The 115,343-nt window shown below is 54.4% G+C and carries 82 protein-coding genes, 1 tRNA gene and 1 pseudogene (1 of these 84 cut by a window edge); 58 read left to right on the plus strand and 26 right to left on the minus strand.

All coding sequences use genetic code 11. The features are described from left to right. The gene (locus ACR0L3_RS10300) at positions 1-675 is read right to left on the minus strand and encodes a GntR family transcriptional regulator (RefSeq protein WP_480745626.1); all 675 of its coding nucleotides are present in this window, start codon (positions 673-675) and stop codon (positions 1-3) included. A 271-nt stretch (positions 676-946) separates the two neighbouring features. On the opposite strand from ACR0L3_RS10300, the gene phnY reads away from it, so the two are divergent. The 3 genes from phnY (at position 947) to ACR0L3_RS10315 (ending at position 5,086) form a co-directional block, all read left to right on the plus strand. Next, on the plus strand, positions 947-2,395 hold the full coding sequence (phnY, locus tag ACR0L3_RS10305; protein WP_480745627.1) for a phosphonoacetaldehyde dehydrogenase: 1,449 nt from the start codon (positions 947-949) through the stop codon (positions 2,393-2,395). Between the two features lie 167 nt (positions 2,396-2,562). Then, positions 2,563-3,207: a GNAT family N-acetyltransferase gene (locus ACR0L3_RS10310; protein ID WP_480745628.1), complete on the plus strand. Its 645-nt coding sequence runs from the start codon at positions 2,563-2,565 to the stop codon at positions 3,205-3,207. Positions 3,208-3,310: 103 nt separating this feature from the next. Then, complete coding sequence (locus ACR0L3_RS10315; protein ID WP_480745629.1) at positions 3,311-5,086, plus strand: adenylate/guanylate cyclase domain-containing protein; 1,776 nt, start codon at positions 3,311-3,313, stop codon at positions 5,084-5,086. A 59-nt stretch (positions 5,087-5,145) separates the two neighbouring features. On the opposite strand, the gene ACR0L3_RS10320 is transcribed toward ACR0L3_RS10315, so the two are convergent. The 4 genes from ACR0L3_RS10320 to ACR0L3_RS10335 all read right to left on the minus strand — a co-directional run bounded on the left by ACR0L3_RS10320 (position 5,146) and on the right by ACR0L3_RS10335 (position 10,009). After that, positions 5,146-6,006: a hypothetical protein gene (locus tag ACR0L3_RS10320; RefSeq protein WP_480745630.1), complete on the minus strand. Its 861-nt coding sequence runs from the start codon at positions 6,004-6,006 to the stop codon at positions 5,146-5,148. A gap of 151 nt (positions 6,007-6,157) precedes the next feature. After that, positions 6,158-7,453, minus strand: coding sequence for a gluzincin family metallopeptidase (locus ACR0L3_RS10325; protein ID WP_480745631.1), 1,296 nt, complete (start codon positions 7,451-7,453; stop codon positions 6,158-6,160). Between the two features lie 43 nt (positions 7,454-7,496). After that, the gene (locus tag ACR0L3_RS10330; protein WP_480745632.1) at positions 7,497-8,807 is read right to left on the minus strand and encodes a TfuA-like protein; all 1,311 of its coding nucleotides are present in this window, start codon (positions 8,805-8,807) and stop codon (positions 7,497-7,499) included. Next, on the minus strand, positions 8,804-10,009 hold the full coding sequence (locus ACR0L3_RS10335; RefSeq protein WP_480745633.1) for a YcaO-like family protein: 1,206 nt from the start codon (positions 10,007-10,009) through the stop codon (positions 8,804-8,806). Before ACR0L3_RS10335 ends, ACR0L3_RS10330 begins: the two co-directional genes overlap by 4 nt. 1,202 nt (positions 10,010-11,211) lie before the next feature. Between ACR0L3_RS10335 and tssA the strand changes: the two genes are divergently transcribed. The 22 genes and pseudogenes from tssA to ACR0L3_RS10445 all read left to right on the plus strand — a co-directional run bounded on the left by tssA (position 11,212) and on the right by ACR0L3_RS10445 (position 40,112). Further along, the gene (gene tssA, locus ACR0L3_RS10340; RefSeq protein WP_480745634.1) at positions 11,212-12,246 is read left to right on the plus strand and encodes a type VI secretion system protein TssA; all 1,035 of its coding nucleotides are present in this window, start codon (positions 11,212-11,214) and stop codon (positions 12,244-12,246) included. A gap of 66 nt (positions 12,247-12,312) precedes the next feature. Next, positions 12,313-12,828, plus strand: a complete 516-nt coding sequence (gene tssB, locus ACR0L3_RS10345; protein WP_480745635.1) for a type VI secretion system contractile sheath small subunit — start codon at positions 12,313-12,315, stop codon at positions 12,826-12,828. 3 nt (positions 12,829-12,831) lie between these two features. Next, the gene (gene tssC / locus ACR0L3_RS10350) at positions 12,832-14,325 is read left to right on the plus strand and encodes a type VI secretion system contractile sheath large subunit (protein WP_480745636.1); all 1,494 of its coding nucleotides are present in this window, start codon (positions 12,832-12,834) and stop codon (positions 14,323-14,325) included. Between the two features lie 93 nt (positions 14,326-14,418). Next, entirely contained in the window at positions 14,419-14,916 is a 498-nt protein-coding gene (locus ACR0L3_RS10355; RefSeq protein WP_480745637.1) for an Hcp family type VI secretion system effector, read from the plus strand. Between the two features lie 79 nt (positions 14,917-14,995). After that, positions 14,996-15,817: a type VI secretion system accessory protein TagJ gene (locus ACR0L3_RS10360; RefSeq protein WP_480745638.1), complete on the plus strand. Its 822-nt coding sequence runs from the start codon at positions 14,996-14,998 to the stop codon at positions 15,815-15,817. Continuing rightward, positions 15,810-16,304 (plus strand): type VI secretion system baseplate subunit TssE, encoded by a 495-nt coding sequence (gene tssE, locus ACR0L3_RS10365; protein WP_480745639.1) that lies wholly within the window; start codon positions 15,810-15,812, stop codon positions 16,302-16,304. The genes ACR0L3_RS10360 and tssE overlap by 8 nt, the downstream gene beginning before the upstream one ends. Before the next feature lie 5 nt (positions 16,305-16,309). Continuing rightward, entirely contained in the window at positions 16,310-18,187 is a 1,878-nt protein-coding gene (gene tssF / locus ACR0L3_RS10370; RefSeq protein ID WP_480745640.1) for a type VI secretion system baseplate subunit TssF, read from the plus strand. Beyond that, complete coding sequence (tssG, locus tag ACR0L3_RS10375; RefSeq protein ID WP_480745641.1) at positions 18,151-19,218, plus strand: type VI secretion system baseplate subunit TssG; 1,068 nt, start codon at positions 18,151-18,153, stop codon at positions 19,216-19,218. The genes tssF and tssG overlap by 37 nt, the downstream gene beginning before the upstream one ends. A 5-nt stretch (positions 19,219-19,223) precedes the next feature. Next, entirely contained in the window at positions 19,224-21,947 is a 2,724-nt protein-coding gene (gene tssH / locus ACR0L3_RS10380) for a type VI secretion system ATPase TssH (RefSeq protein ID WP_480745642.1), read from the plus strand. A gap of 62 nt (positions 21,948-22,009) precedes the next feature. Continuing rightward, positions 22,010-23,245: a hypothetical protein gene (locus ACR0L3_RS10385; RefSeq protein WP_480745643.1), complete on the plus strand. Its 1,236-nt coding sequence runs from the start codon at positions 22,010-22,012 to the stop codon at positions 23,243-23,245. Between the two features lie 62 nt (positions 23,246-23,307). Further along, a complete protein-coding gene (locus ACR0L3_RS10390; RefSeq protein WP_480745644.1) occupies positions 23,308-24,165 on the plus strand; it encodes an ion transporter in 858 nt (285 codons plus the stop codon). Further along, positions 24,158-24,631: pseudogene (tssB, locus tag ACR0L3_RS10395) on the plus strand (type VI secretion system contractile sheath small subunit); the annotation flags it as partial. The gene ACR0L3_RS10390 and the pseudogene tssB (ACR0L3_RS10395), both read left to right, overlap by 8 nt. 309 nt (positions 24,632-24,940) lie before the next feature. After that, a complete protein-coding gene (locus ACR0L3_RS10400; RefSeq protein WP_480745773.1) occupies positions 24,941-27,646 on the plus strand; it encodes a type VI secretion system contractile sheath domain-containing protein in 2,706 nt (901 codons plus the stop codon). A gap of 34 nt (positions 27,647-27,680) precedes the next feature. Beyond that, on the plus strand, positions 27,681-29,813 hold the full coding sequence (locus ACR0L3_RS10405; protein ID WP_480745645.1) for a type VI secretion system Vgr family protein: 2,133 nt from the start codon (positions 27,681-27,683) through the stop codon (positions 29,811-29,813). Positions 29,814-29,824: 11 nt separating this feature from the next. After that, the gene (locus ACR0L3_RS10410; protein WP_480745646.1) at positions 29,825-30,436 is read left to right on the plus strand and encodes a DUF6931 family protein; all 612 of its coding nucleotides are present in this window, start codon (positions 29,825-29,827) and stop codon (positions 30,434-30,436) included. A gap of 2 nt (positions 30,437-30,438) precedes the next feature. Beyond that, on the plus strand, positions 30,439-30,744 hold the full coding sequence (locus tag ACR0L3_RS10415) for a PAAR domain-containing protein (protein ID WP_170590860.1): 306 nt from the start codon (positions 30,439-30,441) through the stop codon (positions 30,742-30,744). A 10-nt stretch (positions 30,745-30,754) separates the two neighbouring features. Continuing rightward, entirely contained in the window at positions 30,755-32,236 is a 1,482-nt protein-coding gene (gene tagH, locus ACR0L3_RS10420; RefSeq protein WP_480745647.1) for a type VI secretion system-associated FHA domain protein TagH, read from the plus strand. Between the two features lie 37 nt (positions 32,237-32,273). Then, on the plus strand, positions 32,274-33,614 hold the full coding sequence (gene tssK, locus ACR0L3_RS10425; protein WP_480745648.1) for a type VI secretion system baseplate subunit TssK: 1,341 nt from the start codon (positions 32,274-32,276) through the stop codon (positions 33,612-33,614). Between the two features lie 96 nt (positions 33,615-33,710). Next, positions 33,711-35,144, plus strand: coding sequence for a type IVB secretion system protein IcmH/DotU (gene icmH / locus ACR0L3_RS10430; RefSeq protein ID WP_480745649.1), 1,434 nt, complete (start codon positions 33,711-33,713; stop codon positions 35,142-35,144). Next, positions 35,144-38,707, plus strand: coding sequence for a type VI secretion system membrane subunit TssM (tssM, locus tag ACR0L3_RS10435; RefSeq protein WP_480745650.1), 3,564 nt, complete (start codon positions 35,144-35,146; stop codon positions 38,705-38,707). Before icmH ends, tssM begins: the two co-directional genes overlap by 1 nt. Continuing rightward, positions 38,707-39,393, plus strand: coding sequence for a type VI secretion system-associated protein TagF (gene tagF, locus ACR0L3_RS10440; protein WP_480745651.1), 687 nt, complete (start codon positions 38,707-38,709; stop codon positions 39,391-39,393). Before tssM ends, tagF begins: the two co-directional genes overlap by 1 nt. Beyond that, positions 39,390-40,112, plus strand: a complete 723-nt coding sequence (locus tag ACR0L3_RS10445; RefSeq protein WP_480745652.1) for a PP2C family protein-serine/threonine phosphatase — start codon at positions 39,390-39,392, stop codon at positions 40,110-40,112. The genes tagF and ACR0L3_RS10445 overlap by 4 nt, the downstream gene beginning before the upstream one ends. Before the next feature lies 1 nt (position 40,113). Here ACR0L3_RS10445 and ACR0L3_RS10450 read toward each other — a convergent pair whose 3' ends face one another. The 3 genes from ACR0L3_RS10450 to ACR0L3_RS10460 are packed head-to-tail and all read right to left on the minus strand — an operon-like array spanning position 40,114 to position 44,177. Continuing rightward, positions 40,114-41,346, minus strand: a complete 1,233-nt coding sequence (locus ACR0L3_RS10450) for a hypothetical protein (RefSeq protein WP_480745653.1) — start codon at positions 41,344-41,346, stop codon at positions 40,114-40,116. A 17-nt stretch (positions 41,347-41,363) separates the two neighbouring features. Continuing rightward, positions 41,364-43,565, minus strand: a complete 2,202-nt coding sequence (locus tag ACR0L3_RS10455) for a protein kinase domain-containing protein (RefSeq protein WP_480745654.1) — start codon at positions 43,563-43,565, stop codon at positions 41,364-41,366. A 36-nt stretch (positions 43,566-43,601) separates the two neighbouring features. After that, positions 43,602-44,177, minus strand: coding sequence for an OmpA family protein (locus tag ACR0L3_RS10460; protein WP_480745655.1), 576 nt, complete (start codon positions 44,175-44,177; stop codon positions 43,602-43,604). A 167-nt stretch (positions 44,178-44,344) separates the two neighbouring features. On the opposite strand from ACR0L3_RS10460, the gene ACR0L3_RS10465 reads away from it, so the two are divergent. From ACR0L3_RS10465 to ACR0L3_RS10480, 4 genes are all read left to right on the plus strand, one after another. Further along, the gene (locus ACR0L3_RS10465) at positions 44,345-45,184 is read left to right on the plus strand and encodes a M15 family metallopeptidase (protein WP_480745656.1); all 840 of its coding nucleotides are present in this window, start codon (positions 44,345-44,347) and stop codon (positions 45,182-45,184) included. 198 nt (positions 45,185-45,382) lie between these two features. Continuing rightward, positions 45,383-47,098 (plus strand): ShlB/FhaC/HecB family hemolysin secretion/activation protein, encoded by a 1,716-nt coding sequence (locus ACR0L3_RS10470; protein ID WP_480745657.1) that lies wholly within the window; start codon positions 45,383-45,385, stop codon positions 47,096-47,098. After that, positions 47,025-50,621: a two-partner secretion domain-containing protein gene (locus ACR0L3_RS10475; RefSeq protein ID WP_480745658.1), complete on the plus strand. Its 3,597-nt coding sequence runs from the start codon at positions 47,025-47,027 to the stop codon at positions 50,619-50,621. The genes ACR0L3_RS10470 and ACR0L3_RS10475 overlap by 74 nt, the downstream gene beginning before the upstream one ends. Positions 50,622-50,640: 19 nt before the next feature. Continuing rightward, on the plus strand, positions 50,641-52,575 hold the full coding sequence (locus ACR0L3_RS10480; RefSeq protein ID WP_480745659.1) for a caspase family protein: 1,935 nt from the start codon (positions 50,641-50,643) through the stop codon (positions 52,573-52,575). A 19-nt stretch (positions 52,576-52,594) separates the two neighbouring features. Here the strand turns inward: ACR0L3_RS10480 and ACR0L3_RS10485 are convergent, their stop codons facing one another. Next, the gene (locus tag ACR0L3_RS10485; RefSeq protein ID WP_480745660.1) at positions 52,595-53,650 is read right to left on the minus strand and encodes an OmpA family protein; all 1,056 of its coding nucleotides are present in this window, start codon (positions 53,648-53,650) and stop codon (positions 52,595-52,597) included. 142 nt (positions 53,651-53,792) lie between these two features. On the opposite strand from ACR0L3_RS10485, the gene ACR0L3_RS10490 reads away from it, so the two are divergent. The 3 genes from ACR0L3_RS10490 to ACR0L3_RS10500 all read left to right on the plus strand — a co-directional run bounded on the left by ACR0L3_RS10490 (position 53,793) and on the right by ACR0L3_RS10500 (position 59,932). Then, positions 53,793-55,283 carry a caspase family protein gene (locus tag ACR0L3_RS10490; RefSeq protein WP_480745661.1) on the plus strand — a complete coding sequence of 497 codons (1,491 nt, stop codon included), beginning with the start codon at positions 53,793-53,795 and terminating at the stop codon, positions 55,281-55,283. Between the two features lie 337 nt (positions 55,284-55,620). After that, entirely contained in the window at positions 55,621-56,532 is a 912-nt protein-coding gene (locus tag ACR0L3_RS10495; RefSeq protein ID WP_480745662.1) for an FHA domain-containing protein, read from the plus strand. 1,756 nt (positions 56,533-58,288) lie between these two features. Continuing rightward, a complete protein-coding gene (locus ACR0L3_RS10500; protein WP_480745663.1) occupies positions 58,289-59,932 on the plus strand; it encodes a peptidoglycan-binding domain-containing protein in 1,644 nt (547 codons plus the stop codon). Positions 59,933-61,198: 1,266 nt separating this feature from the next. Here the strand turns inward: ACR0L3_RS10500 and ACR0L3_RS10505 are convergent. The 6 genes from ACR0L3_RS10505 to ACR0L3_RS10530 form a co-directional block, all read right to left on the minus strand. Next, a complete protein-coding gene (locus ACR0L3_RS10505) occupies positions 61,199-62,599 on the minus strand; it encodes a TRAP transporter large permease (RefSeq protein ID WP_480745664.1) in 1,401 nt (466 codons plus the stop codon). Positions 62,600-62,610: 11 nt separating this feature from the next. After that, a complete protein-coding gene (locus ACR0L3_RS10510) occupies positions 62,611-63,243 on the minus strand; it encodes a TRAP transporter small permease subunit (RefSeq protein ID WP_480745665.1) in 633 nt (210 codons plus the stop codon). Positions 63,244-63,311: 68 nt separating this feature from the next. Continuing rightward, a complete protein-coding gene (gene dctP / locus ACR0L3_RS10515) occupies positions 63,312-64,322 on the minus strand; it encodes a TRAP transporter substrate-binding protein DctP (RefSeq protein WP_480745666.1) in 1,011 nt (336 codons plus the stop codon). A 124-nt stretch (positions 64,323-64,446) separates the two neighbouring features. Next, a complete protein-coding gene (locus ACR0L3_RS10520) occupies positions 64,447-65,787 on the minus strand; it encodes a sigma-54-dependent transcriptional regulator (RefSeq protein ID WP_480745667.1) in 1,341 nt (446 codons plus the stop codon). Next, positions 65,784-67,514 (minus strand): sensor histidine kinase, encoded by a 1,731-nt coding sequence (locus ACR0L3_RS10525; RefSeq protein WP_480745668.1) that lies wholly within the window; start codon positions 67,512-67,514, stop codon positions 65,784-65,786. The genes ACR0L3_RS10520 and ACR0L3_RS10525 overlap by 4 nt, the downstream gene beginning before the upstream one ends. 355 nt (positions 67,515-67,869) lie before the next feature. Then, positions 67,870-68,748: a LysR substrate-binding domain-containing protein gene (locus ACR0L3_RS10530; RefSeq protein WP_480745669.1), complete on the minus strand. Its 879-nt coding sequence runs from the start codon at positions 68,746-68,748 to the stop codon at positions 67,870-67,872. Between the two features lie 118 nt (positions 68,749-68,866). On the opposite strand from ACR0L3_RS10530, the gene ACR0L3_RS10535 reads away from it, so the two are divergent. Then, positions 68,867-69,616: an SDR family oxidoreductase gene (locus ACR0L3_RS10535; protein WP_480745670.1), complete on the plus strand. Its 750-nt coding sequence runs from the start codon at positions 68,867-68,869 to the stop codon at positions 69,614-69,616. A gap of 17 nt (positions 69,617-69,633) precedes the next feature. Then, a complete protein-coding gene (locus ACR0L3_RS10540) occupies positions 69,634-70,023 on the plus strand; it encodes an ectoine synthase (protein WP_480745671.1) in 390 nt (129 codons plus the stop codon). A 610-nt stretch (positions 70,024-70,633) separates the two neighbouring features. On the opposite strand, the gene ACR0L3_RS10545 is transcribed toward ACR0L3_RS10540, so the two are convergent. From ACR0L3_RS10545 to ACR0L3_RS10555, 3 genes are all read right to left on the minus strand, one after another. After that, on the minus strand, positions 70,634-73,813 hold the full coding sequence (locus ACR0L3_RS10545) for an efflux RND transporter permease subunit (RefSeq protein WP_480745672.1): 3,180 nt from the start codon (positions 73,811-73,813) through the stop codon (positions 70,634-70,636). 33 nt (positions 73,814-73,846) lie between these two features. Then, positions 73,847-75,049, minus strand: a complete 1,203-nt coding sequence (locus ACR0L3_RS10550; protein WP_480745673.1) for an efflux RND transporter periplasmic adaptor subunit — start codon at positions 75,047-75,049, stop codon at positions 73,847-73,849. 141 nt (positions 75,050-75,190) lie between these two features. Beyond that, entirely contained in the window at positions 75,191-76,087 is an 897-nt protein-coding gene (locus ACR0L3_RS10555) for a LysR family transcriptional regulator (RefSeq protein WP_480745674.1), read from the minus strand. 887 nt (positions 76,088-76,974) lie between these two features. On the opposite strand from ACR0L3_RS10555, the gene ACR0L3_RS10560 reads away from it, so the two are divergent. Next, on the plus strand, positions 76,975-77,652 hold the full coding sequence (locus ACR0L3_RS10560) for a M48 family metalloprotease (protein WP_480745774.1): 678 nt from the start codon (positions 76,975-76,977) through the stop codon (positions 77,650-77,652). 333 nt (positions 77,653-77,985) lie between these two features. Here ACR0L3_RS10560 and ACR0L3_RS10565 read toward each other — a convergent pair. Continuing rightward, positions 77,986-78,070 (minus strand) — tRNA-Leu (locus ACR0L3_RS10565). Positions 78,071-78,770: 700 nt separating this feature from the next. On the opposite strand from ACR0L3_RS10565, the gene ACR0L3_RS10570 reads away from it, so the two are divergent. The 13 genes from ACR0L3_RS10570 (at position 78,771) to ACR0L3_RS10630 (ending at position 95,611) form a co-directional block, all read left to right on the plus strand. Beyond that, positions 78,771-79,187, plus strand: coding sequence for a hypothetical protein (locus ACR0L3_RS10570; RefSeq protein WP_480745675.1), 417 nt, complete (start codon positions 78,771-78,773; stop codon positions 79,185-79,187). A gap of 2 nt (positions 79,188-79,189) precedes the next feature. Beyond that, a complete protein-coding gene (locus tag ACR0L3_RS10575; RefSeq protein WP_480745676.1) occupies positions 79,190-81,199 on the plus strand; it encodes a dynamin family protein in 2,010 nt (669 codons plus the stop codon). Between the two features lie 8 nt (positions 81,200-81,207). Continuing rightward, complete coding sequence (locus tag ACR0L3_RS10580) at positions 81,208-82,857, plus strand: dynamin family protein (protein ID WP_480745677.1); 1,650 nt, start codon at positions 81,208-81,210, stop codon at positions 82,855-82,857. Between the two features lie 22 nt (positions 82,858-82,879). Further along, entirely contained in the window at positions 82,880-83,281 is a 402-nt protein-coding gene (locus ACR0L3_RS10585; RefSeq protein ID WP_480745678.1) for a hypothetical protein, read from the plus strand. A gap of 23 nt (positions 83,282-83,304) precedes the next feature. Beyond that, on the plus strand, positions 83,305-84,180 hold the full coding sequence (locus tag ACR0L3_RS10590) for a hypothetical protein (protein WP_480745679.1): 876 nt from the start codon (positions 83,305-83,307) through the stop codon (positions 84,178-84,180). A 67-nt stretch (positions 84,181-84,247) separates the two neighbouring features. Continuing rightward, positions 84,248-86,290, plus strand: a complete 2,043-nt coding sequence (locus ACR0L3_RS10595) for a dynamin family protein (RefSeq protein WP_480745680.1) — start codon at positions 84,248-84,250, stop codon at positions 86,288-86,290. After that, on the plus strand, positions 86,287-87,573 hold the full coding sequence (locus tag ACR0L3_RS10600; RefSeq protein ID WP_480745681.1) for a dynamin family protein: 1,287 nt from the start codon (positions 86,287-86,289) through the stop codon (positions 87,571-87,573). Before ACR0L3_RS10595 ends, ACR0L3_RS10600 begins: the two co-directional genes overlap by 4 nt. Before the next feature lie 338 nt (positions 87,574-87,911). Next, positions 87,912-90,020 (plus strand): serine/threonine protein kinase, encoded by a 2,109-nt coding sequence (locus tag ACR0L3_RS10605; RefSeq protein WP_480745682.1) that lies wholly within the window; start codon positions 87,912-87,914, stop codon positions 90,018-90,020. 207 nt (positions 90,021-90,227) lie between these two features. Next, a complete protein-coding gene (locus tag ACR0L3_RS10610; RefSeq protein ID WP_480745683.1) occupies positions 90,228-91,244 on the plus strand; it encodes an FHA domain-containing protein in 1,017 nt (338 codons plus the stop codon). Positions 91,245-91,247: 3 nt separating this feature from the next. Then, on the plus strand, positions 91,248-92,033 hold the full coding sequence (locus ACR0L3_RS10615) for a PP2C family protein-serine/threonine phosphatase (protein ID WP_480745684.1): 786 nt from the start codon (positions 91,248-91,250) through the stop codon (positions 92,031-92,033). Between the two features lie 21 nt (positions 92,034-92,054). Continuing rightward, positions 92,055-93,305 (plus strand): substrate-binding periplasmic protein, encoded by a 1,251-nt coding sequence (locus ACR0L3_RS10620; RefSeq protein ID WP_480745685.1) that lies wholly within the window; start codon positions 92,055-92,057, stop codon positions 93,303-93,305. Between the two features lie 46 nt (positions 93,306-93,351). After that, positions 93,352-94,461: a LysM peptidoglycan-binding domain-containing protein gene (locus ACR0L3_RS10625; protein ID WP_480745686.1), complete on the plus strand. Its 1,110-nt coding sequence runs from the start codon at positions 93,352-93,354 to the stop codon at positions 94,459-94,461. Positions 94,462-94,504: 43 nt separating this feature from the next. Further along, the gene (locus tag ACR0L3_RS10630) at positions 94,505-95,611 is read left to right on the plus strand and encodes a peptidoglycan-binding protein LysM (RefSeq protein ID WP_480745687.1); all 1,107 of its coding nucleotides are present in this window, start codon (positions 94,505-94,507) and stop codon (positions 95,609-95,611) included. A 277-nt stretch (positions 95,612-95,888) separates the two neighbouring features. Here the strand turns inward: ACR0L3_RS10630 and ACR0L3_RS10635 are convergent, their stop codons facing one another. The 7 genes from ACR0L3_RS10635 to ACR0L3_RS10665 all read right to left on the minus strand — a co-directional run bounded on the left by ACR0L3_RS10635 (position 95,889) and on the right by ACR0L3_RS10665 (position 103,806). Continuing rightward, positions 95,889-98,102 carry an NADP-dependent isocitrate dehydrogenase gene (locus tag ACR0L3_RS10635; RefSeq protein ID WP_480745688.1) on the minus strand — a complete coding sequence of 738 codons (2,214 nt, stop codon included), beginning with the start codon at positions 98,100-98,102 and terminating at the stop codon, positions 95,889-95,891. A 227-nt stretch (positions 98,103-98,329) separates the two neighbouring features. After that, a complete protein-coding gene (locus ACR0L3_RS10640) occupies positions 98,330-99,355 on the minus strand; it encodes a trans-3-hydroxy-L-proline dehydratase (RefSeq protein WP_480745689.1) in 1,026 nt (341 codons plus the stop codon). Positions 99,356-99,364: 9 nt separating this feature from the next. Then, complete coding sequence (locus ACR0L3_RS10645; protein WP_480745690.1) at positions 99,365-100,603, minus strand: NAD(P)/FAD-dependent oxidoreductase; 1,239 nt, start codon at positions 100,601-100,603, stop codon at positions 99,365-99,367. Positions 100,604-100,682: 79 nt separating this feature from the next. Then, positions 100,683-100,835 carry a hypothetical protein gene (locus ACR0L3_RS10650; protein WP_480745691.1) on the minus strand — a complete coding sequence of 51 codons (153 nt, stop codon included), beginning with the start codon at positions 100,833-100,835 and terminating at the stop codon, positions 100,683-100,685. Next, the gene (locus tag ACR0L3_RS10655) at positions 100,826-101,785 is read right to left on the minus strand and encodes a dihydrodipicolinate synthase family protein (protein WP_480745692.1); all 960 of its coding nucleotides are present in this window, start codon (positions 101,783-101,785) and stop codon (positions 100,826-100,828) included. The genes ACR0L3_RS10650 and ACR0L3_RS10655 overlap by 10 nt, the downstream gene beginning before the upstream one ends. A 159-nt stretch (positions 101,786-101,944) precedes the next feature. Next, a complete protein-coding gene (locus ACR0L3_RS10660) occupies positions 101,945-103,003 on the minus strand; it encodes an ABC transporter ATP-binding protein (RefSeq protein ID WP_480745693.1) in 1,059 nt (352 codons plus the stop codon). Beyond that, positions 103,000-103,806 carry an IclR family transcriptional regulator gene (locus ACR0L3_RS10665; protein ID WP_480745694.1) on the minus strand — a complete coding sequence of 269 codons (807 nt, stop codon included), beginning with the start codon at positions 103,804-103,806 and terminating at the stop codon, positions 103,000-103,002. The genes ACR0L3_RS10660 and ACR0L3_RS10665 overlap by 4 nt, the downstream gene beginning before the upstream one ends. Positions 103,807-103,945: 139 nt before the next feature. Here ACR0L3_RS10665 and ACR0L3_RS10670 point away from each other — a divergent pair, with 139 nt between their 5' ends. From ACR0L3_RS10670 to ACR0L3_RS10715, 10 genes are all read left to right on the plus strand, one after another. Further along, positions 103,946-105,205, plus strand: coding sequence for an ABC transporter substrate-binding protein (locus tag ACR0L3_RS10670; RefSeq protein ID WP_480745695.1), 1,260 nt, complete (start codon positions 103,946-103,948; stop codon positions 105,203-105,205). Positions 105,206-105,303: 98 nt separating this feature from the next. Further along, complete coding sequence (locus ACR0L3_RS10675; RefSeq protein WP_480745696.1) at positions 105,304-106,227, plus strand: carbohydrate ABC transporter permease; 924 nt, start codon at positions 105,304-105,306, stop codon at positions 106,225-106,227. A 1-nt stretch (position 106,228) separates the two neighbouring features. After that, entirely contained in the window at positions 106,229-107,077 is an 849-nt protein-coding gene (locus tag ACR0L3_RS10680; protein WP_480745697.1) for a carbohydrate ABC transporter permease, read from the plus strand. Continuing rightward, the gene (locus ACR0L3_RS10685) at positions 107,077-109,164 is read left to right on the plus strand and encodes an alpha-galactosidase (RefSeq protein WP_480745698.1); all 2,088 of its coding nucleotides are present in this window, start codon (positions 107,077-107,079) and stop codon (positions 109,162-109,164) included. Before ACR0L3_RS10680 ends, ACR0L3_RS10685 begins: the two co-directional genes overlap by 1 nt. After that, entirely contained in the window at positions 109,161-110,870 is a 1,710-nt protein-coding gene (locus ACR0L3_RS10690; protein WP_480745699.1) for an IlvD/Edd family dehydratase, read from the plus strand. Before ACR0L3_RS10685 ends, ACR0L3_RS10690 begins: the two co-directional genes overlap by 4 nt. Then, a complete protein-coding gene (locus ACR0L3_RS10695; RefSeq protein ID WP_480745700.1) occupies positions 110,870-111,637 on the plus strand; it encodes an SDR family NAD(P)-dependent oxidoreductase in 768 nt (255 codons plus the stop codon). Before ACR0L3_RS10690 ends, ACR0L3_RS10695 begins: the two co-directional genes overlap by 1 nt. Positions 111,638-111,641: 4 nt before the next feature. Continuing rightward, positions 111,642-112,535, plus strand: a complete 894-nt coding sequence (locus ACR0L3_RS10700; RefSeq protein WP_480745701.1) for a 2-dehydro-3-deoxygalactonokinase — start codon at positions 111,642-111,644, stop codon at positions 112,533-112,535. Next, the gene (locus ACR0L3_RS10705) at positions 112,532-113,137 is read left to right on the plus strand and encodes a 2-dehydro-3-deoxy-6-phosphogalactonate aldolase (RefSeq protein WP_480745702.1); all 606 of its coding nucleotides are present in this window, start codon (positions 112,532-112,534) and stop codon (positions 113,135-113,137) included. The genes ACR0L3_RS10700 and ACR0L3_RS10705 overlap by 4 nt, the downstream gene beginning before the upstream one ends. Further along, a complete protein-coding gene (locus ACR0L3_RS10710) occupies positions 113,134-113,994 on the plus strand; it encodes an SMP-30/gluconolactonase/LRE family protein (RefSeq protein ID WP_480745703.1) in 861 nt (286 codons plus the stop codon). Before ACR0L3_RS10705 ends, ACR0L3_RS10710 begins: the two co-directional genes overlap by 4 nt. After that, a protein-coding gene (locus tag ACR0L3_RS10715) for a beta-galactosidase (RefSeq protein WP_480745704.1) crosses the window boundary here: on the plus strand, positions 113,991-115,343 show its 5' portion. Its footprint extends 567 nt past the window's final position; only the first 1,353 of its 1,920 coding nucleotides appear in the window; it begins with the start codon at positions 113,991-113,993; its stop codon lies beyond the right edge, outside the window. Before ACR0L3_RS10710 ends, ACR0L3_RS10715 begins: the two co-directional genes overlap by 4 nt.

Here is a 115,343-nt window from a genome sequence, read left to right on the forward strand (position 1 = left end):
CTATTCGTCTTTACGCGTCGCGATGATCATCCCCAATAACTGCTCTTTGGTTCGCCGAATGTGTTGAGTTAGTAGGGTGCAAGCGTCTTCGACGCGGCCCGCACGCGCCAGAGACAAAAGTTCACGATGGTCCTTTTTGGCCGGTTCGCGTTGTTCCATGACGCTCAGGTGCATGCGGACATAACGGTCAGATTGAATATTGACGCGTTGTAAGATTTCATTGCTCAATCCACGCCCGGCCGCTGAATAAAGCGCCATGTGATAGGCATTGTTCAAACTGCCCCAACGACCCACGTCATATGCATCATACGATTTTTCCATTTCGTCCAAAAGGCGTTCGCATTCGGCGAAATGGGCGTCGTCCATCTGTTCAATTGCACGTCGGAACAGATCCACCTCCAGCAGGATGCGAAGGTCAAAAATCTCACCTATCTCTGACAGGGAATGCGAGGTGACCGAGGCTCCCCGGTTGTTGGTCAGTCGTACCAAGCCTTCAGCGTCCAGCCGTTTTAGCGCTTCACGGATTGGCATCCGCGATACGTCGTAATCTTCTGCCAGTGCTTCTTGGCGAATGGTTTCTCCCTCGACCATTTCACCGCTTAGAATCCTCTCACGCAGATCATTGGTAATGACATCAGGCAGACTTTGTCGGGGGATTGCTCGTGTTCGGGGCATTCGGACGGTCTCGGGCGTTTAAACTTGTATCCAAAATACAAAATGTACAGGAAGTTTCCAAGCCCTTAGCCGGGCTCTGTGACGATAACGTGTGTGTTTTTCATCCAATTTCCAATGTAGCCGCAAAAGTAGGCCCAATTTGGGAAGGCGCCGAATTTTGGTTCAAATAATACATTGGACGGGTCGTTGAATTTACCGCAGATTGCCCGAGGCACCTTAGGAACTTAGGCATTTTTAAGTTATTGCAGCGCCGGTAGATATGGACGGGATCATGAACACATCCGACATTCGAAACGAAGGTATGCGCATCGGAGGAGAGGTCGTCTTTTCTGAAACCACAATTCCCGTGCACTACCCTTATACCAACGAGGTCATTGGAACCGTTCCAGCTGGAACCGCTCAGCATGCGCGCACGGCTTTTCAAATCGCAGCGGATTACACTCCAACATTGACCCGATACGAGCGCAGCCAAATCTTGCAACGTGCAGGCGAGCTTATCGGTGAAAAGCGTGCGTATCTGGCAAAATGGCTGACGCTGGAGCTGGGCATATGTCAACAGCATTCGATCTACGAAACCAAACGGGCGCAGGACGTGTTCCAGTTTGCGGCGGCCGAGGCTTTGAAGGATGACGGTGAAATTTTCTCGTGCGACCTGACCCACAACGGCAAACAGCGCAAGATTTTCACTAAGCGCGAGCCGGTCAAAGCGATCAGCGCGATCACGCCGTTCAATCACCCTCTGAATATGGTTAGCCACAAGATCGCACCGTCGATTGCGACAAACAATTGCATGGTTTGCAAACCGACCGAGTTGACCCCACTGACGGCGTTGGCCCTGGCCGATATCCTGTATGAGGCTGGTCTTCCACCCGAGATGTTTCAGGTGGTCACTGGCTGGCCGCAGGACATTGGGGATGAGATGGTCTGCAATGACCATATCGACATCATCACGTTCACCGGAAGTGTTCCTGTCGGCAAGATGATCGCCGAGAAAGCTGGCTACAAGCGGCAGGCGTTGGAATTGGGCGGCAACGATCCCCTGATTGTATTAAATGACCTGAGCGATGCCGACTTGGAAAAGGCTGCAAGTATTGCTGTCGCTGGTGCCACCGGAAATTCGGGTCAGCGCTGCACTGCAATCAAGCGCATTCTTGTGCAAGAGAGTGTGGCTGAAAAGTTTGTGCCATTGGTTCTGAAAAACGCCAAAGCAATTAAGTTCGGAGACCCACAAGACCCTGAAACCCAACTGGGATGTGTAATCCACGCCAAAGCGGCTGAGCTGTTCGAAAAACGCGTTCACATGGCCAAGGAACAGGGCGCGGAAGTCCTCTATCACCCTGGACGTCAAGGAGCACTGTTGCCGCCAATCGTCATCGACAAGGTGCCACATGACAGCGAGTTGGTAATGGAGGAGACCTTTGGCCCCGTTATCCCGATTGTGCGCGTGCCTGATGACGACGCGAAAGTTATGGCAATTTCAAACTGCACCGAATTTGGTTTGTCTTCGGGCGTGTGCACCAACGACTTGAACCGGGCGATTGCCTATATCAATTGTCTGAATGTCGGTACCTGCAACATTTGGGAGCAGCCGGGCTACCGGATCGAGATGTCGCCCTTCGGAGGTGTCAAAAATAGCGGCAATGGCGTCAAAGAAGGCGTTATCGAGGCGATGAAGTTCTTTACCAACGTTAAAACCTATTCCTTGCCCTGGCCGGAGTGACAGCATCCCCCCCTGATAAATTTGATGTGCATGGGCTGGTTTTTCTCTATTTTCCCTCATCGGTGCATAATCGCCCACAGCTTGTTTTCTAACTTCGTCTTTTCTGCATACGTGTGTTAGGGTTTGGGATGTATATTTTTTGATTTTAGTTAAGGGTAGTTGATCCATTGCCAGACAAGCCCAGCAAAGCATTCATTCTGCGTCCACTGGATAAAGCGGATTTAGAGGTCATAACCCCCTGGTTTCAGGACATCGAGGACCTCGGCCGGTTTGACCGAACATCGCGAATACCATTCAACCTCGAGCAAACCGAAGAGGTCTGGCGCGACGCGTTTAGTGCCTCGGGCGGCAATGGGAAATGCTGGTTTGTCGTCGAGTCGGATGATGGTCAGGTCATGGGAATGGCCGGGCTCGAAGCGATTTCTCCGATCAATCGGGATGCGATCATCGCGATGTTCGTCGAAAAGTCGGCTCGCCGATTGGGGCTCGCGATCAGAGCGACGGCGCTGCTTGCGGATTTCGCGTTCCGCCAGCTTGGCCTGAACCGACTTACTTCCTACTACAGACAGGATAATCATATCAGTCGTGACCTTGTGGAAAGATTGGGGTGTCAAATCGAAGGCTCAATGCGGGAGGCTTGGTATTCGGACGGGACATTTCACGATATGATTGTGGTCGGTCTTTTAAGACAGGACTGGGCAAACCGGCGATTGACCCTTGCGAAAGAATTGAGTCCGGAAACAATTGTAACATTCGGATCAGGCGGGTGCCCGCGCTGGTCATGGCCACCACAGGTTGATAAGTGTAATTAAACATGAATGTGACTGATCGGGTGTATTACTACGCTAAGACCGCAAAAGCACATTTTTGCTATAAGGTGACCATAGGGTTCGAACACGGCCCCTGAGACGAGTTATGAATGTGAACACCACGAGTCCAAATCCTCCCATAACGCAGAAGCTGGGCGCAGTCTTGTTCGCCGATGTTGTCGGTTATTCGCGCCTCATGAGCGAGAATGAGTTGGACACGTACAACGCGTTGAAATCCCTTCTATATCAGCTTGAGGAAACGTGTGCACGTTTCCAAGGTCGTGTGGTCGAAGTACGCGGCGATGGCGTTCTGGCCTTATTTGAAACCGCCACAAGCGCGGTGGAATTCGGGGTGGAACTGCACCGCATCGCGACCCAACACAACCAGAATCGCGCAGAGAGCCAACGAATCAACTTCCGCGCCGGGGTGCACTTGGGCGAGATCCTGATTGATGATCGCGGAATTCACGGAGACAACGTTAACATTGCGGCCCGACTGCAAGAAATTGCCGAACCCGAAAGGGTTTACGTTAGCTCCGCAGTCTATGATCAAGTCTGCAACCGCTTGCGTTACGGATATGAGTTTCTGGGGCCAAAGCAGCTGAAGAACATCCTCTCTCCTGTATCGACGTACTGTGTACGCAGTGAAGTTGCAGGCGCGACGATGGCGGGAACAATGCGACCTGACGTATTTGGGGATGTAATGGAACGCCCTGACACGCCGTCGGTTGCCGTGCTTCCCTTCAGCAGCCAAGGAGGGGACGAGTCAGACAGTTGGATTGCTGAAGGGCTGACTGACGACATCATCATGAACCTGTCCAAGTTCCGCAACTTGTTTGTGATTGCGCGGAATTCGTCGTTTTTCTTTAAGACACAGTCGATGCCTCCGAAGGAAGCCGCACAAAAGTTGAACGTGCGCTACATCGCCCGAGGCAGCGTACGGCGTTCTGCCAGTCGTATCCGAATAGCCGCAGAATTGATTGATGCCGCCACTGAGCGCACCATTTGGGGCGAAAGGTTCGACCGCAAGATTGATGATATTTTTGATATTCTGGACGAAGTGACAGAGTGTATCGTCGCCGCCACTGCAGTCATGATCGAGTCGCACGAAAAGCAGCGCATGATTCAGGCGATTCCGTCGGACCTTGAGGCATATGGATCGGTCCTTCAGGGCCAGCACTATATTTTTAAGTACACACGGAACGACAACCGGAAAGCTCAAAACTTTTACCAGTCTGCGCTGGAACGAGACGAAGGTTACGCGCGTGCCGCTGCGGCCCTGTCCAGGACACTGAACATCGACTGGCGATATTCGTGGACAGAAGATCCCGCGGGCGCATTGGACCAAGCATTAACCTTCGCGCAGCGGGCGATTGAACTGGACCCCACGGATGCGCGCGGTTTTGGCGAATTGGGTTATGTACACCTTTACCGCAAGGAACACGACGCCGCGCTGCAATCCTATCAGCGCGCTCTGGCCCTTAATCCAAACGACGCCGACATGCATTCGGATTTTGCAGACGCGTTAGCTCATTCCGGAGATAACGAGACAGCGATCACACATATTCAGCAGGCCATGCGTCTGAACCCTTATTTCCCAGACCAATACCTGTGGCACTTGGGCGGTGCTTACTACAATCTTCGGCGCTACGAAGATGTGATTGAAACCGTTAACAAGATGAATAACCCCACCGAGGGGCAGCGGATGCTGGCAGCAAGCTATGCACAGCTTGGCCAAACCAATATGGCCCGTCAGATCGCAGATAAACACCGCGCGGCACACCCAAACTTCTCGCTGGCGCGATGGGGTACAGTGCAGCCGGACAAGCTGGAAGAAGACACCCAGCATTTCGTCGAAGGTCTGAAAAAGGCAGGGTTCTGAGTAACCAAATTAAAGGGCGCGTATCACACGCGCCCCTTTTGTAATGTTGATGGTCGAAGTCAATCGTTGCCGCGTGCTTTCGCTCCACTGACCTTCGCGCCGCTGACCTTTGCTCCGCTCACTTTCGCACCCGAGACTTTTGCGCCGCTGACTTTGGCACCTGACACTTTCGCGCCGCTGATCGCCGGGCTGTCGAATCCGAAATAGATATCAAGTAACACTTGCTCAAACTGACCCGTCATCACGTCCATGCGGATGGTGAAATCGGCCTTGTCGTAGTTCCAAACCTTTATACCACTCGACACTTGGTAATCGGCTGATGCAACTCCACTTATTGAAGGGTTCATCGGAGAACGGGCATCGGTACCTTGATTACCGCTTTCAGCCGCTGCTACTTGGCCTTCACCATGCACTAAAAATATTGTTGGTTCAGGCAGTTCATAATACGTACCGTCGTAGGCAAAGCCGTAAATTCGAGCCAGGCGAGCATCGCCTCCAAATTGGTCGCCTATGAAATTATTTATGCCGTTGCCTCTCTGACGCTTTTTTTCTTTGAATAATTGGTTGGTCGACGAATCTTCCGATTGAACCCAGAAAGTACGCTTAAAATCTCGGCCGCGTTTAACATAAACACTGGCTTCAAAATCGACTGTCTTTCTGCCGACCAGATTGAAAGTGTCATCCGCTTGTTTTGCGGCCTTGTATATACCGGAAACACCGTTTTCAGTGTCACCTTTCTGTATTAAAACCCGGTCGCCATCGCGTAACTTGACCCCATCAACTCTCTTAATGCCGGTGGGCAAACTGTCAGACTCTCCGATTTCGTCCGCCAATCTTACTTTGATCTGCTTTATTTCAAGGTCTTTGACTTCACGTCCGAATAACAACACTTCTGAAAAGCTAAGCAAGGACTCAGACATATCGTTTTCTCCCAACTACGGGATCGATAGAGTCAGAACCCTCATCTCCCCCTTTAAACAAACCCGAGCGAAAAAGCTCGCGTAAATGAATTCCAAAAATCACCCCCAGATTGCATGCCACAAAAACGCCTCAAAATAAAGGATTTTGCTATCAATCCGGCACGAGCGTACGAACTGAATGCGAATGACTGTCTTCATCTGGGTCAGGCAGGCGTGGACCGGCAGTTGTCAGCCCAATGTCACGCATGCGGAAGTTGCCCTCGATGATGCGGCGAAAGGCACCGCCAGTTATTTCCTGATCAACGGCCAACAGGGCCTTTTCGACACCAAAATAGCTGAGCATATCCGCATCCAACTTCTCCCACGCATCCGCCAGATAAGTACCCAGATAGTCGCGCGCCTCTAGCAACGATATGCGAAAACCTTCTGGGTTTTCCGCATATCGCTCATCGAATATTCCTTGCATAACCTCACGATAATTAGGTGAGTCTTCCAGCTGGTCCGACAAGTCTTCGTCTTCAGCCGAGATCAGACCGTGCAGCAACAGGCGCTCGTGATAAATATCGACAAAAATATCGAACATCGCGCCGGTCAGGGGTTCGGACAGCGCGTGTTCGCTGGACCATCCAGAAGCAAACTCTGACAGCGACCGGTTGTTTGCGGCCATGCGGATTTGTGCGTTGTCTGACAGTTCGGCAAACCGGCTGAGGCGGTTGAATGTATATAGATTTCCACGCGTGTTCTCGAGCAGCTTATCCACCACAGACCCGAAATGCAGTGACGCCAGCAAAGCCACCAGATCTGCCGCTGATTCATGAAACCCGTAATACTCGCCCCCGGCATCCCCGTCCGATGGCATTCCGATGACACTATAGATAATGGCATGACCGATTTCATGCGCGACAACGTCGAAATTCAGGCTGTAAGGTCGGTATTCATTGCCGTGCTCATGAGTGCCACCGGTTTCCAGAAATCCCCAACCGATATGGGCGTTGTCCAGACTGGGCAGCAGCGATAACTCTAGACGGTCGAAGTCACGAGCAAAATGCCAAGGGATCGGACGGTCAAAGTAACCCTGCCAAACATCCATTGTAAAATGGGCCGACCCAAACAAATGAGCGGCTTCAAAAGCGGGGTCGGACGGATCGATATGGATGAAATTACCGAACTCATCCGGCATGGCCGGGGGTTGGATATAGCCATCCCACGGGGGCAAGTACATTCCAGAGCCATTCGGCCCCGGCACAATCGCACCGTATGGGGTGGTTTTTCCTACTGGGTTAACGGTGTACATACGCGGCCCGGATGGACCTGGACCAATGGTGCCTTGAGGCGCTGAAACCTCAACCAATTCCAGTTCAGCGTCCGGTTCTAAAAACGGAGATTGTGGGAAAAGTAAAAACCGCGTGCCGGGCTCTTCCTCTTCGATCTGTTCGGGGTAGTTCATTCAACGCCCTTCCCGTGTCGTGCCCAGTCAAATCCAGGGGCCTTTAGTCTGCGGCCCCCGCATCAGTACCGGACTGGCAATACAAAAATTCAGCTTCTATCAATTCGTAAAACGCATCGCGCCCAGCCAAACCAAGCGCCTCTGCATAGGAATCAAGATCATCAGGTACGTCTTGGTCAAGATAGGATTCAAAATACCACAACAGCACGTTTAAACGATCTGCGGCTGAATCTTTTGCTGGAATGGTAGACTGCGCCTTGTTGATCGCTCGATCCCGAAGCCTCGTGTATTCGTTTGATCGACGTAGTTCCGACAGAATTTGGGCGTCCAGTTGACCTGCCCGCAAAGCAACAGTTGCCTGAATCCGGGCGCCATCGGCCATCAAATCTTCGAAGTTTTCCGGGCTCAAATCATTCGCATTGATCCAATCCATCAGATCAGACCGACGTAACAAACCCACATTGGCCCTATGATCGTCCATTTGTTTGACCAAATCGGAACGATCAGGGTGACGGTCGCGTCGACCGGCATCCTCGCCAGACAAAAGGGCGAGCGCAGCGCGCTCTCGCATGCGCGCGAACAGTTTTGGCTCCAAACGCAATTCGTCTAAAACAGTGCCGTCAATTACCGGCTGAACTGTATCGATCCGTTTGCATAGTTCCTTCCACATCAGGGTGCGCTCGGTCCGTACAGAGTTGAAAGAGGGCAGGGGATCTTCGGCCAGATGATCTGACATGCGAACAAGCATAGCGCGCGCATCCTCTGCCTTGGCGTCGATGCGACCTGAGGGCAGCCATTCAGAGAATGCCGTCATACCTGGCAATTCATCCAATGCATCTAGAATATCGGCCCAAACCCGATGGCGATAGTGCATCCCTTTTGCATGGCGCAAAATCTCACCAGCCGAGGCCGACGATAAAATCCCGTTACTTTGAGCCTTTGCAACGGTCGCGCGGATTGACACCATTGGTTCGCTCAGTGGCTGAAATCCAAGTTCAGCAGGGCTGTGAAGCACTGCGACCTCATCGTCATCCTGCAAAACTCCGCTATGATAATCCTCGAAGATTTGTCCAACGCCAATCATACCGAAGTCGGCTAGTTCGGCAGCGCGCAAAGCTCCCATGCTGGAACTGCCGAATACCGGAATACCCTGTTCGATCGCCCAAAGTATTTCCTTGTGCCAGACGGACGGAACGCCTTCAAAAAACCCATCGATGATGCCGATCGCGTCTGGCTTGTCCCGCACGGCACGATAGACGTCGCCTTGGCGGACGGGTGGAAGTAGTTTGGCATCCAAATAATCTGACACTGCCTCAGGCGACAGCGTCGGGCCAACAAAAACCACAACGGTCATGTCAAACCCTCTGCCACGCGCAACGCCCGAACGCCGGGGACATAGTCCGGATCATCGTGCGGGGCCTCAAGACCTGGGATAACCGCACGAACAACCGCGATATCAAATTCCGTGCGCGTCAGGTCCACCAAAACCACCTGCGAAATGCCCGCACTTGCGAGGCGTTGTAGCAAAAATTCAAGATCTTCGTCGAAAGACCCGGTGACGTGGGAAGGGCAGTCGGCAAAGTCTGCGCTGGCAACGGTATTTTCAATCAAACTGCGTACATAGCGGGCCCGGTCTGCTTTGGCGGTATCCGTGAATTCCTCGGGGTTCAAATCATCTCGTGCGCCGGAAATATAGGTTAGACGTGTTTGCGCCGCTTCGGTTAACGCCCGCAACAAGGCCATCGCCCGATCCGAGTGGCAGCCATCACCGATGCCAATATGCCCAGGTTGCCCGCCACCCTCGCATATCATGCAGCGGAAACTCGCAATGCCTATGTCCGAAGTTGTATTCCAAAGCCCGATCTCCAACCCCGCCGCAGTAATCATTTCGATAGCCTGACGGCAACGCGGATCATCAACACTGTCTGGGTCAAGACGCGATGGCGCTGCCATGTGGTTCCACAGCGTTGTCGCGTCCCTTTCAATCAATTCACAGATGGCATGACAGCTGGCTTCAGCCAAGTTGTTCCCCGAAGCCAACCCGTTGGTGGTTCGAGGAAAGGCCTTTTGTCCGCCGACCGGCGCTGAAGTGTAGTCTGTGTCGACCATCTCAAGCGGAACCCAACAGGGGGCATCCTCACCCAAGTCTCGACCCAATACCCAAAGCATGTTCGCGTTAGGATCAAAGCGTCCACCGGTTACGCGTGGAAGTCCGGCGACATTGACGACTTTCGCTTCCAGTGAAAGCTCTGGGTATCTTGCAAGTCGTTGGGGTAGCTGCACCCGTTCGGCATGCCAGGATTCGATTGCCTCCATAACGCCAGACGCTTCAGCTGCACGTAACGATAGGCCCTTGCCCAGCGATACCGCAACTGATCGAGAGTTTGGCCGCGACACCATCACCGTCGGTAATCCGATCCGGTCCAGCCCAGTCAGATTAGCAATCCGAGTGATGCCCATTTCTTTCAAAAACGGTTTAACGATCGCGAGGGTTTCTTCGGGATCACGCAGCCGATGCGTATCCAGCACATATTGCTTCTGCGATCCATCCGGCATTTTACTGACCTTGCTAAAATAGGTGACCGCAACGTGAAAATAACTGCGCCGGGTCAGTCGATTACGCACAGGATGAGGGATCACACCCGCTCGGTCAACCGCCCGGCTCTAACAGTTGGTGATGGTCGACTGTGGCACATGTTGCTGTGTCGCCAACTTATTAGCTGGCCTCTTACGAATTCTATCCCATGATCGAACATCCAATTACGCAAAGTCTCATGCGAGTGCATTAAGGCGTGATGTTCAGCCAATTACTTAGCGGCTATGCCGGCCCATTTTTCGCCTAAATGGAGCAAATTTAAAAGTGAAAGGGGGTGTGAACTTTAAAACCGGCGCTCCGTCGACTTGTATGAGAAAATCCTAGACTTAATGCTGCCCAAGTACCTGCAAGGTTGGTTTCTTGATCGACTTGCTAGTGACGCAGAAAGGCTTTGGTTTCATTGGTATCGATTTGTTCAACATAGTCCAAAAGGGCTAATTCACGCTTGGGTATTCGATTTTAAATTATTCGCTCAAAATCAATGGTAACCACCTGTCCAGTGCCGTCTAAACAGCAATCAAAGGAATTTGCGGTCGCTCCAGATAGCGGGCTTACTACATTCTCTAGCCAATACGCGAAACACGCTTAGGTTTCGATGTGGGAGTAGTACGTTTGTGTGTAAACAAAGGTGAATACCTTCCGGTCGACTACCATAAGTTCGGTCGTGAGAACGTACCTCACTTGAATAACGTTCGAAGATCGGTGGAGCGCAGCGTTAGCGTAAACCTCAATTGAATCAAAACCGACAACACCGCAGTTGATCAGGGTTTGTCACCCAAAAGTACTAGGACAGGTAATCTCAAAAATAGCAGTGCAAAGTTCGCGATACGATTTGGCTCAATGACCTTGCTGAAATCACCAATTCTGATCCCGACGGTTATCGCCGTCATCCGCCTAAATTTCCATCTTTAGGCGCCGCGTCGCGAAATCGACAGCATGTTATGGTGTAACCTAGAACACATGCTTGGAAAAACATGTACATAAAGTTTGACTTTGACCGGGGTATGGGGCTGATTACTCAATAGGGCAGCGGATAGTACGCATATTGTTAACCAGTTTTCGGGTCGTGTGAACAAGTTCATAAACACGGCCTTGAGCGTTGGTGTAAGCGATGCGATAAGAACAAAAAAAGTCTGACAGGCAAAAGGTTATCGGGGACAAAATGGACCTATCTTCATATCTGGAACCCAGGAGCGAAGAGCCTCCTAGCGGAGAGAATCTGGAGTATGATCCGGCTTTCACAGATCTCGAAATTGCAGCACAACCCGGCGAAGAGCGTCAGATGGGGGACGAGATTGTCGCCGCTGAAGAGCAAGATTGGGGCGATGTTGAAACCAAGTCCATTTCTGTCATGGATCAAAGTCACGATCTGCGCGCTGGGATATATCTGGCCGAGGCTGTACTTCACACGAAGGGATTGCCTGCTTTCGCTGCTTCCATCGGTTATGTGAAATCTCTGCTTGAGGATTTTTGGGACACCTGCCATCCAGAACTTGACGAGGATGATGGTGACGCCACGATGCGCATAAATGCAGTGCGTGGATTAGCCTCATCAGACCGGATGGTTCGTGCGCTGCGGCGAACCGGTCTTACAGACAGTCGCATGTTTGGGCGAATGACGCTGCGCCATCTGGACGTTGCGGAAGGCCGGATTAACATGCCGGCGGACTTGGACGATATTCCCGATGCAAACAGCGTAGCCGCAGCATTTAAAGACACCGATGACGAGGTTTTGTCGGAAAATGCCGATGCGATTGCTTCGGCGCTGGACGACATCGCTGCAATCGACACGATTTTTTCCGAAAAAACACCTGGTGAAGGTCCCGATCTTGAGCCTCTGATTGTGGCGCTCAAGAACATTAAGCAGTCCTTGGCGCGGTATGCCGATATCGGAGAAGTTGCCGATGACGAAACTGACGACGATATCGGATCGCCGGTTGCCGCAGCCACTAGTGCTGCAGGTCCGTCTGGCGGTGGTGCAATCAACTCACCGGAAGATGTCACCAGAATGCTGGACCGCATCATGGACTACTACGCACGCTGCGAACCATCCAGCCCGCTGCCTATTCTGCTGGAACGGGCAAAGCGCCTTGTTAATGCCGATTTTCTGACAATTATCGAAGATATGGCGAAAGAAGGTCTGGATGAGGTGCGACAAATCGGTGGTCTGAAACAAGACGACGATGACGTTTATTGATCCGTTTCATGTGTGTGAAACACTGGATCGCAAAGAAAAACTGATGGATGAATCGAGGAGCATCAGATGGCTGACAGTTCACAAAAATTCATAGCCCGGAACAGGGCTCCTAGGGTTCAGATCGAATATGATGTCGAGCTGTACGGGGCAGAAAAAAAGGTTCAGTTGCCTTTCGTAATGGGGGTGATGAGCGACCTTGCCGGTAAATCCGAGGTCGAACAACCTGCAGTGGCTGACCGAAAGTTTCTGGAAATTGACGTAGACAATTTCGACGATCGGATGAAGTCGATGGCGCCTCGCGCAGCCTTCACCGTGCCGAACACTTTGACCGGCGAGGGAAATCTGGCGGTCGATATCACATTTGAAAGCATGGATGATTTTAGCCCGGCGGCGATTGCGGCCAAGGTCGAGCCGCTCAAAGAGCTGCTGGACGCCCGTACGCAGCTGTCCAACCTGATGACATACATGGACGGCAAAACCGGGGCCGAGGATCTGATTGCCAAGATTATGCAAGACCCATCCCTGTTGAAAACGTTGGCAGCCCAGCCCAAGCCGGGCGGCGACGCTGCTGAGGAGGAGTAAAAGATGGCCGAAGAAGCCAAGGTAGAAGCCGCCGAAGGTGCAACAGCGTTTGGATCTTCTGAGTTTGAAGAGCTGCTGCAGAAAGAGTTCCGCCCGAAATCCGATCAGGCCAAAACCGCTGTTGAAAGCGCAGTCAAGACGCTGGCCGAGCAAGCTCTGGCCAATACCGGTCTGATCTCAGATGACGCGCTGCGTTCGATCGAAGGGATCATCGCCGAGATCGACAAGAAGTTGACCGAGCAGGTCAACCTGATCCTGCACCATGCGGATTTCCAGCAGATGGAAAGCGCGTGGCGTGGTTTGCATTATTTGGTGAACAACACCGAAACCGACGAGATGCTGAAAATCCGCGTGATGAACATCTCGAAAAAGGACATGCACAAGACCTTGCGCAAGTTCAAAGGCACCGCGTGGGATCAGTCGCCAATCTTCAAGAAACTCTATGAAGAAGAATTCGGTCAATTCGGTGGTGAGCCCTATGGTTCGCTTGTGGCGGACTACCATTTCGACCACAGCCCGCAGGATATCGAGCTGTTGGGTGAAATGTCCAAGATTGCGGCCGCAGCACATGCTCCGCTGATCACCGGCGCCAAGCCCAGCTTGTTCCAGATGGACAGCTGGTCGGAACTGGCCAATCCACGCGACCTGACCAAGATCTTCCAGACCCCGGAATATGCTGCTTGGCGGTCCCTGCGCGAAAGCGAAGATTCCAAATATGTTGGATTGGCCATGCCCCGATTCCTGGGCCGTCTACCCTATGGTTCCAAGACTGAACCGGTCGAAGAATTTGCGTTCGAAGAAGACACCACTGGCGCCAACAGTGACAGCTACAGCTGGGTCAATGCGGCCTACGGTATGGCGGTGAACATCAACCGCTCGTTCAAGGAATATGGTTGGTGCTCGCGCATTCGTGGTGTGGAAAGCGGCGGTACGGTCGAAGGCCTTCCCGCACATACTTTCCCGACGGACGACGGCGGTGTGGACATGAAGTGCCCAACCGAGATCGCCATCTCGGACCGACGCGAGGCAGAGTTGGCCAAAAACGGCATGATGCCTTTGATCCACCGCAAGAACAGCGATTCGGCGACGTTCATTGGCGCACAATCGTTGCACAAGCCTGCGGAATACGACGACGCGGACGCAACCGCGAATGCCAATCTGGCTGCGCGTCTACCCTACCTGTTCGCGACTTGCCGCTTTGCACACTATCTGAAGTGCATGGTTCGCGACAAAGTGGGCTCATTCAAAAGCCGGCAGGACATGGAGTCGTGGCTGCAGGATTGGATCAACCAATACGTCGATTTCAACGCCGATATTTCGGCCGAAGCCGAAAAAGCACGCAAGCCTTTGGCCTCGGCTGAGGTGGTGGTTGAGGACGTTGAAGGGAACCCAGGATACTACACGTCCAAGTTTTTCTTGCGTCCGCACTATCAACTGGAAGGCCTATCCGTTTCTTTACGTCTCGTTTCGAAACTTCCATCTGAAAAAGCTGGATAAAATCATAAAAAAGTTGGCGGCGTGTGATGTGTTTCACTGCCGCCGACGATCCCCTCGCTAAATTCCATCTTATAAACCTTAGAGGAAGGCAAAATGGAAAACGTATTCGTAAAAATCGACGGCATTCCGGGCGAAGCTCGGGAGAAGGCGCACAAGGACTGGATTGCTTGTAAGTCCTTTGCCTGGGAAGTCGCACGAACCCTGGACATGTCGGATTTGGGCACCACCCAGCGCGGTTACGCGAACGCTAACTTCGGCAAGATCAACATCAACACCGAACTCAGCAAAGCTTCGGCCAAGTTGATGACTTATGTTGCTTCGGGCAAGGCCACCAAAGAAATGACCGTTCATCTGTGTCGGACGGGCGATGATGAGAAGAAGGGCATGGAGCCCTATCTGATCATCACACTGCGCCATGCGATCATCGACAGTTACTCGGTCGATGGTGGTGAGGATTCGATCCCGACCGAAAGCTGGACAATCGCCTATCGCGGTATTTCAGTGAAGTACAAGATTGCCGACTTCAACACCGGCAAGCTCAGCGATGCCAACGAGTTCCTGTGGAACCTGGAAACCGGCGACGTCAGCTAATTTTTCAAACACGACGGTCCCGGCGGCACAGGCTGCCGGGACCTTTGCACTCACTCCATCCTGACTGCGCGAGGATCACATGACGCCGGAAGAGCATCTCAAATCAGGCGATCTGGCGGCCACGTTGGCCACGCTGCAAGACAAAATCCGGGCCAACCCCGCAGACGCCAAGCTGCGGATTTTTCTGTTTCAGTTGCTCTGCGTTATGGGGGACTGGAAACGCGCGATCACCCAATTGAAACTGAGTGCGGAAATGGACGAAGCGGCCACAATGATGGCCAAGACCTACCGCGAGGCGATCATTTGCGAAGTGTATCGCGAGAAGGTGTTTTCCGGGGAAAAAACCCCGATGATTTTCGGCGAGCCCGAGGAATGGCTGGCCCATCTGATCGAAGCCCAGAAGCTGACAGCTGGGGGGCATTTTAATCAGGCCGCAGAGCTTCGCGCGCGCGCATTCGATTCTGCTCCGGCCACATCCGGCACCGTGAACGGTGAGGCCTTTGAATGGATTGCAGATGCGGATATGCGGCTGGGTCCGGTACTCGAAGTCATCGTTAACGGTCGTTATTTCTGGTTGCCGTTTTCGCAGATCGCGCGGATCGAGATCGAAGCCCCGTCTGATTTGCGCGACGCGGTCTGGACTGCCTGTACGCTCACCGTGTCCAGCGGCGGCGAGATGGCTGCGCTGATACCAACGCGGTATGCGGGCACCACCGAAGGCGGCGATGACGCAGCCCGTCTGGCGCGTTCGACCAGTTGGGCAGACGCCGGTGCGGATACATTTGTTGGTCTGGGTCAGAGGTTGTTGACAACGGATAAATCCGATGTCGCGCTGCTGGATATCCGCGAACTTGTATTGGACGTGGCCGTCGAGGCTGGGGAAGCGGCAGGAGATGGCTGAAAAGACACTTGTTGAACGCCTACAGCCTTCGCTTCTTGACCGATTGACGGATGACGCACCGGACGAGAAGAAAGAAGGGCGCGACGCGCGTGTCATTGACGTCGGACGCCTTAGGGAAATCATCCAGCGCGATCTGTCAATGCTGCTCAACACAACGGATCAATCCGATCTGATTGACGAAGAGATTTACCCATACGCGGCAAAATCCGTTCTGAATTATGGGATTCGCGAAACCTCCGGGTCTTTTTCGACCTTGCGACAAGCGCAGCGCATCCAGAAGTCCATCGCAGAATCGATTGAGGTGTTCGAGCCCCGGATCATGAAAGGTTCAGTTGCGGTTGATCTTCGCTCGGAAAAACGGTCGGGCGAAATGCATGTTGAGTTCGATATCCGCGCCGTTATGTGGGCGCAGCCGATGCCGTTGGAGCTTTATCTGCGCAGCCGAGTGGATGTGACCACAGGCGAAGTCGCGATTGAGCGGAGCTAGACGCCATGGATACGCGACTTCTGAAGCATTACGAAACCGAACTGGCATTTTTGCGGGAGATGGGGGCTGAGTTCGCCAGCGCCTATCCGAAAATTGCTTCACGGCTGGGTATGGAAGGGATCGAGGTTGTCGATCCGTATGTTGAGCGTTTGCTGGAAGGCAGCGCCTTTCTGGCCGCTCGGGTGCAGTTGGAACTTGAGATGCAGTTCCCGGCCTTCACCTCGAACCTGCTGGAGATCGTTTACCCGCATTATTTGGCTCCGACGCCATCGATGATGATCGCTCAACTTGAGCCGGACGTAGGTAACGCCGCGCTTAAAGAGGGGTACCCGATTGCCCGTGGTACGACGCTTCGCGCCCGTCTGGCCGAGGGTGAGCAAACGGCGTGCGAGTTTACCACATCGTCGGACCTGACACTTTGGCCAATTGAGATATCTGAAGCGGAATACATCGATGGCCGTGGCGAGTTAGTGGCCGCAGGTGTCGCCCGAGATGCCGATGCTCGCGCCGGCATTCGGTTGCGGCTGAACCGGACTGACGGCGAACCGATGGCAGAGCTGGAGATGGACAGCCTTGTTCTGCATTTGGACACGCAAAGCGGTAAAGCTTGGGGACTGCATGAATTGCTGTCTACCCAATGTGTTGGACTGACCGGACGATCAACGGACCGGCGTGCAGATTGGACAGTAAATCTGTCTGATGCGGACGTGATTCCCAAAGGGTTTGAACAAGACGAGGCGCTGTTGCCGACACCCCGTCAGTCCTTTGATGGGTATCGTCTGCTGCAGGAATATTTCGCAATGCCGGAACGGTTCCTGTTCGTCGAACTCACCGGACTCAAGACCGCGCTTAAACGGTCGGCGGGCGCAGATGTCGACATTTACATATTGTTCAAGGAAGGAATGCGCGACATTGCTCCGGCTGTGACACCAGCGGCCTTTGCGTTAAATGCGGTCCCTGCCGTGAACTTGTTTCACCGCCGTTGTGACAGGGTACACATCACCCAGATGGACACCCAGCATCATGTGGTGCCGAACCGGACGGCGGGGCTGGACTATGAGATTTTTTCAATCGAAAAGGTAACAGGTATTCAGTCTGACGAGGATGGCGACATCCCGTTCCGACCTTTCTACAGCGATACCGATCTGACGGCAGCGGGGGACAATCACTCGGCTTATTACACCGTCAAAAGGCGAATGCGGCAGCGTAATGAAAAAGAGCGGCTGCGTGGTGTAAGGACCTCGTACCTGGGGTCCGAGGTTTATCTGACTCTGGTGGACCGTGCCGAGACACCATATCCCGGATCGCTGGATCAGTTGGCAGTAGAAGCACTGTGTTCAAATCGCGACCTGCCTATGCTGTTGGCAGCAGGCGGAGACGATGTGTTTCACCTGCCCGATGGAGGACCGGTCAAATCCGTGCGGACGCCAGTTACTCCTACACGGCCTCATGCGACGCTGGCTCAGGGCGATGCGGCGTGGAAGTTGATCAGCCATCTGAGCCTGAACTACTTATCGATTGCAGGGGATGGGAAAGAAGGCGGAGCAGGGGCCCTGCGCGAGTTGCTGGGCATCTACGCTCCGTTGGGCAACCGGGTGACGGAAAAGCAGTTGGAAGGCGTGGTGTCTGTTACCAGCCGTCCTATCGTTCGCCGCATGAGCGATGAGGTGCTCAGCACCGCCGTGCGCGGATTGGAAATCACGCTGGGATTCGACGAAAGTTTTTATGAAGGGACGAGCGTATACGTCCTGGGTGCTGTGCTGGAACGGTTCTTCCGAAAATACACAACGATTAACAGTTTCACCGAAACTGTGCTGAAAACCGAACGAAGGGGAGAGATTGCCAGATGGCGACCAGCAGCCGGCCTGGGCAGGATCATCTGAGCCTGTTAGCCGCTCTGGCGGCGGACCCTGAAAGACATCACGTCTTTCAGGCCCTTCGGATAATTGAAGCGCATTACAGTGATGCACCACGGTTGGGGGAATCTCGTCGTCCACGCGAGGATCGTGTGCGTCTTGGGCAAGACGTCTCGTTGGCTTTTCCGCCAAATACTCTGACGCGGTTTGAACCTGCTTCGGACACTGCGCCGGGTAAGCTAAATAACCTGTTCTTCGGGTTCTTCGGACCGCAGGGTCCGCTGCCTCTCCATCTGACTGAATTCGCTCGCGACCGGCAACGCAATCACCGCGACCCAACCTTTGTCGCATTTGCTGACATGCTGACCCACAGGTTGATGAGCTTGCTGTATCGAGCCTGGGCAGCAGCGGAGCCAGCCCCCAGTTTTGATCGCGGTAATGACCCGTTCGAACAGCGCGTCGGAGCTCTGGCCGGGTTTAAAGGCGCTGATTTGCAAGAACGGGATGCAATGCCCGACATGCTGCGCCGCTTTTTTGCAGGGCATCTGGGGTCAGGAACAAAAACGGTCGAGGGCTTGATCGCGATCCTGTCAGATTACTTTGGGGCCGAAGTGCATGTTCAGCAATTCATCGGTTCCTGGCTGGAACTTGAGCCTGACGACACATGGCAGTTGGGTGCACCGGCGCGTCTGGGACAGTCAACCAGTATCGGTAACCGTGTCTGGTCTCGGTCTGCTAAGTTTCGCATCCGCATTGGGCCTTTGTCATTGAAAGATTACAGCCGCCTTTTGCCGGGTGGCGTTTCGCAGCAGCGGCTGGAATCGATCGTTCGCACTTATGTCGGCGACACATTGGACTACGAGGTAAATCTCGTACTGGCAGGTGACGAGGTGCCGCGCGCTTCGCTGGGCGGAACCACACAGTTGGGCCACACAAGCTGGATCAGAACTGGAAACGACCCGGACCAAGATCGTCCTGATGCCGACGATCTGGTTCTGTTTCCCGGATATGCAACGCAAGAATTCGAGGCCGAAGAACCGGCCCATGCTGAGAGGTAACGAAGATGACGGAAATCAGCCGCATTTCGCTGTTTGGAAAGTTGAACAAGCTTGGATACCAGGCCATTGAAGGGGCCACAGTGTTCTGCAAAATGCGGGGCAATCCGTATGTCGAAATTCAGCACTGGCTGCATCAGATTCTGAACGGTCAGGACAGCGATATTCACCGTATCATCCAGCATTACGACCTGGACCCGGGTAAAATCGCGTCCGAGCTGACACGTTCACTGGACATGCTGCCGCGCGGAGCATCGTCCATTTCCGATCTGTCCGATCACCTGATGGATGCGATGGAGCGGGGCTGGGTCTGGGGGTCGCTGCTTTATTCCGACAGCAAGGTTCGGACCGGCTATCTGATCCTTGGAATGCTGAAGACGCCAGCTCTGCGAAATATTCTGGCCAGCATGTCGCCGGAACTGGCAAAGATCGGTGCGGACGATCTGGCGGATAGCTTTGCGAAGGCCACCGATGGCTCGCCCGAGGATACTCTTGGTGCGCAGGACGGATCAAACGTGGGTGGCGGTGCAGAACCTGGTGAGGCCAGCGGTGCGATGGCCCCCGGTGCGATGGGTAAAGGCGAGGCGTTAGAACAGTTCTGCACCGACCTAACCGAACAGGCCCGCAATGGCGAGATTGATCCCATCGTCGGTCGTGACGAGGAAATTCGTCAGATAGTCGACGTGCTGATGCGCCGCCGCCAGAACAACCCAATCCTGACCGGTGAGGCGGGCGTCGGCAAAACAGCTGTGGTCGAGGGCTTCGCTTTGCGCATCGCGCGCGGGGATGTTCCACCAGCACTGAAGGACGTGCGTCTGTTGGTTTTGGATGTGGGGTTGTTGCAAGCCGGGGCCAGTATGAAGGGTGAGTTTGAAAACCGCCTGCGGCAGGTGATTGATGAGGTTCAGGCCAGTCCAACGCCAATTGTCATGTTTGTCGACGAAACCCACACACTGGTAGGCGCGGGCGGTGCGGCAGGTACCGGAGATGCGGCCAACCTGCTTAAACCCGCACTGGCGCGGGGCACGTTGCGGACCATCGGTGCAACCACGTGGGCGGAGTACAAGAAGTACATCGAAAAAGATCCGGCCTTAACTCGGCGTTTCCAGGTCGTGCATGTCGAGGAACCCGATATTCCAAAGGCGGTTCTGATGATGCGCGGCATCGCCTCTATGCTAGAAAAACATCACCGGGTGCAGGTGCTTGACGAAGGGATCGAGGCGGCAGTGACGCTATCGGCTCGCTACATTCCGGCGCGACAATTGCCCGACAAATCGGTCAGTCTGTTGGATACAGCTTGTGCGCGTGTCGCCGTTTCTCAGCACGCGGTTCCCGCCGAGGTTGATGACAGCCAGCGCCGGATTGAAGCGCTGACAACCGAGCTGGAGATCATCGAACGGGATGAGACTGCAGGCTATGACGTAGCTGATCGGCGCGAGGCCGTGAACGCCGCGAAGGAGGCGGAAGAAGCGCGACTGGCAGAACTGACAGAGCGTTGGGAAGCTGAGAAGAAGGTTGTCGAAGAAATCCTCGAGCTTCGCGCCAAGCTACGTGAAGGCGGGCAGGAAGTTGAGGGCACCGGCACCGCGGAAGGTGAAGCTGCGACCGAAGAAGCCCCAGCAGCCGAAGCGCAACCCATCGACCGAGAAGCCCTCCTTCAGGAACTGAAGGCCAAGAATGCGGAGTTGGAGACATTGCAGGGCGACAGCCCGCTGATCCTGCCCATCGTGGATCATCAGGCGGTGGCCAGCGTGGTCGGTGATTGGACCGGTATTCCCGTGGGTCGCATGGTTAAGGATGAGATTGAGACGATCCTGAATCTTGAAGAGCGTTTGGCAAAGCGCGTGATTGGTCAGGATCATGCGATGAAAATGATCGCCAAGCGGGTGCAGACCAGCCGTGCCGGACTCGACAATCCGAACAAACCCATTGGTGTCTTCATGCTCGCAGGGACCAGTGGCGTCGGTAAAACCGAAACCGCACTGGCGCTGGCCGAGGTGCTGTATGGTGGTGAACAGAACGTCATCACCATCAACATGTCTGAGTATCAAGAGGCGCACACGGTCAGTAGTCTGAAAGGGGCCCCTCCGGGTTACGTCGGATATGGTGAGGGCGGTGTTCTGACAGAAGCCGTAAGGCGCAAGCCTTATTCGGTGGTGCTGTTGGATGAGGTCGAAAAGGCCCACCCCGATGTGCATGAGATTTTCTTTCAGGTCTTCGACAAGGGCGTCATGGAGGACGGCGAGGGCCGCGTGATCGACTTCAAGAACACGCTAATTCTGCTGACCTCTAACGTTGGCACCGAGATGATCATGGACATGTGTGCCGACCCCGATCTGATGCCAGAGCCGGAAGGCATGGCCAAAGCGCTGCGAGACCCGCTGCTCAAGGTTTTCCCACCGGCACTGCTTGGTCGATTGGTGACGATCCCTTACTACCCGCTCAGCCCTGACATGCTGGGTGAGATCACCAAGCTGCAACTGGGGCGCATTCAGAAACGCGTGAGCCAGGCTCATGGCGTTCCATTTGAATATACTGACGCCGTGGTGGAAGAGATCGTTAACCGCTGTCAGGAGCTGGACAGCGGCGGCCGTATGATCGACGCCATAGTGACCAACACGATGCTGCCAGATATTTCAGCGGAATTCCTTAAAAGAATGATGGAAGGGCAAGAAGTTAGCAAAGTCGTGATCGATGTCACAGACGGCGACTTCACATATGGATTTGACTGACCGGGACCTGAATCACAGGGCAACCAAACAAAAGCATTTCCCGATAGCGGAGGAGCGCCGAGATGGCCAAGACAACGGACAGAACGTTTAAGAAAAAGATCGTCGACCTTGTTCGGTCCAAACCGAAACTGCAATACATCGAAATCCCGGCCTATAAGGTCGAGGTCGAGTTCACGATCACCACGTCCTCAAAGTTTAAAAAGCCTGCCGAAGCCCCGGATATCGCCGGCGACCGCATGTGGGCCGCTGGTGAAAAAGAACTCCTGAAGTATGAGAAAATCATCAAGGAAGAAGCGGTTAAGCTCGATAAAAAAGTCGCCGACTTAATGAAGACGCCTGGGAAAAAATCCCAGGACGAGGCTGAAAAGCTGATTCAAGGCGTCAACCAGTCGATCATGAACGCTTTGAAGTCGGCCGAACCAGCAGCGCAGGCCGCTATTCAGAAGCAACTGAAGATGGAGGCCAACAAAGATAAGCTGCTGACCGAAGCACGGGTCAAGACGACCCTGAAGGTAACGAAGGCTTTCATCAAAATCGGAACCAGCGTGACTCGCGCCGTCGCGTCCTCGGGTGCAGATGTTCTGGCCTATAAAACCATCGCCAAGGAAATCTACAATCTGGGCAAAGAGATTCAGCAGCAGCGCAAGGGCGAGGAAAAGCTGCGCAAGGATCTGTATGAGGCAATCCAGAAATACATCAAGCTGCGTGGTACGGTAATCATGCAGGCCGCAGAACGTCAGGGCATCACGGATACCAAAGGGTTATCGGTGAAAAAGCCATTGGAGGCGATTTCGAAACTGGCGGACAAGGCGCTTGCGATGGGCGATGAAGTAACCAAGGGCCGCGACAAAAAGCAGATTGCCAAGGACATCGCGGATTTCGCGATCAAAGGTTATTCGAGCTATCAGAAAAGCGCCGACAAAAAGCGCCAGCTTTACCGTGAACATACCACCAAGACGCGCCAGAAAGTCGACTCTATGGGTCAGAAGGCGGACAAGATGTGGAAGCTGGTTAAGGCACAGAAAACGCTTGAAGAAGGCGTTAAGCTGGGGGCTGAATGCATGGGCCTCAAGCGGGATGCCAGCGCCATGGCGGTCAAGCTGGAAGAGCGTCAGAAATTCCTGGGTGAAATGGAAGTGCTGATGGCCGGCAATGGGTTGAAAGTGGACGACACCACCATTGTCGACAAAATCAAAAAGCTGGACAAGATGACAGTGCTAAAAGAAGGCGCTGCGATGGTGACATCCGTCAAGGGTGTCTACACTCTGGTGGATGAAATCAGCGACCTCGTCGGCTAAGCAGAAAATCCGTACCGGACGCGCTGACCGTGCGTCCGGGTCGGGCAGGAGGGCATAAGGGCATGTTGGACACAGGTGTCGAGAAGAGCGAAACGCTCCGCGAAACTGTGCGCGCATTTGTTGAGCGCAAAGCGGTGACCAACACCATTCTCGGCGTGATTATTTTCAACGCGATCACACTGGGGTTGTCCACTTCGCCATCGATGCAGAATAGCGTTGGTCACATCCTGGTGGTTATCGACAAGATCGTGCTAGGCATTTTCGTGACCGAGCTTTTGTTGAAGTTCTACGCTTATCGGTTGGATTTTTTCAAAAACGCCTGGAATATATTTGACCTTGTGGTCGTGACGCTGGGTCTGTTGCCCAATCGCGACGGTCTGTCGGCACTCCGGGGGCTTCGGGTCATTCGCGCGATGCGGCTGTTGTCGGTCATTCCACAGATGCGTGCCGTGGTTCAGGCTTTGCTGGATGCATTGCCTGGCATGGGCGCGGTGATCATCATGATCTCGATAGTGTTCTATGTTTTCGCGGTCATGGCCACACTGATGTACGGTCCCGACTTCCCCGAATGGTTCGGTACGCTGGGTCGTTCATTGTATTCGTTGTTCCAGATTATGACGCTGGAAAGCTGGTCCATGGGTATCGTCCGTCCGGTGATGGAAACTCATCCAACGGCCTGGATTTTCTTTGTTCCCTTCATCGTCATCACCGCGTTTTCAGTACTGAACCTGTTCATTGGTTTGTTGGTGAACACGATGCAGTCCGCTGTGGAAGATGAATCGGTGCAAGAGTTCTCTGTTCTGCGCGACCTTGTGCGCAGCGAAACAGATATTGTCGACGACCACGTCAGGGAACTGCTTGTTGAGGTGAAGGCCCTGCGTCGCGAAGTAGCCGAACTGAAAGGGCAGACAGATGGCTGACAGTTCGCAGAAGTTCATCGCCCGCAATCGGGCGCCTCGGGTTCAGATTGAATATGACGTTGAACTCTACGGTGCCGAGAAGAAAGTACAATTGCCCTTTGTCATGGGCGTAATGAGTGACTTGTCCGGTAAATCCACTGTCAAAACACCCAATGTAAGCGATCGCAAGTTCCTTGAAATTGATGTCGATAACTTCGATGACCGGATGAAGGCAATGGCGCCGCGGGTTGAGTTTGCGGTGCCCAACACATTGACCGGCGAGGGTAATCTGGCGGTCGATCTGACCTTTGAGAAAATGGCAGATTTCAGCCCGGCGCAAATTGCGGCCAGGATTAAACCGCTGCGCAAGCTGCTTGAGGCGCGGACCCAGTTGTCGACACTGATGGCTTATATGGACGGGAAAACCGAGGCTGAGGCTCTGATCGAGAAAATCCTTGCCGATCCTGCTTTGTTGAGCGCTCTCAGCAACAGCGAGATTTCGGACCAGAACTATGAAGAGACGCTGGATGCCCTGCGCGCCGAAGCACCCGAGGATGCGCCTGTCGACACTTCGGTGGATGATGCTCTGGCTTCGCTGCCTGAAACTCACGTCGATACGGATGAAGGCGACGAGGTTGAGGACGTTCTGGCTTCTGTTCCCGAGGTCGAAACTCCGGTGGATGACGACAGTTCCTCGCAGGTTTTGTCGAAATTGGCTGAAACTGAACCTCAGGCAGACACGCCCGATACTTCAGTCGCGGATGCACTTGCCTCGATACCGGAGACCTCTGCCGAAATGGACCAAGACGTGTCTGAGGACGTATTGGCAGATTTGGCGAGCAATGCGCCGGACGACGATAATGAAGACGAGTCAACTGATGACATTCTCTCTACACTGCCGGAATTCACGGAACCTGTGCAGGAGGACATATCAGCCGATGTACTTTCCGGGCTTTCCGAAGCTGCGCCAACCGACGCAGGTGACGACACTACCTTGGATGACGCCTTGTCTTCTCTGCCTGCGGTGGAAGAACTGAGCGACGACAACCAAAGCGACGATGTACTGGCAGAGCTGGCGGAGTTGGGTCAGGAAGACGAAAACATCGACAACACCGTCGAAGACGCTTTGTCTTCGATCCCCGAGGTACCGGAGGCGGCAGAAGACGATAATCTGGACGAGCTATTGGCGGATCTGGCTGAGACGGCGTCGGATGGTGCTGACGAAGATGAGACGATCGACGATATTCTCGAAGCACTGCCCGAGGTCGAAGATGCCGATGAAACCGATGAGATTTTGGGCGACTTGGCGGATAGTCTGTCTGAAGAAGTAGCCAATGAAGACGATGATCTGGACGCGCTGTTGGCAGACTTGGATGAACCCGCAAACGAGGATGATGGAGAGGACGATTTAGAGGCTCTGTTGAACGACCTTACTGCCGACGAGACCGGGTCAGAGGATGACCTTGATGATCTGTTGGACGCCGACCCATCCGACAGTGACGACATTGAAGATGTGCTGAGCGACGAGAGCGATCAATCGGACGGTGTTGAAGAGGATTTTGATATTGAATCGTTGTTGGCCGATAGCGAGGACACGAGCCAAGCAGATGACTTAGATGACTTGCTAAGCGAAATTGGCAGCGAAGAAAGCTCTGGCGACCTGGACCTTGATGACTTGCTGAACGACTTGGACGAAGACAACAGCGAAAACGAGACTGAAGAGGCCAAACACGATGGAGAACCGGTTCTAGCCTACGGCACAATAAGCGCCGACCGGCCGGATCCTGAGCGTTTGAAACGCACCCGGTTCCGTCTGGCAATATTCGGTGATTTCTCGGGGCGCTCGGCCAAAGGACAGATCGAGACCGGCGACGCCTTGGCGTCACGCAAGCCGATCCTGTTGGACCCGGACACGGTCGATGATGTGATCAAAGGCTTTGCGACTAAATTGGTTCTGCCTCTCGGCAAGGATGGGGCAGGGATCGAGGTCGATCTGAAGGAGCTGGACGATCTGCACCCCGATGAGCTTTATGAAAAAGTTGAGCTGTTCGATGGCCTCTCAGGCTTGAAAAGTCAGCTTGGCGCCGGCGCAACGGCAGATCACGCCGCCAAACAGCTGATCGCATGGGGCGAGGAATTTGGACAGGCGGTCGTGCCACCGCAAAAAAGTTCTGGCGGCAACACGGTGCGTGCTGACTTGAAGCTGAGCGACTTTCAGAAATTGATCGGCGATACGGGTGGGGCGCTGACCCAAGCCTCACCTGTGGATAATCTGTTGAAGCGCGTCGTTGGTCCGCATATTCGCAAGCTTCCCAGCCCCGATGTGTCCGCTATGCAAACGGCAGTGGACGAAGCATTGAGTGCGGCGATGCGCATGGTGTTGCACCACCCCGAGTTTCAGTCGGTCGAGGCGCAATGGCGCAGTCTTGATCTGATCGCCCGCAGCATTGAAGACGACGATACGTTGGACGTGATCCTGTACGATGTTTCAGCTGAAGAGATTGCGGCCGATTTGGCCGCAGGAGACGATCTGGCCAAGACCGGGCTAGTGCGATTGCTGACGGAAGAGCCGTTGGACGAGGAAAACGGGCGCGGCGGGTATTCCGCGCTGATCGGTCTATATACATTTGAGGAAACGCCGCCCCATGCCGAGTTGCTGGGCCGGATCGGCCGGGTTGCTGCCCACGTAGACGCGCCCTTTATCGCTGCTATCAAACCAACATACCTCGATACCAAGAAAGAGGATCGGCATCCGCTAGTTGTGAAGGCGTGGGATACGCTGCGTGCTATGCCCGAGGCGGGACATGTTGGGTTGGTTTCACCGCGTTTCCTATTAAGGCGACCATACGGAGCAAAATCCGAACCGATCTACGAGTTTGATTTCGAAGAGTTCACCGAGTCTGAAGGGTTGCGCGGCATGCTGTGGGCCAACCCCGCGGTGCTGGTGGCTATCCTGATGGCGAGGTCGTTCAAGCAAAACGGCAAGGCGATGAATCTCGGCTCGGTCATGAGCTTGGGAGGCATGCCCTATCACTATGTGAATGATCGTTATGGCGATCAGGTGGCCTTACCCTGCACAGAGCGCAACATCACCTTGGAAAAGCATGAGCATTCGGTTCAGCGTGGATTCATGCCGGTGCTTTCGGTCAAGGGCAGGGACGAGATCAGATTGGGTTCGTTCAACTCACTTGCCGGGCAGGAAATTCTGGGGCCTTGGTCCAATGCGCCGGTTCCCGAACCCTCGCCAGATGTTCCTCCAGAACCAGATGCAGATGTTGCATCGGTCGATGACGATCTTGATCTTGATTTGGACACCGATGATCTGGCGGACTTGGAGGACGCGGCCCCCGAAGATGTAGATATCGATGACCTCGATCTGGACTTGGAAGAAGACGACTCCAGCGCGCTGGATGATTTTCTGGCGGGGTTCGACGATGACTCGGACGATGATGTCGATGACGAAATTGACCCCGAACTGGCTGCCTTGCTGGATGACCTGTGATGGCGCGCTGAAAGAGATTTGGAAGGAACGGTAAATGGCTGAAAGTCTGCAAAGCAAAGAGTGGCCGCTTCGGATCACTGGGTCATACAGTTATGACGAAGATGAACTTGTTATCCGGCGTGCGATTGTTACCGAAAAGCTGGGCGAACTGAGCGACATTCAGGTCGAGGTGCTTTCGTCCGACAAATCGATCTCGCTGGACAAGCTGCTGGGCAAGATCATGACCATCCACATGGCCGCCGCCGAGGGGGCCGAGCGCAAGTTCACTGGCACGATTGTGCGAGTCGAACGGCTGGCTTTGCGCGATGGCTATGTGCAGTTGCTGGCGGAACTGCGCCCCTGGTTCTGGATGCTGGATCAGACCACCGACAGCCGCATTTTTCAGAATATGACCGCCGTGCAGATCATCGAAAAGATATTCAAGGAATACGCGTTCTCGGACTTCAAGAAGAGCCTCAGTTCGACCTATCAGCAGCGTGAATACTGCGTTCAGTACCGTGAGACCGATTTCGATTTCATTTCCCGTCTGATGCAGGAAGAGGGTATTTATTACTATTTCGACTACTCTAAAGCCGAGGATAAGCTGGAAACACTGGTGCTGTGCGATGACGTTTCGGCGCACAAGCCCATTGAAGGCGAATCGAATGTCGAGTACCGAGCGGGTGACGATTACAAACAGCGCTTGTCCGATTGCGTTTCCGAGTGGGCCAGCGGTCAGGAGATCGTGCCGGGTGTCGTTTCGCTGCGGGATTTTGATTTCAACACGCCCAATGCCAAGCTGGAAGTACGCGCCAATACCAAGACCAAAGCGACGCATAATTTCAAAAGCTATGAGTTGTATGACGCGCCGGGGCATTACTACAAGGAAACCAAGCTGGGCACGACACGTGCGCAGGTGCGGATGGAGGCCGAGGATGCAAGGTTCGACCGCCGCCGGGGTCGAGCCTCGGTTCGCGCGATGGAGGTCGGACGGACCTTCACGTTGAAGGAACATCCCGACAAGGATCAGAACTCTGATTACCTGATCACCGGTGCGACCTACTATCTACAAACCACCGAAGGTTACGGGTTCGAAAAGAACGAAAAAGATCTCGACACCGGGGCGCTGGAATTTCCCGATGACAGCAACGAGATGTTCATGGTTGAGTTTGAGGCACAGCCCAAATCGGTCAAGTATCGTTCGCCCCTGACGACGCAGTGGCCCGAGATTTCCGGGCTGCATACGGCGATTGTCACCGGCAAAAGCGGCGAGGAAATTTGGACCGACAAGCATGGGCGCATCAAGGTCCAGTTTCACTGGGACCGTGAGGGCAAGAAGGATGAGAACACCACCTGCTGGGTGCGTGTCGTGACCCCGTGGTCCGGAAAGAACTGGGGTATGGTCAGCATTCCCCGGATCGGTCAGGAAGTTGTCATTCAGTTTGAAGAAGGCGATCCCGACCGACCGATCTGCACCGGCATGCTCTACAACGCGGATACCATGCCACCCTATGCCCTGCCTGCGAACCAAACCCAGTCGGGGATCAAGACCCGTTCCTCTAAGGGCGGCAGCGCCGAGATGTTCAACGAACTGATGTTCGAGGACAAAAAAGGCGAGGAATTGGTGCGCTTCCAAGCACAGAAAGACCACGAAAAGCTTATTAAGAATAAATCAACTATCACTATCGGTTATGACAAGCTGGACAAGGGTGGCAATGGTGGCGACGGTTGCCTGAGTCAGGTGGTCAAAAAGAACGTGGACGAAACGATCAAAGAAGGTGACCATACTTTAAAGATCGAAAAAGGCAGTCAGACGATCAGCATCAAGACCGACCAGACCGAAACCATCGAGGGCAAGTCCACTCGTACTGTCACCGGCAATGATACCGAGACGATCAAGACCGGCAACATGGTGACCTCGGTCAACAGCGGAAACAAGACGACTACGGTTAAAATGGGCAATATTCAGGTCGACGCTAAAGCTGGTAAAATTACCATGACGGCGTTGCAGTCGATTGAACTGAAAGTCGGAACATCCTCGATCAAGCTTGATCCCACGAGTGTTACGATCAAAAGCACCATGATCAATGTTCAAGCTACGGCCAAACTGGATGCAAAAAGTCCGCTGACTACGGTCAATGGTGATGGCATGCTGACCCTCAAGGGCGGCCTGACCATGATCAACTAGGGGGCTTAGAAATGAGCGAACGATTTGCCAAAATGACGAAGACCCCGCAAGTGCCAGCGGCCAGGATGCTGGCTGATGCCAACGCCCGGCTTGGCACGAAACTGGATTCTCCCACCAGCGCACCGTTGGATGTAGTTTTGGCTGAGCTGGACGAAAAAGGTGCGGTGATTGACATCCTGCGCCTGCTGGGTGTTGCCCTGCCGCCACGAGAACGCGTTTGGTGGTCATGTCTGGCCGCACGCGACTATGTGGGGGAAGCTCCGGACAACAACACACCATCTTTGGCCGCATCCGAGGAATGGGTGTTCCGCCCGACACATGAAAACCGCCAAAAAGCCGGTGAAACCATAGATGTTGCGGAGCCGGACGACGAGACAGTGAACTGTGCCATGGGCGTGCTATACTCGGAAGGGACGCTGGGTACCGGGGATCTTGCGAACATTCCCTCCCCGCCGGGAGCCGCGGAAACCCTGGCGTTTGCAATGAATGTTGTTGCGATGGACCACCACGAAGGTGACTTTGATGCGTACGTACAGTTGCTGATTGATCGCGGCGTCGATATTGCTCGTGGTGGAAATGGTAAAGTGGACCGCAAGGCGGCCGGTATCGAGACAGAGGAGTAAACATGGGATTCCCTCAGGCCCGTGTCACCGACTTGCACACCTGTACGTTGCCTGCGCCTCCGCCGGCACCGCCGCCGCCCGCACCTGTGCCGATGCCTATTATGCCGCCCTGTTGCCCTACCGTTCTGGTTGCGAAGCTGCCCGCTGCCCGATTGACCGATCTGGCAACGCCCGCGTTTCCGCATCCAATCGTCAAAGGCTCTGCCACCGTGTTGATCAGCAAATTGCCGGCTGCGCGGGTAATGGACACCTGTGCCTGTGGTGGTCCGATTATTAAGGGCGAGTTTACCGTTCTGGTTGGAGGATGAAGAAAAACGCATGACGGTCACGCTGAAATTCCAATCCACCGGCATTGTTCCGGGCGACGGGCGCCCGGTGTCGATGCAGGGGGGCTCTTTGACCGTCGGGCGTGGCCCGACCAACGACCTTGTCCTGCCCGATCCCGAGCGGACGTTGAGCAAAAGTCATTTTGTAATCGAGGATCACAACGGCAATGTGGTCATAGTGGATTTGTCAACCAACGGCACCTTCTTGAATTACTCGAAGATTCCGCTGGGCCGGACGCCTACGCCACTTAACAACGGCGACGTACTGACCGCAGGCGGCTATGAGATAGTTGTAGAGATTGGTGCCGATCTGCCCAGCTTTGAAGAAATGATCCCACCGCCCGCACAGCAGAGCGGGGTGTCGCCCGGTCAATCTCAGAACGCGCCTGATCCGCTATCTTTGCTAGATGATTCAGCACCAGGTGGTGATTTTCTCGACGATCTTCTGGGCGGCGATGCAAAGGGTCCAGATCAAATTGCAATACCTGATCCAATGGATGAGCTGCTTCCCCCGCTTGATGATGACGATCCGTTTTTTGCCGAGCCGAAAGACGTGCATCAGGATATGGGCGCCAGCGACCCAATGCATAGTCCTTCGGCGTCAGACGCATTCTCGGCCCCTCAGACAGGAGGGGGCACAAATCTTATTCCGGACGATTGGGACGATGATCTTTTGTCACCTTCGTCCGGATCGGCAACTGACCCATTTGCCGCGCCCGAGCCTTCGAAACCGGCACCCGCTCCTCCACCGCCTGTGAAACCGATCCCAGGTGGGCAAGCCGGTGCACTGCCACCGGAGACATCTCAGCCAGAGCCCGAGTTGGAACCACCGGTGCCCGATACGCCGGCACCTGCGGGTAAGCCTACCACTTCGATCCCGGAAACAAGCGGAGATCACGCTGCAGCGCATGCTTTGCTGGAGGCGCTGGAAGTGGATGATTTGCGTATCGATGATACGGATTTACCGGCGACGATGGGCCGAATGGGTCGCGTATTGCGCGTGATGATCACTGGCTTGCGTGAAATTCTGATGACTCGGACCTCGATCAAATCCGAGTTCCGCATCGAGCAAACGATGATCAATGCGGGCGGGAACAACCCGCTTAAGTTTTCAATCAGTCCAGAACAAGCCATCGAAGCTTTGGTCAAGCCCCGGGTCAAAGGTTACCTGGCTGCAGAAGAAGCGACCGAACAAGCACTGAACGACATAAAGGCTCACGAAGTAGCAATGGTTACCGGAATGGAGGCTGCGCTGAAAGGCGTACTCGCGCGGCTGGACCCTGAGGTGCTAGCAGGAAAAATTGAGGGTTCCGGCAAACTAGGGTCACTTTTCAAGGGTAAGAAGGCCCAGTATTGGGAAGTATATGAGAAGATGTATGCGGATATCTCGGATCAGGCAGAGAATGACTTTCACGATCTCTTTAGCCGAGAATTTGCGCGCGCTTACAAAGAACAGCTGGAAAAGCTGAAATAACGCCTGCTAAGGCGGCAAGAACAAGGGAGGGCAGCCATTGTCCTGGGACAGCAAAGTGCTTTGGACCGAAGGGTTGTTTCTGCAACCTCATCACTTCCAACAGGCTGATCGTTATACCGAGGCTCTGGTGGCAGGGTTGGCGCGACGTGTTACGCCCTATGCGTGGGGCGTCAACGCAATGGAGATCGACGATGAGGTTTTAAAAGTCGGGCAATTTGCATTGAAGTCATGCTCGGGGCTGACACCTGACGGGCAAGTTTTTCGTATGCCGCAGGCTGAAGATCATCCACCCGCATTGGAAGTGCCCGAGACTATCAAAGATTGCGTTGTTTACCTGACTGTACCGCAGCGGCGGCAGGGGTCGTCCGAAGTAGACCTGAGCGGCGCTGAACAATCGGTCAGTCGTCTGCGTCCGGCGGAACAGGAAATTACCGATGTGATGAGCCAGCAAAAAAAGCCGGTCACACTTGGCGTTGGTAAGCTGCGGTTGCAATTCGCGCTTGCGGTGGACGACCTGGCCGACAAGCTGGCCATACCAATTGCTAAGATCATCGAAGTGCGCCCGGACAAAGAGATTATCCTGGACCGTGGCTTTGTTCCTTCCGTGCTGGACGTGCGCGCTGCGCCGGCCCTGTCGGGTTTCATGAACGAGCTTGAAGGCATGCTGTCGCACAGAATGCAGGCGCTGGCCGGGCGGTTATCCGAAGGCGGTCCCGCCAAAGGGGCGGCTGAAATCTCTGACTTCCTTTTGCTGATGGTGATCAACCGAAACTTGCCGCTGGTGCGTCATTTCGCGAATATCGAAAATGTGCACCCGGAACATGCTTACCGCGTCTGTGTGGCTTTGGCTGGTGAATTGGCAACTTTCATGAGTGCCGAGAAAGAAGCAGTGCAGTTTCCCGCATATCAACATGACAATCTGACTGAAAGCTTTGCCCCTGTCATCCGCACATTGCGACAGTATCTCAGCTCAGTGTTGGAGCAAACTGCGGTGTCAATCCCGCTGGAACCGCGCAAGTACGGGATCAGCGTCGGTGTCATCGCCGATCGCAAGCTAATCGGAAGTGCTGGATTTGTATTGGCGGTCAACGCAGATATACCGGCCGAAGACGTTCGGAGACACTTCGCGGGTCAGGCCAAGACAGGGCCGGTCGAGGAAATCCGCCAGCTTGTGAACTCGGCCTTGCCCGGGATAACACTGCGCCCGCTGCCCGTGGCGCCGCGGCAGATCCCTTATCATTCGGGCGTAGTCTACTTTGAGCTGGATGCGGCGAGTCCTTACTGGAATAAAATGACAACCTCCGGTGGCATCGCAGTGCATGTTTCGGGCCAGTATCCAGGTCTTGAGATGGAGTTGTGGGCAATCCGCAACCAGTAAATGTGAAGGCGGTCACTGGCTGCGCTGAAACACTTTGATAGGCATTCCAAATGGGTCACATTGTGAATGGGATGCCGTGTAGGAACAGGTCAAACAATGTCCGATAAAGATCCTTTTGCCGAACCGGACGATACCGACAAAACGGTAATCCGACCCAATCCGGGTGGTCGGCGTCAGGCTGGCAGTGCGCCACAGCAACCTGCTTCACCGCAGCAACCGGCTGGGTACCCGGATCCGATGCAGCAACCGCTGTCCCCAACACAACCCGCTGCCCCGGCATCGGGTGGGGCAGGGTACGGTGTGCCGCCTGCACAAGCACCAAGATCGCAGCCGTCCTCAGGGGACGAGGTTGCGGTAACCGGTATGAACCGTCTGAACGCATGCGCTGCGCCGCTGTTTTCGCTGATCAGCCGCATTCGCAACCGGGCTCAGCATATGGATCCGGACAAACTGCGCCAAAGCGTTGTGGCCGAGGTGCGGAGCTTTGAGAACGCCGCCCTTCAAGCCGGTATTCCGGCGCAGACTGTCAAAGTAGCGCGATATGCACTTTGCGCGACGTTGGATGATGTTGTGCTGAACACGCCTTGGGGCGGGCAGTCTAGTTGGGCGACGCAGTCGCTTGTGGGTACATTTCACCGCGAAACCGTGGGCGGAGACCGCTTCTATGACCTGCTCGCTCGTCTGGAGCAGGACCCGGCCAACAATATCGAGTTGCTGGAATTCGTTTACATGTGTTTGTCTTTGGGCTTTGAAGGACGCCTGCGTGTTGAGCAGGGCGGCCCGGACAAGCATCTTCAGATTCGACAAGGTCTTGCACGTATTATCCGGGCTCAGCGTGGTCCCGTAGAGCATGATTTATCGCCTCATTGGCCGGGTGTGGACAAACCCTATCGCGCGCTGAGTATGTGGAAACCGGTGTGGATTGCGCTTGGCGTCACGGCCCTGCTGCTAATGATCGAGTTTGGTGGGTTGTCCTATGTTCTATCGAATAAAACCGAGAATCTTGTGGGACAAATGTCGGTCATAGATGCCGGCCCGGTGACCGAGCTGCAGCGCCGTGCACCTCCACCGCCGCCGCCACCTCCGCAGCCTCAGGTCGAGAAGGTCGTCGCTTTCCTACAGCCCGAGATTGACGAGGGGTTGGTCGAGGTGTTCGAGAAGGGCAATACCTTGATCATTCGGATCAAAGGGTCTGGCATGTTCGGGTCTGGATCGGACCACCTGCAGGACAAGTTCCAAGAACCCGTACGCCGCGTTGCAGTTGCGCTAAATGAAGAACCCGGTGCCGTCATAGTGGCCGGTCATTCCGATAATGTACCGATCCGATCCTCACGTTTCCCATCGAACCTCGCGTTGTCACTGGCGCGGGCAAAATCAGTGATGAAGCAGATGTCGGGCGAAATGTCGAACCCTGACCGCCTGAGCGCCGAAGGCCGCGCAGACAGCGAACCCATAGCCGACAATGCGACCCGCGAGGGCCGGGCAACTAACCGCCGGATCGAAGTCCTGCTGGTACAGGAGGAGAACTGATGCGGTTCCTCAAATATGTCTTTCTGTCGATCTACACTGTGCTGTTCTTTACCGCCACCGCTCTGTCGTTGTGCCTGTACTTTTTTGGACCGCTAATAGGCTCGGATGAGTGGCGTCCGCTGGATGGTGTCGGTGCGCGGCTGATCTGGTGTGGGGTCATTTACGCGATCTTCCTGATCATCGCACTGATCATTTTCTTCGTCCGTCGCCATCGTGACAAGAAGCTGACTGAAGAGATCACCGAGTCCGTCAGCGATGGCGGTGACATGATCGACAGCGAGATCACCGAGCTGCGTGGCAAGTTGAAAACCGCGATGGCGGCATTGCGCAAATCCAAGAACGGGCGGCGGCATCTGAATGAGTTGCCTTGGTACGTGATGATCGGCCCGCCGGGCGCGGGAAAAACTACGGCGATCGTGAATTCGGGATTGAATTTCCCATTGGCCGATGAATTGGGCAAAACCGCAATTGGCGGTGTTGGTGGGACGAGAAATTGCGATTGGTGGTTCACTGAAAACGCAGTTCTGATCGACACAGCCGGTCGTTACACGACACAGGAAAGCGACGCGCAGGTCGACAACGCGGCCTGGCTCGGGTTTCTGAACCTGCTCAAGAAATACCGTAAACGGCAGCCGATCAACGGTGCAATGATCGCGATTTCTCTGTCTGATCTGTCCCTGCAGGACGAGGTGACCCAGAAGGAACACGCCAAAGCCGTTCGGCGTCGACTGGAAGAGCTGCGTGAAAAGCTGGGTGTTCGGTTCCCTGTCTACATCTTGTTCACCAAGGCCGACCTGATCGCTGGCTTCGCGGAATTTTACGACAATCTGGGCAAGGAAGATCGCGAACAGGTTTGGGGCTTTACCCTGCCTCTGGACAAGTCCAAGTCCGAGCAATCTCCGGTTGCTGCATTTGACGACGAATTTGCACAGCTTCTAGGCAGTTTGAACGCACAATCGCTTGAGAGGATGCAGACCGAAACCGATCCGCAGCGGCGTGCATTGATTGCCGGGTTCCCGATGCAGGTGGCATCGGTGCGCAAAGTTGCGCATGAGTTCCTGACCGAGGTGTTTCAGGACAGCCGTTATCAGCACCGCCATATGCTGCGTGGCGTTTATTTCACTTCCGGTACGCAGGAAGGTACGCCCATTGATCGCCTGATGCTGGGTATGGCGCGGACTTTTGGCATCGGGCGTCAGGCCATCGGATCAGGGCAGGGCTCAGGCCGATCCTATTTCCTGACCCGCCTGTTCGATCAAGTGATCTTCCGCGAGGCCGGTTTGGTAAGTGCCGACGACAAAGTTGAGCGCCGCTACAAGATCACCAAATGGGTTTCGGTCGCAGCAACCATTGTGGCGGCGGTCACCGTTGGCGCGCTGCTGGTTCGCAGTTTCATGGGCAATTCCGACCTGATCGCCGAGGCGCAGGAGGGGGTCTCGGCCTATCAGGCAGCTGCCGCGACGTTACCACCCAGCCCGGTCGGCGATACCGATCTGGTACCGGTGGTTCAGGCGCTGAACACGCTGCGTGATCTGCCTGCCAACCCAACGCTCAGCGACCCAGATCCTGAGGCGCGCCTGACCTATGGCCTGTATCAGGGGGACGTGATCGGCACGCAAGCCGCGCAAACTTATCGCGCCGCGCTTAACCAACGCTTTTTGCCGCGCCTGCTTCTGCGTCTGGAAGAGCAAATGAGCGCGAACATAAACAACCCCGACGTGCTGTATGAGGCGTTGAAGGTTTATCTGATGTTGGGTTTGCAAGGGCCGATGAATCAGGACCTGGTCAAGGAATGGATGAATATCGATTGGTCGGTCTCGTTCCCCGGTCCGTCGCGTGAGGAATTCCGCGCCGATCTAAACGATCATCTGGACGCTATGCTGAGCCAGCCAATGCAAGAGGTCGCCCTAAACGGACCAATGGTGGATCAAATTCAAGGCATCCTGTCTGAATTGCCGCTGGCGCAGCGGGTTTATAACGGCATCATTTCCAGCCCGGCAGCTACTGCGCTGCCCGATTGGCGGATCACAGACGTGGGCGGCCCTGCTGTGGGCCGCGTGCTGGTGCGGTCTTCGGGCAAGCCTCTGAACGACGGCATCGAGGGTATTTTCACTTATAAAGGGTTCAATGACGTCTTTCTGGGTGAGGCCGTTGGTGTAGCCAAACGGGTGCAGAAGGAAAGCTGGGTGCTGGGTCCGCGCGGTGAGGCTGAGCAGACCGAACAAGCGCTAGCCGCACTCAGCCGTGACGTGCTGGACCTGTATTATAACGACTATATCGCCCGCTATGACGCAATGTTGGGCGATATCGACATCGTTCCGATGGAAAGCCTAAGTCACGCGGTTGAGGTCACGAATGTCCTGTCCGGACCGACATCACCCATCGTGAATATCCTGAACTCGATTTCGGATGAGACCACCCTGACCGAAAACCGTTCTATTCTGGCTGGAAATGACGCCTTGAACGAAGGGCTTTCGGACGCGGCCAGTATCGAATTGCAATCGGCAACGTCGGTTCAGACGCAGATTCTGTTGGAGGCGCTGGCGAAATCCAGTGGCGCTGGATCTGCAGAACCAGTGCAGGCACCGGGGCAATACGTTGAAGACCGATTTGATTGGCTGCATCAGCTTGTCGATCAACAGGAAGGTCAACCTTCGCAATTGGATCTCCTGATCGGTTCGCTGACCGGAGTGTATCAGGAGCTGAACAAGATGTCGTTCAGCGGTGTGTCGGGTGGTCAGACTGGGCAGGCGTTACAACAGTTTCAACAGGACGCAGCGCGCATTCCGGGCCCGATGGAACGTTGGGCAGTACAGATCATTGATGGCTCGTCCGGCATCACGTCGGATAGTACACGTTCATCGATCAATGCACGCTGGCAAGCGAACGTTCTTCCATTCTGTGAACAGGTGATCACTGATCGGTATCCGTTTAACCGCCGCTCAGGTGCGGATGTGGCGATGGGGGATTTCGGAAAGCTGTTCGGGCCGCAGGGGCTGATCGACACCTTTTTCAATGAAAACTTGGCCAAACACGTCGATATGCGTACCCGACCGTGGTCGTGGAAATCTGGGGTGAATGAGGCTGATCTGGGCATCAGCCAGGCGGTTCTGACTCAGTTCCAAAATGCCGCCGAGATCAAAGAGGCGTTCTTTGCGGCCGGTCCGCAGCCGCAGATTCAGTTCCAGATTATGCCCGAGGCGCTTGATCCAAAGGCCAAGGGTGTAAAACTGGAAATCGATGGCCAGTCGCTAGAATTCCGCCACCGGGGCGGGCTGCCATCTCCGCTGGCAGTCACATGGCCTGGTTCCGTCGGTTTGGCCCGGGTCAGTTTCGAGCCGGAAAAGCGCAACATCGAAAGTGTATTGTCCAAAGACGGACCTTGGGCTTGGTTCCGCTTGCTGGACGCGGCCGAAGTGCGGCGCACAAACGTCTCGGACCGAAAAAAGGTCATCTTCAACGTTGGTGGTCGTATCGCGATTTTCCAGCTGCAATCAGGATCGGTTATAAACCCCTTTGCCCTACCGGCGCTGCAAAAATTCAGCTGCCCAAAGTCGTTCTGATGCTGAAGGCCGGATTTGGTGCCTTTGGCAAGATGCCTTCGGTCGGGGATTTCTTCCGGATCGGTGTGCAGCCAGCCTTTGTGCAGCCTTGGGATACTTGGATTCAGCACTGCATGCTTGAAACGTCACAGGCGCTTGGGCAGGCGTGGGATGCGCATTACATGTCAGCTCCGATCTGGCGGTTTTGTCTGTCACCTGGCTTGGCTGGACCGCAAAAGATGTTGGGTGTTCTGATGCCATCGGTGGATCGTGTTGGGCGGAAATTTCCTCTGACGCTAGCGGCTCCGCTATCCAATGAAGGGTCTGCTATCCTTGCTCATTTCCGAGCCTCGGAAGTGTTTTGCCAACTTGAAAATCTGGCGCTGGCCGCGCTGGAGGATGACATGACCAAAGACAGGCTGAACGCTGAGCTTGCTGACCTGGCCGTGCCGACGCAGCAACCCACAGCGCCGGTCAGGTCATATGGAAACACAGTGGTGATGACGCGGGGCGACGTTTCGGACAGCGTTTTACCCGACCTTGCGGCGGGCTTGCTGTCGCAAAGATATCGCACTCCAAGTATTTGGAGCATGGAAATCGGCGGCGTACCCCGGATGATAGTCTGCGAAGGTTTACCGGATGGAGCAAACATGCAAAGTTTGTTCAACCTGCATGCTGCTCTGTGGACCGAGGCAACACCAATATGAATTCAAGTCGCCGCGTCCGATACAGCGCCCGCAGCCATGTTGGCCTGAAGCGTAAAGTCAATGAAGATGCGGTTCTGGCCTTGCCCGACGAAAGCCTGTGGATGGTTGCTGACGGGATGGGCGGGCATGAAGCCGGAGATTACGCCAGCCGGCTTGTCGCAGATATGGTCGCAGCTATGCCTGCTGGGTTGCCACCCTCAGACCGCTTAACCGCATTGAGAGACGTGCTTAAGAAGGCGCACGCCCTGATCCGACATGAGGCTGAACTGCGCGGTGGTGGCACTATCGGAACTACAGTGGCGTGCATGATGCTGGCGAATGGTCATTTTGTCGGTCTTTGGGCGGGTGACAGCCGAATCTATTTGTTGCGAGACGGCAAAATTCAGATGTTGACTACGGATCACTCCTTTGTTGCCGAACTTGTTCTTGCTGGCCAAATGACTTGGGATGAGGCTGAACAGCACCCGCAATCCAACGCCATCTCGCGCGCTGTTGGGGTTGGTGAAGAACTGGATTTGGATAAAATCCGCGGTGAAGTGCAACCCGGAGACAGATTCCTGATCTGTTCGGATGGTCTGAGCAAATACGCTACTTTTGCTATGCTTGAGAAATCCCTGTCCGAAATGCCGATCGAGACCGTTGCCGATCAACTTGTGAAGATCGCGTTAGACGGTGGAGGCGCGGACAATATCTCGGTGATCGTCGTGGATGTTCTGTGACTTAAGTCCAAGCTGGCAATGGCGGCAGCGGTGGCGGTGGCGGTAACTGCATGCTTGAAAGACTGTCTTTTATTGGCCCTATTTCGAATGCACATGGATTGCAGGGGCCGACAGGTAGGCCGGCTAGCGATGAGGCCATTTTTGCCAAGGCTTGAAGTGTCGGCAGGACCGGAACGGGGGGTGCCTGAACACTCATGGATGTTGCCAGATTGACAGCGCTGTTTTGGGCAAGCTGAGCGCCCTGCGTCACGTCGTCGATTTTCGGCAGGGCATCGAGTTGCATCTGCAATGCTTGCGCCTCAAGCGGTATGGGGATGTTCAACTGCGCAACATAACTGAGCATCGCGTTGATCCGCGCAATGCCCGCTGGTGTCAGGGCGTCGGGGCCGAATGCTTCGTTGATGGCTGCCATGTCCTGTAACTGGTCCATTAATGCGTTCAGGTCATCCATGGACACTGGCAGGTTCGGGTCCGGAATAGTGGACAAGACACCCAACTGACTGAAAAGCGCATTCATAAGTTTTGGGTCCGACATTGCCGGAAGTCCTAGCGTCTGGGGTGCCGCCGCCGCTGGTGCGATTAGCGCCAATTGCCGCGCCAGATCGACCGTGGGCAACGGCAGAGCAAATGGAGGAAGTGAAATCCGTGGTAGGTTAGCGGCAAAATTCAAAGCCGTCGAACAGGTGCCTCGTGACGTGGCCTCACCAGCCTGCATTTGGCTTTCGAAAGAATAATCCAGCCCGGATAGCGCCATCGGACAAATGCCCTGAGCCCTAAGCGCCAAGGTCATTTTCGCCGCCAAGGTCAGGTTTTGCATTTGCGGGCCGGGTATTTGCGGCATCGCTTGCGCCTGTGGCAATACCGTTTTTGCAAGGCTCAAAACGGCTTGCTGAATTTCAGCAATCAAACCGCGCGGGTCGGACAGCGGAAAGCCGGTCGCGGCCAACTTCATCATCAGCGATATCGCACCTCCTCCGCCCGTTGGCAGAACCGGCGGAAGAGCGATGTTCGGAGCATTTGCAGCCAAAGCAGCCTGCATGTAAATGTCTGGCGTCATTGCGGGCAGCATCGCTGCCAGCTTCATATCGGCGCGCGCTTGCGCGTTTGCCGTACCCTGCAAACCCAGCAGGGTAGACAGCTTCATCATCTGGGGCGGAACCGCCTGAACCGACAGTTTGGCGCTCGGCTTTACGGCGGTCAGTGGCGTAAGATCCACGTTGCAAAAACAGGCCATGTGTTCCGCTTGCTCCGCTACTGTTCCAGAGTCGTCAGGATACGGCTGTCCAAAGACATGATCTGCGTTTCGACATTTCGATCTTGTTCCCGCAAAGCTTCGGCATATCCGGCAGCCGATTCAGTTGTCGGGCGCAGCGTATCGAAGAGTTGGTTGTCCGTGTGCAGTACAACGACCTTGCTCTTGCCGAGAGTGCTGTCATCGACCTGAAAGGCAATGCCGCCGTTTTCCTGACTTTCCGGTATCGAATACGCCACGCGAACCGAAACGGGACCAGTCTCACCATCCCTCAATACGGCAATGTTGTTTTCCGTACGCGTTACATTCGGCAGTAGGTGGAATACGTTCCCCGAGACATCCAAAACTGAAACCGACAGGTAGCCATCCTGAACATCCGAGGGCAAGTCCACATCTATCACCGGGTTCTGCCCCACAATGAAATCACCTGTCGGGTTCGGCGCGTTGTCCTGTTCACCATTGAAGAATGCGATCGAAATATCGCTGGACGGCGCGGCGGGCAAAAAGTTCTCGATCAGACACAGGGTCGGGTTCAGCACGGAAACCTGCTCTACGTCCACGGGTCGCTCGGCCGCCAATGCTCCGATCGCCGTTTGAAGCCCTATTAAACTATCCTGAGATGCCAGCGTGCCTTTGACGCGTATTGGGGTTTCTGGCCCGTATCCTGTGACCGGCGCGTCTATCAGGGTCAGCGCGCCGCAATCTGCCAACCCGGAAAGGATTGGTCGTATTTCCGAAGCGGGTAGGAAAAGAGGTTCAAGCTCAATCTCTGCCGAACCCTGCAGGCCGGTCGGCAAACCTGCGGAGTACAATTGTTCTAATTCTGCGTGCAGAGTTTCGTTGGTCGTCTGGCCGGTCAGTTTGGCCTCATTGCCGTTCACGACAAAGCGCCATTCGTCCAAACTTACCGCTGACCCGATCACGTCTGTAACGGCACTGCCCCACGTTTCAGATATGTCGCCGGAGGCAAGAGTGAGATCAACCTCACCCCCCTGTGCTGCGATCTCACTTGTTATGGTATCGCGAGTGCTCTCGGACGGGACAAAGCCTGCCGCGCGCGCGGGTAATCCCTCACGCTTGTCAGCGACCAAGGTATAGGGTGCAACTACAGGATATTGCGGACCCAGAAACCCGTCAAAAGAACCGCTGACATAACCGCCGACCCCTAGCCCTGCAGCAGCAAGAACGCCAATTGTGGCAACTAACCCCCCGCGTGACTTTTTGGGTTCTTTTGCTGCCGCTGGAGTTGGTGTGCTCTCTTTCGCGACCGAAGCTGGTTCTGGCACCGCCACGTCAGGTTTCGGTGTCTTACTTTTGGGCATGATCACCGTCGCATCATCGTCGGTGTCATGCGTTTGTTGAACCGCGGGTTCAGATCTGGCGGAAGCCAACGCACGTAGAACATCGCCGGCTGACTGGTACCGGTCATCGGGATTGGGCGCAGTCATCTTATCGATGATCGACCTTAGCGGTTGCGGTACACCGTCGGTGTCCAACGGGTGTTTCTTGTTTTCAACAACCTCCAGAAGGTTCCGACCCGCATCCGCCTTTGCACCGCGGAAGTTGGCCAGAAGCAACGCGCCCAAAGAATAAATATCGGTGCGCCGGTCCGTCTTTCCAGACAATTGCTCGGGCGCTGCGTAGGCATATTTGCCCGCAAACTCACCGCCCACAATGGTCTCTGCGCCCGGATTTGTGTCTTTGGCAATGCCGAAATCAATGATTACAGCCTGCGCCGGGTCACCATCACGCAAAATGATGTTGTCCGGGCTTAGGTCCCGGTGGACGATGTTACGGGCGTGGGCGGCCTCAAGCCCTTCGCAGACCCTTTTGCAAACCGTCAGGATGTCTGCAGCAGACATCGGGCCCTGACTGAGTTTCTGGTCAAGACCTGGCCCATCGACATAGTCCATCACCAGATAAACATGACCATCAGCGGTGCGGTTGTTTTCGGAATACCGCACGACTGCATCATGGCGAATGTCACGAATTTCCTCTTCGCGCGTTAGAAGAACAAGATAGTCTTCGTTGCTGGAAAATTCGGCCTTTAGCACTTTCAGAGCTGCAAGCCGCCCCGATATCTCGGAGCGCGCTCGATAAACGTCAGATGTACCGCCCCGTCCAAGGATTGCCTCGATCCGATACGTATTGTTCACAAGATCGCCAGGCTGAAACAAGTCGCCTGCACGGGATTCAGTCATGCTGCCCTCGAATTTTTGAATTTAGCCGATTATAGATCAGCCGAGGGCTTGGAATTCAACACGACGGTTTTCATCCGCACGCGGATTTTCTTTGTTTAGTGGCTCAGCCTCACCAACACCCAGCACTTCGAGGCGTTCTTCGGCAATACCACAATCGCTTGTCAGAAAACGCTTCACCTCTTTTGCTCGTAGCAAAGAAAGGTTTTGGTTGTAATCGGCAGAACCGGCGCTGTCCGTGTGCCCGATGATTTGGAAAACATTAACGTCAACCGATTTCATTGCGTCGCACAGCGAGGCTAGCTTTGGTTTTTGATCGTCGCGCAGCGCTGCCGAGGCGAAATCAAACCGAACCTGGATGTTTACCTGATCCTCTGCCGCTACAGGCTGATACTCTGTCGGGGCGGCCGCGACAGTCGTCTCGACCTCGGCCTCGTTTGTCGCTTCGGTGTTTGTCGAAGGTACAATGACCAACCCGCGAGTCTTCTGCTTGTTGAACGCATCGGTGATTTCATCGGCAGTCAATTCGTTGGTCTGCGCCGTTGACACATGTGCCGAGCACAGTATCGCCAAAGCGGTGGCGCCGATGAATTTCAAAGATGAGTATTCGGACATAAATCTGATCCTTCCCTGTTTGAGCGCGAGATTACCTGTGCACCGCATAAGCGACAATGAAGAAAGTCACACTTGTGAACTACAAATTTAAGGCAATTGCGTGACAACACGGCTGGCCGCTTTTAAGTTGGAGTCGCAGGCGAGCAAGAAACAGGAAAACTCAGGAAATGCGTGTAGTTCCAGCTATAATTCTGGGGGTGGCTATTATTACCGCCCCTATTGTCTGGTATGTGTTTCCAATGGTCGTTCCCATCGAGGACAATTTTGAAGGGCCAGCAATCGATTCTGGCGCGCGGATCGAGATCGAAATGCTCAGCCAACAGGTTGAAGACATGCGAAACCAGATTGAGCAATTGTCCCTTCAGGTCTCTCGTTCACAAAGCGACGGTGTGGTCTTGCAACAGGGCGCTGATGGGGCGGATGACTATGGTTATGACAGCTCTACGCCAAACGAAATTATCGACGCCTATGCCCAGGTTGTTCTGATCGCGAACCGCAATAAGGTAAACGATGAACTAAAACTGGCCAGTTCTTCTTTTTTGAAAGAAACCTTTGGCCTGCCGCGTGAGGAGCTGACTGACAAGTGTCAGGCGATGACGAACCCGCGCCTTGAAGAAAGCCTGGTCCTGGAAGAGGTTGGGCCGGTTCGCGTGCGCATGTTGAAGCCCGCGGTTGATTCCCTGCGAACTGTCTTTGAGAATATCCGCCGCACTGATCCAGACCTTTATGCACGCATCAACACAGCCGGGTCTCTGTGCGTACGCCGTATTCGTGGTGCGACTTCCTCGGCTTCGGCGCACGCCTATGGATTGGCGGTCGATCTGAATATTGACGGTGTTCTGGATACTTTGGGTGACGGTAAGACGCAGCTAGGGCTTACGATTCTGGCCGATTTTTTCCGCGATGAAGGCTGGGTTTGGGGCGCGGCATGGGGCCGCGAGGACTCGATGCACTTTGAGGTGAGTCGTAACAAGATTGAAGAGTGGCTAGAGCAGGGCCTCCTTTGAGATGTGATCGGAAGGTCAACGTGATTGTGATGTTGGGCACAGACAAACGATGGTTAGAACCTAAAAGGCTGTTTGGAAGTTATAACAGGTGGTGGGCAATACCGTGTTCTATCTTGCGTCGGAACGGTAACTGGATGTTTCCGGTTTATGTTCCACGCCACGGTCAAGATCGCTCAAGTCAAAAGGGTGCCTCGATCAATGACGAGCTTTAGACGATTTGTTGCGATCGCGGCACTTGCCGGTAGTGCTACGTTTTCCTTGGCAGGGGTAGGGCTGGCCCAAAGCGCATCTAACCTTGCGCCATCTACATTTCAGCCGCAAAACCAACGCAGTACGGGCCCTGTCACGGTAGCACGAGATCCGGGTGCCCCGGTTCCGGAAGGCGCAGACCGCTTGTTTGTTACCGTTGGACGAGTAGAGATCGAAGGTGCATTGCCACAGATGGAGGAGGCAAACGCCGCCTTTATCGAACGGCTGACAGGGAGGCGCATTCCGGTATCCGAGGTTTTTGCAGCCACCAACTGGTTAGAGAACGCCTATTCCAATGCGGGTTTTGTTCTAAGTCGCGTTGTGTTGCCGCAACAGACGCTGCGGGACGGAGGCACCCTTCGTATCGTCGTGATTGATGGGTTCATCGAAAGAATAGATGCGGAAAAGGTACCTGAACAGGCGCGTAACCGGGTAGTAGCGACCACGCGGGGTCTTATTGGAAAGCGTGGCATCACGCTGCAAGAAATCGAACGCGCGCTGTTGCTGGCGGGTGATACATTTGGAATTCGGCTGGCCTCGACCTTATCACCGGGTGACGCCAGGGGTGCCACGATTTTGACCTTGGACGGAGAGTTCAAGGAATACACGGGCTCTTATGGGTTCGATAACACCCTGTCGGACGAGTTGGGGCCGATAAACCTGAGTCTGGGTCTTGAGATCAACGGTGCGCTTAGGATGGGTGAGACATTCTATTTCCGCGCCGGGGGATCGCCTACACGGTTTTTCTCGGACGATGCCAAATACCGAATCCTTGCTGCTGGCGCAGTGTTTCCCATTGGGTACGACGGCCTCACCTTCAACGCTGAGGTTACGTCAAGCAAAGCGTTCCCGGATGCCGATCTGATACCGAATGAAAGCGAATTCGAGCGGCTTTCGCTTCGGCTGTACTACCCTTGGGTTCGTTCACGTCGATATAATCTGTCTTCGCAACTGATCCTGGATCGGGTCAGCGATTCTCAGGATATTCTGATCGGTTCGTTCAAACTGCCGGTTTATGACGATGACCTAAGCGTGCTGCGCGCGACATTGGATGGCACGCTGAATTATGAAAATGGCTCTTACTTGACAGGAAGCGCCATTCTGTCCCGAGGGCTTGATGCCTTTGGGGCCAGTGCTTCGACCGGGCCGAATGACACACCTTTGTCCCGGCAAGGGGCAAGTGCAGAGTTCACGAAACTTGTGCTGTCGGCACAGTATCAGCGACCGCTGGATGCTAACTGGTCAATCTTCGTCAATGGACGCATACAATCCAGCTTTGGCGATCCGCTTGTTACCTCAGAGCAATTGAGTGTGGCAAGCTCCGGCGAACTATCCACGTTTGACGCAGGCGAGCTGCGCGGTGATGATGGCTGGGTCGTACGGGCCGAGTTGGGGCGGTCGCAACAGGTATCGGTGGCAAGTTTTCCCCTGATTTTCAAACCTTACGCGTTTGGTGCTTATAGCGAGTTGGGAATCGAGCAACCCACCTTTTTTGAACAGAGCACCACAAAGGCCTATGCTTACGGTTTAGGCATTCAGTTGTTTACGATTGAAGACTCGACCTATCGATCAGGGTCGTTACGAGTTGAATATGGGAGAGGTGAACGTGATGACCTTGGGGAAGATGGAAACCGGTTCAGCATTGTTGCCAGCCGCAGGTTCTGATCGCGCATCCCCTATGGCATGGGGCACGCTCTTTTCGGCTGCAGCTTTGCTGTGGGGTAGTACTGCGTTGGCGCAAACCCTGCCAAATGGCGGTACCGTGGCAGCAGGCGATGTGACCATAACGCAGCCCAGTGGTTCCGAGCTGACGATTTCGCAGGGGTCGAAATCTGCCGTCGTGAATTGGAACGGGTTCTCGATCGGGTCCGGATCGAAAGTTAACGTCAATCAGCCGGGCAAAAACAGCGCGATACTAAACAGGGTGACGGGCAACACGACCAGCCAAATACATGGTCAGTTAAACGCGAATGGTCAGGTTTTTCTGGTCAATCCGAATGGCATCTTCATCGGTTCAAGCGGTCAGGTGAGCACTTCGGGCTTCGTTGCGTCAACGCTCGACATTACTGACGAAGATTTTTTGAACGGCCGGTACCGTTTCACTGGCAACGGCAACTCGGCGGCGGTCGAGAATGCGGGAACCATCTCGATTGTGCCCGGCGGATACGCGGCCCTGATCGGTGGGCGTGTGTCCAATTCTGGTCTTATCCGTGTGCCCCTCGGAAAGGTTGGGCTTGGTGCGGGTGAGCAGGTCACCCTGGACGTGTCGGGCGATGGCTTTTTGCAGGTCGCCGTGCCGTCGGACAGTAACGACCAAGTAATGGAGGCGTTGGTCACAAACTCAGGTCGGATCGAAGCAGATGGCGGTGTTGTACATCTGAAAGTGGCCAGCGCACGCAACGCGGCTCGGCAGGTTATAAATATGTCGGGTGTAATCGAGGCGCGGACGGTCGGCGGTGTTTCCGGTGCTGTTGTACTGGGTGGTGACGGTGGTGCGGTTGACGTTAGCGGCCGGATCGACACATCGGCGCCCAAAACGATTGTCGAGACTTCGCTGCGCCCAGTGCTGCGGGCAGACAATGGCGGATCCATCACGATCACTGGCGAAGAAATCACTCTGACAGGCGCAACTCTGGATGCCAGTGGTGGCGGCGAGGGAGATGGTGGTTCAATCCGCGTTGGCGGCGATTATCAGGGCGGCGGTGATTTACAGACGGCGCACACCACGATTGTGGATGGTGACACCCAGATAATCGCTGATGGCGGCAGCTATGGCGATGGCGGCCGTATCATTGTTTGGTCAGACTATCTGACCGAATTTTACGGCGACATCTCAGCAACGGGCGGCGCATTTGCCGGCAATGGCGGTTTTGCCGAAGTCTCGGGTAAAATTGATTTGGTTTACCGCGGTTTTTCGGATCTGCGCGCGCCCAACGGCACCATCGGAGAGCTGCTGCTGGACCCTCAGGACATCACAGTTCCGGGAACTATTGATGAGGCGACGCTTGAGGCGCAGCTAGCAGCCGCTAACACCACGCTCGACACGTCGGGCGCTGGAACGGACGCTGGCGATATTACCATCAACGCCGACATTGATTGGAACGCCGCAACGGATCTGATTCTGGATGCCGACAATGACGTCACTTTGAATGGCGCTATCAACGGCCCCAACGGGGGCTTGGTCATTGATGCGCTCGGCACCATCACAACCGGCGCCGGGGGCATAGTAAATGTCAGTTCCTTTACGTTGGATAGCGGGTCCTGGCAGCAGGTTTCCGGCACCTTACCATCGTTCTTCGCCGCAGACTTCACGATTGAGGCGGGTGCGACCTTCCTGCGGGTTCTTGGCGGTGCCGGGACGGGTGCTAACCCGTATCTTTTGACAGATGTGTATGGGTTGCAGGGGCTTGATGGGTCTGGTCAGACATTTGAGTTAGCAAACGATATTGATGCCTCGGTCACGTCGAGCTGGGGTCAGGGTTTCGAGCCGATGGACTTTAACGGCACGCTTGAGGGGAACCGTTTCGCAATCGATGGGCTGGTCGTGAGCAACGCATTCACGTTTGGCGGCATATTTGGCACGCTTGACGGTACTGTTCAGAATCTGAGCGTGACAAATGCCGATGTGCTTTCTGCCGAGGGCGGTATTCTTGCCGGTGAAAACTTGGGAACAATTTCAGGCGTTATGGTGTCTGGCAGCTATGAAAGCAGTGACTTTCAGGCTGGTGGACTCGTAGGGTTCAACGACGGCACAATCGTCGACAGCTACTCCACTGCCAGCGTAACGGTTAACACGACCGAGTCTGATTCTGTCGTAGCTGGAGGTTTGGCAGGTGAAAACTCGGGTGCGATCATCCGTTCGTTCAGCAGCGGTTCCGTCACCGGTACAACGGATGGCGGCCATACCATGGGCGGTCTAGTAGGAGAGAATACCGGATCCATAACGGACTCATATTCAACATCCGATGTTCTGGGCATCAATCAGGGTTCGTCGCCGGGCGATTCCGCCGATTTCGGCGGCCTTGTGGGTTCGAACGACGGAGGTACTATCCTCCGTAGCTATTCTACTGGTACTGTCGGCTTGACCGGTGTGGGTACACCGTCCCTGGGCGGATTGGTCGGAAGCAATTCCGGCACGGTCACTGGGTCTTTCTGGAACACCGAAACCTCCGGTCAGAACAGCAGCGCCGGGGGGGGCACAGGCCTAACGACCGCGCAACTTCAGGATACGGATACCTTCTACGATCTCGCCTCGGCTCAGGGTTGGAATTTCGCTACGACTTGGGCACCGGGGTCGGGCAGCACGAACCCTGCGAATTATTCGACCTCACCAGTTGTTTTTGCCATACCGGATGATCTTATTGTGGCCGAAGGCGAGACCTCTGGCGCAACGGCGACAGGCACCGTTTCTGGTGGTCCGTCCGACTATCTGTTCGGACCAGCCTCTGACTCACTGAATACTTCGTCAATTTTCCAGACTCTTGACTTCGCGAGTACCGAAATAGGTACCACGTCATTTACGCTTGATACCAGTTCCCTGACCAGCTCGGGCGGGCAAGTCTTTAGTGTTGTTGGGTTGTCTGGAAGTGCTTTGATCGTGGATACGACCGATCCGGTCATTCCCGTGCCGCCAACTCCGACAATAGAAATAACACCAACAGTTGACACCACGATTACTGGTGGTGGCGGCGGAACGGCAGTTACAACGACGGCCGAAGCCGAAGCCGCTCTTGGCACGGTCGAGAATGCGTCACAGGACTTCGACGGTGACGTAGCGGGCTGTGACAGCAGCGGTGAAAATGTGAGTGAGTATCTGGCCTGTCTAGCCGATGCGATGGACGATTATGCATCGGATCTTGATGGGATTGTAGCGGGTTTGCCGCCGGGTCTCGAGTCGGTTGGCGATATCATTCGTGGCGCAAGCGCAGGTATCCGCAAAGTTGGCGAAGACGCCAATCGTAGGCTGGCGCTGGCCACCACGGCCGAAGAGCGCGCAGCTATCCGTCGCGATGCCGTTCAGCAAGCGCGTCGCGAGATACGTCAGGCACAGAGGGAAATCCGCAAAGCCATCACATTGATAAGAGCAACCGATCCTGAACTTGTCACAATTCAGAACCAGCAGGTAGAAACAATTGTTGCCGCAGTCGGTCAGGCCGAGATCGGTTTGACGCGCGCTATCGGCCTGTAAATTGTCGGAGAAAGAGCCCGTGTACCTGATCCGTTGCCTCGCGGTTTTGATATTCACTTTCTTTAGCGCCTGTGCAGCCCTGGCTGACAAGCGGGTCGCGTTGGTGATCGGCAATTCGGACTACGTGTCCGTTGGTGCTTTGGATAATCCGATTAACGATGCCTCGGACCTCGCAATAGCGCTTGAGGGGTTGGGTTTTGATGTGTTTCTGGGCACTGACCTGACGCGCGATGAAATGTTGGCGCTGGCAGAATCTTACGGAGCGGCTGCGGCAGATTCTGATGTTTCTCTGCTGTTCTACGCGGGACACGGGTTTCAGGTGAACGGACGGAACTATCTGGTTCCGGTCAACGCTCAAATCTCGACATCTGAGGACATCCCTGAACAAACAATCCCGATGGAAGAATTCGTTACGCGGATGGAACGCTCGGACGGGATTCGGCTGGTATTTTTGGACGCGTGCCGAGACAATCCATTCGAGGAAACCGGAGTTGATGTTGGCGGGGAGGGCTTGGCACGCGTTGGAAGTGCAGCGGATTTCCTGTTCGCCTATGCCACGCAGCCCGACAATGTGGCTTTTGATGGAACCGGACGGAACAGTTTTTTCACCGAAGCGTTACTGAGCCATATCTATACGCCGGGGCAGGATATTTCTGATCTTATGATCTCGGTTCGCAAGGACGTGCTGGCCTCAACGGGTGGTCGCCAGATTCCGTGGGACAACTCATCTTTGACGCGGCAGTTTCGCTTTGACAACAGCCCGGTCACGGCATCGGAAGAAACCCTGCTGTGGCAAGTGGCGGCGAACGCCCAGGACCCGTCTTTGATGCAACTTTATGTAGATCGCTACCCAGAAGGCGCGCATGTGGGCGAAGTAATGGCTTTTCTGGACCGGGCAGGGCAGGGCGAGACGTTGACTCGGGCCCTTTCGGTTGAAGATGCGGACGAGCAGGCCGAACGACTGTGGAAGCTGGCGCAGCGCAGCCGGATGCGCCCTTTGCTTGAATTCTACCTTGAGCAGTATCCTGACGGCAGTCATGTCGATCAGGCGCGCCGCCTGATTGCGTCAATCCCGCGACCAGAAGACAGCACGCCGGGCGGTATTTGCGAACGTTTGGCGACCCATCCGAGGGATCGAACCGCCAGTATCCCCGGTGTGCCATTCAGCCGTTTGCAGGAAAACGCATTGACCGCGATTCAGGCCTGCAGTGCTGCCGCTGCACAATCACCGGACCTAACTCACTACGTGGCTTTGCTGGCGCGGGCGACGATTGCAGCGGGTGATGTGGACCGCGCGGTGACGCTTTACAAACAAGCGGCGGCCGAGGGTGATTTGCGCGCGATGGTATCTCTCGCTCAATTGCATGAAAGCGGAACTGGTGTTTCACAAGATGTAGACGTAGCGTTGGACTTGTATGAACGGGCCGCCGAAGCGGGCAGTTTCGACGCGATGATCAATTTGGCGGTCATTTTGTTCGAAGGTCAGGTCGTCCCTAAGGACGACGCCCGCGCGGTCGAACTGTTACGGCGTGCCGCAGAAGGGGGATCAGCCAAGGCCACGTTCAATCTTGGCGTATTGGTGCAAGACGGTGTAGCCGGAGAGCCCACGGAAGCGCTGGATTATTTCCAGAAGGCGGCCCGAGACGGTGAATTCCAAGGTTATCTGGCCGCAGCGATCCTGTTGGATGAAGGGCGGGGCACTGCCCGCGATCCGTCTCAGGCCGCACGCATGTTGCTACGTGGGACCGCCGAAGATAACGGAGCAATATTGAATCAACTATCGCTGGCGTCCGATCAATGGTCGCGCGAAACACTTATGGAAGTGCAGAAACTGCTCCAGAAAGCAGGCTATTACTCAAGTGCCATCGACGGTCTTCCAGGCCCGAATTTCATAGCCGCGCTGCAACAATGGCGCAGCGGCGGCTTTGATCCGGTCATACTGGCTGAAAATTGATTGCGCTCTGAGCTATTCCTTAATTGACCGGGACAAATTCGATGCGTCGGTTGCGGCGCTTACCGTCGGGTGTGTCGTTAGACACCACAGGGCGGCTTTCCCCATATCCAACCGTGATAAGTCGGTCCGCAGCGATGCCCTGACCAACCAAATAGCTATTGACCGCCTGCGCGCGGCGTTGGCTGAGCGCGCGGTTGTCGACCTCGGACCCGTCACTGTCTGTGTGACCGCCAATTTCGATGGTCAGGTCTGGGCAGCGACTTACGATATCGTGCAGGTTTGTTAACAGAGGGATCGACGCGTCCGTCAGGCGAGAACTACCGGAATTGAAATAGATATTTCCTGTACGAGACAGAATCTCCATGCGCCCTTCACAAGCTTCGCGGTCCAGATCACCCTTGGTTTCCAAAGCTGCCGCCCCCGGAGTTGCCGCGACAAGCTCAAGCTGCGGAGGGGTCCCGGCCTTGGCGCGATCAAAGACGAAGCCGAAGCTGACAAACCCAAATGGAAGGATGTCGACCCCGGCCGCTTCTTCCAATTTGGCGCGACCTTCTTCAAGGTTGAAATCCGGCAAGGCAATGGCAATCGGTGTGGTATTCGCAACTGCCACTCGGTCGTTGTCAACCAACGTAATTGCCACCTGAGACACATCTTCCTTTGTTACCCCGTGCAAGGAAAGCGAATAGGGCAGGTCGATGATTTTGTGTCGAACTTTATGCAGATCAATCAGTTCTTCGGGTGGAAGTTTTGCGGTGATTACGGCTTCGGGGTAGTTAAAGGTTTCGAAAAACAAAAACCTCATCCGCACATTGCGCAAGTCGATTTTGGTGTCGACACTGTCCATCTGAATCCGGATGTCTGCATCACCCTCGGGGCTGATTACGCCCGTAAGAGTTGCAAACCCGCTGTGTTCAGCGACCGAGTTCTTTTTTACAGACAGAAATTGAAGCTCCGATGCTCCTGCGTCCAGTTTCCACCCATGCTCAAACGGGTCGGTGCTCTGTGCCCATGCGGAATTCGCTAGAAATAGCCCAGCTATTGCAAAAAAGTTTCGCATTAAGGTTGAACGCCGCATGTGTGAACCTCTTCCTAGGCTTGATAGTATTTCCGCAATATGACAGGCGAAGGCCACAAGAAAGCCAAGAATTTAGGATAGGGAACTTCGGACCAGCATGATGCCCTTGTGTCACGGGTTTTGTGCAACGACGGAAAAAGGAATGGACGTGCTTCGCATTTTTACAGTTCTGATAGCGATGACCTCAGTGTTCTGGACCACATTCGCGGTGGCCGAGCCCAGGATCGCATTGGTAATTGGAAATTCCGCTTATGGCTCAGTTTCAGAGCTGGATAACCCGGTCAACGATGCAAAGCTGATCACCGAAAAGCTTACCGGTCTTGGTTTCGAAGTTCGGCACCTGTCCGACAGCCATCAAGTCGACATGAAACGCGCCATTGCACAGTTCGGGCGTGACCTGCGCAAGGGCGGTGAAAATGCGGTTGGCTTATTTTACTATGCCGGGCACGGGGTGCAGTCGTTTGGCTCCAACTACCTTTTGCCGGTTGATGTTTCGCTGAGCGACCCGGCTGATCTGGATTTGATGGCAGTTGAAGCGCGCTCGGTGCTGCATCAAATGGCATCTGCGAACAATAAGACCAATATTGTCATTCTTGATGCGTGCCGAAACAACCCGTTCGAAGACTTGGCCGATATGGATGACAATGGCCTGGCCGAGATGAAGGCGCCAACGGGCACGTTTCTGGCTTACGCCACCGATCCGGGCGGTGTTGCTCTTGATGGTGAGTTGGGCAACAGCCCTTTCACGCTCAGCTTGGCAAAGCACATCGAAACGCCTGGCATGGCGATCGAGCAATTGTTCAAAAAGGTGCGGGTCGACGTTTTAGGTGAAACCCGAGGATTGCAGACGCCTTGGGACACATCATCACTGACTCAGGATTTTGCCTTCGCGATTGAGACCGAGACTAAGATCGTCGAACACGAGAACGAGGAAGATCTCTGGCAGTCCGCAGTTAATTCGCGCGATCCTGTTCAAGTCATGCTGTTCATGAGGGCTTATCCCGACAGCATCCATGCCGATAAAGCCAGTGATCTTTTGCAAACTGTCATGGCCGAGTCGTTCGGAACGTCACCGCAGGTTGGCCTTACGCAACCCGAACCGGCTCAATCCGGACCCGAGGCTACGGAAACTGATCGTCTAATGTACGAGCTGGCTCTGGCAGACGACTCAATCCATTCCTACGAAGTTTACCTTCATAGTTTCCCGAAGGGAGCGTTCTCGAATGAGGCTGTCGAGCGCCTTGCCGCCCTGCGTCACGGCGAGGAAACGGTGACGCGCAAAGCTGAACCAAATGTAAAAGCGCCAGAAGCCGAACAGCCAAAGGATGCCGGAGCTGAAGTAATAACTCTGGCCTCGCCGTTGACCTTCGGAAACTCTTACGTTCGCGGGCAGACCATTAGTGAATTGGTTGCAGGATCACCGCAATTCCCCCCAATAGAGGGTTTGCCAGACGAGCTTTGGAAAGGTCAATCGTGTTCCAATTGCCATCAATGGACGCCGGAAGCACTGTGTGATCAGGCCACAACTTATGTGAAACGACCTGCAGCTGGAAATGTTGTCAAGCAACATCCCTTTGGTGGCGGTTTGAAGATCAATCTGCGCCGTTGGGCCATGGGCGGATGTCAGAGTTGAACGAGTTGGCAGATTAGTCTGACATTAATCCCAACCGAACAATTCATGTTTAACGAGGTCTTGGATTTTTGGGTGTGACTGATCAGTTAGAGACTATGGCCTGTCAGGAATTTGTTCCGTCAGCTTCGTGTGGCGCTGAGAAGGGCCCGCACTTTCAGGTTGTGCGTTCCGTTTCTGCACCTCTAGCGATCATTCCGAAACCGCGAGTCAATGTGCCATTGAAATCACAGAACAAAACCAGCAGTCTGGCCAAAAGATACGCACACCAGGGAAATGTCGGGTATACAGAACAGCGTTAAGCACCCGAATGTTACTTAATCCGACTTGAGGACTGAACGTGAATTCCACTTTCGCAATCCTAGTCATCGCAGACATTTCGGGAAGTACCCCGCTTTATAAAGCCGTCGGCGATGGAGAAGCACAGCGACTTATACAGTTGGAATTGGACCGCTTGCGTCGCGTTCTCGCAAAGAACGGTGGCGTTCAGGTCGGTCAGAAAGGTGACGATGTTCTTAGCTATTTTCTAGACGCTAACACCGCGCTTGCAGCAGCAATGGAATTGATCGGCGGCCCGTCAGAAACCTCGCTGTCGGTGCATGTGGGTGTGCATTGCGGGCCGATCGTTATTGCCGAGAAAGGTGTTTATGGCGAGGCAGTGAACCTAACTGCCCGCCTTGCAACCGCTGCCAACTCCGGTGAGGCCTGCATCAGCGAAAGTGTCGCCGCTTTGTTGCCTCAAGACCTGCGGCGTTTGCTGAAACCGCTTGGGCGGTTGACACTGAAAGGTCTCAGCGAACAAACGATGGCATATTCTTTGGTAAGCCCTGACTCTGATCCGTTTACCCAAACAAGGTTGCCCCTGTCTTATGGTCGGATCGAAGATCATTGGCGCCCGACCGAGCGTTTGACTCTGGTCCTTAGTCACGAGGAGAAGTCGTGGCAATGCTATGACAATGGCGAATTGAAGATCGGACGATCCCCCGATTGTGACGTTGTTTTGCCACAACCCTGGGTGTCTCGTTTACACGCCGTCGTTAAGATGAATGGCGGGAAGATGATTTTGTCCGATCACAGCACCTCGGGCACCTATGTCAAACCCGAGGCCGGGCGTGAAATCCACCTGAAACGCGAGGCGGTTATGCTTTCCGATAGCGGGCTTATTTCTCCCACTTTGCCGACCGAACACTCAAAAGCCTGCCTGAAGTTCGAAATCCTTGGCCGTCTTCACGCGTCTCAGAACGTGGCCTGAGTCTCTGTTTGGGTATCGGTGTTGTGCCGCAAACTCTTGGTTAGACCGGCCAAAACTAAATTCTGGGAACACTGAACCTGTGATCTCAGTAAGCCGTTGAAAACCGGACATTGTTGCACTTGGGAACCGTCGTATTTGAATCATCCTCGTAATTTTGATGCTATGCGACGTCGCGGATGCGAGCGTTTTGAATCTGCCAATGTACCAGGTGCGCTGCCCAACAAATCGCTGGTGCTGCTAGATCATGTTAAACAAAATCTTGAACTTGGTCGTTTGCAGTCGGCCAGACTGCCAATCCTTTTCACTAGTTTGTTTTTCTCGCGAATATCTTCAGTGTTGGCACTGTCTTCAATGCGGGCTCTGTTCGGCATTTCATTGTGATGAGTGTTTTAGCGAACAACTGGGTTCGAAGAAACATTCCTGTTTCACGCGACCCATGCTGAGTTAAATTCGGCCGTCATGGAATTCGGAAGAACGTTGCGAGAGAACGGGCCCGATACGGTAGGGCTCTTTTACTATGCAGAGCATGGTGTTCAACCGTTAGGTAAGAGCTATCTTCTTACCGTTGACGTTGCCCTCAAAGATCCAGCGGAAATTGATCTGGTTGGGAACAATGCAGTCCATGTTGGTGTTGTTAACGAAACCTGCGGCATTCAAACCTCGTGGGCCGCATCATTGCTGACAACAGACTTTGAGTTCTTTCAGGATCAGGATGTAGTTGCGGCGCGCGCCAAAGAAGCCGACCAAGGGAGGTCGATTGGTACGAGTGGAGACCTCGTAGGGCTCACTCGTTTTATACAAGAGCACCCAGGGGGACGATTCACACCCGCCGCGATAGCGCGATAACAGTCAGTATTAGGTGATGCGTCGAGTGACGAAAATGGATTCAGTTTTTAAAACTTAAGTCTTGTTTCTGCCGTGCCTAGCGCATCTCACCGGTAGCTTTTTAAGTCAGCTTCAACTTCTGGAAATCTATCAGATCAACTGGAATATCTTAGGAATTTTCCCGAAGGTACGCAGATATTGTCAGGCTTGAGATCCACACAAGGGAACGCTGACTAGACTTTCAGCATCGCGCAAGAGACATTGATGAACCGGCCACCGGGCGCCGAGCAGATCGCGACATGCCCAAACGTTTCTAAGAATTCTTGTTTTCAGCATAGTCGCCCTCGCGATTTGTTTCTTTCCTTGGTCAAGTGCAATTGGCACATGTTTTGATTTCGAACGACGGCGAGGAACCTGAAGAACTTCTGCGGCAAGGAACGCTCCTCATCCAGTTCTGTGGTCTCTTTACCGCTGCTGATGAAATTCCGATAACAACAATCGGGTTGCTGCGCGGTCTGCGCGATAGGTTCCATCGACGATTATTTCGTTGGCATGCTGGGCCGGGTTTGTTTTTCGGGGCTTCACTTGACCTTCGGCTGCATTTTTCCACCTGTAGGAGCTAGGACACACTTTGCCAGGACAGTCTGGCGATTAAGGATTCCAGCAGCGATGCGGAAACACGCCTGTTCATCTGAATAAATCGCCAGCTGAACTGTTTACAGTATGTGCAACAACCAAAGCAGGCAGATGAATTGGATGATTAGACTGAAGTATGCGCGTCTCACGGCGGGAAGTCGTACCGCCGAAGGATCAACGGAACTGCTGGCTTTAACTCACAATGCTTTTTTGTCTGCGTTGTCCCTCGCAGCGTTAAAAGCTGCATCTCTAGATTTACGCAACAACCGCATATTTTAACTTAAGGAATATTATAGTGGCACCTAAATTATCCGCTCCAGTCGGTGAAAAAAAACGAATTACCAAGGCCGACCCAAAGAAAAACGAGAAATTCAAACCTGTTCAGAACAAACCAGCCGATGTTGAGTTGGTGCAGCTGATGCTGGTGGCCAACGGGTTCCGTGTGAATGTGAACGGCAAGTGCGACGCGGTCCTGATCAAGAATATCCGCGAGTTTCAAAAAAAGAAGCTCGGCTACAAAACGCCGGATGGCATCGTTGACCCCAATGCAAAAACCTGGAACGCCGGTCTTGCAAAACTCAATGCCATGATCGCCGCCAACGCTAAGTTGGAGGTCTACGAGGTTTTTGAGGGTGGAAAGAAAAAACTCGTCAGCAAAAAGGAATACGAGGCGGGTCTTAAGGCCTTGAAGAAAGAAATCGTTTCCAAAGCTGCAAAGATGTACAACGAGGCAGAGGGCTGGGCCAACATTTGTCATGGGTTCGAAGGAACCCGTGCGGCCCAGGATGGTTTGGTGGCGGCTCTGACAGAGTTTTCGGTCAGTACCGTGAACAGCAAAACCAACCCGCCTTGGGATGACATTTCCTCTGCCCGGTCCACCGCGTCGGATTTGAAAGCAATGGCAAGTGCGGCGCCTCCGGACTGGCGCATGGTTCACAAACAGGATCAGAAGGCCACAAAAGCCTACAACAAAGCTGTCAAGTCTTTCAAAAAGTTCATCGCGGCCCGTATCGGTACGGCGGGTGGGATAATATCCGGTCTTGAACTGATTCAAGAAACGTCGTTTGCCGCCGTCGAAACCTACATGACTGCCCGATTGGTTGTCACCAAGGGGATGAGTCCGACGCAGGCCAACATCATCGCGGCAACCAGCGTTCAATCCCTGAAAACCGGAGCTGGACAGTTTGGCGAGTATGTTGCCGGAAACAAAGTGACATGGGACGGTGCGGCCAAAAAGGTGTTCATCGACAGTTTTATTGCCGGATTGACTGCCACAGCCGGCGGCAAGCTGGGTGATGCCTTGTCCAAGGGATTGGCGGGTCAACTTGCCAAATACGTCATGCCGAAACTGTCCGGTGGCATTCCAACGAAGGTGGGTGAGGTATTCTTCAAACGTTTTCTGGAGTCCAAGATTGGTCAGGCGATGGTCGTGAGTGCCTTGAAGGAAACGATCGGAATGATGAAGCCGTTGATTGAGAAAGGAAGCCCACCCAGTCTAAATGACGTAAAAGACGCGGTCGCCAAGACACTCCTGTCCGGCATCATGACCCAAGCCTCAGTCAAAGCGCTGGATGCCTTTACCAAGAACTTGTCTGGTTTGGGGGAGTCCTTTCTCAAGACCACAATGGCCCCAAGGATCATGGAATCCATGCGTAAGGATCTTGTAAACCTGTACGGTGCCAAAAACTTTGATGAGTTGGCTTCAAAGCATTCGGGCGAGATCTATCTGAAAGTGGCAACCAGCCTTAGCGACAAGTCAATAGAAAAGGCTGCGCTGAGTGTGATCAGTGAGACAGACGGTACGCGGAACGCCGCGCAGCTTCAAAAACTGGCAAACGATGCCTTGCGCAGGGATGCCGATCTACGCAAGAAAATAGAACACGTGATCCGTTCGGAATTTGCCCGCGAAGCCAAGAAACTGCCCATGCCAGCCAATTGACCAAGGATGCAGGGCCTGTTGTCAAAAACTTCTGTTTTGGCCTGGGGCGTCTTTTTTGATGCTCCAAGGCTGAGCCCCCGCACTCTCTTGTGCTGCTTTCAGCCGTATGTTCAGTCGTCAACCGGATGGGCAAGACCTAGTTGGTCAAACACTCATGTGAGTTTTCCATTGCACGCGCGTATCTGTCGGGTTTGACACATTCAAGAATTTGGTTGCAACTCCGCAGTCTTCAGTTTTCAAAAACTGCTTAATCGAATTTTTGGTTTGAAACTGGTCATACAAATAAGCTGTGGCAAGAAGATTGCCAAACATATCTGGAGCAAGATTACGAGTCTGCATGGGGCCGCATTACCTGTCGCTCCCCAAAAGTTACTCGAACCCATATAACCGAGCTCAACCGGAAAGATATTAGGGTTCTAGTTGCACACAAATGCATACCATATTGAGACGACAACGTGCTCATTAGAAAAAGCCCATACGGTAGGCTCGAAGTACGCGCATCAATAGTTTATACACTAAGCTTTGTACTAAACCCCGAACTGTGAAATCATCGCTTTACCGGTTATTTCTTCTAGCTCGAAATACCGATAACGTATATTATGGTAAATATGGTAAAGTTTAATATATTTAAGCTGACCGGGACAAGTCATCCTTTGAACCCAATAAGCTTTCGCTATTAGAACTGTTGAGGAGCCGACGGCATGTTGAGCGGCGCCGTGCATTTTCAGTGACTCCCCAACGGTAGGATTAAATAGCGGGCGGCGTGCCATCGAATTGCAGCGTTGACCGCAGGCAAAGAGCGGCTGGAGGCGTCCTTCCAGTCTTAGTGAATGCGCGCAATTAGGTCTCGATTTCGTTCTAAAGTGAATGATTTTATAAGAACTTGAATTCGTCACGTACTGAAAGTTTACAGCAACAAAAAACGGCCAAAAGTTCCACGAGTTTGCAACGAAATCTCATCCTTCCATATTGCGAGTCAGCCTTTTGCTAAGCGTAGCTTCTCGGATCGCGGTTAGTGTGTGCTCCTGAAGAATTCTCCTTTAAGTTCATAACCAAATTGCAAATCGTACAAAATTTGGACAGACTGATTTAGTCGATTGCACTTTGGGTCTTACATCTCTGGGTTGGAGCGTAGAATTTTCATAACGATCGATGTTGCTGGTTAACTTTCGCCTGCATGCCGTGGCTAGCGCCTTTGTAACACCTATTCGCAACAATGCGCCTGCCCTGCGAGATTAATCGCATGTGCCACACATGCTCGAAAGTTCAAACCTGTCCCGGAAGCCAAAGAACGATCGCCGGGAAAGCAACGAGCATTGCTATAGTAGCGGCATCAGCGAGAAAGAAGGGTGTCACGCCTTTGAAAACGTCCTGAACGCTCAGATCATCGCGCACGCCGGCGACGACAAAGCAATTCAGCCCGATGGGTGGGGTGATTAGACAAAACTCGGCCATTTTGACAACCAGAATGCCAAACCAGATAGCACACATAGGGCCGGACATACCGAATGTGCTCTCGGCTGCAGTTACGGCTTCGCCACCGTTCAATGCCATCACAGCGGGGTAAACGACAGGCAGTGTCAACAACAGCATTCCGATCGCATCCATGAACATGCCCAAAACGGCATACGCCAGAAGAATACAGATCAGGATCAACATGGGCGACATTTCAAGCGAAGTGATCCAGTCGGAAAATGCATTTGGTAGCTCGGCAAATCCCAAGAAACGAACGTAGACCAACACACCCCAGATGATGGTGAAAATCATGACGCTGAGCTTTGCGGTCTCCAACAGCGCATCTTTGAGTTCCGACCAGCGCATGCCTTGATAAAGTGCCATGAGGAACACCACGAAGGCTCCGATTGCGCCGCCTTCTGTGGGCGTGCCCCAGGCATCACCGCCAAACGGGTTATAAACAAAGAAGATGATGGTCACGACGACGATCACGATGGGCAATGCAGGCGGCAGAGACAGAAAACGCTCTTTCCACGTAAAGCCTGTGACGGCGGGACCAAACCCTTTGATCACAACGGCCATGCCAATGATCAGCAAGCCGTAGATCACGGCAGAAAACATGCCCGGAATGAAACCGGCCAACAGCAGCTTGCCTACGTCCTGTTCCACGATAATCGCGTAGATAACCAAAATGGCCGAGGGCGGGATGAGCGAGGCCAGTGTACCGCCTGCCGCCACGACGCCCGCAGCAAAGCGTTTATCATAGCCGATCCTTAGCATTTCGGGAATGGCGATACGGGCGAATACAGCGGATGTGGCAACCGAGGCGCCGGATACCGCTGCGAACCCAGCAGTTGCAAAGACCGTCGAAACCGCTAACCCACCTGGAACCCATGCCAGCCAACGCTTGGCGGCTTCGAACAGCGCTTTGGTCAGGCCTGCGTAATAGGCGAGATAGCCGATTAGGATGAAGGTGGGTATCAGGCTCAGCGCCTGGCTGGAGATTTTTGAATGTGGAACTTGCCCCGCCGTTTTGACCGCCACGGTTACCGCTTTGCCAAACCGCGCCGGGTCGTATCCGAACTTGGCCCAGAAAATCCAGATCAAGCCAACCATGCCAGCGGTTGCAGCGGCGAACGCCACTCGCATTCCCAGCACTACAAGAACAAGCATTCCGCCCGAGACGATCAGACCAATTTCAATGGGTTCCATCAGATTTAACCTCAGTTGTCGTGGCCCGAGACGTGCTCGGCTTCCATTGCAGCTTGCGTTGCTGCATCGGCTATTAGCGGGACGGCAATAGGTGTCCGATCAGGGTGACGGATCGCGCGGCCGTAGGCCCAAAGTTGCAAAACAAGCCTTAGGCAAAGCACGCTAAAGGCGATGGGGGCCAACAGTTTGGCAGGCCACAGTGGGATGCCAATGTCGATGGAGCTGTCGCGGCTCCAGAGTGGCGCACCAAAGTCGAAACTGCGCGCGAAATGCGCCCAGCTTCCCCAGATCAGCAACACGATCAGCGCCAGAATGACAGCGGTGGTCAGGAACTCGACGATATAGAGTGTCCTGCCTTTAAGCGCTCCAACGACCATGTCCATTCGAATGTGGCCACCATCCCGCTGCGCATAGGAAATCCCCATGAAGGCGATCAGCGGCATGGCTTGCTCGATCCAGTCCACATAGCCGGGAAGTGGCGCATTGGCGATGTTCCGGCCACCGACCGAGACCACGGCCATGACCATCAGCGAGAAAACTGCGAGACCGCTGATCAGGGCCAGAAAGCTCTCAAGTTTATACAAGCGTTGATCGAGATTGCTGAGACGGCTGTCGTCAGACAGCACAAGGGATGACCCGGCCATCGATGTACTCCGCTGTCAGGGGTAAAGGCACCCGGCGCCGGTTTGACCAGTGCCGGGTGGTGAGTGGATTAGCTGCCGTTTGCGATCTTGCCTGTCACAAGGTCATAAAGCTCTTGTGCTGGCAGGCCGCGTTCGGTGTTTTCTGCTATCCAAGCTTCTGCCGCAGGTGCGGCAGCGGCTTCTTTGAACGCTGCGATCTCTTCATCGCTGAAAGTGACCCGTTCGATGCCGCGCTGATCCAGTTCTGGCCCCCAGGCTTCCATTGTTTTGGTTTGGTAGTGGGAAACGTAGTGATCCAGCGCTTCGTCGACCGACCCCAGCAGAGCGTCGCGATGTTCATCGGACAGATCTTCCAGCGCCAGAGTGTTCACCACGACTGGGCAGTTGACCGTTCCGGGGTTCAGGTTTGTCGTCCACCATGTGCCGTTTTCGATGGTGCCGAAAGACATATGGGCATGAGGCGCAAAGCTGACGGCTTTCACGATACCGCTGTCCATTGCCTGACGGACTTCGGACGCGGACATCGAGGTCGGAACTGCACCGACCGTCTCCATCGCCTTGCCGATTCCGCCAGTCGCGCGAACGCTCAGACCTTCAAACTCAGCTAGAGATTTTGGCGCTTCGCCTACGCCGACAAGGTTGTACTGCGGTAGCGGAGACGGCATCAGCAAGGTCGCGTCCCAACGGGCCAGATCCTCGACAACGGCAGGATGTTGGTAGACGGCCATGGAAAGGTCGACTTCTTGCTCCAGCGAAGTCACGCCCAGAAACGGCAGTTCCAAAACAGTGATCGAAGGGTTCTTGTCGCGGTGATACCCGGCGCAGAATTGCGCCATTTCAAACGCACCAATCGAGATGCCGTCGAGGTTCTCTTTGTTCTTAGACAGACCACCATAGCTGATGTTCAGGGTAAACTCGCCATTGGTTTTCTCGTTAACCAATTCGGCAAGTTTTTCGACGTGCTCGGTAAACGCGCGGCGCTTTCCCCATAGGGATACGTTCCATTCAACAGCCAATGCTTCGGATGCGACGGTCAGCGACAGGGCGGCAATAGCCGCCCGGTTAAGATGTTTGCGCATAGAAGATCCTCCCAGTTCACGCAATTCGTCTGGGCGGAGTATTCAGAATTCCCAGTCACCTGACTATGAAGGAATATGCTGGCGGTATTTACGATGCCCTGCGGGATTCCGCAGGGCGTTTAGCCTATAACAGCGCCTCTTTATCGAGGCCGAGTTTGACGATTTTCTCGTTGAGCGTCCGGCGGCCAATTCCAAGCGCTTCGGCTGCGGCATCCATGCGGCCCTTATGCGCCTTGATGGCTTTACCGATAAGCTCGCGTTCGAAAGCAGCAACAGCTTCGCGCAGTGTATCCGGGACATCGTCGAAATGCTGGTCGCTTTGGATCGCCTTGGCCAGTGACCCTCCGCCCCGTCTGGCTGCTAAAACACGCCGTTCGCAGACATGGCGAAGTTCGCGCACGTTACCGGGCCAATCATGTGCAAGCAGGGCGGCTAGATCGTCCTGATTGAGCTCTGGCGTGTTGATCTCATAAACCTGTGCGTATTCGTTTAAGAAATGCGTAACTAACAACACCAGATCATCGCGCCTCTGCCGTAAAGGAGGCAAGGTAAGAACGACCGTGTTTAATCTAAACAGCAGGTCCTGACGCAGGCGTCCTTCCTCGGCTGCCAGTATGACATCTTCATTGGTTGCGGATACGACCCTGAAGTTCACAGGCACCGGTGTAACAGCACCCACCGGCAACACTTGCTGATCTTCGATAACCCTTAGCAGTTTGGCCTGTACAGCAGATGGGCACGAGCAGATTTCATCCAGAAACAAGGTTCCCCCTGATGCCGCAACCAATCTTCCGTCCGATGCACCTGCGACACCGAACATTTCGGCCTCAAAAGTTTCAGGCGACAAGGCCGCGCAGTTGAGCGCAAGAAACGGCGCGTCAGGCGAGCCGCCCAAATCATGCAGGGCATGGGCAACCAGTTCCTTTCCAGTTCCCGTGTCCCCCTGCAGCAGAACCGCGACATTGGTATCTGCGAGGTCGAGAACCTCTTGCCGCAAAGCTTTAATCGCATCCGTTTCGCCAAGTAGAATGCGATCCAGTCCAGACAACTTTAGAAGCCTGTCCTTAAGCCGCGCGTTGCTTTTGCGCATACGGTTTTGCTCGGCTGCGTGCGTCAGGACAGTAAGCAGTCTGCGCGGCTCATATGGCTTTTCGATGAAGCCATAGGCACCATCCTGAATGGCCTGCACCGCCATAGGTATATCGCCATGCGCTGAGATAAGCACAACAGGAGGCGCGACTTGTTTGTCCAAGCTGTCCAGTAATTCCAGGCCCGACATACCAGGCATTCGCACATCCGAAAGAATGGCATCAGGCGTGGTGCGTGTCAGATAGTCAGCAACCTGCGTCGCCCGCGGCACAGCACAGACATTCCAACCGGCAGCTTCGAGCAGCTCGACAAGAGATTGTCTCATCGACTTGTCATCGTCGACGACCAAGACGTTGAAAGGTTGCTCTAGGTTCATTCTCTCGTTTCTTCAGGCTTCAGAGCAATCGGGAAGGTAACACGGAAAACAGTTCCGCCACCATCGCGGTCCCGGGCTGTCATCGTGCCATTGTGATCTTTGACAATACTGGCAGAAATGGCCAACCCCAAGCCCATTCCGCGCCCGCTTTCCTTTGTGGTCACAAATGGCTCTTGCAACTCTGCCAGCGAGGACCCTCCCAATCCATGACCATTGTCTATAATTTCGAGCGTAGCCTCATTGTCAGAAACCATTACGGCGATGTGTATTTCGGGTGCATCCATTCCATCCATGGCGTCGACGGCATTGCGCAGCAGGTTGGTAATGACCTGTTCGATCCGCAGTGCACTGCCCCGGATAAAAACCGGATTGTCAGGCGCATCAAGCGAGATTTTGACCTTGCTTTGTTCAATATTCGGGGTCACCAACGACAGCGCGGCCTTGACTGAAGCGCACAGGTCCAGATCCTCGAAAACCTCACGGTCAGAACGTGCGAAGAACCGCAATTGACGTGTAATCCCTTCCATCCTGTCCACCAGGCTTCCTATTTTTTGCGATAGCTTGGTTTCTCCGGAAGACCCAATCTCTGCTGCGACCAAATGATTACGCATCGCGGCAATTGGTTGTCCCAATTCATGAGTGACAGATGCCGAAAGTTGCCCAAGCGCCGCCAGTCGGCTCGCACGCTCAAGCTCGCCCTGCGTGCGCTTGAGGCGCCGTTCCGCGGTCCTGCGGTCTTCGATTTCAACAGCAAGCCTTTCGTTCGCCTCGCGCAGCTTGGCTTCTTCTTGTTCAGATCGCGCCAATGCAGCACTCACACGTTGCGCGCGTTGTATTTGGAAAAAGATGAATGCGATGCCGGCCAAAAGGACAAAAAGTGCAGTTACAAGCCAACTGCGCGCCACGGCTTGGTCATCGCTTGCAAAATAGTGAAGCGACCAACCATGCGGCAAGTCCGCAGTGGCAAGGTGCAAACGCTTCGTTCCGCCAATTCTGGCCTGATCCCCCGGCAATTCTGCCCAATCCAATGGGTCCAAATCTTGTCCGGGAAACTGTCTTGCATTTCGAATTCGTTCTTGCTGCTGTTCTGACAACGGCCTCAGAACGCGGTATTGCCAATCCAAGTTTGATGAAAGTAATACCACCCCATCCTCATTGGCCAATAAGACCTGTTCCCCCGAATTTCTCCAGCTATCCTGAAGGTCTGAGAAATCGATCTTGATTGCTATGACACCCGTTGAAGCTCCTCGGTTGTCGAGCACCGCGTTGGAAATGAAGTAACCCGGTAAACCAGTCGTCGCCCCGATGGCATAGAAACGGCCTTGTTCACCAGAAATGGCAGTTTGAAAATACGGACGGAAAGCGTAGTTCTGACCAACAAAGCTCCCAACTTCGCGGAAATTCGAGGCCGCTATAGTGATGCCATCTTCGTCCATTAAGTAAATTGCGTCTAACCCTGCCTGGGCCGCAAAATCCTCAAGCCGCCGATTTAAAGTTCCGGTACCGTCCCCTTCGGCTGTTCTAATGACAAAGGAATCCTGTGAAAGCACATATGTGAGGTGGGAAAACCGTTCGAGTTCACCGTTCATCGAACTTTGGTAGAGAGAAAGTCGGCCCTGAGCTTTTGAGAGCTCTTCGGAAACAAAGTATTGGTAGGACACCAAATAAAGGCCAATGCTGGCGGCAATGGCTACCAAAAAAACTACTATATACGAAGTCGGCCGCATGAAGTTCCTATGAACTGAAACGTCGTTGGATCACAGAAGATTTTATCCGACCTTCCCAAGACTTGTAGCCCGACAATAGGATTTTCTGACCAGATCAGACAATCAGGCTATTTAGTGTACGCAAAGCGTTGGAGGCAATGCCAATACAACCTCTTGAATGTTCCAATGCAGTCTTCCGCCCAATCTCGCTCTCGAATACCGCGAAGAGGAGTTGCTTTGCAGCCCACCGAGTTCAACGTATTCTTCACCTGCGAAAAATTCTTCAAAGTGAGATCACCCAACGCGCATCCTAACTGGCTTCAGTAGCACGTTCTTCAACGGTCGCTCTGTAAAGGCTTCGATTGGAGCCCAAACTTCAAACCGACATGAGCCATTTCTTGAAAATTCTCACTGAGACGCGATCCTGGTCGCCGGGTCGACAGACGAAGTAGAGACCACGTGCCAATTGAACAATGCTTTCGTCGAGGCGAACCAACCGACCGAGCTCCAAGTCCCTCTCAGCCAAGAGATGTCTGGCCAATGCCACGCCTTGCCCGTCAATTGCGGCCTCCAACAGAACAGCACTGTCGACATATTTGATGCTTTGCGATTTGATCCGATCAGCACTCAACCCAACTTGCTCAGCCCAGGTTTCCCATCCGACGTTGAAAGCGTCGTGCAAAAGAGGAAGACTAGTCACGTCCTCGGCACGCATTGGCAGCCGAGTTTTCTTAACCAGAGCGGGTGCGGCCACAACAATCAGTTCTTCCTGTCTAATTTGCTCATGGTAGAGCCCGTCCCAACTAGGCTCCCCGAAACGCAGGGCTACATCGACCTCGGATGTATCGAAATCTGCATAGGCATCGTTTGTGTCCAGCAACAGGGCGATGCCTGGGTGTTTTTGTTGAAACAAACTCAGTAACGGTACAAGCCATTTAAGCGCCAGCGATGTGGACACAGACACCGTAATCGACTGGCGGTGATGTAACCGCTTCACCTCCATCACGCCCAGCTGCAACGCTGAAAATGCTCCGCGCGTCGATTGATGCAGACGTTCCCCGGCCTTGGTCAGCTCAACGCCATTGGGGCGGCGGTGAAAAAGCGTCACGCCGAGATGCAGTTCCAGCAACTTGATTTGCCGACTGATCGCCCCGTGGGTGACATTCAGCACATCCGCCGCTTTCGTCAGGCTGGAGTTGGTCGCGGTTTCGTCAAAGGCCTGAAGGGCGCGCAGGTGTCTGAGGTTTTCGGTCATGTGAGAAAATCTAACAGCAATATGCTGTAAACTCGATAGGTTCCTTAGGATCCAGTCAGTTATACTGAATTCAATCCAGCAAATCTCACATGCAATCTAGCTGTAGAAAGGACACACCATGCCCGAAGTCAAAGTTGCACTGATGACAGGGACAGGACAGGGCATCGGCCGGGGCTGCGCCATCGAAATGGCAAAGGCAGGCTTTAAAGTCTCGCTGATGTCTCCGTCCAACCGCTCGGTTGAACTGGCTGAAGAGCTTGGGGGCATTGGTCGCCGCGGTTCTGTACTGGATGTCGACGATCTACAAGCGATGATCGACGACACCATGAGCAAATATGGCCGGATTGATGCAATTGTCAGCAACATGGGGCACGGCGGATCGGTGCCGGAGGCCATCAAAACGGTCGGTTTCGATCCTGACTTTGACGGGCCGCTTTTGGAACTCAGCGATGAGTTGTGGCACGAAAGCCTGGACATGTACGTACTGAACGTCGTCAAGATCGCGCGTATCGTCACGCCCATCCTGATCGAACAAGGCGGTGGTGCTTTCGTAAACATTTCGTCCATGAATGCAGTTGAGCCACGTGCCCCCTACCCTATGAGCATGTTGCGCGGAGCTCTGCACAGTTTTTCAAAGCTTTATGGGGATCGATTTGCACGGCATAATATTCGGATGAACAACTTGCTCCCCGGATTCTGCGAAAACGTGAACCTGTCTGAACGAGCCCGTCGGGAAATCCCCGCTCTGCGGGCCGCAACATTTGAAGAAATTGGGCAAGCATGCGTGTTCCTCGCCAGCGACGGAGCCCGATATATCAACGGTCAGAGCATTTTATCCGATGGTGGGATGAACCGCGCGGTTCGATAGCAAAGAGGCGTTGAAATATGATTGTAACGACACTCAAAGATATCCTTGGTACAAATCGAGACGTCTCCGGTCCGGGGTGGAATAGCAGAAGGTTGCTTCTTGCCTCTGATGGCATGGGGTTTTCACTCACGGACACGATTATCAAAAAGGGTGCAATGCTTGAGCTTGAGTACACACATCATCTGGAAGCATGTTATTGCATTCAGGGTCTTGGTCAGATCAAGACGGCCAGAGACGAAATATGGCATTCCCTTGAGCCATTTACACTCTATGCCTTGGATCAACATGACCGGCACGTGGTACGAGCCATCGATTCCGATTTGAGGCTTGTTTGCGTCTTCAACCCGCCACTCACTGGGGGTGAAGTACACCGAAAAGACGGAAGCTACGCGCCGGCAGACGTCTGAGAACGATGTGAACATCTGTCCGAACGCAAGAAATGAAGTCGCGCGAAGTGGTGCAAAACGCAAAATGTGGCACTTTACGTGCGCTGCAATGGCTTACTCGCCCTCAGCTTTTGTGTTGCGCAAGCCAAATTGGCGAACACAAATAGTGCTGGCTGCTACTCCTAGTGACACGATTGCGATCCCTTTCGGAAACACCCCTTAAAAGCGTTTTTCTGTGTCGAGCCACGCGGAACCACCTGAAAGCTGAAGTCAATTTTTGCGTTTAGCTCGGCCGTGTCACCTTCCAACGCCTCGACAATCGTACTGACGGCATTGCGCCCAATCTCGTGTCGAGGCGTTGAAATTGAAGTGAGGCCCCAGACTTAGATGTTTGCTCCTTTCTAGGTCATTGAATCCGCAGATACCGAAGTCTTCTGGTATGCGGATACCGTGTCGTCGCGCATCCAATAGAGCGTCAATAACTAGGTCGTCGCTAAGGAAGATTCAAAACCAACTGCCCAGACCCAAATATATCCCTCCACTTTTAGTCTTTCAGCGTAACTTGCTACAAAGCAAAAAAAGCCCGCCACATGACGTGGCGGGCTTGGTCAAGGTTTCTGAAGGTGAGGGCTCAGACGCCTTGATATCTTGCTAAGTCTTCTGAAGCCCGCGCTTTTCTGATCCCTCTGCGGAAGACACGGTTTTCTACTGCGCGCAGTATCACGTAGAATAAAGGGGTGAAGAGCAGGCCAAACACGGTCACCCCAAGCATCCCCGAGAATACAGAGACACCAAGCGCCTGGCGCATCTCAGCGCCTGCGCCGGTTGCGATCATCAGAGGTACCACACCCAGAATGAAGGCAAGCGAGGTCATGACGATCGGGCGCAGCCGTGTTTGAGCCGCCTGAACTGCCGCTTGCCAACGATCCAGACCCTGATCCTCGGCTTGACGCGCGAACTCTACAATCAGGATCGCGTTCTTTGAGGCCAGCGCAACCAGCACCACAAACCCGATCTGGACAAGGATGTTGTTGTCGAGCCCCGCGATCCAAACCCCGGTAATAGCAGACAGTAGAACCATGGGGACTATCAAGATTACGGCAGCGGGAAGGGCCCAGCTTTCGTATTGTGCAGCCAGAACAAGGAATACAAAGAGCACAGCAAAGCCAAACACAATCAACGCGGTGTCGTCAGTATTCTTCTCCTGATAGCTCAGTTCCGTCCATTCATAGCTGATACCCTCGGGTAAAATGCGATCGGTCAGGGCTTCCATACGTTCAAGCGCTTCGGCGGAAGACACGCCAGGCATGGTTTGCCCTTGCACGGCCGCAGCTGGGAACAGGTTGTAACGTGGTTGACGCAATGGCCCAGTCGTGTTCTCGAAGCTTGCCACGGCCCCGAGGGGCACCATTGCACCGTTGTCGGACCGGGTACGCAAGCGCGCCACGTCTTCGGCGGTTTCACGGAATTGGGCATCGGCCTGTGCAACCACTGTGTAAGTGCGGCCATAGAGATTGAAGTCATTCACGTAAGACGACCCAAGATAGACCTCTAGCGCTTCGTTGATATTGGCAACCGGCACATTCAGCATCTCGGCGCGCTCACGGTCGATCTCGGCCCAAACCCTTGGGGTACCAGTCGAGTAGAGCGAGAATACAGCAACCAATCCGGGATCTGCATTTGCTTCTGCGGACAGGGCTCGTGCGGCCTGTTCCAGTGTCAATGGGCCAACACTACCAGTATCCTGCAGCATCATCTTGAAGCCGCCGCCGGTACCGATGCCGCGCACGGGCGGGGGTGCGATAACAAAGATCGCCGCATCATCGATGGTTGCCATACGCTGACGAGCTTCGGCCAAAACCTCTTCGGCCTTGATGCCCTGCGCCTTGCGATCTTCGAACGGTGTCGTGGCAAAGAAGATTACACCAGTGTTCGACTCAGTGGTGAAAGTGGCACCGTTGAAGCCCGAAAAGACAGCAGCGTTTTCCACACCTTTTATCTCAAGCAACTCATCAACGGCATGGCGTACGACTTTGTCTGTACGCTCAAGCGAAGCGCCCGGCGGCAGTTGTACCACCGTGATGTAATACCCCTGATCCTGCTCTGGAACGAACCCACCCGGTACTTTCGAGAACTGGGCATCAGTCAGCAGCAGCAATCCGGCAAACAGGCTCAGCATGATCATTGGCACGCGCACCAGTCGGCGTGTGGCCCACGCATAGCCGTTCGAGGCACGATCAAAACCGGCATCAAATTTGGACAGCACGAAAGTCACTGGGCGCATAAGCAGGCCGGGTTTCTGTTCACCATGCGGTTTCAAAAGCATCGCAGCCAGCGAGGGTGACAGTGTCAACGACACCAACAACGAGATTGCTGTGGCTGCCGTGATAGTCACAGCGAACTGGCGATAGAACTCACCAGAAATACCGGCAACCGCCGCCGTCGGTATAAACACTGCCGCAAGAACCAACGAAGTGGCAATCAGCGCGCCTGATACTTCGGTCATGGTTTTCCGGGCGGCTTCACGCGGTGAAACGCCGTTACGGATGTGCTTTTCGATGCCCTCGACCACAATGATTGCGTCATCGACAACGATGCCAACCGCAAGAACAAGGCCAAACAGCGACAGGTTGTTGATCGAATACCCCAGCGCCGACATCACTGCGAACGTGCCGATGAGCGACACTGGGATTGCGAGGATTGGTGTGACGGCAGCACGCCACGTACCCAAGAACAGCAAGATTACGGCGACCACCAACACTACAGCTTCGAGCATGGTTTTTACCACTGCATCAATCGAAGCCTGAATGTACTCGGTTGGGTTGTAGATCACGTCATAAGCGAGACCTTCTGGGAAATCCTTGCTCAACTGCTCGACCGTCTCCAGAACATCGGCAGCTGTCTCTAGCGCATTGGTTCCGGGACGCTGGTTCACAACCAGTGCGACGGCAGCATCCCTGTTGAGATAGGCGCGTGTTGTGTAGTTCGCCGCCCCCAGCTCAACACGCGCGATGTCGGAAAGACGCACAATTCGCCCGTCTTCACCGCGCTTTACGATGATCCGTTCAAATTCGGACACGTCCGTCAAACGTCCAGCGGTTTGTACCGAGACCTCGAAGTCGGTGGCATCCGGGGTCGGCTGTTGGTTCAGAAGACCCGAGGCGACCTGCGCGTTTTGGCTGCGCAGGGCTGAAATCACTTCGCCCGGAGTCATATCAAGGGAGGCAATACGTTCGGGATCCAGCCAGATACGCATCGAATAATCTCGTGCGCCAAAAAGGACTACATCACCGACACCGCCAAGGCGCGTCAGCTCATCGCGTACCCGTTGCGCTGCATTGGTGATGTAGAGCGGATCACGCGAAGCGTCGGGCGAAAACATGTGCACAACCAACAACAGGTCTGGGGACGCCTTTTGCGTAACGACGCCAAGCCGCCGTACAGTTTCCGGCAGACGCGGTTCAGCGATTGCGACACGGTTCTGAACAAGAACCTGAGCTGCATCCAGATCAGTACCCAGCTCAAAAGTGACGGTGACCGTCAAGTTGCCGTCGCCCGTTGCCTGCGACGACAAATACAACATCCCTTCAACGCCATTGATCTGTTGTTCAAGGGGCGTGGCAACGGTTTCCGCGATAGTTTCGGCAGAGGCGCCAGGATATTGAGCGCTGACTTGCACCGTTGGCGGTGCAACCTCAGGATATTGAGCAACTGGCAATGTGAAGTAGCTCAGTGCACCGACAATAGTGATAAATGCCGAAATTACGATCGCAAATATCGGTCGATCAATAAAGAAATGGGGCAGTTTCATCGGATTGTCCTCACCTAAATCAAAGGGTTACGCTTACCGAAGCGCAACCTCTGTCGTTTCGGTATTCGATGCCGTGCGTACTTGGACCTGCGCGCCGGCAGCCACCATGTGCAGCCCGCTGACGACAACTTGTTCGCCCGGCTTAAGACCCTCAACAACCCGCAAACCTTCAAACCGGTCCTGCAGGGTTACTTCGCGGCGGGTAATCGTGTTGTTTTCATCGACGACCCATACGAATTTGGTTGCCTGATCCGAATTGATCGCCCGTTCGGGAATAACGATACCGTTCATGTCGATTTCGGCAGCCAGACGCATACGTCCAAACATTCCTGGCACGAGCAAGCCACTATCGTTTTCCAAAACCGCATGCCCCCTTAGGGTGCCAGTTCCGACATCCAGGCGGTTGTCCACAAAGTCGATTTTTCCGGAATGCTCAAAGTCTGCGCCATCGGTTAACTTGATCTCGACCGGCAAGTCACCCGCCACGCCACGAAAGCCAGTGTCACTATGCATCCGCATGTATTCCAGATACTGCTGCTCGGTCACATCGAACACAAAATGGATCGGATCGATCGAAACGATCGTCGTCAACGGGGTTGAGCCTGACCCGGCCGAGATCAGGTTCCCTTCGCTGACAAAATCATCAGATATTCGCCCGGTGACCGGCGCGTGAATCCGTGTGAACTCAAGGTCTAACTTCGCACGGTCCATCGCGGCTTTGGCCGAAGCAATACTGGCCTCGGAAATTGCGGCGTTCTGACGGCGTGTATCCAGTACTGATTGGCTGATATGACCCTGCTCACGCAATAGTTCGGCGCGCTCAAGCTCGGACTGGCTCAGTTTGGCAGCGGCTTGTGCTTCAATAAGCTGAGCTTCAACCTCGGCGAGAAGGGCTTGATAGGGGCGCGGGTCAATCGAGAAAAGCAGATCGCCTTTCTCAACGATCTGGCCTGACGTAAAGTGCACGTTGTCCAAGTGCCCAGACACTCTGGCGCGTACCAGAACTTCATCCACGGCCTCGAAACGTCCGGTAAACTCGTCCCAATCTGTCACATTGCGTTTTTCCGCTAAGAAAACCTCGACCGTTGGGGCAGCTGGTGCCGCCGTCGGCGCCGAAGCTTCTGCTGCGCTCACGAAGCTGGGTAATTCAACCTCGTTTGCCGTGTACCAAAGACCACCGGCGACCACCGCGCCGATTGCTATACCGGAAATCAGGGAACCTTTGTTAGGCATCATTCTATCCTCACCTATGGGCCAAGAGACCCGAAGTTGTGGATAGAATGTCTTGTTTAATAAGCGTTCGTGTAGCCCGCGTTCAGGACGATCACTCTTTCCTGTCGGGACTTAATTAAAGGTGAGCTTGAAAATCATTATTTCTCAGAATCTTGGCGGGTTGGACACTAAAAAATCTACGAAAGCCCTGACACGTGGAGCGACAAGCCTGCGGTCTAGATAGACGATGGAATAGGGAAATTTGTCCATCCGGACGTCTTCCATCACCTCTACCAAGCGACCCTGTGCCAGTGAATCCAAGATCAGATAAGTTGGTAATTGCGCAATTCCAAGCCCGGCTTCCGCGGCTTGATGTATTGCATCTATATCGTTTCCGATCAGAACGGGATCCAGTGTTCTGCGGACTGCGTTGCCGTCACACTCAAACATGAATGGGAAAAGTCGACCGGTATTCTGAGCCCGATAATGGATGCCTCGATGGTTTTCCAGATCAGGTATTTGCCGGGGATGCCCGTAGCGTTCAATGTAAGACGGGGCAGCTACAGTGTGTATCACGTCATCAAATAGCTTCCGTGCGACAAGGTTGGCGCTGTCGCCCAACTTCCCAATGCGAACAGCAACATCAATGCCTTCTGATGCAAGATCGACAATCCGATCCTCAAATCTCAATTCCACTTCAACATGCTTATAGCGGCACATGAAGGATAAAACTCGCTGCGTGAGCCACATCCGCCCAAAAACGGCCGCAGAAGAAACAACCAGTTTTCCTCTGGGTTCGTCCAGACTGTCCGTGAACTCGGTTTTTAAGCTTTCTGCGTCATCCAGTAGCTTCCGCGCACCTTCCAAAAGCCTTTCACCCTCAACAGTCAAGGCAACTGAGCGAGTTGTGCGCGAAAACAGTTTGGCGCCAACTTGCGCCTCAACACGCTGCACGGCTTTCGAGACAGCCGAGCTGGTCATACCTTCAACACGTGCCGCTGCTGCGAAGCTTTCCGTCAGAGCAACGCGGACAAATATTTTGAGATCCGATAGGTTTTCCATTTATCGTAGTTGCTGCTGGTTCCGTAGGACTTGTCAATGCTTGATCTGACGATCAGTAGTTGTCAAACCGAGCAGGGTTTCTTGAGGTGCTCGATAGTAGGGTTGCCGGAATATCAGTTGTTTTCAGAACACTTTCGTGTGGTTGCAAACCGACACCGCAGAGTTGTTGTGACTAGGTAAAACATACCTAGCACGAGACTATTTTTCATCGATTCCCCAATAATTTCCTTATGAAAAGGCATCAAAATACGGTTATTAGAAAATCTATTCTCAAGCTCAGGCTTAAATTGGTTTAGGGCCAGTAACGCACGATTTTCATAATCTGATGTGCCAGTTAGATATCCAGTGTGAACAAACATAGCCAATTCCTGCTGACGTTAGGTCGTGGACCCCTGGTTGTGCCCCTGTCTTCATCTCTATTTGCGTAAATCACCGCCATATTCTTCGTTCGCTGCCTATGTCATCAAACAATCCTTTAACGTGCATTGAAAATGGTTTTGCTAAAAAGAGTTACATAGGGCGTTCGCGCTCTGGTGATTTATTATTCTTCACCAAAAGTGGTAGCAAAAACTCTGGGTGGTTCATTGAATATAGGACAGCCCAAGATTTTGCGTACCCAACTAAATGGACAAACACTTCTTCCAGTCTGGAAGCAGTATCAATGAATGCCCAACTTGAGTAGAGAAAATTGGGGCATTGAAGTTGTCGACGAACAGCCCGTATCGGCAGATTCCGCTATCCCACAATTCACTCTTTGGAAGACACCTCAGGCCCACAGACCCGAGAACGTAGCTTTCGTTTGGCGACGAGCACGGACTCAAGTAAAGTTCCCTGCAAAGTTTGAAAGGTGTGTTTTGAAACGAGCTGTACAGTTACTTGCTGCTCTGATGCTGGCAGGATGCGTGTCAACTACAACGCCTCCTTCTGCACCTATTCCAGTCACAGCTCGCGCGAGTACGCCAGTCAATTCGCAGCAGGCTCAAACGAGGTTCCGTCAGGTCGCCTCTCGCGTTGAACCCACTGCCGAAAGAGAATGCCGCCGTCGGACGCAGGGCGTGAATTGCGATTTTCTGATCCGCATTCATCCTGACAAAAATGCGCCATCTAACGCCTATCAGAGTTTAAGTAAGTCGGGGCGCCCGGTGATTACGATGACCCAAGCTCTGATAAAGGATGTGAACAACACCGACGAACTTGCATTCGTTATGTCGCATGAAGCCGCCCACCACATACAAGGGCATTTGGTACGCAAGGCCCAAAACGCGGCAGCTGGTGCGATGATTTTAGCCGGCCTCGCAACAATCGCCGGGAGTGGGGCGAATGATATCGCCGCGGCACAAGATCTTGGAGCTTTTGTTGGCGGGCGCAGCTATTCAAAAGACTTTGAGTTGGAAGCTGATCGGCTAGGCACGGTAATCGCCTACAAAGCGGGTTATGATCCTCTCAAAGGCGCGTTGTACTTTGCGAGAGTTCCAGATCCCGGTGATCGCTTTCTAGGGACGCATCCACCCAACGCTCAAAGATACTATGCTGTACAGGCTACAATGGCTCAGATCGGTGGATGAATTACTTGGAACTCAGCTCATTGCTGAATATGACGGCCAGCCCTTGTTTTTGCAGTTGCAGTGAGCAACCCGTTAAACGGGCACTCAGCAATCGTGCACCCTTGGAAACCTCTGTTTCTAATTCGCCTCAACTAATATTTTTAGCTCGGCGTATCGGACTCTCCATGGCCGGTGATTCCCCGTGAAAATCCTTAGAAATCACAAGTTGGGCAACATCTAGCAACCCGCGATCCAACAAGAGCATGACACAAAAAAACTGAGGACAGCTTTTGCAGTCCTTAAATTTTCACATGCCACCTTGCAGATTTTTAACTTAATAACAGATAGTTATTATGGTGCGGGTGGAGGGACTTGAACCCCCACGCCTTGCGGCGCCAGAACCTAAATCTGGTGCGTCTACCAATTTCGCCACACCCGCACTACCGGCTCAGTCAGCCGGGATGAGGTGGTCAATAACAAAGCCTGCAGCGGAGTGCGAGAGGGAAAATTAAGTTCGTAAAAGTTTGTTTGATGTCATCCAGCTTGAGGACGGTTTCACGTCTGACTCGAACAAGTTTTGTCTCAAACCTTGCCTGCGTATTCGCGCCTGCGCCGAGACTACGGAAACATCTCAACAGGCCGCACATGTCTGCTATCGGAACTGTGAAATACGATTGGTTATGGTCCTCGAAATCGCACTAAATCACCACTGGTGATAAACGCGTTTACGTTGAGTAACGCAAAGCTCAAAGCGCAGCGTCTGGCAGGACATCCTTAAGTTCCGATCTAGGCCCGCGAACTTGCAAAGGTTACTGCGCAAAACGCGAATCTCATTATTTTTTATTATTTACAATAATTTAAAGTGGGTCAACCACGAGAAAATCACCTAGTTCTTTCACATTGATTCTCAAACGGCACCCGCTTTGCCACAGAGTCAAAAACCTCAAACACGACTAAGGGTTGAGAGCCGGCAAGCGCCTGAACCATATTTGCGCCACATTTCAAACGCCAAAAAATCTTATTCGCGTCAAAATAACACCGCGTTGCCAGTAATTGATGAAGCGTGGGAGTTAATGAGTCTTTTTGCCTGCGGGCACAGTACCAGTTTTTTGCTCAACTCGAACACAAGGGTCTTAGCCGTGACCGATACGATGAATGCCGCTGCTGCCGAGCAAGACGCCGTTGGTCTTGCACGCGAAAGTTTCCTTGGGGAATTGAAATCGCTGAATCGGAACCATCCGAACACGGGTTTTGGCGTCTCGTTGCGCACCCATTCCGGGGGCCACTACCTTCTGGCCAACTCGCGTATGCCATTGCCCAAGACCAAATCTAATGGTTTCCCGACAGGTCGTCGCCTTGCGATGCTGGAAAACAGTGAACAGTTTAGCTCAATTGAAGTGCTTGCCGATTCTGGGGCGTACGAAGAAATCTCGCCGGATGCCGAAGCTGAAATTCTGGGCAACGCCCTGAACCTGATCGCCCGGATCGATATTCTGACAAGCACACCAGATTGTCACGATCAGCACCACATCGCTGCTACTGGAACCGGAGGCTGATCATGGCGCGTAACGACCACCTTCTGTCCGTAGGCAACGAGGCGCTGACGCCGATGACTTCGGCCATAGCTTCGCTGTCGACTCAGATTGATCAATTGACAGAGGTGGCCGACGCGCGCTCCTCGGCGCGGCTTGCTACACTCAAGACCCGGATGGAGAACTTCACGGCCAGTGTTACCATGGTCGGACAGGTTAAGGCCGGAAAATCCTCAATCGTGAACATCCTGGCCGGGCGCCCTGCCCTGCTACCGTCGGACGTGAACCCGTGGACTTCGGTGGTCACAACGCTGAACATCAACACCCGAACAGAAGGCGACAAAAGAGCCAAATTTACATTCTTCGAGCAGGAAGAATGGGACAACCTGATGGTTGGCGGTGGTCGTCTGGGTGAACTGGCCAATCGGGCTGGTGCTGATGACGAAATGGAGGATATCCGCCGTCAGATCGGTGAGATGAAAGCCAAATCCGAGTCGCGTCTGGGTCAGCATTTCGACCTGATTCTTGGTCAAAGCCACCAGTATGACTATTTCGACGAAGAACTGATCCAGCGCTATGTCTGTCTTGGCGACGAAGACGACCCGGACATCAATCCGAAGACCGGCCGCTTTGCTGACGTTACCAAATCGGCGGAATTGTACATGGACATTCCGCAATACCCGATCTCGCTGAAACTCTGTGACACGCCCGGCGTGAACGATACCTTCATGGTGCGCGAGCAGATCACACTGCGTAGCCTGCGCGGGTCCGAAGTTTGTGTTGTTGTGTTGGCGGCCAGCCAGGCACTGACAACCATGGACATGGCGCTGATGCGGATCATCGCGCAATTCGAAAACCGTCAGATCATATTGTTCGTGAACCGGATTGATGAGCTGTCCGATCCGGTCAATCAGGTGCCAGAAATCAGAGACCGAATTCAGGACACTCTGAAGCAGAACAACATAGATACGAACACCAGCGTCGTATTCGGAAGCGCGCTTTGGGCCGAAGCCGCTTTGACCGGTAACCCGGATATTCTCAATGAAGATTCGCGTGAGGCCTTGAACACCTTTTACCTGGCTGCTGGGTTTGGAGATCAGGCGCCATCGCTTGATAAGATTTGGGCGTTGTCCGGCCTGCCCGATTTGTTGCTGGCCATGAACGAACGCATCGCCGAAGGCGCAGGCACCCGCCTGCTGGACCGCGTACGTCACCGGGCTCGCAACATCGCAAGCCAAATCCGCGCCACAGCAGTTGCCAAGAATCTTTCCGATGGTCAGGGCGTTGTGCGCGATCTGGACGGCGTGTCGCCCGAAGAAGCAATTGCAAAGGTCATCGAGGAGTACGACAAGAAGGCCGCCGCATTGACCACGTCCTTGCGTGACAAAGTATTGGATCGCTTGAAATCGGCGGAAGACAACTTCGTCAAACGCGCCACGGATTCTCTGATTGCGCACCTGGAAAAGAATGGCGAGCAAGGCACTTGGCAATATGACCCTGCGGGTCTTCGCACACTACAAAAAGCAGCCTATTTCAGCTTTGCCCGGTCGATGCGAAAAGAAGCTGGTGCGCTCTACAACACGGCTGCGTCCGATGTAGAGGCCCTGTATCAAGCGCTGCTGGGCAATCATCTGGGGGAATTCAGCATCGAGGCGCCGATCGTCCCTCGCGTGCCGCCGCCGCTTGGTATCGGTCGCACCATCGCATTGGACTTGCAGAGCACGTGGTGGCGCCGCTGGTGGCAACGCCGCAAAGGGTTCGAAGCTTATGCAGCGGACTATACGCGCTTGATTGCATCTGAAGCAAACTCGATCACCAAAGACATCGAGGAAAATCAGATTGCGGCAGTTCTAGAAAATGTCCGGGCCGGTTTGGCCGACTTCCTACGTGAGCAGAAAGAAACCCTGCTGAATATTTCGGCCTCAGCCGAGCAGGACCCAAACCAAACAGCTCTGATGGCAGGCATGGCGCCGAAGAAATCCCGTGACGATATTCTGGGCGACATCCTGAAAGATCTTAGCAACGAGGCAGCATAAGTAGCGATATGGCAAAAGATTCACAAACCCGCTTCGTATCTCCTAAGGCATGGAACCGCATCGAGCAGTGGTCCCGGCGCAAACCGATCTTTGCGCTGATGGGAGAATTCAGTGCCGGAAAATCGACGCTGATGAACTTTTTGCTGCGCTCGCGCGCGCTACCAACGCAAGTGACCGCCACTCAATTACCACCTGTCTGGTTCAGCTGGGGCAATCAATCAGCATATGTGCAGCGCCCTGACGGCAGCCGGGAAAACATCTCGGTGGATCAATTGGATACTGTTGGTGTGAACGACGCCCAGTTCGTTCGTATTTTCCTAGAAGCCGACATACTGGAAGCCGTGGATCTGATCGACACCCCCGGAATATCCGACCCGAAGATTTCCAGCGATGTATGGCGTCGTGCGGTCGGTCATGCCAACGGCGTTCTGTGGTGCACCCACGCTACGCAAGCATGGCGTGAAACCGAGCGGGCCACTTGGGTGTCTCTGCCGGAACGTCTGCAACATAACTCTCTGCTGTTGGTTACACGCGCCGACGTCTTAGGCCCAAAGGATCGGCAGAAGGTTCTACGCCGCGTCAACCGCGAAGCAGGTCACCTTTTCAACCGCTCGATCCTGTTCTCGGCCCGCGATGCGATTACAGCGCGTGACAAAAGCGGCGATGCCGAGCTTTGGACGCGCAGCGGCGGTGGCAAGATGGTCGACAGCTTCCTTGAGATCACCGAGCAGATCATGGACAACCGAGCGGATTTGCTATCCCGCTATCAGATTGACCACAGCCTTTCCTCCGCTCCCAGAGTTCAACCTATTCGCCCGAAACGAAAAGCGGATATGGACGATGAACCAGCACCATTGAAATTGGTGAACCCTGTTGCAGAAGAAAATGCCGAGGACGAAGTCGTTACAAATTTCCCCGTTCGCCCTACCCGTGTTGAACGTCGTGTCGAAGACACAGACCGAGGCGAACGCATTGACGCCGCAGAAGCGGAGCGCCTACGCGCTGAAATGACTGCTGAAACCCCTGCTGCTGATACGCCTCAGGAGTCTGATGAAGAAGAGTTGCGCGCCTTCTTCCGCGATACACCCAACAGCGGCTTGAACCTAGCGGAATACATTGAGTCACCAAGCAACGAAGACTCGTTCGATCTTCTGGATGAAGATGAGCTCGAAGATGAGGACACTCTGCTTTCCGAAGCGGAAGATGCACCTGAATCGACAGCGAATGACCCTGAAGAACCACGCGCTGAGGAGTCGGTTTCATCGATTGCTGCGCTGTTGGCAGAACAATCGAAAGAAACAGAAGACGAGTACGAGCCGGAACCAGAATCCAACAGCTTGGTGGATATGCAAGTAGTTCCCTTGTCCAAAGGCAATACCGCAGAGGATACGCTTTCGGTCAAAGAAGACGGCGAAAAGCTGGAAGACTTGCTAAAAGTCCCGGCGGGCGCACCGCTCAGCGCGGCGTCCATGTGGCGTGAGGTTACAGCGGACGAGGATCTGCCTGACAGTGTTGAAGGTATGAACAAAGTTTTCAGTGCATTCCTTGAGCAGTTCGACCAAATCTCAGCCGAGCGTTTTGCACGTCACTCTAAGGAACCAGAGCATAAGGTTCCGAATGGCTCGAAAAACGGCGGTGCAGAATATCATGTGTTGTGACAAGAAGCGCAGGTGAACGGCGATGACAATCGAAGCCGCATTGAACTCCGCGATGAATACCATACCCGACTGCATCGCAGCCGGGTATGTCGATATGGAGACGGGGATGTTGCTTGGGACCAACACCTCGGATTCCGACAGCGCCGAAGTTCTGGACAGTCTGGCGATTGCCGTGGCTAACCTGTTCCAAGGGCGGGGGGTCAAGGCCTTCGAAGAACTCTTACGCTCTGCCGGGACCGAAGAAACAGAAAACCCGGGGTTTGGGGAAATCGCGGTGTTTTCGAATGATCGATTGAATATCTTTTTGCGGACTCAGGAATATCCCGATCATGTCGTCTGCTACATCTGCCGCAGCAGTGCCAATGTTGGTTTGGCACTGACAAAATCACATCTGAGCCTCGGTCCCGTCGCGGCCGCAGTTTAGACCGGATCAGAGGGGGTCACGGGATGATGGATACGGACATACTAGAAATGCTCGACGACATCGGACGTTCGTCTGTGGCACGCATGACCCCAGCAGTTACAGTTCCGGGGGAAACCGCGCAGGTTCGTCGTGAAAAGGTTTTGCGCACGATACGTGGCACCATCTTGCCGCGTCGCTTGGAATTCACCGCGGCGAATGGCGATTGTCTCGCCATCGAGGTCAACAGCTCTCGTGTCACGGATGTATTCCGTGTGCAGTCGGGGATAGCCCCAGACTTCGAAACGGAATCTCGCGAAGAATTGGCGGGGAAACTGGCCCAGCTTGTAAGCGACATAGCATGCGCGCCTACTCCTCTGGAATTGATTTCGCTGCAACCAGATAGCACGCTCGAGGCTGACGATGTCGGTATTACCTTCAGCGAGATCGAGATCGCATGCGAGGAAATCGAATTGTCCGCTGATCCCGTCATTTCAATTGTTGCAACAGATTCTGAGCCTGAAGAAATACCGCAGGCCGATGATGCGTCCGACCGAGAACAGGCCGATTCACTGGCGGAACTCTTCTACGAAGGGTCTGAGCGGTTCGCGCAAGGCCGAGTTCTGGTTGGAAAAGAGGGCGGCATAGCGTTACGTGCTGACGGCTCATGCCAAGAAGGCAAAGCGTTGCATCCGGATGCAGACCTTTTAACTCGTTTCGCCCAAGATCTTGCGGGATGGGATGGTGACGCGGTCAACGCAATGAACCATCCGCAACTGATCGTCATGCGGCCGTCGGGTGGCAAGGGTGTTGGTGTCGCCGTTCTTAACGACGGTGAAAACTTCGCCATGGCCGTTCATGAAACGCGTAAATTGGGCGCGGTTGTCAGTCTTTGGACCTCAGTAAAGAGGCCGGACGGATGACCACGCCCAAATTGTTCAAATTTTCGATGAATTCGATCTGTGATTACAAGTTACCAGGGTAAGGTTTATGAGTGAAAGTAACCGTCTTGAGTTAATCCGAATTGCCGAGGACATGAACCGGACCTCTAACGAAGAGACCCGCCAGTTCATCTCTCGCATCGTCAGTGATCTGACAAACCTGAAACCCTCGATTGCCTTCGTCGGGCAGATCAAGGCAGGCAAGTCCCGTCTGATCAACGGATTCACCGGGCAGGCCGAATACCTGCCTTCGGATGTGAACCCGTGGACGACTGTGATCACCGACATGCATTTCGGCCACCCATCAGGCCGCACCAATGGTGCGGAATTCCACTTTTTCGATAATAGTCAATGGCAAGCGCTGATCGCCGAGGGCGAAGAGCTGCGCAACATGTTCCCAGACGACGAGGACAGTTATAAGCGCGAGATGATCGAAGAGCAGGTCGAGGCGATGAAAAACCGCGCCAAACTGCGATTGGGCGCAAGCTACAAGCATCTGCTGGGTCAGCATCACGATCTTGATGAGCTGACTTCGGACGATCTGGCGCGCTACGTCTGCGCTGGCGACGACCCGACCGAGGAAGGTGAGCATGATCCGGGGTCGGATCGCGGCCTTTACAGCGATATCACTCGAAAGGCCGAAGTCTATTTTGACATTGGTCACTTCCCCTACCCGTTGACGGTGACGGATACACCCGGTGTCAACGACCCGCTTCTGATCCGCGAGGAGATTTCGCGCCAATATCTTAAGGAATCTGACTTCTTTGTCGTGGTTCTGTCTGCGCATCAGGCGCTGTCGCGCGCTGACCTCAAGCTGTTCCGTCTGATGCAGGCGCTGGAATTGGGCCAAATCGTTGTCTTTATCAACCGCGTTGATGAATTGGGCGGCGGTGCTGAAGATGCAGGTAAAGTCCGAGCCGACGTTATGGAGGGTTTGGAAAGAGCGCTCGGGAACTCGGAAATCGACGTTTTGATGGGCAGTGCGCAATGGGCACACTACGCATTGACCGGCGATGAGACGGGCATCAACCACGATGACGTTCTGGCATGGTTACGGGCACATCCCGAGCAGATGAAGCAATATCTGGACGGTGTGGAAGAGATCAAACAGGGTGCGGGCCCAATCAGCCGAGAAGGTGTGTTGCGCTTTGCGGCAATGATCGCCTCGGGGTTGCCGGACCTGCGTCGTCATGTGACCAGCGCGTTGACTGAAGGTCCGCGCAACGAGCAGCTGCGCATGGCGTGGCAACATCTGAACAGTTTCGCACAAGGCGAACTTGAACGCAGCAAAGCCCATCTCCGCGCCATCGAAGAAGACATCAGTCCAAATGCAGAAAGCGACGGCGAAAACAACAAAACCCTGGCCGACCTGCGTACGCTTGTGACCCAAAAAACCGCTGAAATCGTCAACGACATGGATGACGTTCTGGCCAATCTGCGCGGTGTGATGGACGATACCGTGGCTGAGTCCGTATCGGCCGTTGTGCGTGGTCCAAACGGTGACTCACCGTTGTTGGCTAAAGGCGGTGAAACTGAATTGAATTTTGGTCCATTGCGAGACCGCATGCGTGAGCTTGTCCAAGGTGCCACACAAGTGGTGCGGCAACGCATGTTGAGCGAGTTGTACTCAATCGACATGCAAAGCAACGCGGCCTTGCGCGCTTTGCCCGGCTGGCAAGATCCCACAGACAATAGAATGAACACGAGCGCCGTACGGTGGTTCCGCCCAGATACTACTGCCCTCACACGCGGCATCACGGTTGAGCTGCGAGTAACGTGGTTGTCGCGGCTTATTTCACGAAAGAGCGTGGTGGCACGCGCGGAACGCTTGATTGTTCAAGAATTTGAGATGATCGGTGACGATCTGGTCGACACCGCGCGTAGTGATTTGATGGAGCGACTGAACACCGTCCTTGATCATTTTCTTGCGTTGCTGGCAGGGCATCTTGAACATCGGGCCGGAACTGGTCAAACCAATGAGCGAACCGAAGCTCAAGCGTCGTTTGACGATGCCCAGCGTATTAGCGAAGAACTGGGCGCTATTTTCGGCGCGGATGACATAGATAAAAGACTAGCAGAGGCTGCGGAATGATCGAATTTCCCGGAACCGAACAGGAAGTAAGACAACTTGAGCGCTTTCTGACCGCGACCGAAAAGCTATCAGCCGACACGACCCTGGACAGAATGCGCGAGCGCGCTCTGGCCCACGCTGAACGGCTGTCCAATGCGGTGAACATCGGGTTTGCCGGGGAATTCGGGGCAGGCAAATCAAGCCTCGCCAACATGCTGGCCGGTGCGGATATTCTGCCCACCGGACCTCAGCATTTGAAACTGCCACTTGTAATCGTCGCCTACTCTGAAATTCCTGAAACCACAGTCGGATGGTGGGATCGCGAACCAAAAGTCTATTCCGGTATTGCGCTGGAAAAAGCTGCCGCTGAAGAGCCTGATTTCATTTCTGTTGGATTGAATACCCCTGCCCTTCAGGAAATCTCATTGTTCGATCTGCCCGGCACCGGGGCGTTGGATGATACCTATAAGGCAACGCTCGATCTTCTGAAGTTTGTTGACTGTGCAATCTGGTGCACGAATGGCACAAACGCTTGGCGTGAGACCGAACGCCACCTTTGGGTACAAGTGCCGGAAGAGTTGCGTGCGAACAGCCTGCTGGCTGTTACCCATACCGACCTACCCCCAGTACGAGATGCGTTGGACCGCGTAGTAGCAAGACTTAACAAAGAAAAGGGTGACTTGTTCCGGTCGGTCGTGCCTATTGGTACGCCGGTTGCGGTGAAAGCTATGGCGCAGGAACCCGAACCCGATTTCGCCCTGTGGGAAACCTGTGGCGGTCAAGAATTGGCGGAACATGTTCTGCAAATTGCATCGGATCGCCGACTTGCAGATATTGAAGCCGCACGCGCCGATCTGAAACAGGATTTCTTACCCTATCTGGAAACACTGGCGGGACCCGATGTCGAACCGGAGCAGCTGGAAACAGTTTCCATGCAATCCACGTTGGAATCCGCTCTGCCGCCGCTTGAGAACCCAATTCTTGAAGACTGGCTGGCGGCAATAGCCAGCATCTACGAAGACCTCCGTGAATCTTCCAACATTGAACCGGCGGCTTTCCTTCACTCTTGCCAGGAAATAGTCGAAGACTTCGCTGAACGTTTGGAACAAGGCGGCGAAATCGATCCTTCGGCAGGTTGGATTCCCGCTGAATTTGAAAAAGCCACCGACCTTCTGTTGCTGCTGCAATTCGAAAGCGGCGATGCCCCCCTTAAAGATGCAATCAGCATTCTGGCGCAGCTTAGTGACAATCTGGCTTGGGCTGGCAGCCGCGTAGAGTCGGCCCAGCCGAAAACGGGCACCTGAAAAATTCTCGTTAAAATTTAGTTGCGTTACGGCGATTCGAGTGACCCAGAATCGGCTTTCAGACACAGCGAGTCCGTTGACTAAGCGGAGACAAACCAAGGGTAGCCTGCATTTTGTGCAGGCTAAAAATCTATATTTAGATACTGTTGGTAGCGCCCCAACTATATATTGATTGCTGCCAAAAACGATCCTTAGTGAAGCCATGAGGCGGCCCCAATAAAGTCAAATTTGAAACGTCTAACCGTCTTAAGTGTCCTGCGGTTGTTTTTTGGTTGTGAGTTTTGGGGCGATTTAGCCCAGTTACTGTACCGCAAAATGTTTAGAACGGGCGGAAAGAAATGAGCCACAACCAGGCTGTCGGTGCATCGCACGACGAACCGAAAATTGACGGACTTGAACCTGGCGCCAAGCTGTTGCGCGGGCAGTACGAAATTCTGCGTTTCCTCAGCAACGGCGGGTTCGGAATTACCTATCTTGCGCGCGACAGTCTTGAGCGAGATGTTGTGATCAAGGAATGTTATCCGGGCGCCCTATGCACACGAAACGGCGATATGGTCGAAGCTGAAGACCCCAGCCAAAAGGACGATCTGCGCGCCATTATCGATCTGTTCATTCTCGAAGCGCGCAACCATGCGCGTTTGGTGCACCCCAACATCGTCAATGTTCATCAGGTGTTCGAAGACAACAACACCGCTTACATTGCGATGGACTTTATCAAGGGTTGCGATCTTCTGGACTATGTCGAAGATACCGACAATGAGGCCGGACCCGACTTTATCGTTCAGGTCACAGAAAAGATGCTGTCGGCGGTATCCTTCATTCACCAAAGTGGCATGCTGCACCGGGACATTTCACCCGACAACATCCTAATCAACGAAAATGGTGATCCGGTCCTGATCGATTTTGGTGCTGCGCGCGAACAAGCTGCGCATCAATCGGCTGCGCTGTTGACGCTGCGGGTTATCAAGGATGGGTACTCGCCGCACGAATTCTACGTGCGTGGAGCTGACCAGGGCCCAAGCAGTGACCTCTATGTGCTGGCAGCTACCTTGTATCATGCCATCAGCGGCGAGCGCCCGATTGATGGGCAAACCCGCTTGAACGCATTCAACAACAGTCAGGAAGACCCCTACACCGCGCTGGCCGGGCGGTTCGAAGGGTATCCTGACGGCTTTCTTGAGGCGATTGACAAAGCGATGGAGGTGCACGCCACCGATCGCCTGCAGACCGCTTTGGATTGGTTACGAATGTTCCGCGGGCCAAGCGTAATGTTCGACACATTTGATTATCGTCCGGTCTCAGTCATCGTCGCAATGGATCGCAAGGACGAAGAAGCTGAAAAAGCACGGGTCAAGGCCGAAAGCGAGAACGCCGAAGCTGTGGTTACGGCACTTCTGGCTGGAAACGCAGACCTTGCATTGGGCAACGAAGACAAGAATGAGGACGAGCTTGCCACCTTCACTTCCAAGGAAGAACCGGTCGTTACCGTGGACACCGTGGTTAAAAGTGGTTCGGGTGGCAACGGTAAGCTGATTGCCGGTGCCGCCATTGTTGTTGCTGGCCTGGCCGCTGGTGGTTTCTTCTTGTTGTCCAACGGTGATGAAACACCACAGCCAGAAGCAGTTGCTGCGGATGAAACAGCAGTCACGCAAGCCTCGGAAGAAGTAACTGCTGCCGCGTCGCAGGTCGAAGAAGCTCACCCAGCACCAGAACAAGAAGAACCGGCGCCCACACAGGCAAACACCACTCCGGAACCTGTCGAGCAGGTAAAGGCCGAGACGGCTGTCCCAGAAGAGGCTCAAGCCCAGACAGCCGCCCCGGCCCCGGTCGTTTCGGGCACCCCAGCGGACACTCAGGTTGCGTTCTCGCATTGGGACGTCGAGATTCCATTCCAGACTTCACAAAGACGCGCTTCTACCGGAAGCGTCATCGCGGTCACGGGTGTCAACCCGAACCAGGACATGTCGGTAATTGGGGATTGGGTTCAACGCGGTGCGGCAATCTATACTCTGAACGGTGAGCCCATTCGCGAGAACACCAGTTTTGCAGCGCAGATTTTGGACGATTTGTCCGTCGACCCCGACGGATACATCCGTGTGACTGCACGGTATCGCCCGCTGGGTAAGACGCTGGCACAGAACGGCTTGTTAGCTCTACCCGCCATTCGCATGATCGGCTTGGAAAACGGGTACGAGTTTTCAGTCCACAATGAAGGTGGCCAAGGTTGGGAAACCGTCGTGACCTCTGTTCCCGCCGACGCCGTAGGCGGCCTTTTGAAGGGCGACGTTCTAGTTCGTGAGGACCAAACCTCAACCGCCATCGATGGACAGACAAGTTTGGACAATGTGCTGGAGGCATTGGTTGCGGATGAGCATTCTCAGGCCCGTTTGACGGTGCTGCGCAACGGCGCCGAAACGGATGCCGTAATGCCATTGGCACAGGAGTGAAATGACCGGTTCGCGAGTGATCTGTCGCAATGTGAGAACTGAGGGTGGCGCCCGGAAACCTGCCACCCTGACGGGAACCGGCCCGTCGCGGCAGAAGAAGTTAGTTAGGTTTCCAGTTTCTAGTGCCGTTGTGCCGATGCGCGCAGAGGCGAATAGCAGCCCCACAAGGCCACAAGCCCTGTGTCAAAAAGCAAAGGTGTCGACACCATGTTCAAATATAAAAGCCCTCTAAGCCGGCTTCTCGAAGGTGCCGGCAAACCCAAAGAAGCTGAAGCCGAAACTGAGGTAGAAGTAGAAGCAGAAGAGGTTGAAGCTACCGAAGTAGAAAAGCCTCAGCCAATCGCGGATTTCAACGCCCTGCGCAATGCGCTGGCGGGTGGAAACATGTCGTCAGAAACTTACGAAGAAGCTGACGAGCTGATCCCCGAAGAAAAGATGCCCACGTTTACCGAGGGCGAAGAAGAAGCCACGAAAGAAGACGAATTCGTGATCACAGAGGTCGTCTCGGAGGCTCAATCCAATATCTTTGAAGCCCCCGAAGCAAAACCAGAACCTGAGGAACCGGTTGTAACTCTGCATGTGGCAACTGAGGAAGAACCTGCCTCTGTAGAAGTGCTGCAAGCTGATACCCCTGAGGTCGACCCAATCGTTGAGGTCGTTGTTGAAACGGCCGAACCCGCGTCGACTGAACCGGTCGCTCAGGCAGAGCCCGAAATTGAAGTGCAGCCTGAGCCTGAGATTTCAGAACCAACGCCTGCTCCTGCGGATCGTCGCGGTCGTGTAAAGACCACGTTCCTAGGCTTTGAGCGCGCCGACACGCATGTTCAAGACCTGATTGAAACCGCAGAGCCGGTCGCAAAAGCCGAAGCTGCGCAAGAGACCTTCCCCGTTGGCTGGCTGGTGGTCACCGCTGGTCCAGGACGTGGTTCATGTATCACTTTGACCGAAGGTCTAATGCAGATTGGCCGCAACGACGATCAAGCCATTCAGTTGGACTTTGGAGATACAGGCATCTCTCGCAGCAACCACGCGGTAATCGCGTATGATCCAGAGGACCGCAAATGCTATTTGGGTCACGGTGGCAAGGCCAACCTGGTTCGTCTGAACGGTAAACCGGTACTAAGCACCGTTGCTCTCAGCAGCGGCGACTTGATCCGGATCAGTGAAACGTCGATCCGCTTCGCCGCCTTCTGTGACGACGGCTTTGATTGGCGGGATGCCTGATAGATGCTGGCAACTCCGGCATATGATATTGCGCTGATCCTGGATCAGGGTCAGCGAGACTCGCAGGAAGACGCGATCGCAGCGCGTATGTTTGATGCAACAAATGCAGGCTATATCGTTGTTGCAGACGGTATGGGCGGGCATGCAGCAGGTGAAGTGGCCTCGGAGCTGGTTATCACAGCCTGGCGCGATGCTCTGGATGCCGAACTGGAAGCAGAAGCGCCGACCGAAACCGCTTTGATCGACGCGCTACCGATGGCAGCAATGCAAGCCAACACCCTGATCGCTAACCATTGCGAAGAACAGGGCGATGGCTTCAACATGGGTTCCACCCTGTTGGGCGTTCTGTTGCGCGATAACCGGGTGTTCTGGATTTCGATCGGCGACAGCCCGTTGTATCTGTTTCGCGACGCAACCTTGCGTCAGGTCAATGAAGACCACTCAATGGCACCTGTCATTGACGAACAGGTGGCCGCAGGCACATTGACCGAGGCCGAAGCGCAAGAACATCCCGACCGCAACCAACTGACATCGGTGATCATGGGGGGTTCAATCCCCAAGGTCGATTGCCCTGAAGAACCGCTTACTTTGACGAGTTCGGATGTTCTGATCCTAGGCAGTGACGGGCTGCAGTATCTCAGCGATGCCGAGATCCAATCTATTCTTCAAGACAAGTCCGAAGCCTGGGCCCAAGACATCGCAGATGCGCTGTGGCAGGCCCTGCGGGCCAAGGGCGATCCAGACCAAGACAACGTCTCAATTGGCGTTGTGAAACTTACAAGAAACTAACCAAGGCAAAGATACAGGACCATGAGACCCCATCTTTTAATATCCAGCCTGGCACTTGCTGCTGCGGCAGGAGCAGCCTCGGCGCAAGAGGCATGCTCGACCTATGAAATCCAGTCAGGCGACAGCCTTCGGGAATTGACGATTGAAGTCTATTCGACCGAGGATTTTCGTATCATTTTTGACGCCAACCGCGACGTAATTGGGAACAACCCAAACATTATCCGCGTAGGCGACGTGCTGACCCTGCCCTGCCTTGAAGATATTGGCCGGGCACCTGCAGCTCCTCAAACCGAAGCTGAAGCCATAGCGGCTGAAATGGCCGCAGAGCTGGTCAAGGCTGCTGAAATGCGCGCGGGAAAAGCAATCGCGGAAGCGGAAGCTCGGGTCGCCGAAGCACAAAAGGTCAGTGACGAGGCAGTGATTGCTGCCAAAGCCGCTGCCCGCGAAGAAATTGAAGCCGCTCGGGCCGAAGGTGCCGCGCTGATCCGGAACGCGGATTCAGGAGAGCGTCCGGAAATCCGGGATCGTCAGCTGCTACTGATCACTGGCGGAAATTACGCACCCTTTACGGATGAGGACCTACCCCATCGTGGTCTTTACACCAACCTCGTGGAAACCGCGATGCTACGGGCCGCACCCGAGCAAGCCTATAAGATCCAGTTCGTCAACGATTGGTCCTCACACTTGGATCTTTTGATGCCGACATTGGCCTTTGACGCCACCTTCCCTTGGTCTCGCCCCAACTGCGAAGAAGCCGAGGCGTTGTCGGAAAAAGATCGTGTGCGTTGCGAGACCTATAATTTCTCGAACCCGTTTTATGAGGTCGTGGATACGTTCTTTGCCCGCGAAGGATCGGGCTATGAACAAACTCTGACCTATGCCGATTTCGCGGGTACCACAATTTGCCGCCCCGAGGGTTGGTCAACTTCGCATATGGATGCTGTTGGGCTGTACGCGCCTGCAATCTCGCTAATTCGTCCGGTGTCGCCAGATGATTGCTTTCATGCCGTAATGGAAGGTACCGCCGATATCGTCGCGATCGAGGCACATTTGGCCGTCGAGGCAATCGCTCGCCTGGGCTATGAACACCGGATCGTTGAAAACCCCAACCTTGCGGCGATCAAGTCGCTCAACGTCATGACCCATAAAGACAATCCGGATGGGGAAGCGATTCTTGAGACGCTCAACCAGGGTCTGACGATCATGCAGCAATCTGGCGAATGGCGCGACATCGTATCTGCCGCCCTGCGTCATCAAATGGAAAACGGCTGAAACAACAAAAGCCGCAATAAATTACTACCTCTGGAGAAACCAAAGAATGCCTGAACTACAGCTCCATAACGTTGCGATGACAACAGCTGCCGTCATCGCTTTTAGCGCCGGAGCCGCTGCCGCCCAGCAAGCGTGTACGAATTACACGGTCCAAGATGGTGACACGATGGCCACCATTGCAATTGCTGCCTATGGCACATCCAACTACCAGCCAATTTTCAACGCAAACAGAAACTCGATCACCAACCCGAACGCCTTGTCGCCAGGGCTGACACTTGTTCTTCCGTGCGAAGATGGAAGCCTGCCCAACGGACAAAGCGCCCGCGAAATCATCGCGACACAACAAGAGCGTTTTGCCAATTCCGTTCAGTCGAGCTCGTTCAAATCCCCGATCAAGCTCGTTACAGGCAATGGCTGGGCTCCGTTTGCAGATGAAACTTTGAACGGCGGTGGTTTTATCACTCGCTTAGGTACCACGGCCCTGCAGCGCGCAGGCAATGCGCACCAGTATTCGATCAGCTTCGTGGACGATTGGAACTCGCATATCGAAACGCTTCTGCCTCTGGGTGCGTTCGACGTATCGATGGCATGGAACATGCCGGACTGCACAAACCGTTCCTACGAGTGGTCATGGGAAACCGAAATTCGCTGCACGCAGTTCCATGCGTCGGCACCGGTTTATGACATCGTCCTAGGTTTTTACACCTTGCCTGAAAGTGAGTTCGCCAGCGCGACAAGCTTTGAACAGCTAAAAGGCGCAACTGTCTGCCGAATGGACGGATGGTTTCTGCACGATCTGGAACAAGAGGGCCTGCTTCCTAACGAAACCATCGAGTTGATGCAGCCAATTTCTGCACGTGAATGCCTTGATGCAGTTCTGACCGGCACAGCGGACGTCGCCACGTTCGAAGTTCAGCTGTTCGCAGACGCTATGGCAGAGATGGGGTTAAACCAGAATGACTTGGTAGAAAACCCTTATGTCTCAACTCTTTCCGCACTTCGCTTCATCACACATCGGTCCAACCCGCAAGGGAAGCAGTATCTTGCGATGATGAACAAAGGCCTGAACGAAATGCGGGAATCCGGCGAATGGTACGCCATCATCTCTGACACACTGAATGAGCACAACGAACGACTGATAGCCTCTTCTGGCTAAGGTTTAACTTTCCACATTCCAACCCACGGGAGGAAAACAAAAAATGCTTAAACAAAAACTCAACACCAAGGTGATGACGGCGACAGCCGTCCTCACACTCTCCGCAGGCGCAGCCGCAGCGCAAGAAGCCTGCTCCAACTACACCGTTCAAGATGGCGACACGATGGCGACTATCGCGATCGCAGCTTATGGCACCTCAAACTATCAGCCAATCTTCAACGCGAACCGCAACGCCATCACAAATCCGAACGACCTAGAACCTGGTTTGGTTTTGGCGCTGCCCTGTGAAGATGGCAGCCTGCCCAACGGCCAAAGTGCACAAGACATCATTGCGGCAGAGGAAAAGCGGGCCGCGAGTGTCAAGCGCTCGAACGTTTACGCACCGCCGATCAAAATGGTTGCTGGCAACGGATGGGAGCCATTCACAAGTGAAGCTCTGGGGGGCGGCGGTATCATGACCCGTCTGGCAACCACCAGCCTTCAACGTGCAGGTAACCAACGCGAATACTCCGTAAGCTTCGTCGACGATTGGAGCTCGCACCTGGATACTCTGTTGCCGCTTGGCGCGTTTGATATTTCGATTGCCTGGACCGTCCCGGACTGTACCAACCGCACTTATGAGTGGTCGGCAGAAACCGAAGCCCGCTGCACCCAATTCGTAGCTTCCGTTCCGGTTTATGACGTCGTCGGTGGCTTTTTCACTCTGCCAGAAAGTGAATACGTAAACGCGACATCCTTCGCAGACTTTGAGGGCTCAACCATTTGCCGCATGTCAGGCTGGAGTATGGTTGTTCTTGAGGAAGTCGGCCTGAACCGGGACAACACGACCGTAGTTCAACCAAACTCGGCCCGCGAGTGTCTGGATGCTGTTTTGACCGGCACTGCCGATGTTGCAGCGTTCGAAGTTGAACTTTTTGCAGCGACCAAGAAAGACATGGGTCTGACCTCGGCTGACGTAGTAGAGAACCCTTATGTATCAACTTTGTCATCGATGAGCTTTCTGGCACACCGCACCAATCCATTTGCGCGTGAGTACATTGCCATGATGAACAAGGGTTTGAATGAAATGCGTGAGTCGGGTGAATGGTATGCGATTATTTCGGACACCCTGCGCGAGCAAAATGAAAAGCTGAACGCGGCGTCTAACTGACCCGTCGTTTCTCCTGAAACTACTCGGGCCGGTCTTAAGGTCGGCCCGCCTTCGCCCGGTTGGCGTTCAAGTTTTAGGTTTTCGAGACGCAAACGGAAGATCTACGGGAAACCCCCAATGGCCCGGTTTTCTGTAGTTGATAATCTGGAAGTAACTTTACCGGTGAGGCTCGGCCTCGCCACTCACTCAAAAAAGGGACCGACTTTGGGGGTCGGTCCCTTTTGTTGTCAATGACATGCGGGGAATTGCCACGCAAGGTAGCGTGGCTATCCAAGGATTAGTCGATAATCGCGTTCAGGGTGGCGCTGGGGCGCATCACAGCTGCCGCTTTGGTAGGATCGGTGTGGTAGTAGCCACCCAAATCTGCTGGCGCACCTTGCGCAGCAGCCAGCTCGCCCAAAATCTGCCCTTCCTTTTCAGCCAGTTCCTTGGCAACCGGACCGAATTCGGCCGCCAATTCAGTATCGTCGGACTGTGCCGCCAGAGCCTCGGCCCAATAACGCGCGAACCAGTAATGGCTGTCGCGGTTGTCGGGTTGGCCAACCTTGCGGCTGGGCGACTTGTTATTGTCCAGAATGCCCTGCGTTGCTGACTCGGCTGCTGCCCCCAGAACACCAGCTTTCGTGTTGCCTTGGCTGTCAGCCAAGAAGTTCAGCGATTCACCCAACGCACAGAACTCGCCCATCGAGTCCCAACGCAAATGGTTTTCCTCAACCAACTGCTGTACGTGCTTCGGAGCCGACCCGCCTGCACCGGTTTCAAACAAACCACCGCCGTTCATCAGCTTGACGATCGACAGCATCTTGGCCGATGTGCCCAGTTCCAGGATCGGGAAAAGGTCGGTCAAATAATCCCGAAGCACGTTACCAGTGATGGCAATCGAGTCTTTACCCGCAGTTATCGTCTTTAGGGTTTGCAGCGTAGCCTCACGCGGAGCCAGAATCTGGAACTTGTCCGCAACGCCAGCAGCCTCAAGAGCCGGTTTGACGTATTTGATCAGCTCAGCATCGTGGGCGCGGTTCGCATCCAACCAGAAGATCGCCTCAGATCCAGTCAGGCGCTGACGATCCAGTGCCAGTTGAATCCAGTTTTCAATGGGCGCTTTCTTCACGGTGCAAGCGCGCCAGATGTCTCCGGTTTCAACCTCATGCGAAAGCAGTACTTCTCCGCTAGCAGCCACAACACGGATGGTACCGTCTGCAGGCGCTTCAAAGGTGGTCGGGTGCGAGCCGTATTCCTCAGCTTTTTGCGCCATCAGGCCGACGTTGGCGACAGCGCCCGCAGTGGCAGGGTTCAGCGCGCCATTGGCTTTGAAGAATTTGATTGTTTCGTCATAGACACCGGCATAGCAACGATCGGGGATCACACAATTGGTGTCACCTTTCGCGCCAGTCTCATCCCAACCCTTACCGCCTGCACGGATCACAGCTGGCATCGATGCGTCGATGATCACGTCCGACGGCACATGCAGGTTGGAAATACCTTTATCGCTGTCCACCATGTACATGGACGGACGGTCGCCTTTCAGCGCGTCGATGGCAGCCACGATTTCAGCGTTGCCTTTGATACGATCAAGCAGGTCACCCAAACCCGAGTTCGGGTTGACACCTAAAGCGTCTAGCTCAACACCGAATTTTTCAAATACAGGGGCCAGCCATGCTTTGACGGCATAACCAAAGATAATCGGGTCAGACACCTTCATCATGGTCGCTTTCAAGTGAAGCGAGAACATGGTGCCGTCCTTCTTGGTGTCTTCGATGGCTTCCCCAAGGAAGGCGGACAAGGCTTTGACGGACATGAAAGTCGCATCTGCCACGGTTCCTTCGATCAGAGGGAAAGTGTCTTTCAACACGGTGGCGTTGCCATCTTTGCCAACGAATTCGATCTTCGCATCACCAACCTGCGCGGCTGTGATGGTCACCGATTTCTCGTTAGCATAAAAGTCATTGCCCGACATCGACGACACTTTGGTCTTGCAGTCGGCGCTCCATTCTCCCATCGAATGAGGGTTATTCTGGGCGTAGTTTTTAACTGCCTTGGCTGCACGGCGATCACTGTTGCCCTCGCGCAGAACCGGGTTCACCGCTGATCCCTTAATTGCGTCGTACCGCGCGCGGATCGCTTTTTCTTCGTCGGTCGAAGGTTCTTCGGGATAGTTTGGGATATCATAGCCCTGTGATTGCAGTTCTTCGATCGCGGCTACCAGCTGCGGTACCGAAGCCGAGATGTTCGGCAGCTTGATCACATTGGCATCGGGCGTTTTCACCAGTTCACCCAGCGCGGCCAGATCGTCAGTTATGCGTTGCGCGTCGGTCAGGCCTTCCGGAAAGGTTGCAATAATACGACCTGCAAGCGAAATGTCTTTGGTGCCAACGCTGACACCCGCCGCCGAAGCAAACTTGCGAATGATGGGCAGGAACGAGGCGCTGGCCAGTTCAGGCGCTTCGTCTACAATGGTATACAATATATCGAAGTTCGATTTTTCCGCCATATTCTCTTACCTTTTTTAAGCCTTTCGGGGCGTGCGATCCAAGAGTGTGCCACTTTTGCGTGGCGCGATTTGGGATACGGATTGCCTACCGCCCCAATGATGACTCTTATTTGACAAGGCTTCCCTTAAATCAGGTTGGCCTTAGGATCAATCGTCTTATAGGGGCGCAAATTGACACGGCCAAGAAAAACGCGGGGGATTGCCTAAAACTCATGCGTGAATCGCAGTCAAACACCCCACGTATCACGCAACCGATACCCGTCGGGCCAGGGATCGTCCGGATCGAGCATGTGTTGGTGGATGCCAGTGATCCAACCGCGGCCGCTGATCTCAGGGGTTATGGCAGGACGGTCACCGATATGAGCCTGCTCGATAATCCGACCGGTAAAACGTGAGCCGATGATCGAGATCGCCTCGAATGTGTCCCCGACCGACATCTGGCCCTTTGCCGCCATCAACGCCATACGCGCGGATACCGCCGTGCCGGTGGGGGACCGGTCAACTTTGCCGGGCTGAATGGCAACCGCGGATTTGCCGGTTAGAACGGTATCGACTTTCTCAAGCGGCCCGCAGAATGCGCAAAACGAGATATGGTTCCAATCGGGGTTCTGGGGATGGGTAAAGCCAAGTTGTTCATTGGCTGCATTGGTAATCTCCACACCCATACGAGCGATGTCCTTGGCCTCTTCCTCGACAATCGCAAACCCTAACGCATCAGCGTCGACCACAACGAAACTGTCGCCGCCATAGGCAGTATCAACGGTCAGCGTGCCGAGTCCTGCAACCTCTAAAGGCACAGCAATTTTGTCCGCAAAACTGGGCAAGTTTTGTACATAGATACGTTCAGCCTTTCCATTTCGACAGTCGGCCCGGACACGTACCAGCCCACCTGGGGCCTCGAGAGTTAGTCGAGTTTCTGGCTCTTGCATCGGAATGATCCCGCTATCCAGCAAAACCGTAGACACGCAGATTGAGTTTGAGCCCGACATGGGTGGCGTGTCTTCGGGCTCCATGATGATAAAAGCGGCGTCCGCTTCCGGATGTTTAGGTGGAACCAATAGGTTCACGTGGCGAAATACTCCGCCCCGAGGTTCATTTAGGACGAAGTTGCGCAAGGTCTGATCCTGCGCGATGAACCCGCGCTGCTCCCAGACACTGTCTCCGGGTGGCGGCTGTACTCCGCCGACGATAACGTCGCCCACTTCTCCTTCGGCATGAGCGGAAATGATGTGGACCGTTTTGGTGCTGCGCATGTCGTGACCCTAAAATCGCGAGGCCGAAAATGGGTTCAGCGTGATCTGAGGGGGCCGACCATCAACCAATGTGCCAACCAATTCAGCTGTCCCCGCTGACTGGGTCAGACCTAAATGGCCGTGACCGAAGGCGTAAATCACGTCCGGCGCGTTTGGCGAGGCTCCTATGACAGGCAGGCTATCAGGCAACGAAGGCCGGAATCCCATCCATTGCCGTCCTCCTTCGGTCTTCAGGCCGGGCATGAACTGCGTGGCTTTGTTCAGCAATGTATCGGCCCGCTTGAAATTCGGGGGCAAATCCAAACCGCCCAGTTCGACCGCTCCGCCGATCCGCACGCCGCCATTGATCCGACCCGCGACAAATCCATGCCCGGCAAAAGTCAGATGCAAACGCAGATCAAACGCACCCTCGGGAAGGGTCGTATTGTAGCCGCGCTCAGTCTCGAGCGGGATAGTGTCATCTAACGTGCGAGCAATGTGATGCGACCACGCCCCGGCGCAAACAACCCCCTTCGCCGCATCAATTTCACTACCATCCAGAATGGCCCGAACCCCGCCTTCAATCGTTTCCAGCGCCCGAATATCCTGCGTTTCGATCCGCCCTCCCCGGCTTTGGAAAACCTGCGCTAGATGCTCGACCCATTTCTTGGGGTCGACAGTGCTAAGCCAACTTGATGTGAAACCCGCATGAGTGAAGCGAGGAGAGAGACCGGGTTGTCTTTCTGCAATCGCCTCACGGCTTTGCAACAGCTCGAAATCAATCCCATGCTGTCGGCGCACTTCCCACGCGGGCAAGCTGGCACGATACTCGGCTTCGCTTTCGTATAGCTGCATCTGACCGTCGCGCCGTATCATCGGCTCTCCGCCGACATCAGAGATGAGGCGGGTCAGAGAGGCAGCCGATTGCTTCATAAGGCTGCTCTGTGCGAGCAAACTGTCTTGATAGGGACCGGGACGGCTGGCTTGCCAAAACCGGAACATCCACGGGGCAATCTTCAGCGCGTAGGCCGGTGGGATAGACAGCGGCCCAAGCGGGTCTAGCAACCATTTTGGCGCTTTGCGCATGATGCCGGGGGTTGCCAAAGGCTCGACCTCGGAAAACGCAAACCCACCCGCGTTCCCGGCTGAAGCCTGCGCCGCGACCCCATCGCGATCCAGTACCAAAACAGAGTGACCACGACGCTGCAACTCAAGCGCTGTCGTGATGCCAATAACTCCGGCACCGATAACAAGAACTTGTTTCGTCACAACTCAATACCTGCATTGAAAAGGTAAATTGGATCGAAGCGCATGATTTCGTCGGCCATTTCCTGTGCCTGTACGTTTGTTATGAGGTTGTGCCCCTGTTTGCGCAAGTCTGATAGACCAGTTCTCGGATATCGAATGTCTTACCCAGAAATAGAATAGGATCGCTGGACCCGGCCAACGATGCGCCACCAAAGATGGCGGGTTCAAACATACTACCGTCGATCACATGCATTCGGCGATAACCCCGCCCTGCTTGGACCAATCAGCGAACCAGCTGCGGAACAAGTCGTATTGCTGTTCACAATAATTGCGCTGTGCATCGGTCAACTCATCTGTTTCATTAAAGTGCAGACGGTATTCATGTTCGCCGTTCAACACCAAAAGATGCTTGTAATACAGCACCAGATCCGGGCCTTCGTCAAAGCTTGACAGCACATGGATAGCCTCGGTCAGTTCCTTAGCCCGTCGACGCGCTTCGGCACTACCTTTAGCCGCTTTTTTGGACAACGCTGCGAGAAGTAAAGCCTCTTTTGGTAATGCCGTACCTATCCCGGTGATCGAGCCGGTGGCACCGCAGTTTACGAAACCGTGGTAGACTTCGGTATCGACGCCCACCATCAATGTCACCTGGTCATCCTGGCTGGTAATGTTCTCAGATGCGTACCGTAAGTCGTCTCTACCGCCAAATTCCTTGAAGCCGATCAGATTGGGGTGTTCCGCCCGCATCGAAAAGAACAGATCGGCACGCGTGGCGAACCCGTAATACGGGCTGTTATAGATGATGGCAGGCAGATCTGGCGCTGCAGACAAGATTGCTTTGAAGTGGTTCTTTTGGGCGGCGGCAGATGTCCCGCGTGACAATACCCGCGGGATCACCATCAGGCCCACAGCACCGACTTTCTGCGCATGGGCGGCATGGGCTACCGCAGACTTTGTATTAATAGCTCCTGTGCCTACCACAACAGGCAACCCTGCCGCTATCAACCTTTCAACGCCTTCCATCCGCTGTTCGTCGGTCAGCAAGGGCCAATCCCCCATTGATCCACAATAGACCACCGCAGACATGCCAGCATCTATCATCTGTTTCCCTTTACGAACCAACGCATCAAAATCCGGCGTTCGGTCAGCGTTGCAGGGTGTCATGAGCGCAGGCATCGTTCCGGTGAAAACGTTGGTCGACATCGGGGCTATCCTTTCAAAATGCAACGTAAAAGCGCCCGCTGTATGGCACTGTGAATCGCCATAACGGATATTGGATACAAAATCCAGAAAATTTAAAGCTAACAAAAAACGCGCCGGTTCAGAGAAGCGGCGCGTTCAATGCAGGTCTGCAATCAACGACTATCGGAACCGTTGGCCAGTCTCTGGATCGAACAACATAGCGCGGTCCGGTCGGGCGATGATTCCTATCCGGTCCCCCTGCTTGCTCCGCTGGTCGTCCCGCTCTTCCACGATCAACTTGTCGCCGTTCGGCGACAGCAAATAGGAATAACTCACGCCACCAAGAGCTTCAGTCAAATCAACGGTACAGGCATCTCCTGCGCGGTCGATTTCAATATGTTCGGGGCGAACACCCAAAGTAACGCGTGTCATGCCCGCTGGTATGTTTACGGCCATTTCAAGCGGAGCTGAAAGTGCCGGGTGTGAAACTTTCCCATCGGCAAAATCACACTCCAAAAAATTCATCGCCGGAGAACCGATGAACCCGGCCACGAAACGGTTATCCGGATCGCGATACAGGTCCATTGGCGCACCGACCTGTTCGATCCGACCGTCCCGTAAAACCACAATCTTGTCGGCCATGGTCATCGCCTCGACCTGATCATGCGTCACATAGATCATGGTCGCGCCAATCTCATTGTGGAGTCGCGCAATCTCAACCCGCATCTCAACGCGAAGTTCGGCATCAAGGTTCGACAAAGGTTCGTCAAACAAAAACACTTCTGGGCCCCGCACGATAGCGCGCCCGATGGCAACGCGTTGACGTTGCCCACCTGACAGAGCCTTGGGTTTACGTTTGAGATACTGATCCAGTTTCAAGATGCTCGACGCCCCTTGGACTTTCTGGTCAATCTCTGACTTCGCGACACCGTTCATGCGTAAGCCAAAGCCCATATTCTCGGCCACTGTCATATGCGGGTACAAAGCGTAAGTCTGGAACACCATCGCCACGCCGCGTTTTGCAGGGTCCAGATGGGTCACATCACGCGCACCGATATGGATTTGTCCCTCAGTGGTTTCTTCCAGCCCGGCAATCATCCGCAGCAATGTAGATTTGCCGCAGCCCGATGGCCCAACGAAAACGCAGAATTCGCCGTCTTCGATTTGTAGATCAATCCCATGAATTACTTGCGTCTCGCCATACCGCTTGATCGCCTGGTTCAGAGTCACACCCGTCATGTCGCTTGTATCCTGTCTTTGTTGGCGCTTAGGCGGGTCTCGGGGAATCGCCAGGCCTGTGCTTCGGTTCCAATCTGTTCAGCCACGCGGCGAACGCGGGGAACCCAGGTTTCCAATTGTTTGAAATTCATTCGCTCGGTCGATCCAGTGACGGAAATCGCCCCCATCATACGTCCACTCGATGTGAGGATTGGACATGCGACGCAGATAATGCCGGGTTCGTGCTCTTCATCATCAATGGCATAACCACGGCTGCGAATCAGATCCAGATCGGCGCGCAACGCCGCTTCAGAAGTCAGCGTCTTATCTGTGAACCGGTGGTAACTTTGTTGGGACACAGCTCTGTCCAAGGCAGCCTCATCCAGAAATGCCATCATCGCCTTGCCAACACCGGTACAATAAGCAGGGCCAACTTTACCGGCCTGAGAATACATCTCTACCGGTTGGGCGGCGTTACGCTTGTCGACATACAAAACCTGATTGGAATCGAGCTGAGCCAAGTGCACTGTCTCGCCAGTTTCAGCGCTTAATGCATCCAAAAAAGGCCTTGCAATAGGGGCAAGTGAGCTTTGAGTCCACGCTGCATGCGCCAGCCGGACCAACCGCAAACCCGGCGTATAAGTCTGCCGGTCCGGGTCATAAGACAACATACCCTGATTAGTCAGGGTCTGCAGGAATCGGTACAACGTCGCCTTGGGAAAATTGCTGCTATCGAGCAATTCCCCGAATCGGACCGGACGCTGAAACGAAGCCACCTGATCCAGCACGTCACATGCTTTTCCTATAGTTCCGTCACCTGACATGGGTGCCTAATTCTCCTCCCGTTAACCCAAGGCCGAGGCACGAGGGTCTTGACAAGACTAGCCGACTTGATGTGTAGTTTTCAATATATAAAACACAGTTTCACTATTTGGAACTGAATGGGAGCAAAGGGAGGAAACCATGCATTCCATTTTCAAGCGCTCTGCCGCAGCGCTGGCAGCCAGTGTCGCGCTTGCTGCGCCTGTCGCAGCCGAACTGACCGGTGAGCTGCGAATCTTCCTGGATACATCCAACCCGGCGCCGCGCGCGACGATGGAAGCGATGATCGATCAGTTTGCGGAACAGCACCCCGGTCTAGAGATCGAAACCACTGTGATCGACCGCGAAGCTTATAAAACCCAAATCCGAAACTTCCTGACAGCGGACACACCAGACGTTGCGACTTGGTACGCAGCCAACCGCATGAAGCCTTATGTAGAGGCGGGTTTGTTCGAAGATGTCTCGGACCTTTGGGCTGAGCCAGAGATTGCTGACAACCTCGCCTCAACCAAAGGCGCGATGACCATCGACGGCAAGCAGTGGGGTGTACCCTACACCTATTACCAGTGGGGTGTTTACTACCGCAAAGATATCTTCGACGAACTGGGCCTGACTGAACCAACCACTTGGGAAGAAGAGCTGGTCAACTGTCAAAAAATCGTGGATTCAGGCCGCGCTTGTTACACGATCGGCACCAAGTTTCTGTGGACTGCCGGCGGCTGGTTCGACTACTTGAACATGCGCACCAACGGGTTCGATTTCCACCAGCAACTGGCCAATGGTGAGGTCAGCTGGGAAGATGATCGCGTCAAACAGACTTTCGCAAATTGGAAGCAGCTGATCGACATGGGCGCGTTCATCGACAACCACCAGACCTATAGCTGGCAAGAAGCCCTGCCCTTTATGGTCAACGGTGAGGCCGCGGCCTATCTGATGGGTAACTTCGCTGTGGCACCGCTGCGCGATGCAGGTCTGACTGACGATCAACTGGACTTCTACCAGTTCGTTGCCATCAATCCGGACGTGGAACTGGCCGAAGACGCACCGACCGACACGTTCCACATCCCAGCTAACGCGTCGAACAAAGAAGCTGCGCGTGAGTTCCTGCGCTTCGTCGTTTCTCCGGATGTTCAAACCCAGATCAACAATGGCGCCAACCTGGGTCAGTTGCCGGTCAATGCGCAGTCTTCGGTTGATGACGACAAGTTCCTGCAGCAAGGCTTTGAAATGCTGTCTTCGAACAGCCCCGGTGGTGTGGCCCAGTTCTGGGACCGCGACGCACCTGCTGAAATGGCCAAAGCGTCGATGGAAGGCTTTCAAGAATTCATGGTTAAGCCCGACAATGCCGACCGCATCTTGGCAAAGCTGGAACGCGCCCGTCAGCGCATCTACGACAACTAATACAGTCAGGTCGGGTTCCGGCCCGGCCTGAACCCTAACCTGCGTAAGGCGGGTGACTACCCGCCTTACTCCCTTGACCTAAAGCCCCAGGTATCCGTATGTCAGCCGTCGACGTCCCCGAACAGGAAAGCTGGTTCCACAGAAACCAACAGCGCATCGCGCCGTGGCTGTTTCTGGCTCCGGGCCTGTTGTTTTTCATGGTCTATGTGATCATCCCGGTTTTCCAATCCTTCAACTTATCCCTGTATGAATGGGACGGGCTCGGCGCTGCCGAATACGTTGGATTGCGCAACTACGAGGATCTATACTGGGAATGGGTGGATCGGGATGCGTTTTACATCTCGCTCAAAAACAACCTTATCTGGCTGATCCTTTACCTTGCTGCGATTCCAGCAGGTCTGTTCATCGCCCTTTTCCTGAACCAAACGGTCTGGGGAATCCGGTTATATAAATCGCTGTTCTTCTTCCCCTTCGTAATTTCACAGGTTGTCGTTGGCCTGGTTTTCACATGGTTTTATGACCCGACTTTTGGCCTATTGAATGAGTTCCTAAGCCTCTTCGGAATGGGGCCGCTGAATATACTGGGAGATGAACGTTTTGTAACCTACGGTATCATCTTCGCGGGTCTATGGCCCCAAACCGCCTATTGCATGATCCTTTACCTCACCGGTCTAAATGCCGTGGACCCCGAACAGATCGAGGCTGGGCGTCTGGACGGCGCTAAAGGCGCACGGATGTTGTGGCACATAATCCTGCCGCAACTACGCCCCGCCACATTCATTGCCTTTGTGGTCACCATCATTGGCGCTCTGCGGTCTTTCGATTTGATATCGATCATGACCCAAGGCGGACCCTTTGGCTCATCGCGCGTGTTGGCCTATTACATGTTCGAGGTTGCACTGTCCGAATATGGCTTCCGCATGGGATACGGCGCCGCCATCGCCGTCGTCCTATTCCTGATCATGCTCTGCTTCATTGCCTACTTCCTGTGGTCGATGTACCGCGAAGAAAGGGGGCACTAAGATGTTTCCTAAACCCATCGAAAAACAATCCCGCGCGGCGCAAGTCAGCTATCAGGCCCTGTTGCCTCTGGCGCTATTGCTGTGGCTAGGTCCCCTGCTTGCAGTCGCCCTATTCTCGGTCAAGCCGGCTGCGGATTTCACCAACGCCAACTACTGGGGCATGCCGTCCAGCTTTGAAGGCGCGTTCAACTACGGACAGGTCTTCTTCAATTCGGATATGCCGCGCTATCTGCTGAACTCATTCATGATCACCATCCCAACGGTGATCGGGTGCGTCGCACTCAGCACGATGACCGGGTTTGCACTGGGAATTTACAAATTCCGCTCGAATATTTGGATCTTTTTCATGTTTGTGGCGGGTAATTTCGTCCCCTTTCAGATCCTGATGGTCCCGGTTCGCGATCTGACCCTGCAATTGGGCCTCTATAATACCAAAACCGGTCTTGTCCTGTTCCACATCGCCTTCCAGACAGGATTTTGTACCCTGTTCATGCGCAACTTCATCCGTGCGCTGCCATTCGAGCTGATCGAGGCCGCAAGGGTCGAAGGTATCAGCGAATGGCGCATCTTTTGGTACGTTGTGCTGCCACTGATGAAACCCGCGATTGCCGCGCTCAGTGTGCTGATCTTCACCTTCATTTGGAACGACTATTTCTGGGCTGTCGTTTTAACCCAAGGCGCTGAAAGCCAGCCCGTCACCGCAGGCATCACCAGCTTTAACGCACAGTTTAGGGCGGCGTATCAATTAATGAGTGCCGGTTCCATCGTCGCGGCCTTGCCGCCGGTCGCCATGTTCTTCCTGATGCAGAAACACTTTATCGCGGGTCTTACCCTCGGAGCTGTAAAGTAATGATAAGAACCTGGTCGCTTCATGATGAGCGGCAATCTCTGGTGCTCGCGGCCCACCGCGAGCACCTTCCTGAAGTTGTATATTTTGGGCCCCGGCTGCCGGATGAGGAAAACACAGATACTCTGTTCAGCGCCTATGGTCTGGACGTCACTGGCGGCATGCTGGATGCAATCCCGGAACTGTCGATCTGCCCCGAGGCGACGCGCAGTTTTCCCGGTCAGCCCGGCCTGATCATACGCGACGGTGACGGCACGCCGATCTTGCCAAAATTCTGCTATGAAAGCGAAGAGGTTGAAGAAAACAACCTTACGCTGACGTTTCGCGATGACACGCACCGACTGACCTATCAGGCGTCGTTTTTGATCGACCCAAAGACCCATATCATCGAAGCCCGTGCATTGCTTGAAGCGGATCGTCCGGTCCTGTTGCATTGGATGTCCGCTCCGGTCTTTCCAGCTCCGCAATTGTCGGACGAGTTGATCGATTTTGCCGGGCGCTGGTGTGGTGAGTTTCAGATGAACACCACGCCTTGGTCGCCGGGCATCCGCTATCGCGAGAACCGAACAGGTCGGACGGGACACGAACATTTCCCAGGGCTGATCGTGCCGGTTCGCGGCGCTACAAATGCGCAAGGACAAGCCTACGGGTTCCACTATGGCTGGTCCGGTGGGCACCGCATGGTGGCTGAGGAACTGCCCGATGGTCGCCGCCAGATACAGTTTGGCCATGCCGCCCGGATGGAACGCGAAGCCTCGACCCGCTTTGAAACCGCGCCGCTCTATGCCGTGTTTTCGGCTGACGGGATCAATGGCTGCGCGGTCGCGTTCCAACGCCATCTGCGTGACCGCATTGTCGCATTCCCCAAACCCGACCGCTCCCGCCCGGTGCACTACAATTGCTGGGAAGCGGTGTATTTCAACCACAACCTCCCGGAACTCAAAGACATAGCCGAACGCGCGGCGTCCCTCGGCGCGGAACGTTTCGTGCTGGACGACGGCTGGTTCGGACAGCGCGACGACGACACCTCATCGCTTAGCGATTGGGAGGTCGACACGCGCAAATACCCCGATGGTCTAGACCCGCTGATCAAGCACGTCCACTCGCTGGGGATGACGTTCGGCATTTGGTTCGAACCCGAGATGATCAACCCTGACAGCAGCATCCATCGAGCCCACCCGGAGTGGGCCTTGGGAAGCGAAGACCAGATTCTGGGTCGCCAGCAGAAGGCGCTCAATATGGCGCTGCCCGAGGTGCGAGATTTCCTTTACGACCGCATGTCCGCGATCCTGTCACAGCATGACATCGACTATATCAAATGGGACCACAACCGGGTGCTGCCCATGCCCGACGCGGCCCAGACGCGCGGATCTTACGCGTTGATCGACCGGCTGCGGCAGGACTTTCCACATACAGAAATCGAAAGCTGCGCCAGCGGCGGCGGGCGCATTGATTTCGGCATCCTCAAACGCACCCAGCGGGTCTGGCTGAGCGATAGCAACGACGCGCTGGAACGGCTGCGCATTCAGCACAATGCCGCGATTTTTCTACCCATGGCCGTCACCGGCAGCCACGTGGGGCCGCGCGTCTGTCACACTTCGGGCCGCGTGCTCGACATCCGCTTCCGGGCCTGGGTCGCCGCCCAACGACACATGGGGTTCGAGATGGACCCGCGTGAATTGAACACCGAGGAGGAGGCCGTTCTGCGCGAGGTCACACAATGGTGGAAGGACAACCGCGACTGGCTGTACTATGCCGATATATTGCGCCTCGACAGCCCCGACCCGTCGGTCGTCGCAGAGCAACAACAGACCAGTGACGGATCGCGCTTTGTCGTGTTTGCGGGCAAACTTGATACCTCACAGCAGATCGCACCGCGCCCGCTTCGGCTGACCCGGCTTGAGGCAGACGCGCTCTACCGCGTTGAACTGCGCGATACGGCCAACGCCCCTGCGACCCTGTCGCGCGGCAATCCGGCGCTGAAACAAGGCCCAATAACCGTAAGTGGCCAATACCTGATGAGCCATGGCTTATCGCTGCCCTGGAGCTTCCCGCAATCGATGTGGGTTATAGAAGGTCGTAAACAATGACAAAAAAACGGCGTTCAGAGCATTGGTACGGGAAACTCGACAAAGACGGGTTCATTCACCGATCTTGGATGAAGAACCAGGGTTTTCCAGATCACGCATTTGATGGGCGTCCCATCATTGGCATCTGCAACACTTGGTCGGAACTGACACCCTGCAATTCTGGCCTGCGCGATCTGGCCGAAGGCGTGAAACGCGGCGTTTGGGAAGCAGGCGGCTTTCCCGTCGAATTTCCGGTCATGTCGCTGGGTGAAACCCAAATGAAACCAACTGCAATGTTGTTCCGCAACTTGTTGGCGATGGACGTCGAAGAATCCATTCGCGCCTATGGAATTGACGGGGTTGTTCTGCTGGGCGGCTGCGACAAGACCACGCCGGGGCAGTTGATGGGAGCAGCCTCGGTCGACTTGCCTTCGATCGTTGTCAGCTCTGGCCCGATGTTGAACGGCAAGTATCGCGGGCAGGATATCGGTTCGGGTACGGATGTCTGGAAGTTTTCCGAAGCTGTGCGCGCCGGAGAGATGACCTTGCAAGATTTCATGAACGCCGAATCCGGCATGTCCCGCAGCGCGGGTGTCTGCATGACCATGGGTACGGCCTCGACCATGGCCTCGCTGGTCGAAGCGATGGGTATGAGCCTTCCGACCAACGCTGCCCTACCGGCAGTCGATGCTCGGCGCATGGCTTTGGCGCATCTGACCGGCAAGCGTATTGTCGAAATGGTCGACGAAGACCTTAAACCTTCGGATATCCTGACCAAGGAAGCCTTTGAAAACGCCATCCTTGCCAATGCCGCCGTGGGTGGCTCGACCAATGCAGTGGTCCACTTGCTGGCGCTGGCCGGACGCGTAGGCGTGAACCTGTCCTTGGAGGACTTCGAAATAGGGTCCGAGATTCCGCTGCTTGTGAACTGTATGCCATCAGGCAAATACCTGATGGAGGATTTCTGCTACGCCGGCGGCGTGCCAGTTGTGCTGAGCGAGCTCAAACCATTCTTGCGCCCAGCAAAGACGGTGCTCAACAAGGACATTTCGGCCCACTATGAAGGGGCCGAGTGTTTCAACACAGACGTCATTCGCCCTTTTGACGATCCGGTCAAACCCGCTGCGGGTCTATGTGTTTTACTCGGTAACCTTGCGCCAAACGGGGCCATCGTTAAGCCTTCGGCAGCAACAGACAAATTGTTGGAAACCGAAGCCGAGGCTTACGTTTTCGAAAATATCGAAGATCTGAAGGCCAATATTGATCGTGAGGATCTGCCGGTTACACCCGAGACGATTCTGGTGCTCAAAGGCTGCGGCCCCAAGGGATATCCGGGCATGCCCGAAGTCGGCAACATGCCGATCCCCGCCAAACTGGTGAAAGAAGGTGTGCGTGACATGATCCGTATTTCGGACGCGCGTATGTCAGGTACAGCCTATGGCACCGTCATCCTGCATGTCAGTCCTGAAGCCCAAGCAGGGGGCACTCTTGCGCTGGTCAAAACCGGAGACCGTATCCGCGTGTCGGCCAGCAAGGGCGAACTGGAGCTGATGGTGGATGAAAAGGAACTGGACGCCCGCCGCGCTGCGTGGCAACCGGACAACCCGTATTACACACGTGGTTACGCAAAACTCTATATCGACCACGTGCTACAAGCCGATCAGGGCGCTGACCTTGATTTCCTTGTCGGCAAAGACACCCGCCTTGTGACCAGAGAGAGCCACTAATGGAACAAACAGCTACATTCCACGACTTAAACGGGGCCTCAGTCTACATCACCGGCGGCGGATCAGGCGTTGGTGCGGCGCTGACGGATGGATTCCTTACGCAAGGTGCTAACGTCGCCTTCATCGGCCGCTCGGACGCAAGAGAGTTCGTCGAAGAAATGCGCGACAAACACGGTCGCGCACCTTTGTTCATGCAAGGCGACATGACCGACACCGAGCTGTTGCACGCCACTATGCAAAAGGCAGCCGAAGCGCACGGCCCCTTGAACGTGTTGATCAACAACGCAGCCAATGACAAACGCCACGCACTGGATGAAACCACCACTGAATTTTGGGACTGGATGATAGAGGTGAACCTCAAGGCGTACTACTTTGCCTGCCAAGAGGCCGCCCGACAGATGCAGGACAAGGGTGGGTCGATCGTCAACTTTAGCTCAATCAGCTATATGATGGGCAATGCTGGCTATCCGATCTATACGACCTCTAATGCCGGCATCACTGGAATGACGCGTTCTTTGGCCCGCGAATTGGGACCTCAAAAAATCCGCGTGAATGCTCTGGCCCCTGGGTGGGTTCTGACACAAAAACAGTTGGACATGTGGGCCACGCCTGAAGACTTGGCCGCCCATTTGGACAGACAGTGTTTGAAAGAACATTTAACGCCCGAGGACATGATCGCGCCAACCTTGTTTCTGGCCTCAAATTCGAGCCGGGCTATGACGGGTCAGTGCATGGCCGTCGATGGCGGCGTCGTTGTAACGGGATAGAGCCATGAAAACAGAATGGATTGCGGTCGACTGGGGAACGTCCCACTTGCGTACATGGGCCATGCAGGGCGACAAAATTCTGGATCAGGCGCAGTCGGACAAAGGCATGGCGCGGGTCCAGAAGGATGGGTTTCAACAAGCCCTGTTTGAACTGATTGAGGGCTGGTTGGGCGACACCCCGATTGACGTGATCGCCTGTGGTATGGTCGGCGCCCGTCAAGGCTGGGTCGAAGCACCCTATTCAGCAGTTCCTTGCGACCCCACCCCGGTTAGCCCGTTCCGCGTATCCGGCACCGACCCTCGCATACGTGCCTTCGTGGTATCTGGGTTGAAACAGGTCTCTCCGCCTGACGTGATGCGGGGTGAAGAAACCCAGATTGCTGGCTTTTTGGCCAATCGCCAAAATTGGGACGGCGTAATATGCCTTCCAGGCACACACACCAAATGGGTACAAGTCAGCGCCAGTGAGGTTGTCAGCTTCCGCACATTCATGACCGGCGAGCTGTTCGATCTGCTGCGTAGCCAATCGGTGCTAAAGCACTCGGTCAGCGATGGCTGGGACGATCCTGCCTTTGCCGAAGCCGTAGCAGATGCACTGTCAAAACCAGAGCAACTGGCCGCCCGTTTGTTTGGACTGCGCGCCGCTGACCTGCTGCAAGGGCAGGATGGCGGTATCGCGCGGGCGCAACTGTCGGGCTATCTGATTGGTGCCGAGCTGGCTGCGACCCGCCCTTACTGGCTGGGCCAACAACTGGCAATCATCGGGGCCGAAGGCCTGTCTGGCATCTACGCGAAAGCCCTACAGCTACAGGGCGCTTTTGTTGAAACCGCCGATAGCACGGCGTGCACACTGACCGGCCTGCAACAGGCCCGCAACCTGACGAGGCAAACCGCATGAGCCGTCCTATCATTGCAATTCTGCGCGGTCTGAAACCTTCTGAAGCCGTGGCTGTCGGTCAGGCTGTTATCGACGCGGGAATCGACAAGATCGAAGTGCCACTGAACTCGCCTGAGCCATATGAATCAATAAGCGTAATGGCTAGTGAATTTGGCGACCACGCCCTGATCGGCGCTGGTACGGTTTTAACCACAAAACAGGTCGAAACCGTGGCTGATATCGGTGGCAAACTGATCGTGTCGCCGAACTGCGATCCCGAGGTTATCTCGCTCACCCAAAAACTGGGTCTGGGAAGTTGGCCGGGAATTTTCACCCCGACCGAGGCTTTTGCCGCACTTAAAGCCGGGGCATCCGGACTCAAGCTGTTTCCCGGCGCCTTGGCAGGCCCGGCGGGATTGGCAGCCCTACGCGCAGTAGTCCCAACGGGTACGCAGATCTATGCCGTAGGCGGCGCGGGTCCGGAAAATTTTGACCAATGGATCAAAGCCAGCGCAGACGGGTTTGGCATTGGCTCGGCACTGTTCAAGCCTGACATGGCTGTCACTGAGGTCGCAGATCGCGCGGTACAAATCGTGGCCGCCTATGATGAGGCCGCTGGATGAGCTCCGTCTACGACGACCGCCTGTGCGAACTTGGTGAAGGGCCCTTGTGGCATCCGGAACTGCAGCAACTTTTCTGGTTCGACATCGTCGGGAAATGCCTGATGACACGGGAAAACGGCGCTCAACGCAGTTGGTACTTTGACGAGCATGTGTCCGTCGCAGGCTGGATTGATCTGGAAACACTTTTGATAGGCTCTGAAACCGGGCTTTGGCGTTTTGTTCTTAAGACCGGACAGAAAGACTTGATCACCCCCCTTGAGGCGCACAACCCTGTCACTCGCTCAAATGATGGGCGCGCGGACCCTTGGGGAGGGTTCTGGATCGGGACGATGGGCAAAAACGCCGAACCTGAAGCCGGGGCAATATATCGTTATTGGCGCGGCGAATTGCGTAAATTAGTGCCGAATGTGACAATCTCAAACGCAATCTGCTTCGCACCAGATCGGTCCTGCGCCTATTACACAGATACGGTAACGAAACAGGTCATGCGATGGTCTTTGAACCCGGAGACCGGCTGGCCCGAGGGCGACAGCGCAGTGTTTTTGGACCTGCGGGTCGATTGTCTGAACCCCGATGGCGCTGTAGTCGATGCGGACGGCAACATCTGGATAGCGCAATGGGGGTCAAGCCGTGTCGCTGCTTATACCCCTGCAGGACAGTTCCTGACCGCTGTTGCGTTCGGTGCATCCCACACGTCTTGTCCTGCTTTCGGCGGCGAAAATCTAAGTACCTTGTTCTGTACCACAGCGCGTGAAGGGCTTGACGCCGAAACACTTGCATCACACCCCACAAATGGCATGACCTTCTCCGCGACGGATGCGGGTAAAGGACAGGCCGAACACAGAGTCCTTCTATGAACCCCGAACTTGGCGTTTGCTACTATCCCGAACATTGGCCCGAAGAAATGTGGGCCAAAGACGCCGCCCGCATGGTGGAAACTGGCCTGGCCTGGGTCAGGATAGGTGAATTTGCCTGGAGTCGTATTGAACCTGCCCCCGGTGAATTACACTTCGATTGGCTGGACCGTGCTATTGACGTGCTCGGAGCTGCGGGACTGAAGGTGGTTCTTGGCACGCCCACGGCCACTCCGCCACGGTGGATGCTTGAAAAACACCCTGACATGCTGGCCGTCGATGCGCAGGGGCAGCCACGCAAGTTTGGCTCGCGCAGGCATTATTGTTTTAGCCATCAAGGCTATATTGAAGAATGCGTTCGCATAGCACGGATTATGGGCGAGCGGTACGGCCACAATCCACATGTAGCCGCGTGGCAGATCGACAATGAATATGGCTGTCACGATACCACCGTCAGCTACAGCCAACCCGCCCTGATCGCGTTTCAACGCTGGTTGGCCGGTCAATATGGCTCAGTCGACGCGCTGAATTCGGCTTGGGGTAACGTGTTCTGGTCGATGGAATACGACAACTTCGAACAGATCGGCCTGCCAAACTTGACGGTGACTGAACCAAGCCCGGCGCATGTTCTGGCCTTTCGTCGTTTCAGCTCGGATCAAGTAGTGGCGTTTAACAAGGCGCAAGTCGATGTGTTGCGGCCACTGACCGATGCGCCGTTGCTTCACAATTACATGGGTCGCGTTCTGGATTTCGATCATTTTAAAGTTGGCGAAGATTTGGATATTGCCACATGGGACAGTTATCCGATCGGGTTCCTGTCGGACCGGCTTGAAGCTGATGATGCGCACAAAGCCGCATTTCTGCAACAAGGCGACCCGGACATGCAGGCCTTTCACCACGACCTGTATCGTGCCGTTGGTCGGGGCCGCTGGTGGGTGATGGAACAACAGCCCGGCCCGGTGAATTGGGCACCCTACAACCCTGCCCCACTGCCCGGCATGGTGCGTCTTTGGTCGCTGGAAGCTGTGGCGCACGGGGCCGAAGTGGTCAGCTACTTCCGTTGGCGGCAAGCGCCGTTCGCACAAGAGCAGATGCATGCAGGATTGTTCACACCGAACGACAAGCCTTCCCCGGCATTGGCCGAGGCGCGTCATACTGCCGATGATCTCGCGCGGCTGGGTCCGGTGACTCAGGTTCAGACAGAGGTAGCTATTTTGTTTGACTACGCCTCAGATTGGGCTTGGACGACACAGCCACAAGGGGCAGGTTTCGACTATTTCCGGCTGGTGTTTTCTGCCTATTGCGCTCTGCGACGGGCTGGGCTGTCGGTGGATTTCATTCCAGCGACCGAA

The sequence above is a fragment of the Ruegeria sp. CK1 genome (assembly GCF_056536545.1).

Excerpts from the sequence above, each read along its gene's own strand:
- ACR0L3_RS10300 (WP_480745626.1), bottom strand. The coding sequence starts at position 675 with ATGCCCCGAACACGAGCAATCCCCCGACAAAGTCTGCCTGATGTCATT.
- phnY (WP_480745627.1), top strand. The coding sequence starts at position 947 with ATGAACACATCCGACATTCGAAACGAAGGTATGCGCATCGGAGGAGAG.
- ACR0L3_RS10315 (WP_480745629.1), top strand. The coding sequence starts at position 3,311 with ATGAATGTGAACACCACGAGTCCAAATCCTCCCATAACGCAGAAGCTG.
- ACR0L3_RS10320 (WP_480745630.1), bottom strand. The coding sequence starts at position 6,006 with ATGTCTGAGTCCTTGCTTAGCTTTTCAGAAGTGTTGTTATTCGGACGT.
- ACR0L3_RS10325 (WP_480745631.1), bottom strand. The coding sequence starts at position 7,453 with ATGAACTACCCCGAACAGATCGAAGAGGAAGAGCCCGGCACGCGGTTT.
- ACR0L3_RS10330 (WP_480745632.1), bottom strand. The coding sequence starts at position 8,807 with ATGACCGTTGTGGTTTTTGTTGGCCCGACGCTGTCGCCTGAGGCAGTG.
- ACR0L3_RS10335 (WP_480745633.1), bottom strand. The coding sequence starts at position 10,009 with ATGCCGGATGGATCGCAGAAGCAATATGTGCTGGATACGCATCGGCTG.
- tssA (WP_480745634.1), top strand. The coding sequence starts at position 11,212 with ATGGACCTATCTTCATATCTGGAACCCAGGAGCGAAGAGCCTCCTAGC.
- tssB (WP_480745635.1), top strand. The coding sequence starts at position 12,313 with ATGGCTGACAGTTCACAAAAATTCATAGCCCGGAACAGGGCTCCTAGG.
- tssC (WP_480745636.1), top strand. The coding sequence starts at position 12,832 with ATGGCCGAAGAAGCCAAGGTAGAAGCCGCCGAAGGTGCAACAGCGTTT.
- ACR0L3_RS10355 (WP_480745637.1), top strand. The coding sequence starts at position 14,419 with ATGGAAAACGTATTCGTAAAAATCGACGGCATTCCGGGCGAAGCTCGG.
- ACR0L3_RS10360 (WP_480745638.1), top strand. The coding sequence starts at position 14,996 with ATGACGCCGGAAGAGCATCTCAAATCAGGCGATCTGGCGGCCACGTTG.
- tssE (WP_480745639.1), top strand. The coding sequence starts at position 15,810 with ATGGCTGAAAAGACACTTGTTGAACGCCTACAGCCTTCGCTTCTTGAC.
- tssF (WP_480745640.1), top strand. The coding sequence starts at position 16,310 with ATGGATACGCGACTTCTGAAGCATTACGAAACCGAACTGGCATTTTTG.
- tssG (WP_480745641.1), top strand. The coding sequence starts at position 18,151 with ATGGCGACCAGCAGCCGGCCTGGGCAGGATCATCTGAGCCTGTTAGCC.
- tssH (WP_480745642.1), top strand. The coding sequence starts at position 19,224 with ATGACGGAAATCAGCCGCATTTCGCTGTTTGGAAAGTTGAACAAGCTT.
- ACR0L3_RS10385 (WP_480745643.1), top strand. The coding sequence starts at position 22,010 with ATGGCCAAGACAACGGACAGAACGTTTAAGAAAAAGATCGTCGACCTT.
- ACR0L3_RS10390 (WP_480745644.1), top strand. The coding sequence starts at position 23,308 with ATGTTGGACACAGGTGTCGAGAAGAGCGAAACGCTCCGCGAAACTGTG.
- ACR0L3_RS10400 (WP_480745773.1), top strand. The coding sequence starts at position 24,941 with ATGGACCAAGACGTGTCTGAGGACGTATTGGCAGATTTGGCGAGCAAT.
- ACR0L3_RS10405 (WP_480745645.1), top strand. The coding sequence starts at position 27,681 with ATGGCTGAAAGTCTGCAAAGCAAAGAGTGGCCGCTTCGGATCACTGGG.
- ACR0L3_RS10410 (WP_480745646.1), top strand. The coding sequence starts at position 29,825 with ATGAGCGAACGATTTGCCAAAATGACGAAGACCCCGCAAGTGCCAGCG.
- ACR0L3_RS10415 (WP_170590860.1), top strand. The coding sequence starts at position 30,439 with ATGGGATTCCCTCAGGCCCGTGTCACCGACTTGCACACCTGTACGTTG.
- tagH (WP_480745647.1), top strand. The coding sequence starts at position 30,755 with ATGACGGTCACGCTGAAATTCCAATCCACCGGCATTGTTCCGGGCGAC.
- icmH (WP_480745649.1), top strand. The coding sequence starts at position 33,711 with ATGTCCGATAAAGATCCTTTTGCCGAACCGGACGATACCGACAAAACG.
- tssM (WP_480745650.1), top strand. The coding sequence starts at position 35,144 with ATGCGGTTCCTCAAATATGTCTTTCTGTCGATCTACACTGTGCTGTTC.
- tagF (WP_480745651.1), top strand. The coding sequence starts at position 38,707 with ATGCTGAAGGCCGGATTTGGTGCCTTTGGCAAGATGCCTTCGGTCGGG.
- ACR0L3_RS10445 (WP_480745652.1), top strand. The coding sequence starts at position 39,390 with ATGAATTCAAGTCGCCGCGTCCGATACAGCGCCCGCAGCCATGTTGGC.
- ACR0L3_RS10450 (WP_480745653.1), bottom strand. The coding sequence starts at position 41,346 with ATGGCCTGTTTTTGCAACGTGGATCTTACGCCACTGACCGCCGTAAAG.
- ACR0L3_RS10455 (WP_480745654.1), bottom strand. The coding sequence starts at position 43,565 with ATGACTGAATCCCGTGCAGGCGACTTGTTTCAGCCTGGCGATCTTGTG.
- ACR0L3_RS10460 (WP_480745655.1), bottom strand. The coding sequence starts at position 44,177 with ATGTCCGAATACTCATCTTTGAAATTCATCGGCGCCACCGCTTTGGCG.
- ACR0L3_RS10465 (WP_480745656.1), top strand. The coding sequence starts at position 44,345 with ATGCGTGTAGTTCCAGCTATAATTCTGGGGGTGGCTATTATTACCGCC.
- ACR0L3_RS10470 (WP_480745657.1), top strand. The coding sequence starts at position 45,383 with ATGACGAGCTTTAGACGATTTGTTGCGATCGCGGCACTTGCCGGTAGT.
- ACR0L3_RS10475 (WP_480745658.1), top strand. The coding sequence starts at position 47,025 with ATGGGAGAGGTGAACGTGATGACCTTGGGGAAGATGGAAACCGGTTCA.
- ACR0L3_RS10485 (WP_480745660.1), bottom strand. The coding sequence starts at position 53,650 with ATGCGGCGTTCAACCTTAATGCGAAACTTTTTTGCAATAGCTGGGCTA.
- ACR0L3_RS10490 (WP_480745661.1), top strand. The coding sequence starts at position 53,793 with ATGGACGTGCTTCGCATTTTTACAGTTCTGATAGCGATGACCTCAGTG.
- ACR0L3_RS10505 (WP_480745664.1), bottom strand. The coding sequence starts at position 62,599 with ATGGAACCCATTGAAATTGGTCTGATCGTCTCGGGCGGAATGCTTGTT.
- ACR0L3_RS10510 (WP_480745665.1), bottom strand. The coding sequence starts at position 63,243 with ATGGCCGGGTCATCCCTTGTGCTGTCTGACGACAGCCGTCTCAGCAAT.
- dctP (WP_480745666.1), bottom strand. The coding sequence starts at position 64,322 with ATGCGCAAACATCTTAACCGGGCGGCTATTGCCGCCCTGTCGCTGACC.
- ACR0L3_RS10520 (WP_480745667.1), bottom strand. The coding sequence starts at position 65,787 with ATGAACCTAGAGCAACCTTTCAACGTCTTGGTCGTCGACGATGACAAG.
- ACR0L3_RS10525 (WP_480745668.1), bottom strand. The coding sequence starts at position 67,514 with ATGCGGCCGACTTCGTATATAGTAGTTTTTTTGGTAGCCATTGCCGCC.
- ACR0L3_RS10530 (WP_480745669.1), bottom strand. The coding sequence starts at position 68,748 with ATGACCGAAAACCTCAGACACCTGCGCGCCCTTCAGGCCTTTGACGAA.
- ACR0L3_RS10535 (WP_480745670.1), top strand. The coding sequence starts at position 68,867 with ATGCCCGAAGTCAAAGTTGCACTGATGACAGGGACAGGACAGGGCATC.
- ACR0L3_RS10540 (WP_480745671.1), top strand. The coding sequence starts at position 69,634 with ATGATTGTAACGACACTCAAAGATATCCTTGGTACAAATCGAGACGTC.
- ACR0L3_RS10545 (WP_480745672.1), bottom strand. The coding sequence starts at position 73,813 with ATGAAACTGCCCCATTTCTTTATTGATCGACCGATATTTGCGATCGTA.
- ACR0L3_RS10550 (WP_480745673.1), bottom strand. The coding sequence starts at position 75,049 with ATGATGCCTAACAAAGGTTCCCTGATTTCCGGTATAGCAATCGGCGCG.
- ACR0L3_RS10555 (WP_480745674.1), bottom strand. The coding sequence starts at position 76,087 with ATGGAAAACCTATCGGATCTCAAAATATTTGTCCGCGTTGCTCTGACG.
- ACR0L3_RS10560 (WP_480745774.1), top strand. The coding sequence starts at position 76,975 with ATGCTGGCAGGATGCGTGTCAACTACAACGCCTCCTTCTGCACCTATT.
- ACR0L3_RS10575 (WP_480745676.1), top strand. The coding sequence starts at position 79,190 with ATGGCGCGTAACGACCACCTTCTGTCCGTAGGCAACGAGGCGCTGACG.
- ACR0L3_RS10580 (WP_480745677.1), top strand. The coding sequence starts at position 81,208 with ATGGCAAAAGATTCACAAACCCGCTTCGTATCTCCTAAGGCATGGAAC.
- ACR0L3_RS10585 (WP_480745678.1), top strand. The coding sequence starts at position 82,880 with ATGACAATCGAAGCCGCATTGAACTCCGCGATGAATACCATACCCGAC.
- ACR0L3_RS10590 (WP_480745679.1), top strand. The coding sequence starts at position 83,305 with ATGATGGATACGGACATACTAGAAATGCTCGACGACATCGGACGTTCG.
- ACR0L3_RS10595 (WP_480745680.1), top strand. The coding sequence starts at position 84,248 with ATGAGTGAAAGTAACCGTCTTGAGTTAATCCGAATTGCCGAGGACATG.
- ACR0L3_RS10600 (WP_480745681.1), top strand. The coding sequence starts at position 86,287 with ATGATCGAATTTCCCGGAACCGAACAGGAAGTAAGACAACTTGAGCGC.
- ACR0L3_RS10605 (WP_480745682.1), top strand. The coding sequence starts at position 87,912 with ATGAGCCACAACCAGGCTGTCGGTGCATCGCACGACGAACCGAAAATT.
- ACR0L3_RS10610 (WP_480745683.1), top strand. The coding sequence starts at position 90,228 with ATGTTCAAATATAAAAGCCCTCTAAGCCGGCTTCTCGAAGGTGCCGGC.
- ACR0L3_RS10615 (WP_480745684.1), top strand. The coding sequence starts at position 91,248 with ATGCTGGCAACTCCGGCATATGATATTGCGCTGATCCTGGATCAGGGT.
- ACR0L3_RS10620 (WP_480745685.1), top strand. The coding sequence starts at position 92,055 with ATGAGACCCCATCTTTTAATATCCAGCCTGGCACTTGCTGCTGCGGCA.
- ACR0L3_RS10625 (WP_480745686.1), top strand. The coding sequence starts at position 93,352 with ATGCCTGAACTACAGCTCCATAACGTTGCGATGACAACAGCTGCCGTC.
- ACR0L3_RS10630 (WP_480745687.1), top strand. The coding sequence starts at position 94,505 with ATGCTTAAACAAAAACTCAACACCAAGGTGATGACGGCGACAGCCGTC.
- ACR0L3_RS10635 (WP_480745688.1), bottom strand. The coding sequence starts at position 98,102 with ATGGCGGAAAAATCGAACTTCGATATATTGTATACCATTGTAGACGAA.
- ACR0L3_RS10640 (WP_480745689.1), bottom strand. The coding sequence starts at position 99,355 with ATGCGCAGCACCAAAACGGTCCACATCATTTCCGCTCATGCCGAAGGA.
- ACR0L3_RS10650 (WP_480745691.1), bottom strand. The coding sequence starts at position 100,835 with ATGCATGTGATCGACGGTAGTATGTTTGAACCCGCCATCTTTGGTGGC.
- ACR0L3_RS10655 (WP_480745692.1), bottom strand. The coding sequence starts at position 101,785 with ATGTCGACCAACGTTTTCACCGGAACGATGCCTGCGCTCATGACACCC.
- ACR0L3_RS10660 (WP_480745693.1), bottom strand. The coding sequence starts at position 103,003 with ATGACGGGTGTGACTCTGAACCAGGCGATCAAGCGGTATGGCGAGACG.
- ACR0L3_RS10665 (WP_480745694.1), bottom strand. The coding sequence starts at position 103,806 with ATGTCAGGTGACGGAACTATAGGAAAAGCATGTGACGTGCTGGATCAG.
- ACR0L3_RS10670 (WP_480745695.1), top strand. The coding sequence starts at position 103,946 with ATGCATTCCATTTTCAAGCGCTCTGCCGCAGCGCTGGCAGCCAGTGTC.
- ACR0L3_RS10675 (WP_480745696.1), top strand. The coding sequence starts at position 105,304 with ATGTCAGCCGTCGACGTCCCCGAACAGGAAAGCTGGTTCCACAGAAAC.
- ACR0L3_RS10680 (WP_480745697.1), top strand. The coding sequence starts at position 106,229 with ATGTTTCCTAAACCCATCGAAAAACAATCCCGCGCGGCGCAAGTCAGC.
- ACR0L3_RS10685 (WP_480745698.1), top strand. The coding sequence starts at position 107,077 with ATGATAAGAACCTGGTCGCTTCATGATGAGCGGCAATCTCTGGTGCTC.
- ACR0L3_RS10690 (WP_480745699.1), top strand. The coding sequence starts at position 109,161 with ATGACAAAAAAACGGCGTTCAGAGCATTGGTACGGGAAACTCGACAAA.
- ACR0L3_RS10695 (WP_480745700.1), top strand. The coding sequence starts at position 110,870 with ATGGAACAAACAGCTACATTCCACGACTTAAACGGGGCCTCAGTCTAC.
- ACR0L3_RS10700 (WP_480745701.1), top strand. The coding sequence starts at position 111,642 with ATGAAAACAGAATGGATTGCGGTCGACTGGGGAACGTCCCACTTGCGT.
- ACR0L3_RS10705 (WP_480745702.1), top strand. The coding sequence starts at position 112,532 with ATGAGCCGTCCTATCATTGCAATTCTGCGCGGTCTGAAACCTTCTGAA.
- ACR0L3_RS10710 (WP_480745703.1), top strand. The coding sequence starts at position 113,134 with ATGAGCTCCGTCTACGACGACCGCCTGTGCGAACTTGGTGAAGGGCCC.